This is a genomic window from Paenibacillus monticola, assembly GCF_009664975.1.
In the GTDB taxonomy this organism is placed as follows: domain Bacteria; phylum Bacillota; class Bacilli; order Paenibacillales; family Paenibacillaceae; genus Paenibacillus_AQ; species Paenibacillus_AQ monticola.
Window position 1 is genome coordinate 1 of sequence record NZ_WJXB01000007.1, and the last position, 115,343, is coordinate 115,343.

The 115,343-nt window shown below is 45.1% G+C and carries 90 protein-coding genes and 5 pseudogenes (1 of these 95 running past the window's edge); 35 read left to right on the forward strand and 60 right to left on the reverse strand.

All coding sequences use genetic code 11. The features are described from left to right. The first annotated feature begins 204 nt into the window (after window positions 1–204). The 3 genes from GJB61_RS17980 to GJB61_RS17990 are packed head-to-tail and all read left to right on the forward strand — an operon-like array spanning window position 205 to window position 1,859. Window positions 205–846 carry an ABC-2 transporter permease gene (locus GJB61_RS17980; RefSeq protein ID WP_154120413.1) on the forward strand — a complete coding sequence of 214 codons (642 nt, stop codon included), beginning with the start codon at window positions 205–207 and terminating at the stop codon, window positions 844–846. 25 nt (window positions 847–871) lie between these two features. Next, the gene (locus tag GJB61_RS17985) at window positions 872–1,150 is read left to right on the forward strand and encodes a hypothetical protein (protein WP_154120414.1); all 279 of its coding nucleotides are present in this window, start codon (window positions 872–874) and stop codon (window positions 1,148–1,150) included. Further along, window positions 1,143–1,859 (forward strand): 4'-phosphopantetheinyl transferase family protein, encoded by a 717-nt coding sequence (locus tag GJB61_RS17990; RefSeq protein WP_338115926.1) that lies wholly within the window; start codon window positions 1,143–1,145, stop codon window positions 1,857–1,859. The genes GJB61_RS17985 and GJB61_RS17990 overlap by 8 nt, the downstream gene beginning before the upstream one ends. Before the next feature lie 101 nt (window positions 1,860–1,960). Here GJB61_RS17990 and GJB61_RS17995 read toward each other — a convergent pair whose 3' ends face one another. From GJB61_RS17995 to GJB61_RS18010, 4 genes are read right to left on the reverse strand one after another with little or no spacing between them, the layout of a single operon-like run. After that, window positions 1,961–2,494, reverse strand: coding sequence for a P-loop nucleotide/nucleoside kinase family protein (locus tag GJB61_RS17995; protein ID WP_154120748.1), 534 nt, complete (start codon window positions 2,492–2,494; stop codon window positions 1,961–1,963). Window positions 2,495–2,517: 23 nt separating this feature from the next. Then, complete coding sequence (locus GJB61_RS18000; protein WP_154120416.1) at window positions 2,518–8,076, reverse strand: non-ribosomal peptide synthetase/MFS transporter; 5,559 nt, start codon at window positions 8,074–8,076, stop codon at window positions 2,518–2,520. Next, the gene (locus GJB61_RS18005) at window positions 8,073–9,380 is read right to left on the reverse strand and encodes a glycosyltransferase family 4 protein (protein ID WP_154120417.1); all 1,308 of its coding nucleotides are present in this window, start codon (window positions 9,378–9,380) and stop codon (window positions 8,073–8,075) included. The genes GJB61_RS18000 and GJB61_RS18005 overlap by 4 nt, the downstream gene beginning before the upstream one ends. Beyond that, on the reverse strand, window positions 9,377–11,224 hold the full coding sequence (locus GJB61_RS18010; protein WP_154120419.1) for a non-ribosomal peptide synthetase: 1,848 nt from the start codon (window positions 11,222–11,224) through the stop codon (window positions 9,377–9,379). Before GJB61_RS18010 ends, GJB61_RS18005 begins: the two co-directional genes overlap by 4 nt. A 477-nt stretch (window positions 11,225–11,701) precedes the next feature. Here GJB61_RS18010 and GJB61_RS18015 point away from each other — a divergent pair, with 477 nt between their 5' ends. The 6 genes and pseudogenes from GJB61_RS18015 (at window position 11,702) to thrS (ending at window position 18,014) form a co-directional block, all read left to right on the forward strand. Then, window positions 11,702–13,609 (forward strand): heavy metal translocating P-type ATPase, encoded by a 1,908-nt coding sequence (locus tag GJB61_RS18015; RefSeq protein ID WP_154120421.1) that lies wholly within the window; start codon window positions 11,702–11,704, stop codon window positions 13,607–13,609. A gap of 179 nt (window positions 13,610–13,788) precedes the next feature. Continuing rightward, window positions 13,789–14,133: a hypothetical protein gene (locus GJB61_RS18020; protein WP_154120422.1), complete on the forward strand. Its 345-nt coding sequence runs from the start codon at window positions 13,789–13,791 to the stop codon at window positions 14,131–14,133. A gap of 161 nt (window positions 14,134–14,294) precedes the next feature. Beyond that, window positions 14,295–14,720 (forward strand): DMT family transporter, encoded by a 426-nt coding sequence (locus GJB61_RS18025; RefSeq protein ID WP_154120424.1) that lies wholly within the window; start codon window positions 14,295–14,297, stop codon window positions 14,718–14,720. Between the two features lie 14 nt (window positions 14,721–14,734). Beyond that, window positions 14,735–15,195, forward strand: a pseudogene (locus GJB61_RS18030) (Crp/Fnr family transcriptional regulator); the annotation flags it as partial. Between the two features lie 48 nt (window positions 15,196–15,243). Further along, window positions 15,244–15,726, forward strand: a complete 483-nt coding sequence (locus tag GJB61_RS18035; RefSeq protein ID WP_154120425.1) for a DMT family transporter — start codon at window positions 15,244–15,246, stop codon at window positions 15,724–15,726. 365 nt (window positions 15,727–16,091) lie between these two features. Continuing rightward, entirely contained in the window at window positions 16,092–18,014 is a 1,923-nt protein-coding gene (gene thrS, locus GJB61_RS18040) for a threonine--tRNA ligase (RefSeq protein WP_154120426.1), read from the forward strand. A 75-nt stretch (window positions 18,015–18,089) separates the two neighbouring features. Here thrS and GJB61_RS18045 read toward each other — a convergent pair whose 3' ends face one another. Beyond that, window positions 18,090–18,683, reverse strand: a complete 594-nt coding sequence (locus GJB61_RS18045; protein ID WP_154120427.1) for a P-loop nucleotide/nucleoside kinase family protein — start codon at window positions 18,681–18,683, stop codon at window positions 18,090–18,092. Window positions 18,684–18,769: 86 nt separating this feature from the next. On the opposite strand from GJB61_RS18045, the gene GJB61_RS18050 reads away from it, so the two are divergent. Continuing rightward, window positions 18,770–20,704 (forward strand): sedoheptulokinase, encoded by a 1,935-nt coding sequence (locus GJB61_RS18050; RefSeq protein ID WP_154120428.1) that lies wholly within the window; start codon window positions 18,770–18,772, stop codon window positions 20,702–20,704. Between the two features lie 65 nt (window positions 20,705–20,769). On the opposite strand, the gene GJB61_RS18055 is transcribed toward GJB61_RS18050, so the two are convergent. Continuing rightward, a complete protein-coding gene (locus GJB61_RS18055; RefSeq protein WP_154120429.1) occupies window positions 20,770–21,324 on the reverse strand; it encodes a TetR/AcrR family transcriptional regulator in 555 nt (184 codons plus the stop codon). 212 nt (window positions 21,325–21,536) lie between these two features. Here GJB61_RS18055 and GJB61_RS18060 point away from each other — a divergent pair, with 212 nt between their 5' ends. The 5 genes from GJB61_RS18060 (at window position 21,537) to GJB61_RS18080 (ending at window position 27,276) form a co-directional block, all read left to right on the forward strand. Continuing rightward, window positions 21,537–22,154, forward strand: coding sequence for an alpha/beta fold hydrolase (locus tag GJB61_RS18060; protein WP_154120430.1), 618 nt, complete (start codon window positions 21,537–21,539; stop codon window positions 22,152–22,154). Window positions 22,155–22,404: 250 nt separating this feature from the next. Further along, window positions 22,405–23,955 (forward strand): amidohydrolase family protein, encoded by a 1,551-nt coding sequence (locus GJB61_RS18065; protein ID WP_195724381.1) that lies wholly within the window; start codon window positions 22,405–22,407, stop codon window positions 23,953–23,955. Window positions 23,956–24,040: 85 nt separating this feature from the next. Continuing rightward, the gene (locus GJB61_RS18070) at window positions 24,041–24,715 is read left to right on the forward strand and encodes a response regulator transcription factor (protein WP_154120432.1); all 675 of its coding nucleotides are present in this window, start codon (window positions 24,041–24,043) and stop codon (window positions 24,713–24,715) included. After that, a complete protein-coding gene (locus tag GJB61_RS18075) occupies window positions 24,712–26,079 on the forward strand; it encodes a sensor histidine kinase (protein WP_154120433.1) in 1,368 nt (455 codons plus the stop codon). The genes GJB61_RS18070 and GJB61_RS18075 overlap by 4 nt, the downstream gene beginning before the upstream one ends. A gap of 216 nt (window positions 26,080–26,295) precedes the next feature. Then, the gene (locus tag GJB61_RS18080; RefSeq protein WP_420819756.1) at window positions 26,296–27,276 is read left to right on the forward strand and encodes an alpha/beta fold hydrolase; all 981 of its coding nucleotides are present in this window, start codon (window positions 26,296–26,298) and stop codon (window positions 27,274–27,276) included. A 476-nt stretch (window positions 27,277–27,752) separates the two neighbouring features. Here GJB61_RS18080 and GJB61_RS18085 read toward each other — a convergent pair whose 3' ends face one another. The 7 genes from GJB61_RS18085 to GJB61_RS18115 all read right to left on the reverse strand — a co-directional run bounded on the left by GJB61_RS18085 (window position 27,753) and on the right by GJB61_RS18115 (window position 40,147). Beyond that, a complete protein-coding gene (locus GJB61_RS18085) occupies window positions 27,753–29,300 on the reverse strand; it encodes a glycoside hydrolase family 5 protein (protein ID WP_338115928.1) in 1,548 nt (515 codons plus the stop codon). A gap of 1,811 nt (window positions 29,301–31,111) precedes the next feature. Beyond that, a complete protein-coding gene (locus GJB61_RS18090) occupies window positions 31,112–31,954 on the reverse strand; it encodes a lipase family protein (RefSeq protein ID WP_154120435.1) in 843 nt (280 codons plus the stop codon). A 100-nt stretch (window positions 31,955–32,054) separates the two neighbouring features. Further along, window positions 32,055–32,882 carry a lipase family protein gene (locus GJB61_RS18095; protein WP_154120436.1) on the reverse strand — a complete coding sequence of 276 codons (828 nt, stop codon included), beginning with the start codon at window positions 32,880–32,882 and terminating at the stop codon, window positions 32,055–32,057. 421 nt (window positions 32,883–33,303) lie between these two features. Next, the gene (locus GJB61_RS18100; RefSeq protein WP_154120437.1) at window positions 33,304–33,486 is read right to left on the reverse strand and encodes a hypothetical protein; all 183 of its coding nucleotides are present in this window, start codon (window positions 33,484–33,486) and stop codon (window positions 33,304–33,306) included. An 810-nt stretch (window positions 33,487–34,296) separates the two neighbouring features. Further along, a complete protein-coding gene (locus tag GJB61_RS18105; protein ID WP_195724382.1) occupies window positions 34,297–36,321 on the reverse strand; it encodes a DUF1565 domain-containing protein in 2,025 nt (674 codons plus the stop codon). 367 nt (window positions 36,322–36,688) lie between these two features. Further along, window positions 36,689–38,551: a beta-L-arabinofuranosidase domain-containing protein gene (locus tag GJB61_RS18110; RefSeq protein ID WP_154120439.1), complete on the reverse strand. Its 1,863-nt coding sequence runs from the start codon at window positions 38,549–38,551 to the stop codon at window positions 36,689–36,691. Between the two features lie 786 nt (window positions 38,552–39,337). Continuing rightward, a complete protein-coding gene (locus tag GJB61_RS18115; RefSeq protein WP_154120440.1) occupies window positions 39,338–40,147 on the reverse strand; it encodes an AAA family ATPase in 810 nt (269 codons plus the stop codon). A gap of 396 nt (window positions 40,148–40,543) precedes the next feature. On the opposite strand from GJB61_RS18115, the gene GJB61_RS31780 reads away from it, so the two are divergent. The 3 genes from GJB61_RS31780 to GJB61_RS18125 all read left to right on the forward strand — a co-directional run bounded on the left by GJB61_RS31780 (window position 40,544) and on the right by GJB61_RS18125 (window position 43,232). Next, window positions 40,544–40,873, forward strand: a complete 330-nt coding sequence (locus GJB61_RS31780) for a hypothetical protein (protein WP_229521983.1) — start codon at window positions 40,544–40,546, stop codon at window positions 40,871–40,873. 261 nt (window positions 40,874–41,134) lie between these two features. After that, window positions 41,135–42,097: an AraC family transcriptional regulator gene (locus GJB61_RS18120; protein ID WP_154120441.1), complete on the forward strand. Its 963-nt coding sequence runs from the start codon at window positions 41,135–41,137 to the stop codon at window positions 42,095–42,097. Between the two features lie 220 nt (window positions 42,098–42,317). After that, window positions 42,318–43,232, forward strand: a complete 915-nt coding sequence (locus GJB61_RS18125) for an SDR family oxidoreductase (protein WP_154120442.1) — start codon at window positions 42,318–42,320, stop codon at window positions 43,230–43,232. Window positions 43,233–43,433: 201 nt separating this feature from the next. Here GJB61_RS18125 and GJB61_RS18130 read toward each other — a convergent pair whose 3' ends face one another. From GJB61_RS18130 to GJB61_RS18160, 7 genes and pseudogenes are all read right to left on the reverse strand, one after another. Continuing rightward, the gene (locus tag GJB61_RS18130) at window positions 43,434–44,051 is read right to left on the reverse strand and encodes a polysaccharide deacetylase family protein (protein ID WP_338115930.1); all 618 of its coding nucleotides are present in this window, start codon (window positions 44,049–44,051) and stop codon (window positions 43,434–43,436) included. 39 nt (window positions 44,052–44,090) lie between these two features. Next, window positions 44,091–45,064, reverse strand: a pseudogene (locus GJB61_RS18135) (aldo/keto reductase family protein). 149 nt (window positions 45,065–45,213) lie between these two features. After that, complete coding sequence (locus GJB61_RS18140; RefSeq protein WP_338115931.1) at window positions 45,214–46,071, reverse strand: carbohydrate ABC transporter permease; 858 nt, start codon at window positions 46,069–46,071, stop codon at window positions 45,214–45,216. Between the two features lie 11 nt (window positions 46,072–46,082). Continuing rightward, a complete protein-coding gene (locus GJB61_RS18145; RefSeq protein ID WP_154120443.1) occupies window positions 46,083–46,952 on the reverse strand; it encodes a carbohydrate ABC transporter permease in 870 nt (289 codons plus the stop codon). 71 nt (window positions 46,953–47,023) lie between these two features. Further along, window positions 47,024–48,337 (reverse strand): extracellular solute-binding protein, encoded by a 1,314-nt coding sequence (locus tag GJB61_RS18150; protein WP_154120444.1) that lies wholly within the window; start codon window positions 48,335–48,337, stop codon window positions 47,024–47,026. A 111-nt stretch (window positions 48,338–48,448) separates the two neighbouring features. Beyond that, a complete protein-coding gene (locus GJB61_RS18155; protein WP_154120445.1) occupies window positions 48,449–50,023 on the reverse strand; it encodes a response regulator in 1,575 nt (524 codons plus the stop codon). After that, window positions 50,011–51,837 (reverse strand): sensor histidine kinase, encoded by a 1,827-nt coding sequence (locus GJB61_RS18160; RefSeq protein WP_338115932.1) that lies wholly within the window; start codon window positions 51,835–51,837, stop codon window positions 50,011–50,013. The genes GJB61_RS18155 and GJB61_RS18160 overlap by 13 nt, the downstream gene beginning before the upstream one ends. 317 nt (window positions 51,838–52,154) lie before the next feature. Here GJB61_RS18160 and GJB61_RS18165 point away from each other — a divergent pair, with 317 nt between their 5' ends. Continuing rightward, complete coding sequence (locus tag GJB61_RS18165; RefSeq protein ID WP_154120753.1) at window positions 52,155–52,973, forward strand: aldo/keto reductase; 819 nt, start codon at window positions 52,155–52,157, stop codon at window positions 52,971–52,973. A gap of 199 nt (window positions 52,974–53,172) precedes the next feature. Continuing rightward, a pseudogene (locus GJB61_RS18170) lies at window positions 53,173–54,105 on the forward strand (AraC family transcriptional regulator). Window positions 54,106–54,295: 190 nt separating this feature from the next. Here GJB61_RS18170 and GJB61_RS18175 read toward each other — a convergent pair. The 5 genes from GJB61_RS18175 to GJB61_RS18195 all read right to left on the reverse strand — a co-directional run bounded on the left by GJB61_RS18175 (window position 54,296) and on the right by GJB61_RS18195 (window position 62,199). Next, window positions 54,296–57,721 carry an nSTAND3 domain-containing NTPase gene (locus GJB61_RS18175; protein WP_154120446.1) on the reverse strand — a complete coding sequence of 1,142 codons (3,426 nt, stop codon included), beginning with the start codon at window positions 57,719–57,721 and terminating at the stop codon, window positions 54,296–54,298. Between the two features lie 69 nt (window positions 57,722–57,790). Further along, window positions 57,791–59,101: an McrC family protein gene (locus tag GJB61_RS18180; protein ID WP_154120447.1), complete on the reverse strand. Its 1,311-nt coding sequence runs from the start codon at window positions 59,099–59,101 to the stop codon at window positions 57,791–57,793. Beyond that, window positions 59,098–61,038 (reverse strand): AAA family ATPase, encoded by a 1,941-nt coding sequence (locus GJB61_RS18185; RefSeq protein ID WP_154120448.1) that lies wholly within the window; start codon window positions 61,036–61,038, stop codon window positions 59,098–59,100. Before GJB61_RS18185 ends, GJB61_RS18180 begins: the two co-directional genes overlap by 4 nt. A gap of 416 nt (window positions 61,039–61,454) precedes the next feature. Continuing rightward, window positions 61,455–61,793 (reverse strand): hypothetical protein, encoded by a 339-nt coding sequence (locus GJB61_RS18190; RefSeq protein ID WP_229521985.1) that lies wholly within the window; start codon window positions 61,791–61,793, stop codon window positions 61,455–61,457. 49 nt (window positions 61,794–61,842) lie between these two features. Next, window positions 61,843–62,199 (reverse strand): hypothetical protein, encoded by a 357-nt coding sequence (locus GJB61_RS18195; protein ID WP_154120450.1) that lies wholly within the window; start codon window positions 62,197–62,199, stop codon window positions 61,843–61,845. Between the two features lie 139 nt (window positions 62,200–62,338). Between GJB61_RS18195 and GJB61_RS18200 the strand changes: the two genes are divergently transcribed. Continuing rightward, a complete protein-coding gene (locus tag GJB61_RS18200; RefSeq protein WP_154120451.1) occupies window positions 62,339–62,905 on the forward strand; it encodes a hypothetical protein in 567 nt (188 codons plus the stop codon). 560 nt (window positions 62,906–63,465) lie between these two features. On the opposite strand, the gene GJB61_RS18205 is transcribed toward GJB61_RS18200, so the two are convergent. Beyond that, window positions 63,466–64,194, reverse strand: a complete 729-nt coding sequence (locus tag GJB61_RS18205; RefSeq protein ID WP_229521993.1) for an alpha/beta fold hydrolase — start codon at window positions 64,192–64,194, stop codon at window positions 63,466–63,468. A gap of 230 nt (window positions 64,195–64,424) precedes the next feature. Beyond that, window positions 64,425–64,604, reverse strand: coding sequence for a hypothetical protein (locus tag GJB61_RS31785; protein WP_154120452.1), 180 nt, complete (start codon window positions 64,602–64,604; stop codon window positions 64,425–64,427). Between the two features lie 225 nt (window positions 64,605–64,829). Here GJB61_RS31785 and GJB61_RS18215 point away from each other — a divergent pair, with 225 nt between their 5' ends. The 5 genes from GJB61_RS18215 to GJB61_RS18235 all read left to right on the forward strand — a co-directional run bounded on the left by GJB61_RS18215 (window position 64,830) and on the right by GJB61_RS18235 (window position 69,821). Continuing rightward, entirely contained in the window at window positions 64,830–65,513 is a 684-nt protein-coding gene (locus GJB61_RS18215) for a response regulator transcription factor (protein ID WP_154120453.1), read from the forward strand. Between the two features lie 14 nt (window positions 65,514–65,527). After that, window positions 65,528–66,574 (forward strand): sensor histidine kinase, encoded by a 1,047-nt coding sequence (locus GJB61_RS18220; RefSeq protein WP_154120454.1) that lies wholly within the window; start codon window positions 65,528–65,530, stop codon window positions 66,572–66,574. 150 nt (window positions 66,575–66,724) lie between these two features. Then, window positions 66,725–67,510, forward strand: a complete 786-nt coding sequence (locus GJB61_RS18225; protein ID WP_154120455.1) for an ABC transporter ATP-binding protein — start codon at window positions 66,725–66,727, stop codon at window positions 67,508–67,510. After that, window positions 67,503–69,440: an ABC transporter permease gene (locus GJB61_RS18230; protein ID WP_338115966.1), complete on the forward strand. Its 1,938-nt coding sequence runs from the start codon at window positions 67,503–67,505 to the stop codon at window positions 69,438–69,440. The genes GJB61_RS18225 and GJB61_RS18230 overlap by 8 nt, the downstream gene beginning before the upstream one ends. 24 nt (window positions 69,441–69,464) lie before the next feature. After that, on the forward strand, window positions 69,465–69,821 hold the full coding sequence (locus GJB61_RS18235) for a YxeA family protein (protein ID WP_154120457.1): 357 nt from the start codon (window positions 69,465–69,467) through the stop codon (window positions 69,819–69,821). Window positions 69,822–69,942: 121 nt separating this feature from the next. On the opposite strand, the pseudogene GJB61_RS18240 reads toward GJB61_RS18235, so the two are convergent. From GJB61_RS18240 to GJB61_RS18250, 3 genes and pseudogenes are all read right to left on the reverse strand, one after another. After that, a pseudogene (locus tag GJB61_RS18240) lies at window positions 69,943–70,210 on the reverse strand (phosphoenolpyruvate synthase); the annotation flags it as partial. Between the two features lie 56 nt (window positions 70,211–70,266). Beyond that, window positions 70,267–70,731, reverse strand: coding sequence for a phage tail protein (locus GJB61_RS18245; RefSeq protein WP_154120458.1), 465 nt, complete (start codon window positions 70,729–70,731; stop codon window positions 70,267–70,269). Between the two features lie 14 nt (window positions 70,732–70,745). Beyond that, entirely contained in the window at window positions 70,746–71,225 is a 480-nt protein-coding gene (locus tag GJB61_RS18250) for a GyrI-like domain-containing protein (RefSeq protein WP_154120459.1), read from the reverse strand. 109 nt (window positions 71,226–71,334) lie between these two features. Here GJB61_RS18250 and GJB61_RS18255 point away from each other — a divergent pair, with 109 nt between their 5' ends. The 3 genes from GJB61_RS18255 (at window position 71,335) to GJB61_RS18265 (ending at window position 74,447) form a co-directional block, all read left to right on the forward strand. Beyond that, window positions 71,335–72,297 (forward strand): helix-turn-helix transcriptional regulator, encoded by a 963-nt coding sequence (locus GJB61_RS18255; RefSeq protein WP_154120460.1) that lies wholly within the window; start codon window positions 71,335–71,337, stop codon window positions 72,295–72,297. A 113-nt stretch (window positions 72,298–72,410) separates the two neighbouring features. Then, a complete protein-coding gene (locus GJB61_RS18260) occupies window positions 72,411–73,190 on the forward strand; it encodes a TrmB family transcriptional regulator (protein ID WP_154120461.1) in 780 nt (259 codons plus the stop codon). 30 nt (window positions 73,191–73,220) lie between these two features. Next, window positions 73,221–74,447 (forward strand): MFS transporter, encoded by a 1,227-nt coding sequence (locus tag GJB61_RS18265; RefSeq protein WP_154120462.1) that lies wholly within the window; start codon window positions 73,221–73,223, stop codon window positions 74,445–74,447. A gap of 206 nt (window positions 74,448–74,653) precedes the next feature. Here the strand turns inward: GJB61_RS18265 and GJB61_RS18270 are convergent, their stop codons facing one another. Further along, window positions 74,654–75,763, reverse strand: a complete 1,110-nt coding sequence (locus GJB61_RS18270) for an NADH:flavin oxidoreductase (protein WP_154120463.1) — start codon at window positions 75,761–75,763, stop codon at window positions 74,654–74,656. A 286-nt stretch (window positions 75,764–76,049) separates the two neighbouring features. Between GJB61_RS18270 and GJB61_RS18275 the strand changes: the two genes are divergently transcribed. Beyond that, complete coding sequence (locus tag GJB61_RS18275) at window positions 76,050–76,631, forward strand: TetR/AcrR family transcriptional regulator (RefSeq protein ID WP_154120464.1); 582 nt, start codon at window positions 76,050–76,052, stop codon at window positions 76,629–76,631. A gap of 43 nt (window positions 76,632–76,674) precedes the next feature. On the opposite strand, the gene GJB61_RS31250 is transcribed toward GJB61_RS18275, so the two are convergent. Then, window positions 76,675–76,881 carry a hypothetical protein gene (locus GJB61_RS31250; RefSeq protein WP_195724383.1) on the reverse strand — a complete coding sequence of 69 codons (207 nt, stop codon included), beginning with the start codon at window positions 76,879–76,881 and terminating at the stop codon, window positions 76,675–76,677. Window positions 76,882–76,888: 7 nt separating this feature from the next. Further along, window positions 76,889–77,692, reverse strand: a pseudogene (locus tag GJB61_RS18280) (helix-turn-helix transcriptional regulator). A gap of 138 nt (window positions 77,693–77,830) precedes the next feature. Here GJB61_RS18280 and GJB61_RS18285 point away from each other — a divergent pair. Beyond that, the gene (locus GJB61_RS18285; RefSeq protein WP_154120465.1) at window positions 77,831–78,673 is read left to right on the forward strand and encodes an NAD-dependent epimerase/dehydratase family protein; all 843 of its coding nucleotides are present in this window, start codon (window positions 77,831–77,833) and stop codon (window positions 78,671–78,673) included. 120 nt (window positions 78,674–78,793) lie between these two features. On the opposite strand, the gene GJB61_RS18290 is transcribed toward GJB61_RS18285, so the two are convergent. From GJB61_RS18290 to GJB61_RS31795, 3 genes are all read right to left on the reverse strand, one after another. Beyond that, the gene (locus tag GJB61_RS18290; protein WP_338115934.1) at window positions 78,794–79,618 is read right to left on the reverse strand and encodes an oxidoreductase; all 825 of its coding nucleotides are present in this window, start codon (window positions 79,616–79,618) and stop codon (window positions 78,794–78,796) included. Between the two features lie 65 nt (window positions 79,619–79,683). After that, window positions 79,684–80,031, reverse strand: coding sequence for a Rossmann-fold NAD(P)-binding domain-containing protein (locus GJB61_RS31790; protein WP_229521995.1), 348 nt, complete (start codon window positions 80,029–80,031; stop codon window positions 79,684–79,686). 37 nt (window positions 80,032–80,068) lie between these two features. Continuing rightward, entirely contained in the window at window positions 80,069–80,494 is a 426-nt protein-coding gene (locus GJB61_RS31795; RefSeq protein WP_229521997.1) for an SDR family NAD(P)-dependent oxidoreductase, read from the reverse strand. Between the two features lie 198 nt (window positions 80,495–80,692). On the opposite strand from GJB61_RS31795, the gene GJB61_RS18300 reads away from it, so the two are divergent. Next, window positions 80,693–81,643, forward strand: a complete 951-nt coding sequence (locus GJB61_RS18300; protein WP_154120466.1) for an AraC family transcriptional regulator — start codon at window positions 80,693–80,695, stop codon at window positions 81,641–81,643. A gap of 216 nt (window positions 81,644–81,859) precedes the next feature. Here the strand turns inward: GJB61_RS18300 and GJB61_RS18305 are convergent, their stop codons facing one another. From GJB61_RS18305 to GJB61_RS18350, 10 genes are read right to left on the reverse strand one after another with little or no spacing between them, the layout of a single operon-like run. Beyond that, the gene (locus GJB61_RS18305; RefSeq protein ID WP_154120467.1) at window positions 81,860–82,825 is read right to left on the reverse strand and encodes an NAD(P)H-dependent flavin oxidoreductase; all 966 of its coding nucleotides are present in this window, start codon (window positions 82,823–82,825) and stop codon (window positions 81,860–81,862) included. A 40-nt stretch (window positions 82,826–82,865) separates the two neighbouring features. Then, a complete protein-coding gene (locus GJB61_RS18310; RefSeq protein WP_154120468.1) occupies window positions 82,866–83,612 on the reverse strand; it encodes an energy-coupling factor transporter transmembrane component T family protein in 747 nt (248 codons plus the stop codon). After that, window positions 83,602–84,495 (reverse strand): ATP-binding cassette domain-containing protein, encoded by an 894-nt coding sequence (locus GJB61_RS18315; protein WP_338115936.1) that lies wholly within the window; start codon window positions 84,493–84,495, stop codon window positions 83,602–83,604. Before GJB61_RS18315 ends, GJB61_RS18310 begins: the two co-directional genes overlap by 11 nt. After that, a complete protein-coding gene (locus GJB61_RS18320) occupies window positions 84,447–85,247 on the reverse strand; it encodes an energy-coupling factor transporter ATPase (protein ID WP_154120470.1) in 801 nt (266 codons plus the stop codon). Before GJB61_RS18320 ends, GJB61_RS18315 begins: the two co-directional genes overlap by 49 nt. Beyond that, window positions 85,234–86,061, reverse strand: a complete 828-nt coding sequence (locus GJB61_RS18325) for an SDR family NAD(P)-dependent oxidoreductase (protein ID WP_154120471.1) — start codon at window positions 86,059–86,061, stop codon at window positions 85,234–85,236. The genes GJB61_RS18320 and GJB61_RS18325 overlap by 14 nt, the downstream gene beginning before the upstream one ends. After that, window positions 86,058–86,411, reverse strand: a complete 354-nt coding sequence (locus GJB61_RS18330) for a MaoC family dehydratase (protein WP_154120472.1) — start codon at window positions 86,409–86,411, stop codon at window positions 86,058–86,060. Before GJB61_RS18330 ends, GJB61_RS18325 begins: the two co-directional genes overlap by 4 nt. Continuing rightward, window positions 86,408–86,788: an FAS1-like dehydratase domain-containing protein gene (locus GJB61_RS18335; RefSeq protein WP_154120473.1), complete on the reverse strand. Its 381-nt coding sequence runs from the start codon at window positions 86,786–86,788 to the stop codon at window positions 86,408–86,410. Before GJB61_RS18335 ends, GJB61_RS18330 begins: the two co-directional genes overlap by 4 nt. Then, complete coding sequence (locus tag GJB61_RS18340; protein ID WP_154120474.1) at window positions 86,785–87,936, reverse strand: thiolase family protein; 1,152 nt, start codon at window positions 87,934–87,936, stop codon at window positions 86,785–86,787. Before GJB61_RS18340 ends, GJB61_RS18335 begins: the two co-directional genes overlap by 4 nt. A 1-nt stretch (window position 87,937) precedes the next feature. Then, window positions 87,938–89,422: a class I adenylate-forming enzyme family protein gene (locus tag GJB61_RS18345; protein WP_154120475.1), complete on the reverse strand. Its 1,485-nt coding sequence runs from the start codon at window positions 89,420–89,422 to the stop codon at window positions 87,938–87,940. A 5-nt stretch (window positions 89,423–89,427) separates the two neighbouring features. Next, window positions 89,428–89,982 carry a biotin transporter BioY gene (locus GJB61_RS18350; RefSeq protein WP_154120476.1) on the reverse strand — a complete coding sequence of 185 codons (555 nt, stop codon included), beginning with the start codon at window positions 89,980–89,982 and terminating at the stop codon, window positions 89,428–89,430. 190 nt (window positions 89,983–90,172) lie between these two features. Here GJB61_RS18350 and GJB61_RS18355 point away from each other — a divergent pair, with 190 nt between their 5' ends. After that, entirely contained in the window at window positions 90,173–91,150 is a 978-nt protein-coding gene (locus GJB61_RS18355) for a biotin--[acetyl-CoA-carboxylase] ligase (RefSeq protein ID WP_154120477.1), read from the forward strand. Between the two features lie 24 nt (window positions 91,151–91,174). Here the strand turns inward: GJB61_RS18355 and GJB61_RS18360 are convergent, their stop codons facing one another. Beyond that, window positions 91,175–92,086 carry a glycerophosphodiester phosphodiesterase family protein gene (locus tag GJB61_RS18360; protein WP_154120478.1) on the reverse strand — a complete coding sequence of 304 codons (912 nt, stop codon included), beginning with the start codon at window positions 92,084–92,086 and terminating at the stop codon, window positions 91,175–91,177. 40 nt (window positions 92,087–92,126) lie between these two features. Next, window positions 92,127–92,687, reverse strand: coding sequence for a TetR/AcrR family transcriptional regulator (locus tag GJB61_RS18365; protein ID WP_229521999.1), 561 nt, complete (start codon window positions 92,685–92,687; stop codon window positions 92,127–92,129). Window positions 92,688–92,874: 187 nt separating this feature from the next. Between GJB61_RS18365 and GJB61_RS18370 the strand changes: the two genes are divergently transcribed. Then, entirely contained in the window at window positions 92,875–93,750 is an 876-nt protein-coding gene (locus GJB61_RS18370) for a ketopantoate reductase family protein (protein WP_154120480.1), read from the forward strand. 18 nt (window positions 93,751–93,768) lie between these two features. Here GJB61_RS18370 and GJB61_RS18375 read toward each other — a convergent pair whose 3' ends face one another. Together GJB61_RS18375 and GJB61_RS18380 are read right to left on the reverse strand one after the other, a co-directional pair. Continuing rightward, window positions 93,769–94,740, reverse strand: coding sequence for an alpha/beta hydrolase (locus GJB61_RS18375; protein ID WP_154120481.1), 972 nt, complete (start codon window positions 94,738–94,740; stop codon window positions 93,769–93,771). 184 nt (window positions 94,741–94,924) lie between these two features. Next, the gene (locus GJB61_RS18380; RefSeq protein WP_154120482.1) at window positions 94,925–95,206 is read right to left on the reverse strand and encodes a CD3324 family protein; all 282 of its coding nucleotides are present in this window, start codon (window positions 95,204–95,206) and stop codon (window positions 94,925–94,927) included. A gap of 253 nt (window positions 95,207–95,459) precedes the next feature. On the opposite strand from GJB61_RS18380, the gene GJB61_RS18385 reads away from it, so the two are divergent. Beyond that, on the forward strand, window positions 95,460–96,731 hold the full coding sequence (locus GJB61_RS18385) for a serine hydrolase domain-containing protein (RefSeq protein WP_229522001.1): 1,272 nt from the start codon (window positions 95,460–95,462) through the stop codon (window positions 96,729–96,731). Between the two features lie 160 nt (window positions 96,732–96,891). Here GJB61_RS18385 and GJB61_RS18390 read toward each other — a convergent pair whose 3' ends face one another. The 10 genes from GJB61_RS18390 to GJB61_RS18435 all read right to left on the reverse strand — a co-directional run. Then, window positions 96,892–97,200, reverse strand: coding sequence for a hypothetical protein (locus tag GJB61_RS18390; RefSeq protein WP_154120483.1), 309 nt, complete (start codon window positions 97,198–97,200; stop codon window positions 96,892–96,894). Window positions 97,201–97,222: 22 nt separating this feature from the next. After that, window positions 97,223–97,897 carry a bacillithiol biosynthesis deacetylase BshB2 gene (bshB2, locus tag GJB61_RS18395; RefSeq protein ID WP_154120484.1) on the reverse strand — a complete coding sequence of 225 codons (675 nt, stop codon included), beginning with the start codon at window positions 97,895–97,897 and terminating at the stop codon, window positions 97,223–97,225. A 23-nt stretch (window positions 97,898–97,920) separates the two neighbouring features. Continuing rightward, complete coding sequence (locus tag GJB61_RS18400) at window positions 97,921–98,265, reverse strand: YojF family protein (RefSeq protein WP_154120485.1); 345 nt, start codon at window positions 98,263–98,265, stop codon at window positions 97,921–97,923. A gap of 148 nt (window positions 98,266–98,413) precedes the next feature. After that, window positions 98,414–99,484 (reverse strand): hypothetical protein, encoded by a 1,071-nt coding sequence (locus GJB61_RS18405; protein ID WP_154120486.1) that lies wholly within the window; start codon window positions 99,482–99,484, stop codon window positions 98,414–98,416. A 119-nt stretch (window positions 99,485–99,603) separates the two neighbouring features. Further along, complete coding sequence (locus GJB61_RS18410; protein ID WP_154120487.1) at window positions 99,604–100,173, reverse strand: YdeI/OmpD-associated family protein; 570 nt, start codon at window positions 100,171–100,173, stop codon at window positions 99,604–99,606. A 142-nt stretch (window positions 100,174–100,315) separates the two neighbouring features. After that, window positions 100,316–100,858, reverse strand: a complete 543-nt coding sequence (locus tag GJB61_RS18415; protein WP_154120488.1) for a GNAT family N-acetyltransferase — start codon at window positions 100,856–100,858, stop codon at window positions 100,316–100,318. A gap of 146 nt (window positions 100,859–101,004) precedes the next feature. Further along, complete coding sequence (locus GJB61_RS18420; protein WP_154120489.1) at window positions 101,005–102,246, reverse strand: macrolide family glycosyltransferase; 1,242 nt, start codon at window positions 102,244–102,246, stop codon at window positions 101,005–101,007. 33 nt (window positions 102,247–102,279) lie between these two features. Continuing rightward, window positions 102,280–103,545 (reverse strand): macrolide family glycosyltransferase, encoded by a 1,266-nt coding sequence (locus GJB61_RS18425; protein ID WP_195724385.1) that lies wholly within the window; start codon window positions 103,543–103,545, stop codon window positions 102,280–102,282. 111 nt (window positions 103,546–103,656) lie between these two features. Further along, complete coding sequence (locus GJB61_RS18430) at window positions 103,657–110,631, reverse strand: non-ribosomal peptide synthetase (protein ID WP_195724386.1); 6,975 nt, start codon at window positions 110,629–110,631, stop codon at window positions 103,657–103,659. Between the two features lie 27 nt (window positions 110,632–110,658). Further along, window positions 110,659–115,343 carry the 3' portion of a non-ribosomal peptide synthetase gene (locus GJB61_RS18435; protein WP_154120492.1) on the reverse strand. It continues 7,282 nt past the right edge of the window, so the window shows 4,685 of its 11,967 coding nt (coding positions 7,283–11,967); its start codon lies off the right edge, out of view; it ends in the stop codon at window positions 110,659–110,661.

The window sequence follows — 115,343 nt, forward strand, 5'->3', positions numbered from 1 at the left end:
CTCGACAATCTCACTTTACCAAACGAAGCGGTGTTTTTCTATGTTGGCAAGATCCTTACTTAAACCGACTCCACCTTAACCCCAGCTTGGGGTCAACTCGATTTTGACTCTGCGAAAGTTGAGTTATGTAACTTCACTAAATATATTCAGTAGAAAAGAGCTGTAAAGCAATTAAGTATTTCACCTTAAAAGGGAGTGCTACGAGTGCACCATTCGATATATTTAATCCGGAAGGACTTTGTGCTTGTACGGAAATTTCTGTACCTACTTATTATTTATTACATTTCTATGGGTTTTGCCAATTGGAGTACCTATAGTATGTTTGCGATACTGCCTCCAATGTTGTTGCTTATTAATTCCTGTACGCTTGATGTTCACCAGTCGAATCAACGGTTTCTGGTCAGTCTCCCTGTTCGCAGACAAGAGCTTGTTCTCGCCAAATATTTGGTCCTTATTCCTTTTACTTTATTCGGATTTGCCAGTGCACTAGTGGTATATGGCATCGCGGGTATAGTGGGTCATGGTTCAGATCCCACCTTTTGGAAAGAAATGGGGATCACATTGGGAGCGTTCCCTCTTCTCGCCGCTATTTATTTGCCTCTCTATTATTGGCTGGGGACTAAAGGCGCTCAAGTTGTGAATATCGTCTTTATGTTAACGGTTATGCTTGGTTCAAGCAGCGTCGCCAAACTGTTCGAGTGGTCACCCTTGCTCACAACCTGGATGAAGTCCGAGTCGTCCAACAATATGCTGCAGGCTTTAATTGCGGGAATAGCCTATATATTTGTAATGAGCTTTTCCTATTTCATTTCAGTGCGCATCTTCGAGAAAAAAGATGTGTCATAGGGTACTTAATAGAGGGGGGCTCGTCTTGGATCAAATGAAAGGATTCATTAAACAATTTCTGATGGAGCCAATGTGGTTTCGCGTGTTCATTATTGTTACCTTGCTTACCTCAATTATTTTTAGCAACTCATTGTTCACAAATGCCTATTCCCAAAGTATTTCCAAATTAGCTGCGGCTCTATTTTTTGCTGCTTATGGTATTAAAATGCGGAGGAATACTGCAATCTCAGTGATCTTATTGGGTGCGGCGGTTGTATGTTTGTTTCTAGCCTGGTTTCATTTTGCGGTGGCGTATTATGATTAGGCGTGAGGATGAGATTGAGATCTTTGGGGTTAAACTCCCGTTGGTAGACAATGAAGAGGTCGTTTCCCAGCTTATGGGCGCCCTTGCCCCAGACAAGCAGGAACGAATTCGCCGCTTTGTGAAGAGGGAGGATGCCCTCAGGACGCTGATGGCCGATATCCTCTCCAGGCTTGCAATCTGCCGCAGGCTGAACATTAAGAATAGGGAAATCGAATTGAATTTTAATCGCTACGGAAAACCTTTGTTACAGGGGAATGAGGCTCTGCATTTCAATAACTCCCATTCCGGGAGTTGGGCCGTCTCCGCTATTTCTTCCGCACCCATCGGAGTAGATATGGAACAGATAGGCGAAGCGCATCTGGAGATTGCAGAGCGATTCTTCTCCCCGCAGGAGTATAGCGATCTTTTGTTACGCAAAGAAGGAGAAGCCAGACGGGAGTATTTTTTTGACTTGTGGACGCTCAAGGAAAGTTATATCAAAGCTGTCGGTATGGGACTGTCTCTTTCTCTGTCGTCTTTTACGATCAGGAAGAATAACGAAAGAATCGTGCTTAACACACAGAATGAATTCAAAGCTTGCTTTTTCAGACAATATGCTATTGATACCGCCTACCGGCTATCCCTATGTGCGGCGAATGATAGTTTCCCGGACCATGTGACGTTGCTCAGCTTTGAAGAGATGACCCAAGCATTCCTTGAGTATATGTGATTGTACTGGTATTTAGATGAATAGTAGGGCCGCCAAGCGGTCTAGCGAGACCGGCTAGGCAGCCCTTGTGAATTTGACTATTGTTGAGGTTCAGTGATTTTCTAATTTTCTATAATAATTTCTCCTTCATCACTTGGTTCTTCAAACCCATTGAGAAAAGTTGTTAACAACTCCTCTGTAATCGTAAAGGCAGCATTTGCATCAAAACGTTGGCTGCGAATCTTAAGTCGCTTCCGCAATTCATCAGGATGCACTTTCAGATAAATGAGTTTCCATTTCCCTCCCGCGTTTTCAATAAGCCGCTTATATTCATTTCTTTCCGACCTGCTCCAAAAACTAGAGTCAATCACAACTTGTTTTTTATCTAGAATGAACTGCACAATATTATTACGTAATCTTAGATGTGCTTCATTTAAATAGTCCTTATACTTTTCAATGGGATAATCAATTCCATATCGTCCGTTGGCCGACCATACCTCCTCATCAATAGAAAGGCGTATATAGCCATACTCCTCCATTTTTAGAGAAAATGTAGTTTTCCCCGAGCCCGCTATTCCGCACATTAATACAACTAAAGATTTATCAGGGTCTCGTTCTGAATCAATCAAAAGCTTCATATCCAATTTTTCTGACATCATGTATTCCTCCTAATCTACCCTCAGACTTCAATGGATTTATTTGCCGCATGGAGTTGCAGAATCCGTTGATCCAATTTCGTCTGCAGCGAATCTCTGTCCTCCAATATAGCATCTGGAATAGCATCCTCCAGATCGTCCTCCATATTGCGTAAAGGCTTGAATCTAAATCCTGCTACAGACCATATCAGAACAAGTGCTCCAATGGAGGCCATGAGCAGGCCTATTCCTCGCCCTATGCCAACACCCAGAACAGGGCCAAGATAGGGGGTCAGGAATCCTCCCTTGTCCATTGCTTTGTTAAATACCGAATCTGCTAGTATGCCTGACACCCAATATCCGATCGGCATGCTGGACATCGCGATCATCTGATTGGTAGCCAGAACCCGACCCTGGAGCTGAAGCCCCACCTTGGATTGAATTAGCGATTGCCAGTGGGCATTCACGAGTGTGACAGAGAACCATAGCCCAAAGAGGCCGAACGCGGTCATTAATAGGTTAGCACGGAGTCCGGTCACGATCATGAAGAAACCCTCCAATATCACAAAACCAACCATCCCCGCAGCCCTTTTTTGGGTACCGCCCCAGAGACTCATCACAAGCCCTCCTGCCACCGCGCCAAGCGCCCCAAGCATTGTAACTGCAGCCAAATCTGCAGGTGTGCCGAAGGAAAGGACAAGTGGCTGAATTAGAACGGATGCGGCGCCGAACAGGATATTCCCGATAAAAAAGAAAGCAATCATATACAGCAAGCCCGGTCTTTTAACGATAAATTTCCAGCCCATAAGCACTTCCTTAAGAAAAGATTCTTCTCGTCTACTGAATAATGTGTTCGGAAATCTTACGATGAGCAGCGTGGTAATCGCGATAAAGAAACTAACAACATCAAGGATGAAGATATTCGCCATCCCAATCGTCGAGTAGAGAGCCACACCAAGCAGCGGTGCAATCATTTCGCTGGTGGAACCGGCGAGCTGGACAATCCCGTTGGCATGGCCCAGATACTGTTTGGGAATAATCTGAGCAATCGATGCCATGAAGGCAGGACGATGGAACGACCGTGACACAGAGCCAATGGCGGAGGAGACATAGATGTGCCAGACTTCAAGTGAATGAGTAGCCATTAATACGGCAAGGCAGGCAATGGGCAGGGCCATCATCAAGTCGCTGAATAACATCACAAGACGACGGTCATATCGGTCAACGATGGCGCCCGCGAAAGGTAATACCAGGATGCCAGGTATCAATGAGGCCGAAGAAATAGCTGCAAAGTCGGCCACCGACTGAGTTTGCGAATATACCCATACGCCAATTGCGATCCCGGTAAGACCGGAACCGAGGATGGACATCAACTGACCAAAAATAACGGTAAAGAATATTTTTAGATTCGGGGATACACCTTTTTGCTTCCGCGCATTTTCAGCTTCGGGGTGTGGAGTGGTGAACACTTGTATATCACCTGAATCATCTATTACAACATCTACAACATCGTCTTTGTCTTCCTGAGGAGCTACTAGACCCAATGTTGCAGTAATGGTTTCACTTAATTGATCAGCCTGATATTTGATGAAGTAGTGACCGGAAAGCGGAATGACCGCCAGCTCCACCTGATTGCTGAAGTAGCCCCATTCCCGGAAGCGCTCTTCATAGAGCTCGGTCGCTTTGTCTTTCTGGCCGATGATGCAGGTGATGGGGGTACTAAGCTTGGTGAATTCTTTATCCGAATAGGCAGAAGTATAGTAATTCTCGCTCTCTCGCGCATCATGGCGAAGGCAGCGTATCATGAAATCGCGTTCTTCATTGTCCTCTACATCCGTGAACCCGCCAAGTGCCTTTAAGAATTCATGATAGGATTTGTTGGACATGCTGCGGTCAGACGGAAACAGCTTGGAGAACCAATTGAACAGGCGGCCGGGAATCCGGGCAATCGGAAAGGTACCACCCAGAAAGACGCCTGTTAACGGCATATTCTCTTGTTCCAGCTGTCTGGCAATCTCAATCGTTAGAGCACCTCCAACACAGTGTCCGTATAGAGCGACCGGTCCCTTGATGAAGCTTTTAATTTCCTGTACACAGAGATGGGCAACCTCATGAATGGGAATCAAGGCTTCTTCTTTTCTGCTGTAGTCATGGCCGGGAATATCCATAGCATATAAGTCGATCATTCGTGGCATTTGCATCGCTAGTGGCTGATAGGTAATCGCACTACCTCCCGCGTAGGGAATGCATAGCAAAGTCACACGACTATGATGTTGTGGCCCAGGTCTTGTTAATCTATGCAGCAGATGATGCTCTGAAGGTTTGCCTTGGTCGATATATTCGGCCAACGTGCGGATTGTCGGATGTTTGAAGAAATCCATGATTCCTATCCAATCCCCTAAACTCCGCACTACCTTAAGCGCTTTAAAGGATTCTCCTCCCAGTTCGAAAAAATTGTCATCAATCGAAATAGGTCCGGTTCCCAGAACTGCTTTCCATATCGCTTCGATCCGCTGTTCCGTTTCCGTCCGCGGCCCTTCGTTTGTTGCGTCTGTGGTATTCAGACTCAGTTCCATAGCAGTTAGGAGAGGCAGATTCACTTTTCCATTGGGGTTAAGCGGTAAAGCATCCAACACAATAATATGATTAGGCATCATATATTCGGGCAGTATTGTCTTTAGCCTCTGCTTAAGATCAGCGAGACTTTCCTCTACAGGGTTTAGCTTGTCTAACACTCCATAAGCAACAATTCTATTCTCTTTCTGGGTTAAAGACTTTAACAAAACAGCCGCTGACTTCACGAAGGGGATAGAAGTTAACACGGCTTCAATTTCGCCAAGTTCTATCCGGTACCCACGGATTTTGATCTGACGATCCATGCGGCCTGTGATTTCTATCGAACCATCCTGTAGAAATCGAGCCCGGTCTCCGGTCTTGTACAGCCGTTCCCCACGTTCTCCAAAGGGGCTGCGAATGAAGCGCTCATTATTCAGCTCTAGGTTGCTATTATACCCCCGTGAGACCCCATTCCCACCTATATATAGCTCACCTGGTACACCGGCTGGAAGCAGATTCAAATGAGGGTCCAGGATATAAGCTTGTACGTTTGCAATAGGATGTCCAATGGGCACTAGGCTTATTGAAGAGGTATCCGCATCTCCGACAACAGGAAACGCAAGAGCAGACACTGTAGTTTCCGTGGGCCCGTAGTGGTTTTCAATCCTGCAGCCCGGCTGTAAACGTTGGATTCTTGAGACCGTTTCCCAGTTTAGCCCTTCACCTGCCAGAATGAGTATCTTATGTGGAATAATGAATTCAGGATGTTCCGCCTCCAGCAGGGCTTCACAATGACTGGGCACCATCTTCATGATATCAATTCTATTCTTCTGGAAATATTGAGCCACTCCGTCAGGATCACAGGAGCGGTCATAAGACAATACATGAAGCGTTCCTCCGGTGCACAATGCACCGAATATATTAGTTGTTCCTAAATCTGCGGCAAAGGTGGAGGCCAGGCAAAAGCTTAGCGGCTCCGTAATCTGCAAATGAAGGAGCATTCCTTGAATATAGTTATGGAATTGGCGAAGCTCAACGCTAACCCCTTTGGGACGTCCCGTGGTACCTGATGTGAAAATCATGTACATCAGGTTATGCGATTCGGTAGTTATGACGAGATTCTCCGTATTGGATTGAGCTAGCCATATCTCATCCTGATCAACATGCAGCAAGGCTACCTCTTCAAGCTTATCAAGCTGGAGATCCACCGAAAGTTTGCGCTGTGTGATGAGGATAGCCATCCCGGATTCCTGGATCATGAATTGCAGGCGGTCTTTGGGATAGGATGGGTCCAGCGGGACATAAGCACCACCCGCTTTGAGCACCGCTAGTATAGCAATCACTACTTCGGCCGACCGCTCCATAACAATCCCTACCGTTGTCTCCGGGCCAACTCCGCGCTCCCGCAAATAATGGGCGATGCGATTCGCGCGCGTGTTCATCTCTTCATAGGTGTAGAAAATATCTTCATAGACAAGGGCCATATGTTTGGGGAACATTGCCGCTTGTGCTTCTATGCACTGGACAAGATGGAAGTCTCCTTCATGTTCAGTGGAGTTCTTCACTCCGCTCCAATCTTCCAGAATTACATGACTCTCTGCTTCCGTAAGCAGATTAATATGGGCAATTAGCTGATCGGGTGACGTGCTTGCGCGTTCCAACAGATTGCAATAATGCTCCAGCATTCCTGTAACGGTTGATTCATGGAACAGATCTCTGCTGTACTCTGCCTGAACCGAATCCTCTGTCGCCGAGAAGGTTAGATCAAACTTGGAGCTGCTAGTATTTCGGGAGCCATTAAAGTGTAATTGGAGATCTGGGCTATCCCCTCCACCTACATGCATGTTCTGCAGTACAAAAAGTGTTTGAAATAAGGGGCTATGACTAAGATCCCGCTCAAGGGTAACCAGCTCCATGATCTTATCCAATGGTAGATCCTGATGCTCCAAGGCATCAAGCGAAAGCTGTTTTACCTGCTGCACAGTTTCTCTGAAAGTAGCACCTTCGTTAATCTGGAGTCTGAGGGGCAGCGTGTTGACGAAAAAGCCAATGTTGCGCTCGATCTCAGACCTACTGCGATTGGCTGCCGCAGAACCCACAATCAGGTCCTTCTGACCGGTATAGCGATACAGAAAGATGAAATATGCGGCCAGCATAGCCATATAAGGGGTCGCATCTTCTTCCTTGCAAAAATGCTGCAATCTGTCGTATAACCCGCCCGGAAAGTTCTGGATGATTACTGCTCCATTAAAGCTTCTTTCCGGGGGACGGGGCATGTCGGTAGCTAACTCCAGCACGGGGAGATCACCTTGAAGCTTATCTTTCCAGTAGCTTTGGTGATAGTTTAGTACATCCCCAGTGAGATAATTCCTTTGCCAGACGGCGAAATCAGCATATTGATAACGTACAGGCAACAGCGTTAAGGGCTGATGATGGAGGAGTGCCATATAGATTTGCTGAATCTCATCCATTATGATCCCGATCGACCAGCCATCGCAGGCAATATGATGAATGTTCAGCAATAAACAATGCCTATTCTCCTCCAGTGTAAACAAATAGGCTTTAAGCGGAAAGTCATCTTCCAACTTAAAGGGTTCCAGCGACTTTTCCAGAATCAGAGCCTCCATCTGATCTGTTCTCTGTGTCTTGGGAAGAGACTCCAGATTCACTGCTTCCAGTTTTAAAGAAGTGAAAGGATGAACGACCTGTAGACTTTCCTCACCGTACGTCTTGTACGTAGTGCGCAGAATCTCATGGCGCTCCACCAGCTGTTGTATGGCTTGTTCCAGCAAGATTGCATCGATCGCCATTGGCAGGTGAAAGACACAAGGAATATTATAGGCCGGACTATCGGGTGCCCATTGATACAAGAACCAGAGCCGCTGTTGGGAATAGGAGAGAGGGAAGGTGTTGTCGAACTCACTTCGTGGGCCGGCAACCCACTCCGGTTCCGGAGTTTTACGGGCAGTTTTATCTTTGATCCGTGCCAGTAGTAATTCCCGCTTCTCGGGTGTCAGCTGGTTAATACGTTCGGATAGATGACTCAACCTTTTGCCCTCCGTTCACCGATGGCGGTTAATAGACGTGCCCGCTGCTCTACAGAGAGATTGCTAATAGTTTCCATAATTTTGCTTGTAGCATCTGTGGATGATGGAGCAATGGAAGAGATATTTTGAGTTGTGGTATCTACCAATTCCTGCAGGTAGATTTCAAACGGTTCTATGCCCAGCTGAGCATGGAAATCTCTGGAGCGCTCATAGGAATCCATGGATAACGCGTCATAATGAACCCGGTTATCTACCAGCTCGGTCAAAGCAAGGCGCCAGGGTTCCAAATTTTGCTCAGGGATCACCGGGACAGGGATTTTACTGGCCAATACGGATTCATTCATATATTGTGTGATCGGCTGTACGGGAAGGATAAAGTCAAGACCAAGCTTGGCTTCAGGCAGACCTCCCACATGGCTGGCGATAACAGGGATACCGCGCAGCATTGCTTCCACTACGACCTGCCCGAAGGATTCCCCCCAAAGTGAAGGCATCAGAAACACCTTAGTCAGCTTATAGATATCATTGATATTCTCGGAAGGTTCCAGAAGGGTAATGTTCGGTATGGCTCTCAATGCATCCAGCTCATCATCGGTCGTAGCCCAGGTAGGAACAGCAGCAAAAGCAACATGGGGCAAGGCACGGGCTAAGCCAATAAAGATTGATATTCCCTTAATGGCAGACGGATTAATAACGGTAACATACTTATTATCGAAGTGTCCCAAATACGGAAAAGGGCCAGGTCCGTAAGACGGGAAATAAATGACTTTTGAATCAATACCGGCATACATCCGAAAATAGTTTTTTAAATATTGGCTGACCGAAAGAATACCGTGCAACTGCTTGTAGAGTCCTAGCTTGGAGGAATCCTCTTGAAAGCTCTCGGGACCGAAGGGGAGGGTAGCTTGACTATGAGCGAGAAAGACCGTTCTCGCCCGTGTCTCCAGTACGGTTTCAAGCAGCATATGCGTATTATCCTCTGAGACAATTGTGATATCCGGTTGAAATTGTTCTATTTTACTTTTTAAGAAAGGAAATACTTTAAAAGTACCTTTTACCGTATAAGCTGTTACCGATTTTTGGCGAATTGTGAATAAGTCCTCTTGATCTTCCAAAATGTCGAACTCGCCGCTGTCTACTTTGGTCTGCAGGAACTCTGCATATCCACGCACGTTAAGCGATGGAGTGATTACTAAACATTGATGCCCTCGTGCTGCCAGCCCTTCCATCAGAATACGGTTTGCTTTGTGTGCTCCGCCCCAAGGGTATAAATATTCCATAGACTGAACAAGTAATATTTTCATAGGGACCCCTCCGGGATTGTAGTATCAGCTACATCCATGAGTTCCAGCTCTGTTAGCAGCTGTTCAAGCTCAGAAACATCGATTTGCTCTAGCTGATATTGCTCAATAGCCAGTGCAGTTTGTTCAATCGTTGGCACGGCATTGAAGATGATGTGTAGCGGAATATCCATGTCTAAATAGGTGCGGATACGGGATATAATTTGAACGCTCATTAACGATTGTCCGCCCAATTCGAAAAAGTTATCATGAATTCCGACCTGATCAAGCTTCAGGACCTCGCTCCATATTTCCCCCAGCACATTCTCCAGGCTACTTCTTGGTGCCGTGTACTCGATCTCTAGATTCGGTCTGCTATCTTCCATTGAGGGAAGACTATTCCGGTCAATTTTTCCGCTTGTCAAGACAGGGAATTCATCGAGGAACATAAATCTGGAAGGAAGCATGTACATCGGAAACTTGGTTAGTAGATAGTTACGGATCTGGCTGATATTAGGTCTAGGGAGGTTGGCGGATTTCAGATAGGCGATGATGAGATTCTTCTCCTTGTTATATAGGACAACCGCTTCTTCAACCGCCGAATATTCGCGCAGCGCAAATTCCAGTTCTCCCAGTTCAATCCGAATGCCGGATACTTTGATCTGATGATCCTCCCGACTGAGCCACTCAAGATTTCCTTCGGAATCTTGCTGGCAAAGATCTCCTGTTCGATACAGAAATTCACTGAAGCCGTCCGCAAAAGGATTCGCAATAAAGGAATGGTTTGTCAATTCAGGAGCATTCAAATAACCATTGGCCAATCCGACGCTTGAAATATACAGTTCACCTAACTGACCGCTAGCTACAGGTTGTAATTGATCATTAAGCAGATAGAGTGCTGTATTGGCAATGGGGTTGCCTAAATATACGGAAGTATCGCTCGGTTGGCAGGTATGCATCGTTGCACATACAGTGACTTCCGTGGGCCCGTAAGCATTGATGAAATTCAATTTGGGTGCCCAGTACTGTACTAGCTTAAGGGTGCAGGCTTCACCTGCGGTAATAAGTGTCAACAGATTAGGCAGTTCTTCATGCGGCAAAGTAGCCAGTACGGACGGGGTTAGTGTGACGATGGAAATTTCCTTCTCCTTCAGGATTTGCTGAAGCTTATCTCCCACTAGCAATCCGTCCTGCTGCAATAAAATGAGTGTGGCGCCAGCAATCAATGTCGTAAAGATCTCGGAGACCGAGGCATCAAAGGCAACCGAAGCATTCTGAAGCACTCGATCCCCAACACGAAGTTGAAATTTCTTAATTTGCTCTAGCACGAGATTGGGAATGCCCTGATGTGTGATCATGACGCCTTTTGGCTTGCCAGTCGATCCGGAGGTGTAGATGATATAAGCCAAGTCCGAAAGAATGATCGGGTATCTTGGGTTGTGACAGGGCTGCGATTCAACAACTTCCCCAAACAGATCCAGAGATATACACTTGGTAGAGGATGTATGCTTTAATTCCATTAGCCGTTGTTCCAACAGCGAATGGGTCAGAATGATTACCGGATCGCATTCATCCAGCATATAGGCTAGTCGCTCATTTGGAAAGAGAGTGGATAGAGGGACGTATGCTGCCCCCGATTTTAAGATCGCAATCATTGAAATGATCATTTCAGGGCGACTTTCCTGGAAAATACCGATCAATTGGCCCGGTCCAGCGCCATTGCTTCGTAAATAGGCGGCAAGTTGGTTTGCTTGTTCATTGGTTTCCCGGTAAGTATACAGCTGCTCTCCATATTCCAGGCATGGCCATTCGGGGTACTTTGCGGCGGTCTCTTCAAATAAGGCGATGATAGATACTGCTGATTTCATAATCTTCTCTTCCTCCTCGTTATATAAACTATATGAAAGAAAAAGCCGTTTATAGAAACGACTGAACTACCGGACCTACCAAATAGGTTGTTAGGAGAAGATTAGACCCCTCAAATACAGATTACATTAAGCGCTTTCATGAAGGATCTGAACTGCGATTATTTCAACAGACTATGTGATTTGCAGGGAATAGAGTAGAGGAAGAGGGATAAATAATCAATTTGCGCAAACGTTTGCTTAACTTTTGGCATTATTATAGCACATGAAATTCCCACATGTAAATAAATAGTAATTATGCTGCTATTTCTTCATCGAAGCTTGTGACAGTGGAACATTTGGGGTTGAGCTGTTCCTTTTGTTGATCTTTTTAATATTTGTTCACACATCACCCCAAAAAGACATTTACAATATGCCCCCGGGGGGGATATATTGTGATAATAGTTCTCAATCATTATAGATAAATAAGGAGTGGGACAGATGAGTGAGGTCGTCATTTCCAGTGAAAACAGAGGAAATACAATCGCTGAAATTTGGGAGAAGCATAGTGGCATGATCATTCCCACAACATGTCTCTTGATGATCGGACTAGGCTGGATCACTGAGCGAAATGGGCTTGGGGTATGGAGCATTATTTGTTTCGTACTGGCTTATGTTGTTGGTGGATACCGGAAAGCCTGGGAAGGCATGGAGACCTTGATTAAGGAAAAAGATCTGGACGTAGATCTGCTTATGGTCGTTGCGGCCATCGGGGCAGCCAGTATCGGGTATTGGATGGATGGAGCGGTGCTGATCTTCATCTTTTGTCTTAGCGGAGCTTTGGAGGATTACTCCATGGAGAAAACCAACCAGGACATTGCTTCTATTCTGAAATATCGCCCAGAGGAAGCCATGCGCTTAAGTGCAGGTATTGAAACCAAAGTGAAAGCCTCGGAGCTGGAAAAAGGGGATGTGGTGGTGGTTCGGCCTGGCGAGCGTATTCCCTGTGACGGGATGATTCTGGAAGGAATCTCGGCAGTCGACCAAGCCTCCATTACCGGCGAGTCAATCCCTGTGGATAAAGCATCGAATGATCCTGTTTTTGCAGGAACGATGAATGGTCAGGGTGCTCTTCAGATCTTGGTTACCAAAGCAGCAGATGATACCTTATTGTCGCGGATTATACATATGGTGCAAGAAGCCAAAAACGAACTCCCGCCTAGCCAGCTATTCATTGAACGTTTTGAAGGGATCTATGCCAAAAGTGTGGTTGGATTGGCTGTGATGTTAATGATATTACCTCCGTTTCTGTTCGGATGGACTTGGAAAGAGACCATTTACCGGGCCATGATCTTCCTCGTTGTCGCTTCTCCTTGTGCTTTGGTTTCCTCCATAATGCCTGCCATGCTCTCTGGCATTTCCAATGCGGCCCGCAAAGGCGTGTTATTCAAAGGGGGTGTCCATCTGGAGCAGATCGGCAACGTCAACGCTGTTGCTTTTGACAAAACAGGCACCCTCACCGAAGGCAAACCCACAGTAACCGATATCTTCACAGTAGAAGGAAAGTCAGAAGAAGATTTGCTGCGCCTCGCTGCCTCCCTTGAGCATCTCTCGGAGCACCCAATCGCCAAGGCCATCGTGGAAGCTGCGAATAAGCAGAACCTCACTCTTGAACAAGCGGCAACGATGCAGGCAGTAACTGGAATGGGTGTCAGTGGCTCTGTAAATGGAAAGGAATGCCGAATTGGCAAAAGAGGACTGCTTCTCGGTCTCGTACTTGATGCGGATAAATTAAAGAAAGCGAAGCAATGGGAGTCCGAAGGGAAAACCGTAGTCTTTGTAGAATTGGAAGGTCAATTCGCCGGAATGATAGCCGTTCAGGATGTTTTGCGTACCCATGCCGTGGAGGCCATTCAACAGCTTAAGCTTATGGGCAAACATGTGGTGATGTTGACTGGAGATGCGAAGCTTACCGCAGAGGCGATTGGACGAGCCGCAGGGGTAGATGAGATTTATGCCGAGCTGATGCCTGATGAGAAGCTGCAGATCATTAAAAACATAACCAAGACGTACGGTAAAGTAGCCATGGTCGGTGATGGAGTTAATGATGCTCCGGCGCTGGCTGCAGCGTCCGTAGGGATTGCGATGGGAGCAGCCGGGACTGACGTAGCCCTGGAAACGGCAAACGTTGTGTTAATGACCGACGATATCCTCAAGATTCCTTATGCGATCTCCCTGGGGGTACGTACAAGTAGGGTCATGAAGCAAAATATAACGTTTGCACTAGCAGTTATTCTGGTATTGGTCATTTCAAATTTCTGGGGCGGACTAAATCTACCTTCCGGTGTGGTCAGTCATGAAGGCAGTACCCTGCTTGTTATCTTAAGCGGCCTGCGACTGTTGAGATAAGATGATGCAGGTATTGAAGGCCATATTCGCGCGTTAAATGTCACAGCTAACTCTCTGGAAATATGGTATTTTTGTCGAAAGTTTTTTTGAAAGATAAGAATTTATATGTTTCACATGAAAAATTATCCTTATCTTTGCTTTTGCAAATGTTACCTAGACCCAAATGAGGAGGCTTCGAAATGATTACACAAGAAACGCTTGAAGGTTATTATGTTACGATCGGCAGATTGAAGCAGAAATATTTATCTGAGAAGTTTGAACAGGACCTGCCCACTTTCACATCACATACGGAAGCTGCCGATTGGTTTCGTAGCTTATTTGCGGATAGCTTCGTATTTGTAGAGCAGACTGATGCAGCCGGCACGGGCGTTTACTACCTCTATGACATAATCCACGACAAAACCATATGGGAAGCGAGACAGAAGAGCTTAAGCGAAAAAGGCACGGCTTCTGGGCTGGGAATGTTACTCTGCACGCAAAGAGTCGATATTTACGAAGATGGTTCAGTGCAGTTAGCTTTCTAAGCTGTAATTAATGGTATTAATAATGGCATTAATAACGTGAGAATCCTTAGGTGTTGAGGGTTCTTTTTTTTATGAATCAATAATTGAGGACATATGTCCTTCTCAAATTCCTGAATATATCCTTTAATAGTGGAGAGAGCTAAATAGAGGAGAGAGCAGCAATGAAAGGGATTATCTTTGCGTTTATGGGCGGAGCTTGTATTACCTTGCAGGGTGTGGCTAATTCCCGGATAAGTCAAGACATTGGCATTTGGCAAGCGGCGACGATTACCCAATTCACCGGATTTATTCTAGCCTTGGCTATTCTGCTGTTCGTACGCGACGGGAAAAGCCAAGGCTTTAAACAAGTGAAGCCGTTATACCTGATTGGCGGAGCTTTTGGAGCGGTTATTATTTTCAGCGAAGTGACAGCTATTCACCAGATTGGGGTTACTTTTACGATATCCGCTTTGCTGATTGCCCAGCTATGCCTGACTATTCTGATTGATATGAATGGTTGGTTTGGCGTGGTGAAACAGAAGATGAAGCTACCGCAATTCGCCGGTATTGGAATGATGATCGCGGGTGTACTGATATTGAAATTCTGAGTGTGGCACAGGTATTGTACGTGCTTGTTAAGGGGAAATTGAAGACTTATACTACCTCATCGGAAGGCAAAACCCTGATTCTTTCGTTCAAAACCCCGCTTGAGGTAATCAGAGATATTGAGTACGTCCACGGGACGGACATCATCTGCTGCAATTTTTACTAGAAATCATCACCTACAAGTTCTACCGTAAATCCACTTCCTTAAGCTTCAATTTGCTGTATCCGGTGGATGTACGATTGGCCAGTTATCTGCTGTCTGTCTCCTTCGATGAATCCGATGCGTTATTTAAGGGGCAACTAAGTACATTCAGTCTAGTGGATGCAGCCAATTTAATTGGAACGAGCTATAGACATCTGAATCGAGTGATTCGAAAGTTCTGTGCAGAAGGCCTAATTGAGCGGAATAAGGGATACATTCTTGTTAAGGACAGGGAAGGGTTAAAGGTACTGGCAAGTCGGAATATATACGAATGAATTATTTTTTATCATCAGAAGAAATCAGTCAAATGAGGTGTTACAGGGATGTTTTTAGGACTATTATTGGCGCTTGCTGCCGGTTCGCTGGTCAGTATGCAGAATATTTTTAATACGAAAGTGAATGAACATACAGGGTCATGGGCAACCACCACATTGGTATTGGGCATGGGATTTGTGGCTTCATTGACCATCGGCCTACTCTTTGAAGGCAAACAGATGTTTACTTTGCAAAATATGCAGCCTTGGTACTGGATCAGCGGCTTAATCGGTGTAGGTGTGGTCATCTGTCTGGTGCAGGGGACAAAGCTGCTTGGTCCTACTTATGCAATCTCTATCGTGCTGACGGCACAGCTAGCTTTTGCACTGTTATGGGACTCTTTAGGCTGGTTAGGACTGGAACAGGTCCCTTTTACGATCAACAAGCTGCTAGGTGTATTGGTTATTGTTGGGGGCATTGTTGTCTTTAAATTAGGGGGCAGACGTGAGTCGCAGAAGTCCAAGGAGGCAAGTGTTTTAGGGTTGGAATAATTATTCTCCTTGACTTTTGAACGCCCAATTAAGTAGTATTAGACCCGTAACCTTATATAAGGCATTGACCAAAGACATGATTTCCAGACACGAGCTGTCCAGAGAGAGAAGTTCAGGCTGCAAGCTTCTCCAGCTAACGATTGGAAGATTACCCCTTTGTAGCCGTGGCGTTGAACCCGTAGATCTTTAGGATCACGGCTGTAAGCGACACCGACTTATCCCCGATATCGGATACCAATGAGGTCTTGCAACGTTGCAGGTCGAATTAGGGTGGAACCACGAGCTGAACGCACTCGTCCCTTTCTGGGATAGATGCGTTTTTTTGCGTTCAACAGTAACAACATTTGAGAAATGGAGGCTAAATCATGGAGATCAAAGTAACAATGCCAGATGGAACAATTCGGGAGGTACTTCAAGGAACGACAATTTTAGAAGCAGCGGGTGCCATAAGTACGACACTCAAGAAAAGTGCTGTTGCGGGAAAAATAGATGGCAAATCTGTTGATCTTAATCAACCGATCTTACATGACAGCCATCTCGAAATTGTTACGCTGGACAGTAAAGAGGGCTTGGAAATATATAGACACAGTACAGCTCATATTATGGCTCAAGCCATCAAACGTATATATGGTCACGGGCAAGTAAAGCTCGGCATTGGACCAGTCATTGAAGACGGCTTTTATTATGACATCGATATTGAGAAACCGCTCTCCAGTGATGATCTTGTCATAATTGAAAAAGAGATGGAGAAAGTCATCCAAGAGAATATTCCTTTTGTACGTCGAATGGTAGACCGTAATGAAGCGCTGAAGATATTTGCAGAACTGGAAGAACCCCTAAAGCTGGAACTGATTCACGGCTTACCGGAGGATGCTGAAATCACAATTTATGATCAAGGTGAATTCCTCGACCTCTGCCGTGGCCCACATCTTCCGTCGACAGGCCGGGTGAAAGCATTCAAACTCCTGAGTGTTGCAGGTGCTTACTGGCGTGGGGACTCGAATAATAAAATGCTGCAGCGAATTTATGGAACCTCTTTTCCGAAAAAAGCCCAGTTGGATGAACATCTGCATTTTCTGGAGGAAGCGAAGAAACGCGATCACCGCAAGCTTGGTAAAGAGCTGGAATTGTTCATGTTCTCAGAGGAAGCGCCCGGAATGCCTTTTTATCTGCCGAAGGCGATGACAATTCGTAATGAGCTCGAAAACTTTGTGCGTGAATTGCAAAGACAACGGGATTACAGTGAAGTTCGCACACCCCTGATGATGAATAATCGGGTCTGGGAAAACTCTGGACATTGGGATCATTATAAAGACAATATGTACTTCACACAGGTAGACGATACGAAGTATGCGCTTAAACCTATGAATTGTCCGGGCCACATGCTCATTTTCAAAAACACACTGCACTCCTACCGTGAGCTGCCTATCCGCCTATCGGAATTTGGTCAGGTGCACCGCCATGAATTCTCCGGCGCTCTAAACGGGATGATGCGAGTACGTACCTTCTGCCAGGATGATGCACATCTATTCGTATTGCCTGAGCAGATTGAGGAAGAAAGTAGCCGGATCATTGACCTGATTGACTACGTATATCAAGTATTTGGTTTCAAATACAGGATTGAATTATCGACTCGGCCGGAGGATTTCATGGGTTCTGAGGAGCAATGGAACCATGCCGAACAATCTTTACAGAATGTCTTGGATAAACGCGGGATGGAGTATCGTATCAATGCAGGCGATGGCGCCTTCTACGGTCCGAAGATCGACTTTCACATTTTAGATGCGCTGAAGCGGAGTTGGCAGTGTGGCACGATTCAATTGGATTTCCAAATGCCGGAGAAGTTCGATCTTGCTTATATTGGCGAGGATGGTCTTAAACATCGGCCAGTTGTTATACATCGCGCTGTGTATGGATCGGTTGACCGGTTCATGGGAATTTTAACCGAGCATTTTGCCGGTGCTTTTCCACTGTGGTTGGCTCCCGTACATGCGAAGCTGTTACCTGTCTCAGAGAACTATATCGACTACGCCCTACAAGTGAAGAAAGCCTTGGAAGAAGCGGGGTTACGGGTCGAAGTGGATATACGAAATGAGAAGCTCGGCTACAAAATCCGTGAAGCCCAGCTGGAGAAAGTCCCATATATGCTCGTAATCGGTGAGAATGAGAAAAATACCGCGACTGTAGCCGTGAGAAAACGTGGAGCAGGAGATCTGGGGTCAACAAGCATCCAGGAGGTTATTGCGCAGATTAAGGGTGAGATTGTGCGTAAAGAGATTAATACGTAATAAGCATTAGTGAGCAAAGGAGGTGGTCCAGCAGCCTATACATTTCATGGCGTTGGACACCCCTTTGCTCTTCTTTTATTTGGGTGAATCATAGATGAAACGTTCTACGGTTGCGACTGTAGCTGCAATATTCGGGTTGGAGTTGTCGATCCATATTACGCTCGCAGCGGGAAGTGGCCATTGTACGGATCGGTTGCCAAGCGAGGCGCAGAATTCATCCCAATGCCGGAATTTCCAAGTATCCAAGGGTGAATGCCTGCCCTGAATCCGTTCCAGATACAATGCCTCATTCGCCAGTCCAACTAAGACGACCTTTACCTCAACATCCTGTAAGGAACGCCCAATCCGCGATAGTTCGCTGCCTATCCAATCCGGGTTATTGGCCTCCTGAGTAAAAGGTCCGACCACAAAGACGTCTGTATCCAGACCGATATTATCGAGTGCGGCGTCCATCGTGATCCGGTAGCCCAAATCGCGGCAGAGCTTCTTATATTCGGCGGAATCTCGATCCGCTGGGTCTAGGCCATGTAAAGTCATGATAGCATCGGCCGCAGGCCGCAGTAGAATATCCATATCCAAAAAAGGAACCTTACGCCGGGACGCAATCGCTTTAGCCAGCGTAGTTTTGCCCGCGCCTCCAGGTCCTAGGAAAAATACGAGTTTGTTCATGGTTGTGTCTCCTTAATTATCAATTCCAATATGAAAGATCAGTTCTACTTTCTATCATACGATATCATTCGAAAAGAGGGAAATTTATGAAGTTCATCGGAATCGACATCGGAACGACGACCATCACCGGACTGGTCTATGACTTGGAGCGCAAAACCATCCTGCATTCTAATACAGCAGATAATCTGGTTAGTAGTCACTTAAGTAGCGAGGAATGGGAAAGGCAGCAGGACCCCGATGAGATCTTTCTTCAAGTGGAAGATATCTTGAATAACCTAATCGCATGGGAGCCGGAAGTGCTTGGAATCGGCCTGACTGGGCAAATGCATGGGATTGTATACGTGGACCTTAAGGGGAAGCACGTCAGTCCGCTCTATACCTGGCAGGATGGCAGAGGAAGTCTTGCTATGGAAGATTCCCATTCCTATGCAGATTATTTAAGTGAACATTCCGGATATACCGTTGCTCCGGGATACGGACTGGTCACTCATTTCTATAACCTGCGAAACGGTCTTGTTCCAGCGAGTGCGGTCAGCTTCTGCACCATTGCTGATTATGTGGCACTCAGACTAACCGGCACTGTAGTGCCCTTGATTGATCCGACTCAGGCCGCTGGTATGGGCTGCTACAACTTTGAATTGAACGACTTTGATAAGGTAGCGATTGCTGCCGCAGGACTCGATCCGGCAATGCTGCCCAAGGTAGTGCCTTCTGGAGCGGTAATTGGCCTAACCAATCAAGGGATTCCAGTGCATGCCTCCTTAGGAGATAATCAGGCTAGTTTTCTGGGTAGTGTGCCTCATCCAGAAGAAACGGTTCTTATGAACATTGGTACGGGGAGTCAGTTGTCGGTACTACTTCCGGAATACTCCGGCACTGTGCGGGGGATGGAGGTGCGTCCTTATCCCGGCGGTGGGGTGCTAATGGTCGGGGCAGCACTTAGTGGAGGGAAATCCTATGCGCTATTGGAAAGTTTCTTCCGTCAATTGATCAGGTCCTATACAGGTGAGGAGCCGACTGACGTATACTCGCTGATGGACCAGCTCTTGAGAATTGAACCGAACGAGGCGCGCGGTCTGCGCGTGAGCCCCCGATTTCTAGGAACTCGGACAGATCCAGATGTGCGGGGCACTGTGAAGGGGATCACACTGGATAACTTTACTCCTGGTAGCCTAACTCATGCCTTCCTGCAGGGAATGATTGATGAGCTATATGCTTTCTTTAGGGTACTTGAAGAGAAGATGGTTAAGCCGTTTAAGCTCTTGATCGGTTCCGGCAACGCGCTGCGTGCCAATCCAGAGCTGTGTACTAAAGCGCAGATTACCTTTGGGTTGCCACTGAAACTAAGTGATGCACCAGAAGAAGCCGCTGTTGGGGCGGCTTTGTGTGCAGCTGTGGGTTCAGGGCAGATCGCCAGCTTCAGGGAAGCAGGGCAATTCATCAGTTCCTATCGCACAGTCGAGAACAATGATGATGAGGAAGAAGAGCTGCAACTTCCACCGAGTGCTGAGAAGATAAATGAACTGATGCGAAAGTATAGCCTATCCTATCCGCAGAAAGCGACACTAGAGCAGATCATCGTTCAACCTGGACAGGCCATCGGCCCGTTCCGGCTTGGAATGACTGAGGCTGAGATCGGAATATCTGCTCGAAATTATCCGATGCACTATAACGTTGAGTATGACGAAGCAGGCTTGGCATCTTTTATTGAAATCGCCGAACCGGGAGAGGAGTGGTCATGCAGATATAGAGATATGGATCTTTTCCGCACTACAGCCAAAAAGCTGATTGCCGATTTGGATCAGGAATCGCCATATGATCGTAAATATGCAGAGACTGGATGCACATACCTTTTTTCAAGTCTAGGTCTAACGCTTTGGCGTTCTAGTGAACTGACAGAGGAAGAGATGTGTTCGGAGGAGTTTAAAGCACTTCCCGCCGACATCCAGGAAGATGAGCTGCGGCATCTTTATTTTGAAGCAGTGGCCGTCATGAGGATAAAGGAAAATATTAAACCTTGATTGGCTTCAAGCCGTTCAAGGTTTCTTTTTGTGCTAACCATTGTGGAATATAAACGTCTTGAAGTTTACGATTTAAATATTAACGGCTGTTTGCCGAAAAGCTCATTTAGCGTGTTGGAAATATCCTGCGAATTATCTTCGTTAAACTGAGTGATAGCAACCCTCAGCGCAGTAAATAGCATTGCTGCACGGATGTGTATGAAATACTGCCAGTTCCTGTCGTCCAAACCAACATGTTCTTTAATGAATTTCAGTTTTTCTCCGATTACATAGGAAAGCTGGGTTTGAAACTCCCCATACAGATTTGCTTTTATTAAGGATAAAAAGAGCCCTTTTTGGGATAGCCAGATATCAAATAAAGATTGTACTACCACATTGGGATCGGTTTGGGGGCCCATACGCCGGATTAATTCAGTGAATACCATTTCCATCTGGTACAGCACGACATCCGATTTATCGTCAAACAATCGATAAAAGGTAGCTCGGCCCACGCCGGAAGTGTTAATGATCTGCGTGACGGAGATATCGTGATAATCTTGTGTTCGCATCAATTCTTCCATGCCGCTGCAAATAAGGTTTGCAGATTGTATTTTTCGCTTATCATTTCCGATACGATACATTTCCACCACTCCTGTTCCACATCTCGATCTTGTATTGATTTCATTTGATACTATGATACATTTGTATCATAAACTCTATTATTTTTGCAAGACTAGGTTGAGAAGGACGCATTGCCTCCAAGTTCCGGCGGGTATTTTTCAAAAGCGGATCATGAACTTGACAATTACAGGCCCAGTTACGTACATCTACAAAGAAGTGGAGGATTGGCTTTATGAATAGTTCATCTCTCATATTGAAAGATGATGATCCCCGTGTCCTCAGGGCACAGAATGCGGAACAGGAACTGCTCTCGCATTACAAACTTGACGCGAAAATCCGCTATGTCCCGTTCGGGGATTTCGGATATAAAATCAGAGTGACCGAGGTCGGCAACGGAGAGCCTACCGTAATGATTCCCGGCAATACTGGCGACGCGTTTCCGCTTATCCCCTTGATAGCTCATTTGACCGGACGGCGCATTATCGCCATCAACCGTCCGGGGGGCGGAATGAGCGACGGCATGGACCACCGGAATATTGATTTCAGAAAGTTTGCGGTACAAAACGTTATAAGCGTATTGGACGAACTCAAACTCGATAAAGTTCCCATCATAGCTCATTCCATCGGTGGGCACATCAGCATTTTGACGGCGATCAACCAACCGGAACGTGTTTCCAGCCTTGTACTGCTGGGCGTGCCTGGTAACTTGATCAGCACAAGACCGCCCATCGCTCTGCGCGCACTTTCCATACCTGGTCTCAACAGTTTATTGTACAAGCTCGTTCTGCCAAAAGGCCGGAAAAATCGCTGCAAAGCCTGCGTTTTATGGGACATTCTTTGGAGACACTGAGCAAGTTGCCCAGTGAACTCTCAGACTGCTACTTTAATTTCCAGCAGCTTCCCAATAACAAAAATGCGGTTCGCTGGCAATGAAGTTTATAGAACATTGCTGATCTTAGGACAAGTGAAATAGCTAACGGTTTCAAGTGTTCTCATCATAAAAAGTGATTAAGAAAGGGTTAAATACTATGGAGCAATATGCAAAAAGAAAAATTCTAAAGACGATTGGATTTGTACTATTATCAATGTTTTTATTCGGAATGGTACTAATATTAATGATCAGCAGTGATGAACGTTGGTTTGCATATCTGATTCTGGCAGCCTGCGTTGGCTCGCTCGTAATCCTAAGAAGGACGAAATTCTGGCACGGATGGCGTGTCTTCCTCTGTTGGATATTAGCGCTTGTCATTGCATGGAGTGGTCTGTTTGCCGGCCAACCTTCGGGGAATATTCAGCCCTTCACCGCGATGAATCTGGAACAGCCTAGCGCTTCCTATAAGCTTTTGCTAAATCATTTAACAATTGTGGATACGAAAAGTGGTCAATTAACGTCTAACATGAGTATTCTATCTTCCGACGGGAAAATCTTAGATATTGCACCGACTGGAAGTATCAAGGCGGACGAAGACATGCAGATTGTTGATGCCAGCGGAAAGTATGCGGTTCCCGGTTACCTGGACATGCATATGCATGTGATAGGGGAGGAGCACGCCTCAGAAGCGATGGATCAGTTGCTTGCTAATGGCGTGACCGGATTCAGGCAGATGAGTGGTTCAGCAGAACTTTTGAAGGAATGGAGATCTGGTGCCTTTACCCGTTCTACGGATCAACCGACGGTGCTCAGTATGCCTGGTGATGTCTTAACACCGATCAATGCGCCTACACCCAAGGTAGCTGTAGAGCTAGTCCGCCAACAGCAAAAAGAAGGGGCCGACTTTATAAAATCGGGAGCTGTTACACCAGAGGTGTTTGCTGCCGTTCAAGAGGAGGCGAAAAGTTTAAATATTCCATTTGTAGGACATGTGCTTCCTGATCTGGACTTGAAGGAGGCTACCAGAAATGGATTCTATAGTATCGAGCATTTCGGAATCAACAACGGGGCGCTAATCTCTACCTCAACAGATGAGACTACCTTGAGAGCTGAGGCGACAGGACTTCCCTCTATCACCTCAAATCCAGTCTTCGTGCAATTAATGAAGATTAAGGGTCTTAGAGATTTTGTGAACAAGCAAGTTATCGAGATAGCCATTGAGACTTCTGGAGGGGAAGAGGATTCTGCACGACTACAACACATGATTGACACTTACAGTGAAGAAAAGGCAATTGAACTTGCCGATGTATATGTTGAGAATAACACATGGCAAACTCCGACCCTGATACGTATGCATTTAGGTCTATTTCCTAATGATAGTAGCACACCTGTAGCGCAGGGACTCTACGATCTATATTTGAAACTAGCTAAGACCTATGATTCGGAAGGCGTTAAGATGATGGTTGGCACAGATAGTGGCGCTGGAGCTATTTGGCGTGACGCAGGTAACTCTATTCATCGGGAATTTGACGAACTTGAGAAAGCGGGTATCTCACCTCTTCATGTTCTGCAAATGGCCACACTTAACGGGGCAGAATTTCTGGGCCGCCTGGATGATATGGGTACCGTGGAAGTGGGTAAGAATGCTGATATCGTACTTCTGGATGCAAATCCCTTAGAGAGTGTTCAGAATCTTCATAAGATTGACGCTGTTATACGCGCAGGTTCTTATCATGGCTATGATGAACTGGATTCTATTAAGAAAAATGCAATCAAATGAGTACACAAGGAATTGGGGGAATTCTAATTTTTTATAGTATAATGATTACTTCAATAGGTGATGGACAAAGGAGAAATGGGAACGGATGCCTACTATACTAGTTGCTGACGACGATACGAACATTCGCGAACTCGTATGTTTATTTCTACACAACGACGGATTCGCAACAGCCGAAGCCGCGGATGGTAAGGATGCGTTGGCCGTTTACGCTTCAAGGCAAGTCGATCTTGTCGTGCTCGATATTATGATGCCGATTATGGATGGTTGGATGTTATGCAAGGAGCTACGAAAAGCCAATCCGGATCTTCCGTTACTTATGCTAACTGCAAGAGGAGAAACGTGGGAGAAAGTAAAAGGTTTCGACCTGGGGGCGGATGATTATTTGACAAAACCATTCGATCCATTGGAGTTGACGGCTCGTGTTAGGGCATTACTGAAACGATACCGAATTGGTTCCACGCAGACGATCCAGTTTGGCAACGTACTTCTCGATCGGCAGACCTATAAGGTGATGTTAGGGAAGGAGTCGCTCACGTTGCCGCTCAAGGAGTTTGAATTGCTATATAAGCTCGCTGGAACACCCGGACAAGTGTTTACGCGCGAGCAGTTGATCGATCAAATTTGGGGGATCGATTATGCTGGTGATGATCGAACGATAGACGTACATATTAAACGCCTGCGCGAACGGTTCGCGACTACACCCGATTTTCGTATCGAGACTATGCGTGGGCTGGGCTACCGGCTTGAGGTATACGAATGATCAGATCCTTATATACACGGGTCGTCCTGACATTTCTAATCTCCGTGATCGGAGGAACGATCATTGCTTTTTTTGTGGCATCTTGGCTATATAAAGATAAATTGAACGAAAACTTACAAAGTACCTTATTTGACTTTGGACAGGACATCGTCCGGATTTACGATACATTACCGTTACGTGAAGCGGACTCGTACATTAGTGAAATGAAGCAGCTCCATTCCTATTATATTCGAATTTACGAAGAAACGGGACAGATTACGTCTTACGGAGCGAATAATGGACATAATCCTGCGACTGTTACTAGAGAACAAATCAAAAAAGTACTAGGTGGAGAAGTGGTTCAAGTCAAGACGAATAGTGTTAATCCTATCCTCTATGGGCTGCCGTTGAAAACGGAAATGGGAACGAAAGCGATGTTTGTAGAGCAGCGAACTACCTCATCCTCGTCTTTTCTCATAAAGTGGGCTTTGACCTTTTTGACCTATTCGTTAATAGCAGGAAGCCTATTGATTCTGGTGGCCGCCATGTTTCTAGTAAGACCGATAAAGAAACTGACTACAGCAACTAGGCGAATAGCAGGTGGAGATTTCAACGTCAAGCTAAATATTAAGCAAAAGGGTGAGCTAGGTACTTTGGCTCTCAGCTTCGAAGAAATGATGCACGATCTACAGCAACTTGAGCAGATGCGTAGGGACTTTGTAACGAACGTGTCGCACGAAGTTCAGTCGCCTCTCACCTCAATATCCGGCTATGCTATAGCACTCAAGCGAGTAGACATCGCAGATAATGAGCGAAGCCGTTATCTCGATATTATCATTGCTGAAGCGGAGCGGATATCCAAGATGAGTGATAGCCTGCTAAAGCTGAGCTTACTTGAATCGCAGTCACAGCAGATGCGGCTAGTCACGCTCAGACTTGATGAACAGATCAGACGAGTCATCGTCGCGATCCAGCCGCAATGGTCGGCTCGAAATATCCGTTTCGATCTCAATTTGAGAGCTGTTATCCTAACGGCTGATCATGACCAACTAAATCAGGTATGGACCAATATACTCGGCAATAGCATCAAATTTTCTGAGGATGGCGGTATGATAAACGTCAGTATCAAACAAGATATCCAAAAGGTAACAGTGCAAATATCTGATACTGGAATTGGTATATCCCTTGAGGACCAGAAGCATATATTCGAGCGTTTTTTTAAAGCCGATCGTTCCCACAGTCGTAAGTATGACGGTAGTGGTATGGGACTCGCCATCGTTAAACAGATCGTATCACTGCATAAAGGCGATATTCGAGTAGAAAGCGAACCTGGCCGAGGAACGTCCGTTTTTGTCACCTTACCTATAATAACCCCAACCGATTAGTTGAATTCATATTGTATAATTCGTATTGTCTAAACCGTATCCTCCATGTTACGCCTCATGTGCAAGCTTCCTGGCATGTGACGTCGCAGCATTTTTTTGCTTGTTCATACTCCGTTCATATTGTCGTCATAGGGAGTTCATCTTCATCGTATAAGCTTTCCTTAACGCTTGTTAAGGTAGCTGGAGTAAACCCAATGAGGACAGGAGTAGATACGAGTGAAACAAAGTGAGGTAATGAAAATGAGTAAAGGTACGAGAATGAAAAAAACGCGTAACTTTATACTTAAATCAATAGGAGTTATAGCTATAGTAATAGGACTTTTTCTGGCAACTGTCTTTATAGTTAATAATATCTGTAACAGATCAGAGCAAGGAAAAATAGAACCCTATGGCCAGTTAGTACCTGTAGATGGGAAGAACATGAACGTTACTATTCAAGGAAACGGTGCAGAAACAGTCGTGCTGCTGCCAGGTTATGGTACAGGATCACCAGCTCTTGATTTTAAACAGCTAGTGGAAAAGCTTATTCCCTATTACAAGGTAGTCGTGATTGAGCCTTTTGGGTATGGATTAAGTGACGTAACCGGGAAAGAAAGAACCATCGATAATATTGTAAGTGAAACTCATGAAGTGTTACAAAAACTCCATATTAACCGTTATATCCTGATGGGCCACTCCATAGCCGGTATTTACGGACTGGAATATGTAAATAAATTCGAAAACGAAGTCACTGCATTTGTTGGGATCGATAGCAGTGTTCCAACGCAAGGGGGTATGGAAGCTGAATTTCCATCGGACACCTATAGACTCCTTAAAAAATCAGGCTTTGGCAGATTGCTAATGAAACTAAATCCTGACCAGAATATTACACCAGAAGTGGACGATGCAACAAAAGAGCAGATTAGAATGATTTCCCTTAAAAATATGTTCAATTCTGACGTCATTAACGAGGGAGAACATATTGAAAATAACTTTAAAGCAGCCAAAAATTTAAAATTCCCTAAAAATCTTCCTCTTATTTTCTTTTTAGCAGCGAATAACAAGGATGTTGAAGGATGGGAAACGTTGCATAAAGAACAGATCAAAGATTCTGTGAATGGAAAAGTGATGTCTTTTGAAGGTGAACACTATTTACACCATACCCGATCCAAAGAAATAGTTGATAACTTAAGAAAATTTATGGAAGAAATAAAATGAGACTATAACTCTATTTATAAACAGAATATAAACAGAAGATGAACAGAAACATGAGTAAGAAACAATAAGGAGAACAATGATGAAATCGGTTGTTCTTCTTATTGTTTAATAGTACTTCTTCACAAAACCCGTATTTTGTACATATGTATATAACATGGTGGAGAAATTCCTCCTATAATCAAAGCAATGCAAGCATTCATTCAAACCAATTATTCTGCAAAGCTTACGCTGGATGTATTGGCTCAATATGCTTCTATAAGCAAATATCATTTTGCCAAGTTAGGCTGGCGGATCAGACTAATTTGACAGGGGTAACACCTAATACCTGCTGATAAGGCCGCAAAAAAAATCAAAAAAAAAACGCCCTGTCAACCTAAGCTAACAGAGCGATTTGCCGATTATTCTAACTATGCGCCGATGCTTCCGATCAGTGTGATTTCCGCCTTATCATGATTGTAAGTCCGAACAAGTATGACTTATTGTACAGTTACACTATCTACATAAATGGCCGATTGACCGCTGCTGTTAGAGGAAGCACGAAACTCAACCCCGATCTCTTTAACATCGGATAAATCAGGAACATTACTAAGTGACAGTGTCAATGTTGAGCCTGTCGAATTAATAGATGTATTTCCGCCATCATACCATGTCCAGCCCGATCCAGTCTTCACGTACAGCTTGGCTGATATTCCGCTGCCGATACTTCCCCATGTTGCGTGCTTTACTGTTGCTTTAAGGCTACTCTTTCCTGATAAGTTATGATACCCAGTGTAATAGAGCGTGTGCGTGGAACCTGAGGCTAAGTTAACATCTGCTTTCATAGAGTTTGTTCCGGCGGCTTTCCATTCACTGGTCACCCATGGTCCGCCCGATATATTGCTTCCAGACCAGCCCGAAATTCCGGATTCAAAATCATATAAGGTTGTCACTGTACCTCCCGGTGTAGCGGTTGGTGATGGTGTCGTAGTCGGTGTTGGAGTAGAAGTCGGTGTTGAAGTAGAAGTCGGACTCGGCGTTGAAGTCGGACTTTGCGTCGGAGTCCCTCCCCCGAACACACCGCTTAGTATGGATGTTGCTTTGATGCCATAACTGCCGTTCACGACGGTCTTACCGAAGGAAGTAAGTGAGCTTCCTGCCCAATCGTTGGTCATATCGAGATAGGCCAAGTCGCTGCTGTTCCCCTTCCAGGACCAGGCCAGCCAACCGACGCTCTTCTGCTGAGAATAGCTCATAATCGTTGCTTCGTCCACGTCGCCATTTGTATGCTGTCCGCCAAACTCACCGATAATGAGGGCAAGATTCTTGTTCAGCACTCCGTCGATATTGGATTTGACTGTAGCTGCATTGCCGCCAGCATATTCATACATGTGTATGGAGAAAACTGTATTCTTTAAAGTATCCGAATTCAGGACTTCCGTTCCGTAATTGATGACCGAAGCCGGATATTGACCCCAGCCAGCCGAGTCAACAATCAGTGTGTGATTCAGACCGGCATTGCGCAGCTTGGGTATAGCCTGTTTATAACCGCTAGCCCATGCCGGCCCATCCCATGTTCCGTACCATTCATTGGCGATATTGATGATCACGCGATCTTCTTTTCCGATAAGGGCATTCTTTATGCTAATCCAGTAATTTACGGCGTTGTCCAAATCTGTGAGACTATCACTGCCTGTAGCATCATGCACCTCCAGCACGGCGATCAGCTTGTTTTGTTCACAGAGACTAATGATATTTTTGACGGCGTCTACATCATCGTAAGTCCACTTATGCCCGTCTGACAATACAATTCGAACCGCATTGGCACCCGTTTTGGCTATGGCCGGAATTGCGGTAGACAGCTGATCCTTGTACCAAGTGTGTGCATGATTAACGCCTCGCATTACAAAAGGTTTTCCGGTAGCATCCATTAATTTGGTTCCGCTTACATAAAATCCGCTGGCAGCGTGGGCATCTTTTGGAACCAGTCCGATCAAAGATAAAACCAGTAAAAATGCCGTCAATGTTATCGACCACTTGCGTATCACCAATAACCACCTCATGAGTTTTATTTATGTAAACCCTCATATATGAACGATCTTGCCTGAACGTTCACCTCCTTTTTTAAAGTATGAGGGCGACATATATATTTGCACTTTCATAAGCAGGGAATACACTTGTTAGTTGATAGTTATTATATTAGCATAAAATTATTTTGCATCCGTATAACGATTTTGTCTTATTTTCCTTAAATCCAAATATTTGTATAATAAAAGCGCCTAAATCTAAATGTATCGGTTGAAAGGATAAAAAGTAAACAGTCAAACTTCCGGGATACCAACCCGATATAATCTGGTCCCTCCATCTCCTCCAGTTCGCTTAAAGCTCTGCTAATCCCCTACTTTGTAACTTGAGGGCACCGATCATGTGCTCATTCCAAACGATACAGTCAAATGGCTTTTGGTCATACACGCTAACAATTCCGATCATTCGAGAATGTTAGTTTTGTTATTAATTAAGTTTATAAAATTAGATTCCAGAACAAAATATGCAGCAGTAATTAAATGGTCACTTATCGGACCTGTACTGGACGATCGGATCTTGAAAACTTCCGTGCTACAGATTGTGTCTCAGGATAATGTGATGAATCCTCGACATCAGACGATTCACTCCGATTTTCATTTGGAGCCGCGGAACAGGTGCGTTCTTCCCACTATCGGCTGGGTTTCCATATCCCGCTACTCCAGAGTCATCCATTACTTTAGGGCCATCCGATACAGTCTTTAAAAGTGAATTCCCCTCAGATATTCGTCCACTATGGAGGTATCCCGACAATGTTCCAATCTATTGGAACTAGAAGATGACAAATCAGCACTATTCAAAATTACTAATACCAAGATTAATACTATCCAGAAAGCAATCCAACCCCAAGAGATAAAACTCTTAATGCAAAGAAGCTCATCGGTACGGACAACCAGTCAATAAAAACCGTATTGACCTCCACTTTCGTATCTTAGAAATCTGCTTCAATGCTTGAATAGACGGAGTTAAAAACTTTGCCGGAATTCAACTCAGAGATGAATTTCAATAGCCCATGCTGTCCAACAATTGAATACCACCGATTTACTTCATAGCATGCCAGATTGTAATTACTCTCCCCTTGGAATCTGCTCTTAAATTGCTTGCTTTCACCTTGTTATTCATCTCCGAACATCCTTTAATGTTTAATGATCTATTTCTATATCAATTGGGTAACCCTGATGCCAATTAATATATGAACTACTAATTTCCCGCTTTCATGATATATTTCAGGTTACTTCGATAAGATCCAGTAATATCCATCGTAAGCATTCACTGAGGTTATCTTTGGACAATCAACTTCTAATTTACGGAACATTTTCAATCAATATCGGGTACAGTCGACATACGTGTAAAATTACCTCATAGGCTGGATACTACTTCCATTATGAGCTATTTTCTTCTTTTACGGAGTAATACCAGTGTCACCAAGTGCCACCTTGGCTAATCCCGATTGAACAATTGACAATTGATGCTTTTCTTAAATTGAATACATATAAATAAAGAGGAAGCCCTTGATAAATAAGGACTTCCTCTTTGGAGTAGTACCAGCGAAGCTGTCACCACCCACAAATAATTGGATATATATGTTAGGTAGAGAAACATTCCCGGGATCGGAATCAACATTTTAACGGAAATCCTCGATCATGTCCTGCTTGGTCTTTTTTTCCATTCTAATGCTTACTACGGCGTTTGTCCTCTAACACGGCTCGAAGAACGTCCTTTCACTTCCCGCAGGAACCCACCCGATCAACGTTAGGAACATCCATCTTATGGTAGCTTATTCTTCGTCTTCTTCCGCACTGCATATTCCTATAAACGGAACACATAATCCCGTATCGGGACAAAACCCCGGGTTATCGGCGCATAAAGCTTTGGAAAAATCAGGATTCCGACGGCTAAGGAATTTGAAATAGCAGACAATCTCATGATTGCGGACAGGTAAACTGTTCAGCTGGAAAGAGATCGGAACCTTCGTGTTTACATGCCGATAAAATAAACCGTTCTTGGTAAACGGAGGCGGATACGCATTAGCCGGCAAAGTAGGAATAATGTCATGGACGTTGATAATACGAAAACTTTTTTTTACCGTTCGGTTGAACCGGGAAGCGAAATCCGGGTCTCCGACCCGCGGACTGCCGTACGTATACGCGGCAATATTTTGAAACCGTGTGTTCGCCGAAATATCGAAGGCAGCTAACACGGCTAATGCTCCACCCAAACTGTGGCCTGAAACCATCAGTATTTTGGCTGCGGAAAGCTTGTTCAAAGCTCCGATCAGCTCATTTCTTGCCGATTGATAGATGCGAGTGAATCCGCGATGGGTGTTTCCGGCATTTCTGACGAAAGGGTACGGTACTTGATATAAATCCTGGTCCGACTCATTGTCCTTGAATGTTCGGGTTCCTCTAAAAACTATCACGATATTATTCTTCGACTCCGCGATGTAACCGAATACTTCCTCCTCCGGCTCCTCGACACCGGCAAGAGCGCGAATGGTGAGGCGAAGCGAATAACCTTTAGGCAACACCAGCTTATCGTACTCAAATTGCTGATAAGACTGCGCGATCATGGCCGCAAGCAATATCGCCTCTTCACTGTTGAACATGCCTGAAAGATTCATAAAGGCAACTCCTTCCTTGCATTCAAGTCTTTAGCTATTAGTCTGTCCGACATAGGCAAACTGGTGAATCATGATTCACCAAAATCAATCGGACAGACTTTCAGCAACCTTCAAACGGAAAACATATGCTGGTATCAGGACAAAATCCCGGATTATTGTCGCATAATGATTTGGCAAAAAGAGGATTTTTGCGGCTCAGGTTTTTAAAATAGCAGGCAATTGAGTCATTACGCGGCACATCGTTCAATTGAAATGTGATCGGGATCTTCGTTTTTACATGCCGATACGTTAAACCTCTCTTTGTAAATGGAGGCAGATACCTTCGGGCCGGGAAAGTTGGGAATGAATCATGAATGTTGACGATTCGCGCACTGTACATTACCGTCCTATTAAAGCGGGAAACGAAGTCAGGGTCTCCGATGCGAGGACTGCCGTACGTGTAGACGAAAGGATGCTTGAATCCTGTGTTTACCGCAATATCCAAAGCGGCCAGTGTGGCCAAAGCTCCGCCGTAGTTGTGACCGGTAATATACAACTTTTTCGTTGTCGAAAGCTTGGTTAATTCACGGATGATTTGGTTTCGGGTTGACCGATACAAGCATGTAAAGCCACGCGACGTTTTCCCGCCGTTTTGGACGAAAGGATACGGTATCAAAAAGATGTCATACGAGGCAAGAAGATCTGCCGGATACGAAGCGTATCCTCTGAACGCGACAACGATTTGATCCGGCGACTCGGCAATAAAACCGAATACAAGCTCCGTAGGATTCTCGACGTCGGCCAAAGCGCGGATCGTAAAGCGAAGCTTGAAGCCTTTGGGCAAAACCAGCTTTCCCTCGAAAAAGAACGGGTAAGTCTGATAGCTCATCGCTGAGAGAAATATGGCTGTTTTGCTGTTAAAAATAGGTGGTTTGTATGCGAAACCCATCTCACCATTTCCTTTCTGCTTTTAGAGGCTTATTCATAGTCTTCTTCCTCCGCTCGACTCAACATCAATTTCTGTCTCAAATCCGGTGCGAGGGGTGCTTTTTACTGATAATGACAATGTATCAAGCGGTAACCCCACCCATTCATTTTTAAACGCTCGATAAGATAAATTTTGACCTGGAAACTGCATATCATATAAGAAATTCAATGAAGGATTATTCTCGGTATTACCGGCATTTTTATATTCAGAAACATATGGTTCCTGTCCCCATCCAACGAATTGATTTCCGTTCGATAGTTCTTGAACATTTCCCTAACTTGGAACTTTTAGCGCCGGATCGTGATAGTGTCCCGGGCCCATAGCCGGAGAGCTGGGTGTCGCACAACAAGCATCATCAAACATACTGATTCTATTTCCAGATCTATGCCGCGTTAGTTATCAAAACTCCATCTGCAGGACCTCCATACGGAGATAAATCTTCCGGCACTTGTTTCAGAGCAGTAAACAAAGCTGTATTTTGTTTCGTAATCGTAAATTCGTGAAGATCAGAAGTGAACCCCTCTAGAGCAGTGAGTGTCTTGATCACTTGATAATGCTGATCCATAGTCATCTCCTCTTATTGTTAATGGTCCTTGATTATTAATATGAAACTCATCCTTAAATAATGATGTCGCCGTCTGGCGAGATGCGAGCATAGCTTACAGAACTTGCACAATTCGCTTTTGAATTTGCTTTTCTGGGGTTCGCCGACAGTGTACCGTAAATATACGCTAAGCCCTTCGTGTCTGGGATTGGCATCATCCTCTTTTCTTATTATTAAATCTTCAATGTCCAATCCGAAAATAAAATCCACAAGATCTTCATCACTAAGTTCAACACTAATTTCCTCTTTTAGTCTATACAAATAACCATTCATGGTAATTCCCTTCCAAATATCCGAACCGATATTGTTTAATGTATAAAACATATCGTTCTTTTTATTGAGTATAAAAACTAAATTTTCCTGTTCAATTATCTGCCATGATATATGGGCTGAAGGCTCGTTTAAGGCGTCGTAGAACAAAACTCTTTTCAAGCAAATCCATATGCCGCCAGCTGAGAAGCACTGTACGAGCCGGCGTTTGAGACTAGCTCCTCTATATCCTTGAAATGGTCCTCCAGGTTATGGACGGTGAAATCCATTCGATGATAAAAATTTCATGCTTGATGTATTATTACTACGCCGGATCAAAAGGTGAACTTTAATCACTAACGCAATTAGCAATTGATCTTTTATATGTAGGCATTTTCATGCATTGTTCATTGATACAAATGTTCCTACATAAAAAAGAAAAGCTTGATATAACAAGCTTTTCTCAAATAAGTTATGCAGGTAACTCCCCTTTCCATGCAGCAGATATAAGATACTGTATTTCTACAGAACAATCTTTACCGGACTATTGTCAAATATTTCAAACGGTCCAGGTGTTGCATTTTTTTCTGGGCGTAGCTTATGAAAGAAGTCGTGGTCGAAACGGTAAGAAGATCCATCCGGTTCCTCATAGTACATCTCAGCGTGATGGCTTCTGCCGAGAAGATCAGTGGTGACTACCGTGGGAGCTGCAGCACGTATTATTTCAGGGCTGTGAACATGCACTTGTACCCTGCAAGTAGCGGGATCGATTTCGATCTCGATCCCGTTGTTGACATAAACCTTTGCATTTGACTCATGACTACTTGGCACTGCGCCTTTCAAATAGAGATTGCCCTGTATCGTAACGGGGAGTGCCATCTTATCGGGCTGCAATGGCTTTCCGGATTCCTCTAAAGCCGCAATTTCTTCCTTGGTATATTCCCACCACCGCTTTTGAAGAGTATTCGGATAATCGCTGTAGCCGCCCAGTCCGACAGGATGAAGGTAACAGCGAGAATTGTCTGGTACACCGTCCATCACTGCGGTACCGCCGTAATCCATATCCTCCCTTGGAGTCAGCGGAAGGTGTTCGAAAAAGGTCATAGGCAGCGGCTCTTTGCCCGGATCGTCATCACCTATAAATAGGTTATTGTAATACCTGTCGTCGCCGCCCGTGATGTTGCTGTACCCGGCAATAGCTGTCTCATGAGGCATATGGTAAGGAGTATAGCGGGTAAGCTCAGAGCGCACCACAAATCTGCCGGCAAACAGATTGTGAACAAACGCACCGCCTTGGGCCATATTGCGGAAATTCATAGGCGATAGGAACAGGTTATGATCCACCATATAAGGGCCGTGGCAGACCTCCACAAAGAGATCCTCGGACAGATTGTCATAAAAGATATTTCGGCTGATGCGGGTGCCTTGTGCCTGCCAATCCAGCCAAAGTGCTCGGTAGCAACTGTAGATGACATTCTCGCAAATCTGGGTATCCAGTGAGGCATGGAGTTTGATTCCCCCCACTTCTGCACCGTGGAAGATACGCTTGTGGTGAATATTATAAATGCGGTTCTGGTAGATCCGGCTAAAAGCAGCACCTAAATGTCCAACGATTCCAGCCTGTTCACAATCATGAATTACATTGTTGCGGACAATATGGCTTCCGATATGATCCTTGTGCCAATCCTTGCGCAATGCACGGAAAATAACCTCCTGCTCCCGTTGCGTTCCGCCTTTGCTGCGATTGTCCGAATATTCGTTCTGCCCGGTAGATATTTCTTTGCCTAGGCTGATACCTGTACATTTAGACTCGTTGATCAGGTTATTCTCAATAATCCAGCCTTTACTCCAATGGGGACCTATAAGCCCTTCTTGCAAAGCCGTTGGCGGTGCCCACTGGGGGGACGCTTGCCGGAGAGTAAAGCCCCTGACGGTAATGTAGCTGCGGCCGGTTTTCTCAGGCCAGAAGCAATAAGGACGCACATTGATTTCTACATTCTCTTGGCGGGGGTCCTTGCCTCCGAAGTTCGCCCATAGGGTGGTGGTAGTTGAGCTTACTTCCGCGTACCATTGCATCAAAGAATCCTCCGCATATTTGGCCTGCGGCCAAACCTGTGGATTGTGCAGTTTGTTAACGCTATCACTTTCATATAGGGATTTTCCGTCAAGATACACATCCCCCAGATGCGGCTCGAACGCACCTTCAAACAACCAATCACCGTGCAATTTAGTCTGATAGGGGTTGCGGATGACAAATAGACTGTTTGGCACCTCCGCCCTCCAGACACCGTCCCCCTCGTCTGTCCAGTCAGCCACAGGCTCAGCACCCGTGATAACCACTTCTCCATCCCCGGCAGACTGGTATACAATCTTCTGTTCCTTTGTTCCTCCATTGGCCGGGTTGACCCATTCCCTGTAAACACCGGCATGCACGGTAATGATATCTCCCGGCTCCGCTATAGCCGCAGCGCGGGAAATCGTGCGGAAAGGTTGTGCCTCCGTACCCGACGCTTGATCGCTTCCTCGAATTGCAACATGATATTCCACTAGATAACCACCCTTTCCTTTTATGGCCACAATAATCATTTTAAGTTAACCTTCAATATGTATCTTATTTCCAGATACGGCTACTGCGAGCGGATTAACTCCAGAGCGTCTTCCACGTTATCTACCTACTCACTCTCCTTCCTGAAAATGATGGACAATCCCAATCATTTTAGATACAAGTTTGGTATATCAAGCGCACCACCTATAGATTATAATGCAACACTGAAGTAGCGCCATTGATATTTACAGCACTTTTGTTGATATATCCAAAGGGGAAGGAAACTATGATGCCTCAGATACTAGTGTAAGTAAATAAAATAACCACCTGCAAGGAACTGCATCCAGGTGGTTAACCAATAAAAAGTGCCTAAGATTTTTTTACCGTGAAGTAAACTTGATAGGGTTCATAACCTATATCGCGAATTCTTCTCAGCTGAATTCCCGGATCCTGATTTACCGTCTTGAAGAAATAGCGCCAGCTGCCCCACTCACGTTCATTTTCCATAATCAATTCAGAGGCAACATCATCTTTTTGTGTAAAGAGAATTCTTTCATTCTCACAGATACCAGCCAGTACTTCAGGACCAAAACGAAATGCTCCTGTCTGTTCGTCATCCGGCAGAGGAATGAAACGGATACCGACAGGCAGAATGATACTGATTCGATCGCCGTCCTTCCAATTCCGCAATATTTTATAGAAAGTATTGTTATCCGCAGACTTCCCATGAAACTGATCGTTCACATAGATGACGGCTTCCGACATGATCCAGTCCGGAATCCGGAAATGAATAGCAAACTCATTAGAAGAGCCGGCATGGACTACGAAATCAAACTTTTTATAATTAGGAAGATTCTCGTGAAGAGCTGTAATCTCATTCAATTCCTGCTGTCCTGCAGTATTCGAAGAGTTCAGCAGGCTTCCACTCATATGATCCTGAGATTGAATCATTCGGACGTTCTCTCCGTTGATCTCTGTTGTCAGCTCAGAATGGAAATACTGGCATACAAAAACATCATTGTGATCCTGATAATAAATGCCTCTGTTTAAAGCTGCATTTGCTTGTACCATAGTTCCGTGGCAGCAGAAGAAGCTATCGGTCTCCGAACTCCAATCCTTCCGTAAGCCTGCCATCATCGGCAGGAAATAAGTCAACAACCCTGATTCGGGATTACCGTGCTTATTGCCAGTCAGAGAATATTCCTGGTAATAGGCTTGAGCCATAATACCGTTGTACAAATTATATTCGATATACTGCGCATATGCCGGATCTGATGTATGTCGGAAGAGAAACTCTGCCAGACGAATCATGTTATAAACAGTACAGTGCTCCTGATTCTTATCACCGAGGCGTGCCTTAATCTTCATTTTCGGCATCCACACTTCACCGGCAGTATTTCCGCCAGTTGCCAGAGTTCCTCTCTCTGTGACAGCACATTTCCAGTAGGCAGTGACAATGTCCATCCATCTTTGTTCGCCGGTTACTTCGTAAGCTCTGGCACAACCGAGTACTTCAGGAATGGTTGTGTTGGCATGCATGTTGGTCAGAGGGTCTTTGTTTTCCAGTAACGGGTGAAAAAGTCTACTGCGATAATAACGCTCCAGCAAGGTAGTGTATTTATCATTCCCTGTAATATGGAGCAAGTCCGCCCAAGCTTCAAGCATACCGCCTGTTTCCATATCCAGAATGTCATCGAATTTCTCTCTTGTGAAGGTACTACTCCACTCGACGAACCAGTCTGCAAAACGATCGGCCACATCGAGCGCCTTTTGACTGTCGGTAAATTGGTACATATCAACAAGTCCCATAAATAACTTATGGATATTATACTGTGGAGCCCATATCCCTTTTCCCTTTGCGATCCAATGTAAATATTTCTCTGGAATAGGCCCAGCCCATTGTCCGCCGTTATCTTTCTGGCATTCGGCAAGCTCGTCTAATATGAGATCCGCTTTTAGTTTGAGTTCCAAATCACCAGTCTCATGAAACCGCATAGCCGCGGCAGACAGCCAATGTCCAAGAAAATGTCCCCGGATCTGACAGACTGGCGTCTCCCATCCCCCATGTGCATCATGTGGAATATCTCTACCATGATATCTTCCTGCTTCTACTTTATAGTTAAACAGGAGATTATCATTCGTCAGTTTCATTAAATACCGCCTATTTGCTTCTTCCCTGCGTTTCAAATCACCATCATGAAGAACGACATGTTTGCCCTTCAGTTCTATCATCGCTTGCAGCCCCTTAACTTAGTTGGATTTATCTTCATCAGGTGGAATCCTTCGTGCGCCTTAAGCGGACTTTGATTTACAATGAAATTATAAAGCAGCGGTTCCTTCATTCCAATGATTAATACTAATATAAAATTGATCCATACTGATTATTAAAGCAAGCTTCACTTGTATATTAAAACTGTTATTTGCACAATAGGCGTTGCAAAACTTTCTACAATTGATAGTAGGGTAAGACGAACGATTACTCCCTCGGACTCCCCGTCAAACCTTACATGCGGATTTCCCGACACGGATTCCTTCGTCAATTTCTGTTTTCATTCTAGAAACCTGAGTAATTGAGTCATTAGGTATGTAACTATTCTCTCTAAGTAAAACAAAAAAAGCTGATCTTCAACAAGATCAACTTTTTTTGATATCCATTTTTTGGATCATTCGTGCACAAACCATTGGCATCTCATATGTGACATTCACAATCAGTTGATGCACTTGGCACATATCCAATAAATTGTACTTCTATTCAAAAAAAGAATCTCCATAACCTCAAGTACGGACAATAGGCTTTAGTTATGTGTAATTAAGTATTTGATCAATATCTCCTGATTCTGCCTCTTTCATTTCATCTTAATTAAATTGCCAGCAACTTAAGCTTAAGTTACCGTCAAATTCATATTAAATTGTAAACATTTAACAAAAATATCATTGCTAAACATAAAGGGAACAGAATTATTTTTTTATATTATTCAATCCTTATAAGGATTTCCAATTTATGTGTCCGCCCTACTCTCACTCAAACAATTGCTTATGCTTATTGAAAAATCGATAAAAAAATTGTGCGTTGTCTAGTTCATACCATTCTGCTGTTTGAAGAGGTGTGGCATCCAGATTATAAATCTTTGCATGTAATGTGCCTAAAACAAAAGGAGAATGAGTGGCAATAATAAATTGACTATCAAAATGTCGTGCCAGCTCATTTATTTGTTCTGCCATTCTTATTTGGTTGGTCGGAGAAAGTGACGTTTCCGGCTCGTCCAATAAATACAATTGCCCAGGTAGCAGATATTCCTCAAAAAACTGCATCGACGTCTCTCCATTAGAGTATTTTTCTTGTGAAAATTGAATGTTATCCAGCTTCTCCTTAAACGCGTACGTAGTTTCATCTTGTGCCGCCTGAGCCTTGCTCATCCCTTTGCTAATCTGCTCATACGTTATTCCCTCGCGCAGCACGGAAGATTGCTGTATCTTCTTGATCTCATATAATATATCCTCTGATTTCATATATCGGCTTCCTTCTGGAAGTTGCCTGATTTCATGCCCTTGCTCATCCTCCCCAAACTGATAGCTACTCAAATCAAGGAATCGCTGAGCATAAAAACTATGCCCATGGCTTGTCATTCTTTCTGCCCCCGAGATGCCTAGCTTGTTGGAAATCACATTGAGTAAGGAGGATTTCCCGCTGCCATTATTACCATACAACACAGTAATTCGATCAAACAAAAGCACCTCTCCAGCCAAATGCTTAAATACATGATCAGGGTATATGTTGGGATTTCGATCCGTATAATCAGAAAGCCTAAAGCTTCTCAAATAAATCATTGGCGCACTCCTTCTACCTGACTTATATTTACATTCATCGGAAACGGCACTATAAAATCATATAAAAATATTACAGTAAAGTTAAAATTATGTTATTCAATAATCAAATATACAGTCTATACTAATAGGGAAATAAGATGATAATAGCATACTAATATTACGGAGGAAGATATGGAATCGAAACAGTATTTTATCAAAAATAGAAAATTGTTTTTTCTTCAGTTTCTACTAATATCGAATATCATTCTCTTGTCAACATTACAAATGTTTGGTTATGTTCCTTATCTTGAATCACCTGGATTCTACATTATCCTTATTAATGGAATTCTTATCTTTATGATTTTTATCAATCTGAGAAAAAAACTTATTCTTATATTATTAATCCCATTATTCATCTTGATACTTGTTACCTATTTCTTATGGAATGCTACGATAGACTACCATTATAGTTATATTAAATCTCCTGAGCAGACGGAAACTCTAATTGTTAAATATCGCGTAACTACTTTAGGGGAACGCTCCTATTCCTTTGACTTTTACCAAAAAACCTTCTTCGGATTATTCATGAAAAATCTAGAGGGACAAGACTATTTCATTCTAATTCAATCATCAGTGGATTATACCCCACCCCGCGAGGTTCTCGGGACTGAATATGCCAACTGGATCAATGAAAAGGAGATCCTGTTCAATACAGTAACTGGAGAAAAGAAAGTCTTTTTGAAATAATAAATAAATCATATAAAGAGTATGGATTTCAAAATCCTTTTGACTGAAAAAGATAGTATGTTCTTTAATGCAAATCATTAAATTCAATAAAATATATTATAATCTATATATTCTATGTTACAAATGACTCAAATTTCGGATGATGCTGCCCTTTTTCACCATCGATTTTTCACGCAGATCAAATCATTAGTGTGTATAATAAACGTTACTTGTCCATAACGATGTTTCATGGATGTCATAATACGTAGGAGCTGTGGCTAAATGGTGAGGATTCAAGATGAAATTGCGGTGACAACGGTGTCCAGTAATGCTGAGGGATCACTTGATGCAGAAACAGCCAGGCTGGCACGTCTGATCTCTGCCCTTGTTCCTCATGACGGCACCTTTAATCAGCGTATACCCGGTTTGTATGTTAGTCGCTATTCAAAAACAGATACAGATACCATACAAACCTTCTACTCCACCTCTCTGTTAATAGTCGCGCAAGGGGCGAAAAATATCACGATCGGGCAGAATGTTTATCAGTTTAACAGGTCGCGTATGATCTTGTTGCCCGTTGCCCTGCCGGCGGCTATGCAGCTCACACAAGCCAGCTCATCCGAGCCATATCTTAGCGTCAAACTAGAGCTAGATCCGCAGAGGATTAGTGAATGGGTTCTGAAACTATATCCAGAGGGGCTTCCTTCCGTACGTCAGATGAGCAAAGGTTACATCGCTGCTACCAATCTCAGTATCATTAACGCTGTGGCGAGACTGGTAGAGTGTCTGCAAAATCCCGATGATGCTGAAATATTGGCCCCGCTTGTGGTGGATGAGATTCTGATACGGGTTCTACGCAGTCCGATCGGCGCTCAGGTTGTTGAAATGGGCTTTGCGGAGTCGGATGTACAGCGGGTAGCGAAGGTGATTGCCTGGCTGCGCGACAACTTCTCCCAGCAGATGAAAGTTGCTGAGTTGGCAGAGCTGGTACATATGAGTGCATCTTCCTTTCATGTGCATTTCAAGTCTGTCACCTCAATGAGCCCGCTGCAATATCAAAAAGCGCTGCGCCTTCACGAAGCCAGACGTCTGATGTTAGCCAGTCCCATGGACGCGACCACTGCCTGTCGGCTTGTCGGATATGTGAGCGATTCCCAATTCAGCCGGGATTATAGCCGGTTCTTCGGAAGTCCGCCAAGCAGAGACATCGCCAGATTACGTCAACAAACACAAATATCCAACTGATCTAAATCTTTACAGGAATCCCCGCAGCCGCATGGCTTGCGGGTTTTCGTGCGGCCCCTGCGTTTCTTGTAGGATTGGGCAAAAAGTGAAAAGGAACAGGCAAAGGTCTCGATGAAGCGCAGACTATAATGAGTGTAGCCTTGGACGAGCGGCGGCGATCGGATATGCCGCCAGGGTGAACTGGGCAGTTCTACTACTCAATACTTAGGAGGAATTTATTATGCGTGTTTTTGTCACTGGTGCTACTGGTTTTGTCGGCTCTGCCATTGTACGTGAATTAATAGATGCGGGGCATGAAGTACTTGGCCTCGCCCGTTCGGATGAGGCTGCAGCAACGCTCACTGCTGCCGGGGCCGCTATACACCGCGGTTCTTTGGATGATCTAGACAACTTGCGACAGGGAGTGGCTGCAACGGATGGCGTTATCCATGCCGCTTTCATTCATAACTTCGCGGATCTTAGTGCTGCAGGCGAGACAGACCGGCTTGCGGTCGAAGCAATGGGTGCCGAACTCGCACAATCAGGCCGGCCGTTGGTCGTAACCTCTGTGATCGGGCATCTCACACCAGGTCAGCTAGGTACTGAAGAATCTGCTCCCGATATGAGCTCTTCCGCGAAGCATCGCGCGGGTACAGAAGAAGCAGCGCTTGCGATGGCGTCGCAGGGCGTACGTGTATCGGTAGTGCGGCTTCCATTGTCCGTTCATGGCGATGGCGATACCGGATTTGTACCGGGCCTAATCCAGATCGCCCGCAACAAGGGTGTGTCGGCCTATGTGGGGGATGGCCTCAACCGCTGGCCTGCCGTGCACCGGCTTGACGCTGCACATCTTTACCGGCTGGCGTTAGAGACAGCTCCTGCCGGGGTCAAGCTCCATGCAATTGGCGACCAGGGGGTGACAATTCGTGAGATTGCTGGCGTAATCGGCCTCCAGCTCGGGCTGCCGGTTGTCAGTATACCTTCTGAAGAGGCACCGGGGCATTTCGGCTGGCTGACTCATTTTGTTTCGATGGACATTCCGGCATCGAGCAGTTGGACTCAAGAGCAGCTCGATTGGCGCCCTATGCATCCGGCGCTCATTTCTGATCTTGATAGGGAGCAGTATTTCACAACAAACACTAATGGGAATGGCTGATCTCTGACATTGTCACTGATTTACACTTGGACTCCTAAGTTTAGTTTTAAATAGTTCACCCATTCTTGTTTATATCATTTGATAAAGCTTGGTATTTTCATAAAAAAAGACGACTCTTTATTCAGCTATAAATGCTGAGTAAGAGTCGTCCATTTCACCCAAATTCTACACTTGATAACTTACTAAAGCTTTTCATACAAATCAATTAGTTGGTTTCAACAACTCGCTTACCGTGACAAAGTGGTATCCTTCGGCGTCTAACTGTTCCACCAGAATTCGGACGGCTTCAATCGTTTGTTCCCGGTCACCATATCCATCATGGAACAACAAAATGCTTCCGTTCTCCAGGGTTAACCGCGTTTGTTCCAGAATATAGTCAACTCCAGGCTGCTCCCAGTCCTTGGCCTCTCCGTTAACGCAACCTATGGATTGATGTCCCGACTCTGCGGCTAGAGCCAGGATATCATGATTAACTGCAAAATACGGCGGTCTAAAAATAGCGGCAGGTTTTCCCGTCACCGTCCGGATTCTCTTATTCGCAAGCTCCAGTTCGATCCGGGCTTCTTCAATTGTTAGCTTTGTCAAATCAGGATGTGAATAGGTATGATTGGCTATTTCGTGCCCGGCGGAATATACCTCAACTGCAATATCCTCGTACAAATCAATTTGCTGCCCAACCATAAAGAATGTCGCATAGCCGTTAACTCGTTGGAATATATCCATTAACTGTCTTGTATACAGCGGATCCGGCCCATCATCAAACGTAAATGCAATAACTTTTTTCGAGGTCGGAACTTTATTGATCAACCTTAATTCCACCACACTACCACTCCTCAGATTTATTGCAAAGGCTTAGTCCTAACCTATTTTACGAACAAAGGGCCGATAATTCAAGATGCGTTCAATTTCATCCAATGTCTCTTCCGATAACGTTAAGCTGCTTGCTGCGACATTATTCTCAATCTGTTCGGGTCTTGAAGCTCCTGTAATCAAGCTGCTAATCTGGGGATTTTTGAGCACCATGCCAGCGCCAGCACGGAAAGACTTATATTAAGACCGGCTGCGACCTCCATCAGTTGTTCCACTTTATTTAAATTGTCCTCTGTAAGGAGGTTGTTAATCTGCCTGTCGGCCTGGTGAGTAGCCCGGGAACCTTCAGGAATAGAGTGTCCTTTGCGATATTTCCCAGTTAGGAGCCCCTGGGAAAGTGGGCTGAAGGGAACAATTCCTAACCCGTGCTTCCGGCAAATTTCTATCATTTCGTCCTCAATATATCTGTCCAACATATGATATTGAGGCTGAATGACTGACATGGGGCGGAGACCCATTTCCTTGATCACATTCATGGCTTCCGTAACCTGCACAGGTGTCCATTCGCTGACGCCGTAGTATAGAACTTTGCCCTGTGCCACTAAATCGCTTATCGTCTGCAGGGTTTCTTCCAAAGGCGTACTTTCATCATAGCGGTGACAAAAATACATGTCCAGATAGTCTACCTGAAGATTCTTAAGAGACTTGTCGACTTGCTCTATGATGTGTTTTCTGGACAGCCCTCTATCGTTAACACCATTACCGGTTGGAAAAAAGACTTTGCTTGAAACGACAAAAGAACTGCGTTCGAACTCCTTTAGTACTTTGCCAAGGAAAACTTCCGCCTCCCCGCCGCTGTATGCATCCGCACAGTCGAAAAAGTTAACGCCTAGATCGTAAGCACTTCTTATGCTTTTCTTGGCTGCATCCGCTGCTTCCGTATTTTTAACTTCAGTCATCCAGCTGCCTAGCGCAATTTCGCTTACCTTTAACCCCCATTTGCCAAGATTCCGATATTTCATAGGTAATCTTCCTTTCTCTCATTCTCAAAATGTGCATCCGGTTGATCTGGTCATGCATTACACGCACAACTGCCGAGTAGCTCTTACATTCCCCTTCTTATCGCATATTAACAGTAACTATGGCTTTCATCGCAAACTCTCCCTGTGGGCTAACCCTTGATCGCACCGGCAATCATACTCTTCTGAACCTGTTTGTTAAGCAGCAAATAGATCAAAATTGTGGGGATGGTCGTAATCATCAGCCCCGCCCCAATAATTCCCCACTGTGTAATGTAGGTACCGACCATCGACATCATGCCCACCGTTAGCGTCTGATAAGACTCCTTATTGATGAAGGTCACGGCGAACATCAGCTCGTTCCAGCAGGATAGAAATGTAAAAATCGCGACCGTAGACACTGCAGGACGAACGAGCGGTAATATAATGGAGAAAAAAGTTCTGTAAATTCCACAGCCATCAATAACAGCAGCTTCCTCCAGCTCACGGGGAATGCCTCTAAAAAAGCTGCCGAGGATAAACACGGCCATCGGGATCCCAAATGCGACATAAGGAATTATCAAAGCCCAATAGGTGTTTAGCAACCCCAAATTCTTCAAGACCATAAACAAAGGCAGCAAAGCTGCATGAATCGGTACCATCATCCCCAAAAGGATAATAGTCATGGTTAAGTTGCTGAGTTTCCAATTCATTCTCGTGATGGCGTAACCGGTCATGGCTGACAGGATCAACACGAGGATGATGGTCACGACCGTTACCAGTACGCTGTTGAAAAAATAAGTCAATATGTGTCCATCGGACAAAGCCTTAGCATAGTTGCCCCATAATAATTGTTTAGGAAGTCCCAGTACATCTCCGCTGAATATCTCGCTGTTATCTTTTAGTGAGAAAAAGGCGAGCCAGATAAGCGGATAAATTTGCGTAACAGCAACTAGGATTAACACTACTTGCAACAGTATTTTTCCTATAAATTTAGGTTTCTTCTGCAATACTGCTTCAGCGGCATTCACTATTCTCACCCCTATTCCGTTTTGAAAAATTTATTGATAATCAATGTGAAAAGCAAACACTCGAGAATAATGAACACTGAAATTGCACTGCCGTATCCATAACGGAAAGCATCAAAAATAGTCGTGTACATTAATGTGCTCGGCACTTCCGTGGTGAAGAAAGGTCCACCGCCTGTCAGCACATAAATCAGGTCGAATACTTTAAATGCACCGATGACGGAAAAGACCAGGCATACTTTAAGGATAGGTCTCATTAACGGAATGGTGATCAGAAAGGCTGTTCGTATGCGGGAAGCCCCGTCAATCTTTGCGGCTTCAAAAATATCCGTCGATATCGACTTTGCTCCGGCATACATCAGCAGCATATGATAACCGATATATTGCCAAAGAGTTGGAATAAACGAAGCAATAAGTGCTGTTTTCTTCTGGCCAAGCCAGTCCTGCATCAGATTGGAAAGACCTACGTTCTCCAGCAGCGAGTTTAGAAGGCCGTAATCCGCATTATAGATTTTGGACCAGAGCTGGGCGATAACTACAGTTGAAATCAGAACAGGAATAAAAAATACTGTACGGTAAAAACCTTCCCCCTTCACATTGGATGCCAGGATAAGGGCCAGAAAAAGAGATATGGGTAATTGAATAAAAATAGATGCAGCTGCAAACAAGAGCGAATTTTTGATGGAATTTAACGCCCGAGAATCCGAGAACATCTCAACATAGTTATGAAAGCCAACATACACACCCTTTCCGATTCCATCCCAGTCCAATAAACTGTAATAACTGGAGACGAATATCGGAACTAATACAATTGCACAAAAGATAAGAAATGTAGGAAGAACAAATATAGCAATGGCAGTCTTATTGGAAAATACAGAGTTCATCGTCCTTCTCCTCTCAAAGATGTGGTCAGGGATGCTTCCCTGACCACATCATGTTTGCCTTTATTCCACGATTAGAGATTTAGTTCCGTCGGTTTAAGCTGTGCCATCTGTTTGCAGAATTCCTCCGGAGAGATGTCCCCTGATAACAGCTGCGCAATTAAGTTTTTGTGAGATTCTGCTGAATCGGCAGGAAGTATATTATCCCACCATGCAATATATGATGTTGCCGTTTTCATAATCTCTGCGCTGGATAGATCCAGCGTGGAAAGCCCCGAGGTGTCCAACTCGTCCGTATTCCAGCTTGGAAGTCCCGCGCCGGCCAGGTAGCCCTGCGTGCCGAGTTGTTCACTCAGATACATCAGGAAATCAACCGTTTCTTTAGGATGATTGGTTTTTTTACTGATGTAGAAGCCGTCCACCGCTCCACCGAATATTTCGGTGCTTTTCCCTTTTCCGTCTTCAAAGACCGGGAAAGGAATGACCTTTACTTTGCCTTTAACCGCTGAAGACGGATCTTCGATGCCGGCGTTTACCCAGTTCGCCTGAACCATCATGGCCCCGTTCCCTGCATTAAATGCGCCGAGCATTTCATCATAGCTCATGCTGAACATGCTGCTGTTAAAAGCGCCAGCCTTGGCAAGTTCCTGCATTTTCGCCGCTGCAGCTACAAAGTCCGGTGTATTCCATTTCGCAGGATCTTTAAATGCCTCCATCACCTGATCATTTCCAGCCTGGCGCATCGCTATGATATCGTACCAATACATGCCAGGCCAGCGGTCTTTTTCTCCCATGAGGGCCGGAGTAATTCCTGCTGCTTTTAGTTTATCTATAGCATCAAGCAGTTCAGAATAGGTCGTTGGCAGTTTGGCTCCCGCTTTGTCAAACAATTCTGTGTTTACATAGAGATTCGCAATATGGGTGTAGACCGGAAGTGTGTAAATTTTCCCGTCTTTCTCGATGGCTTCTGCCATGCCCGGTCCCATTCTGGACTTAATATCATCCGTCAAATAGCTGGAGATCTCAAGAACATTACCGGATTTAATATAGGGTTCCATAAAGCTGCCTCCGCCCATGCCGTAAAAGATATCCGGCGATTCGCCTGCGGCAATGGAGGTCTTAATTTTGGTCTTGTATTGCTCGCCTGTTGTACCTGTCCGATCAATCTGAATATCGGGATGCTCAGAATTCCATTTTTCGATGATTTGCGGTAGCAATTTGGCCGACGGATCCGTATTACCTACAGACTGATCCCAGAGCGTTAACTTTATGGGTCCGCTTTCATTTGACTGCGCCCCATTTGAAGAATCAGACGAACAAGCAGCGATGCTGCCTGCCATTCCTACAGCCAAAACCATTCCCATCGTTCTTTTTAATAGCGTTTTCATTTATGAACCTCCCTATGAATATTCATTGTTTCTATATCAAATTCTAGAGAAATCCCCTCTGCAACTCCATTCAAAATACAGGCATTTCCTTTTAAAATTCAAACATCATTCTCAGCTGTTTCTATACTCGTTCATGGGCCTACCCAGACTTTTTTTGAATAACAGACTAAAATAATGCGGATCGATAATACCTACCTGTTCGCCGATCTCATATCCCTTTAAGTCCGTTCGCTTCAGCAGGGCTTCTGCCTTTTTCATGCGTATATTCGTAAGATACTCGACAAAGGTCTGCTTAGTCTCCTTCTTCATGAGTCGTCCCAAATGGCCTGGACTGACAAAAAATGCGGCAGCCGTACTCGCTAATCCCATTTCGGGATTGCTCATGTTGGTTTCCAGGTATTCTTTCACTTGGCTGATCAGGTTGCCTTCTTTGGTTTGCTTTTTCGAATAGATAGCCATTGCGACATGAAGAACATAACTCTCCAAGGACTTCGTTAATTCCGGAAGATGATCGGCCGTAAGGATGGAGACGAGGGTTTCTCTAATATCAGGTTCGTCCTCGATCTGTTGTTCAATTGCCGCACGCTGACATTCTCTGAATACATCCATTGCCGCCATACGGAACTGCGATATACTGGAAAACGACACGTTAAAGATAGCGATTAAAACCTCAACCACCCGTTCAGAGGACCCGACACTGATATAGAACTGAAGCTGCTGAAGGAGAGAAGCGTTTGACCGATACTGCTGATCTCCGTTCTCTACGATATCTTCGAAGCAAATTACCTGGTTCTTCCCTACGAAAGCCTGATAATAAAGTGCACGGCAGGCTTCCTGATATCCCAAATGTGCCGCTTCAATGTTTTCAAGTTTTTGCCCGATTCCGATGCTTACCGTGCAGCGGCTGGATTGGGTCAAATTTGTGATTAACTCTTCGCAACCTGCGGCCAGATTGGCATCAGGGTTCTGGTTAACGATGATAATTTGATTCCGAGTATCCGTTAAAATAATCACTTGGGGATTCTCTCTATAAAACGCTTCTATTTTCTTTCTGCATTCCATTCTTAATAGAATCAGTTGCTCCTCGGTCTGTTTCACTGAAACTGGGGAAATCTCAATAACGGCTATTTGAAGCGCTCCTGCTCCACAGCATAGGAGCACTCCGAAATACTCCGCTTTTTCGCAAATTTCTTTTCTTGAAAGAGTGCCGTTTAACCAATGAAATAGAAACTTCTCCTTGAGATAAGGGAAATTCTGCTTAAGCTCTTCCTTCAGCTTCTCCAGTTCCAGCTCCCGTGCCCGCTCTTCATTTATTTTCTGTCTTAGCTTTTCGGTAACATGAAGCAACTCCGAGGCGTGAATCGGCTTTAATATAAAATCTGTTATTCCGATCTTGATACTTTTGCGAGCATATTCAAATTCGTCATGACCGGTAACGACCACAATTTTTATATCAGGGTACTTTTTTAACACCCTTTCACTAAATTCAATTCCATCGATAGAAGGCATATAAATGTCCGTGAAAATGATATCAGGTTTATGCTCGTCCACAAAATGAAGCGCTTCAATGGCATTGGAAGCTTCGCCGATAATGGTCATGCCCTGCTTGCCCCAGTCAATGCGCATTTTCAGCAAATTCCGTATGAGATACTCATCATCAACAATTAACACCTTTAATTCGCCCATGCTGGATCCACTCCATTCGGTATACTTAATGTGATCACAGTTCCCTTACCCGGTTCACTTTTTATGTGAATACAGTCTCTATCTCCATAAAAAATGCGTAAGCGTTCCATAGTTCCCCAGAGGCCAAAGCTCTGATTTTGACCTTTTCTTTCTGTGTACAGGATCTGTGCAATCTCTTCTTGCGACATTCCCACACCGTCGTCAGCTATGGTTATACTTACTTTATCATTCATACAACTCACACTGATTCCTATCGTTCCCTGTGATCCTTTAGGCCGTATCCCGTGATAAAGGGAGTTTTCCACCAATGGCTGCAGCACAAGCTTCGGGATTGGATAATGGCAGCATTTCTCGTCCACTTCAAACTGAACGTCGAAGACATCCGGATAACGCGTCTTCTGGATTATCAAATAATTACGAACAATTTCAACTTCTTCACCTATAGTAATAATCTCTCTTCCTTTGCTGACGCTCAAGCGATAGTAACTCCCCAAAGCCTCAATCAGTTCACAAACCTGTTCGTTTAATCCGGACAATGCTAACGAGGTAATCGAATCCAATGTGTTATATAGAAAATGGGGTTTGATTTGGGCTTGCAGCGTATTTAATTCCGCCTTGCGAAGGGTGTTCTGCTCTTCAATAATTCGTTTCAGCATTTGCTCGATTTGCTCGATCATATCGTTATGCCCTCTGAATAATTGCTCAAATTCATAACTGTTCAACTCGACGTTTACTTTTCTGAAATTACCGCTTGGCGCTTTGTTCATGGAACGCAAAAGTTTATGAATCGGTTTAATGATACTGCGTGAGATAATGAATGAACTTACAAAGAACACAGTTCCATTGATCACAAGCAGAATCAGTGCCAAAAGAACAAGTGATTTATTTTTGAAATCGGCGGTTCCATATGAATTAACACTAATAAACTTCCAGTTGTAATTTCCTCCCGTCAAATAAGAAACCGTGTATTTGTGTGAACCAGAGTTTAGGGTAAGAGATCCGGAGCGTCCCTGCCTGAATTTTTCTTCAAGCCGGTCTTTATTGGCTGTCACGATCTGCTGAAGAACTGCACCCTGTTGTCCCAAGGTGGGATTAGCTACAATCATTTGACTGTTTTCATCCAAAATAGCAATCTCAAATGAGTTTTCATTCAGCAGATTGGAATATGCCTGAACAAATGAATCCGCCTTAATGTTCATGACCAAAACGCCAAGGGGAGATGTGTCGTCGATATCGCGTATCAATCGGATAACAGATATAAAATCCCCTTTGGCAGTTCCTTCGGAGAACGCTCCACTCCCATTCAGTCTCAATATGTACTTTCCTTCATTTTGAACCACCTGTTGATACCACGGAGCATCCTTTACACTCGCTTCTTTAAAAGTCGGCAGTTCCTGAGTCCCAATAGAAAAACTATGATCTGAATTGTCAAAAATATAAACGGAATCGATGACTGGAACCGCTTGCATTAGGTTGTACAAATAAGTACTAACCTTAGACTGGGTTTCCAAATTGGCGTATACATTCCCTTGTCGGAGCAAATTTTGTAGATTATAATCCGAAAAGATCATCTTCGAATAGTTGTTAACGTTTCCAATCATTAAATCAACATTGGTCTGTATAGATGTAATCGTTTGTAGCGAAGCCTCACTGATTTTCTTCTGTGCTGAATTCGAGGAAATTTGGTTAAGCACCAAATAACTGAACCCCAGTGTGAATAAGATCACCAGAAAATAAGCGAACGGTATTTTAAAGGCTAATTTCCTCGTTTTACTGCGAAATAAGGATCGAATGCTTTTAATATGCAAGTTCACGGCTTGGCCCTCCAATTTCAAGATTAAAGTCTCTCCAGATCACTTCCTCCTATTTATACAGAACTACGTAATTTTTTCAAGTACTATCTAGCTGCCTCTCTCCTCTTCTGACTCACACCATTGCCTAATCATGCCATCGATTAAAATAGGTGATTAAGAGGATTAGGCAATCATCTGGCATGAATGGTATAACGATTCCTTTATCATTTGGAGCATAATAAGAATGTAATGGATAAGCTTCATCGATAGAGAATCAATATTCCTAAACATATGGAGGATATTTCATGTAAAAAGTAATTTTGAACAATGGTGTAGAGATGCCAGTGCTCGGCTTTGGTGTGTTTCAAATTGCTGATCAAAGTCAATGTGAACAAAGCGTTTATGACGCTATCACAAGTGGTTACCGGTTGATTGATACGGCTGCGTCCTATCTGAATGAGGAAGCCGTCGGCAGAGCAATCAGACGAAGCGGTGTGGCAAGAGAAGAGTTATTTATTACTACGAAACTTTGGGTTCAGGATACCGGTTATGAGCGCACGAAGAAAGCCTTTGAGAATTCACTGAAAAGACTGCAATTAGATTATTTGGATCTGTATTTGATTCATCAGCCTTATGGTGATGTGTTTGGCTCCTGGCGTGCGATGGAGGAATTGTACCGTGAGGGAAAGGTCCGGGCAATTGGCGTAAGTAACTTCCATATGGACCGTCTCATCGATTTAATCATTCATAATGAAGTTGTTCCTGCCGTAAACCAGGTAGAGACGCATCCATTCAATCAGCAAATCGAAAGTGCAGCCTTCATGAAGGAGAATAAGGTCCAGATTGAATCTTGGGCACCTTTTGCAGAGGGGAAAAATAATTTGTTCCAGAATGAGCTATTGGGATCCATCGCTGAAAAGTATAATAAATCGGTTGCTCAGGTCGTTTTACGCTGGTTAACCCAAAGAGAGGTTGTCGTGATTCCAAAATCGGTTCGTAAAGAAAGAATGATCGAAAATATTAGTATTTTTGACTTTGAGTTGAGCCCAGAGGATATAAAGTCGATTACTACACTAGATACGAATCAGAGCCTTTTCTTCTCCCATCGTGATCCTGAAATGGTCAAATGGCTTAGTAACCGTAAACTTGATATCTGACAATCAGAAGATAAACAAAACCAGAGCAGATGCTGATTGTTCCTCCGATTGTTATTTTGCCATCTAATCCAATGATGCAGAAAAAAAGCACATAACCGTTATTCTGATCGCACTGAATGGTTGCCTATTCCTGTCATAGCATTAACTATACGGATCACTTTTGGTTTATAATCGAGAAAAAATATCTGAAGGAATCTTCATGTCAGACGCCATCCTTAATCCACAAAAAGAACTGGCGAAGCTCATTCAGCACTTTTCACCGATGGATGGTGTGTTTGAGACAGCTATTCCTAATCTTTTTATCATCCGATACTCCGAAATATCTGAACCTGCATACAGGGTATATAAACCTTCTTTTTGCGTGATTGCTCAGGGTTTAAAAGAGGTACTCTAGGCTCAAGAGCGATTTGAATATGGCTCAGCAGATTATTTGATCGCTTCCATGAATCTACCTGTAGTTGGCCAGATTATTAGAGCATCATCCGATATCCCTTATCTGAGCATTAAATTAGAATTTACACATGACCAGATTTTAGAGGTGATTAACGAGGTTAACGTTCGTATGGTACCAAATGACAACGCAAAGCGTGCCCTGTTTGTAGGTCAGATGGAGCACTTCTTAATGGATGCGACTCTAAGACTCATTGAATTACTAAACCAGCCGGAGGATATCCCGTTCCTTGCTCCACTGTTCACAAAGGAAATTATTTATACCCTTCTGAAGGGTCCTTACGGTGTTACGCTAGGTCAAATTGCCATGGAACGCAGCAATGCCTATCGAATAAGAGAAGCTATTGATCACATTACTACCAATTTCGATCAATCTATGCGTGTCGAAGAGCTTGCTGAAGCAGCGAGTATGAGCCTCTTCTCCTTCCACCGTAACTTTAAGGAAGTGACAGGTATGAGTCCCATTCAATTTCAGAAGCAATTGAGGTTGCAGGAAGCAAGGCGTTTATTGCTCTCTGAATCTGCTGAATCTGCTGAAGTCGCTTTCCGGGTCGGATATGAGAGTGCTTCCCAATTCAGCCGTGAGTATTCTCGTATGTTTGGTTCTCCGCCGAGATCCGACGTAAAACATTTAAAGGAAATGTATGATCCCGCTAAAAGTATTGTTTTCTTGGGGGACTAATGTTTACTGGGAATTGATTTGTGAAAAAAAGAAAGGAACAGTTACATCGGTAATCTGTTTCCTTCTTATTTTCGATCTGTTACAAGTCGTTGTACTAATTATCAAAAAATTCCTGTCACCATTTATCAATTATTACTGATTTTATAGTTACTTCGAAGAGTTCAAGTTAAACTTGATTGAATGCAGCCTATTAATCAGTATGTTTTATAATTAATTCCCTTAAATTGTTCTCAATCTCATCAAGTAGTTTTATTGCTGAGTCATCTATTCCTAATTTTGAAATGATGTCTACATCTGTGATTTCACCGAGATTGATTTTATAAACCTCTTCAGTTCCGTCTTGTACTAAATCAAATTGCCTCGATATATAATTCATTTGTTCCTCAGAAAACTCATAGGGTACTATGTCAAAACCGCATCCTAGATCCAAACTTTCGATTAAGGTCCAAACAAATGGCATACTTGCCATACCACCTGCATTTTCTCCTTGTTTATTAATATCGAGACGGAAATCTAATTCCTTTAAAATAAATGAAGCCGTATCTATATGTGATTCTTTTTTTATTTTTTGAAAGTAATTTTGAATTGTTGGAACTACATAATAATCTAGATAGTCATGTGGGTCTAATTCTAGGAAAAGTTTTAGAAACAGCTTTTCCCACTCAGTATTTTCAAAGTAATAGAATCCGATATCAGTTAGATACGTACTATCTTCTACTACAAACTCTTTTTTTCTTTTAGCACGTAGTTTTTGCCATTGGTCTGCCATATCCATAGAATTATAGAAGTCACTCTTCTCGTCTTTATTCATACCTGCAATTACCATGCCGTAAGGTATCATTACAAGTAAAATATTAACTAGCTTACACCATTTCCCCTGCTCTATAAACAATCCACCTTCAATCATCAATTCCAAATATTGTTCATCGTATTCAAAATTTAAAGTGTACGCCTCAGTTGAAATTATTTCATCTTTTGTAAATTTAGCATTCTCTCGGTACATGACTTCAGAACAAAAATTTATAAGAAAACTTATAAGTTTTTTTTGATCAACATTTGTCTTTGATGCAAGAATAGCTAGTAGGTGTGAAATAAATAGCATTGGTTGTTTAAAGATTTGTTTAGATTCAAGTAGATTTTTCTCTAAAAAAAGAAACGATTCTTCATCCGCCATAAATTCTCGAATGTACCAATATTCTTCACTATCTTGTATCTCTAACAGTTCATACTTTAGCTCTTCATCAATGTGACTACCGCGTATAAAGTCCTGCAAGTCCTCTTCCCAAAAGTACGATACTTCTCCTAATATTTCTTTTGTATAAGTTTCTACTACTTCATCATAAGCTATTTTCTCTGCCTTCCATTCTGCGTCTTCTTCAAAATCTTCTTCCTGGTCTTCATCAAGTTCCTCTTCCGTTTCATTCAAAAAGCTCATATAACTTTCTACAATCGTTTTAAATTCGCTTGTATATGGAAGTTCATATGTATTAAAGCTTTCCAAGATTTGATTGACTATGAATTTACAATAATTAACGTTATTTAATTCTATATATACCGATAACTTGTGTTCGAAATATTCTTCAATATATTTTTGAATGCGTTGTCTATTATCGTGTAAAAACATTGAATACTCATTAGGAAAAACCTCTTGAAACTTATGGACATCTAAATCCCCATTTTCAAAGCATATTCTTTCGAAATAAATATGAATGATCTCCATACCGTTCAATTTTAGACCGCATTCCAGATATCGAATGATTACTAAACGATAAATCATTTCTAGATTATAATCGTCAATCTCCACTTGTATATCACGCATCTGTTCATTGTAATTTTCAATATAGTTGATAAAAAATTTTGAGAAGTCGGTCTTCATTCTTGTACTATAACCACATAAAATACTATAAAAGCGGACTAACTGAGTAGTCTCCTCTAAGGAATCATAATAATATTCAAATTCGTTAGAATCTAAGTATTCCCGATAATCATTCGGTATCAAGGGCATTGATTCAAAATTATCAATACACTTTTTCATTAATGCTGAATACCGGACTTCTGAGTCCCGGGTGTAATGATTCAATAAATATGTTAATTGCCCATGATAACAACTTCCATGCGATAAGATTTCAAAATAATGCTCTATGTTATTACGCAAATAATTGAAAATATATTCCTGTGCAGAGGGATTTTGAAATTTAACTATAATTGTATATTCATCATCAAGGGCCATTGATTTAATAACTGTTTTCTCGAGTTCATCAACTACTTCTGCAAAGTTCTTTTTATCAATAACTCTCTGCATTTGTTTCAGACATCTATAGTATGTCTTCTTAATATGGTCGATTAGTGAAGGCACTGGGGATATCAATAGTATAACTGAGAGCAATTTTGCTTCTGAAGAAAGGTTGTTAAAGATTGCATTCCAAAAATTCTCTGGCCGTTCAATATAGTCCCAAAAGTGCTCAACGCATTCCTTTGGATGCTCGTTTAACTCGACATTTTGTAGAAACATTTCAATTACTCGGGGGTTATAATTCGCATGTCTTACTATTTCTTTGTGTTCACGGAATAACTCCTTAGTTTGCTGCCAATTTAATTTGGATTGCTGCAGATGACCAAAAAATATTCTGGCTTTCTCCACTTCACTGTATTCCTCTAATCTGCATTCTAATTTATACTTTCCTATTACCTCTTTGAGCTCTGCATGCTTCTCCAAACCCTGTTTTAATATGTACTCCCTAGTTGTTAGTATCAGGATGCAATTTTTCTCTATTTTAATTCTTTCAATAATTTTTGCGAGGCGTTGCTCATCTTTGCCAGCTATTGAACTTTCCTGAAATGTGCTGCCCCAAAAATCATCAAATATTATTACTTTCTTCCCTGGGCTCCTTTGTGCTATATAAATATCGTCTACTGATTTAATCCAGAAAAACTCTTCATATCCTTTTCGCTGGACAAAAAATCTGCCCAATTGATAGGCAATAGAAGTTTTCCCCATTCCAGGTTCACCCGATACAATTACTACCCGTTTTTCATTTAGTATCTTCATAGCTCTGCCATAAGCCTCTGTTTCCACAAAAACCGCAGACTTTTTCAGTGCTTCTTCAAACTCTCTTATTGATTCCTGCAAAAGCACGCTATGAACAGTACCATTTAACATGTTTTGCAATATTGATGTGCTTGGCAACCATAGTTTAGAATATTTCTTTTCAACAGCCTTATATAAATCATCATCAAGTAAGTTATTGAAATCTTTTTCAGTAATAATATCTGAACTGTCTACGATATAAGGAGAAAATAATTCTATTATTTGTTCCTTATTTTCTTTTGATAAATCCATAGAAACCCCTAATATATAACGGTCGGGGTTAAGTTTAATAACTTTATCTTTTTCTTTATTTTTCAAATGCCTATACAGAGTACGGTAATCACACTTCCATCTTTTTGCCTGGAGAATAATAGTATTATCAATATTAAAACAGCCTCCATCTACTCCCTGATCTTTGCCCTCCTTATATGATTCAAGAAAAATCCCATCTCTTTTTTGTACGATATCTCTTGCAAACTCCTGAAATTCCATTGGCTCTAATAATCTATGGAAATCATAATTACTCATTGAATTTCCTCCTGATATTAATTAAGCCTGACCTCCACAATTATTATGGCTGTCAGGCTAATAAAACGTTTAATCTCCTAGCAAACTCGCCTCAATCAAGTGTCCCAACCTCACCAAACCATCACTCTCTTCACTCAAATCGACTAAATAAACCTGAATCGTGACCCCGTCAGTGCTTCTATACACAATTGGATCTTTTTTCTCAGCCACAGCCATTGTCCAGGGATTTACGAGAATTACAGTCTGGGCATTGTATTTCTTATGATAAGCGTAGGCTTGATACATGTCGGATTGCGAGATTCCGTAATCTCTATCTGGCGAAAGCATTTTCCACTTGGTATCCAGGATAACTGTAAGCCCATCATGGGTAACTACGATATCCGGTTTGAGAAAGAACCGCTGCTCAGGTTCGTTATAGAGATGGTGCAGCCGGTGCTGTGTTATCAGTAGATATTTGGGGTGAGTCAACAACTTTTTTAATTGTCCAGCAACATAGCTTTCAAATACCTTTTCCATGGGAAACAATAGAGCGTACGCCACTCCGCTTCCTAGAAACGGTGTGAAGCTGTTCCTGTTCAGAAATACTCTACACCACTGGAGAATGGTTTGGTATTCTCTCATATTCCGATCGTCTGTGGTTTTTGCAAAGTCCTTATTGTAATCTGTAGAGAACTCTACAGATTCAAACGCATTTGATAAGGTATACAGATCCTTCAGCAGTTTTCTACTGGAACAGACCTTTTGTAACAACCCGATCGTTGATTTAATCAATCTGTTCTCCGGTCGATCTACGCTGAATACATCGTATTCGATGTAGAACCGCTCTTTGTGCACCGCATTTAGCCGGATATGGTCAGAAAATTTAAGTTTGCCTTTGTAAAAATACTCATTATCCTCATAACCTACATAAGAGGATTCAAACCCTTTTTTATCCAGAATATGGGCTTCTTCAATGAACATCTTGATGAAAATATTGAGAATACTGTATTTCTCCTGATTCAGACTGGAGACATTAAAATGCTTATAAGGCATCTGTTTGAGGGATTTCAGCATCTTTAGAAATATCTGTTTGGTCTCCCCCTCAGAGCTTTCTTTATCCCGTGAATACAGCTTAGGTAAGATCTCAATCTGTATTCCATTATTCATAGTAATCACACCCACATAATTACGGGCGCTAATGACCTTGCCAATTCCACGTCTGCTCGTTAGCACCATCAGTTCTAATGGTTCTGTATCAGATTCCAGGCGGTTGGACAACACAAACTGCTCCAGATAATCAAAAATAGCTTCTGAAATATAGTAGTAATTCGGAAGCTTTACATCCGGATTTTTGGTAAACGAGTCGTATTCTTTAATGGTATATTTCTCCCGGTTCATCATAAAGAACTGTGTCTATATATTTTGCTGTAGGCTTCAACTTGTCCAAATGCTACGTTATTGATTTCATAGGCCACTTCGTCATCAAAATCAAAACTATTCATATTACCAAACAGCTCGACTATATTCGTTTTCTTAGCCAGAATAAACTGTTCACTCTCAGGCTTGTTGTTGTCTCCCAGCACCAACCGGATTTTATCATAATCTTCATAAAAGTACTCCTGCAGCAGAGGAATAATCGTATTGCGGAAAATATGGCTAAGCTCATTCAGAGCAGAGTGGCTTTTTAATGAGATGAAATAGGCATGTCCGATCATATGCTCCCTATCATACAGGACCTCAATACGGCGGTTCATAGCAGCAAGCATGGAAGACAGTTCAATAACCTCGTTGCCAACGGATAGAGTCTCCAGTATTTCTGGCTGCGGCATCATTTCGGCAAAATGAAAGCGACGGCGGAGCGCTGTATCCAACCGGGCAATCGAGCGGTCAGCAGTATTCATCGTTGCAAGAAGATAGACATTACCAGGAACCCCGAAGTCTTCTTGAGAGTAAGGCAGTCGTAGTGTGATTTCCTCCGATTGTCCGATACGTTTAGACGGCTCGATCAGCGTAATTAACTCCCCGAGAATTTTCGAGATGTTGCCACGGTTAATTTCATCGATTATAAACACATAGTTGTTGGCATTTTCCTTAATGGCTGTACCTAGAACATTGTTGTTAGCTTTCATCATAACCAGTACATCTGCAAGCGTGATTCTATTCAGTCTATAAACGGAACCTAGTGTCAAGACCTTGTTTCCATTGAGCGCGTAAATATCCCCACGAATATCTTTAGCAAGCCACTTCACCTCGCGGGACCGTTTGTAATCCTCCATTTCATCTATCCACTCATATTCACCTGTCACAACTCCAATTGCATCAATGGTTTTTTCGTCGTGAAGAATCAAAACAATATCACCAATTACCATCTCGCTCATGAACCGGGACAGGATAGTCGCTCCACCATATTCCCTAAAATCTGTTTCATCCGTAATTCGTTCTCCATAAGAGTCCCACCCTATACGGATTCTGTTATTGTCAAAGCAATCCCGCTTCACCTGGTTCTGGCCGGAGCCACCAAGCGAGACCTTCCATATGACTGGTTCCTTGCGGATTCCATACGAATTGCTGTCCTGTATAACCGGTATTTGCGCTTTTTCACAGAATTGTTTAAATACCCCCGGTTTTATCTCGTAAGCAATCTCATCCCTAATTTGCCCCGTCTCGTCACCTTGCTGAATCTTTGGCTTAATACCTTCAATAAACTCCTCGTAGCCATAAGATTGGTGGAATGTCGTGAAATCAATTTGTCCTTTATTTTTATAAGAGCGATAGCGTTTCAGAATTACGTCGTAACCACTGTTCTTCACTTCATCCAAAATAATATGTAAGGGTTTGTTCTCAATGATTGCGACTGCATATGTAACTGTGTTATATGTTTTCCCTGTACCCGGTGGGCCATATAGAATGATGTTTTTATCAAGCAGTGCAGATGGCAGTCTGGTGGTCACTGCCAAAGCCGAAGTCTTGTCCGCTATAACTGAATTAGAGGAATCTTCAGCAGCAGCCATATCAGTTCCCTTTTCCTGTTCACGCAAGAAATCTTCATAGTACTCAAGAGCATATTGAAATGCTCTGTTGCCCGCCTTTACATTAATTTCATCGAAATTCTCTGCTTTTTCTATACGCCGTCTTATCCCATGAAAATAATCAGCCGAAGTAATCTCGTAAACATTGGTATTTTCCAGTTCAATTCCTGAAAGTCTGGCGGGGGCGGTCGTTAATGAGGAAGCATATGAATTTACAGTGTTCTCGGAATATAGTTCCCCGTTCGATTTTCTTTTCCGTTTTAACCAGTTGGTATATTGTTGCTTCTTCAGCTTGGATAAATCACTCATAAGATTAGCTCCTATACTATAAGATGAGTACAAAATAGAGTTGCTTTATTGTTACAAATATCAGGACAAAAGCCCTGTGTGAAAACTATTATAGTCTATTCAACTGCATTAAAATACCAATTTCGCATGTTTTTAACGCATTCTCTCTCCCATTTTATTACTGTGAAATTAAATCAAAAATAAGGAATCGCTCCCTTGCTCTGCAAGATATGGAGGAGATCAGCCAACTGCTTACCTATACCTATGACGCTAGTAGCCACTTGGCTACTTAGCGTCTTTGTAAGCCCTGAAGTCCATCGTATTGTTGTAAATGAAAAGAACCCACAGGCAAAAGGTTTCTATGAGCATATGAATTTGCCGCTATCACAAGAAAAGACCCTTTCAACTACCAGAAAGGGTCTTTACATCCTCAACTTCTATTCCACAGAGTTCAACGACTCAATCATATGCATCCGTTTGAGCTTCGTGTGCATGGTGGACCATGACGATGTCCGTGAACAGTTAAGAGCACGGCATAAATATTGCTCGACCGTCAGCTGGACGAAGCAGTGTAGTACGATGGCGAGACCCGAACTGGAAGCAAAGCAGAGCAGACTCAGCAGGATATTTCTCCGGTAAATATACATTGTCACTTCATTGTCATAGAAGCACAGCACCTTGATGGTCGACAGTTTGCAAATGCGCTCGGACACATTGATATTGATCAGATTATAGAATACGACAAAAGCCATTACCGCCCCAGATACAATGAGCACCAATGTAATATATACTCAGAAGCGTTTCAATCGTCTCAAAAACGACCTTTTACTTCAACTCATACAATTCACTCAAGTAATCTTGAGTGAGATCTAGTTCCTTACCGCTTTGATTAACAACGTAAATTTTATCAGGTGGACTCTCAAGGCTTTTACCTTTAATAAACAACTGGTGCCCTCCTTCGATTTTGTACTTTCTTATATATAATCCTGATCCGATATCCTCAAAAGAATACTTGTTGAAATCGTCCCAATTCAGCGATACGCCCTTTTCAGATAAGCTTTTTAATTCATCTAATGAAATATATTCACTGGGCCCTTCTTCCCTATTGCTTTGGCATGCTGAACAAATAGTTAAAACGAATAATAATGTCATTGAAAACTTAAAGCATTTTACTAGTGTCATTAAAGTCCCTCCAATTTACCAAAAATTTACTGGTAATCTATAGAAAATATTTACACCATAAAAAGGTAAAAATTCTAAAAATATAAAAAAAGGTGAGAAATGGTGGAATTGTGTGTTTAAAAAATTAGGAGGTTTCTGAATGAAAAAACTGCTATCTTTGCTCACAACGTTAATAATGGTGTTTTTGCTTACAACACCAGTATTTGCAAGTACCAGTAATAACGAAAATGATTTACTAAATGTTTCAACCAATCAACTGGAATCATCTGTTGATCCTTTGGCATCTTTTAATCCCGATCCAGAAAAGTGGTTGGAATGGTTTAACGGCTTACCCGAAGAAGTGCAATTACAAGTCAATTATAGACCTGCAGGATTTGATTCCACAAAAAATAAAGCAGTTTTACCAAACAATGATATACCAATCAATGAAACACAATACAGTCAAAATTCTTCTGAATCAAAACAGGATGCTAAAAAATCCATAGGAGTGCAGCTACTTGAAACAATGTTAACTGGTGGATACGAACATCCTTATAATACTAGTGTTTGGGCGCCATTGACTGATAAGGCTAATTGCTATGCCTATATGTTAAACATATCTACTTACTCCGGGCACAAATTACAACTAGGTGAAAAGGCTGGAAGTATTTTCTCGAGTTTAACAACTACAAGCATAATTAATGCTGGTCACACAAACGAGGCTTAACTGCTATTGATTTTAGAGATGCAGGTGGAGTGTCAATTCGTAACCCACAAACAGCTAATCGCAATTATGGAAATGGTCTAAATTATTCTACATTTAGCGGATGGTATATTATTAAATATTAAATATTAATAGCATACCACGGAAGGGGCCGAGTTTTGTAACTTGGCCTCTTTATGTTTTTTGTTGTATCCATCAAAATTCGACTGTTCTTATATCCGAATTTTATATTAACTCCCCACCAGTATAAATTGTCGGTTGCTTAGTATAATATCGTTTATTTCATGGCGATTTCTTAATCTGATCATCTTGCACATCCTCTGACTGAATATTGTATCTGCCGTTTTCCCCATACCTGCTTCAACATAACGAAAGCTCCAAAGATCTCAAGATCCTTGGAGCTTAATTCGGGGCCGACGAGCTATTGAATTGGAAAAGACATGGCAGTTATCAGTGAATATCCGATTTCAGATAGAATCCTTTGATTAGCTCCGAGACCTCATGGCTTTTCTCCTCTAACACGAAATGTCCGCCGCATAATAAGCAGGTTTCAATATGGTTTACTAGATGACTGAAGAAAAGGGCACCTTCCAAGGTGAAAATAAAATCATTTTCCCCCAGGCGACAAGCACAGGCGGCTGATATGTGCGTAGGTATTGCTGCCAGACAGGGTACAGTTCCACATTGGTTCGATAATCATAGCCCAGATCCAGCTGGATCTGTCTGTTTCCGGGACGATCCAGAAAAAACTGATCCATCGAGTAGCCATCTGGACTGATCAGATAAGGCTGACAAACTCCCGTTATATATTGCTTTTTGGTAGAATCAAACGTTAGAAACTCGGCAAAAGCCGCTTCGGATGTTGGATTACGGTTCACCCAAAGTGCTTTAAAGAGATCAAACGGCTCTCCCAGCCCCTGCTCATTGATAACCGCATTTTGAATAACAAAGCCAATAATGCTCTGAGGGTTGCGAATGGCCAGCCTGAAGCTAATAGGCCCTCCATAATCATGGACATATAAGAGATAGCGTGAAATACCAAGCATAGCTATAAGCTTCTCCATCACTAGAGATAAATTTTCAAAGGTGTAATTAAATTCATCTACCGCAGGCATACTGCTATTTCCAAACCCAGGATAATCAGGAGCAATGACATGAAAGCGGTCTGCCAAAAGAGGAATCAAATCTCTAAACATATGGGAGGAGCTAGGAAAACCATGCAGCAAAATCATCGTCGGATGGCTCGGGTGCCCTGCTTCACGGAAAAAGATTTGCAGACTATCGATATTCATTTTCTTGTATAAAACCATTGCTTCAGCATCCTCTCCTCAACGTTATAACCCACCTTTACAAAATATGTGAGGAGAACGGAGATTATGAACTAAATAACGGCAGAAATGCCTCTTAACACAGAACTCAGATAATATAGCATCAGTGGAGTTTGCCACTACAATATTTCAAGATACTCGGATAACGTTTTTCCCAAAAGCCCCACGGATGAGTAAGCCGTATCGATAACTGGCTAGATTTTCAACTCTTCATATGCTCTATTCATATCATCAAACGCTTTTCGATGACCTACATAGATACCTTGTATATTAGCTTGATTTGCTAATAGTGAAAATAAGTTAACTTCTGCCATCATACTTTTCAGGAAACCAATGATATAAATGTGTCCTCGTTGAGCAAGTGCTTCAAACAAATGATTAATGCTGTCTCCACCGTAATGATTGTCGAATCTACCAGCAATAGGTTCTTGGGAATCCCCAAATTACGTTTCGTTGCACCGTTTCATTTTCAAAGAAGTCTAGGTTTTGAAGTAAGGTAGTGAACGTGGTAGACTTTTTTCATGAGGTCGCTTCTGTCAAATGAACTTCTGTGGTGGAATTGGTTTTATAATAATGTTGAATATATGGAGGTTCACTCTATGGAGTTTAAGATATTTGTTGTTGAAGATGACCATGCGTTATTTGAAGCGTTGAAGACTGGCCTAGAAGCTTGGGCGTTTCGGGTTACGAAACCGGATGATTTTGACGAGGTCATGCGTTCCTTTCAGGATCAACAACCTCATCTCGTGATCATGGACATTACGCTCCCTAAATTTGATGGTTTTCATTGGTGTAGAGAAATCCGCTCCGTATCCGAAGTTCCTATTATCTTCCTGTCCTCACGCGATCACCCCTTAGATATGGTCATGGCGCTTAATATGGGAGCGGATGATTTTGTCCAGAAACCCTTTCATGCGAATGTGTTGTATGCCAAAATTCAGGCTATTCTTCGCAGAACCTATTCTTATGGAGAAGGCCAGGCAGATATTCTCGAATGGAACGGTGCCTTGGTCGATTTAAAACGAGGTGTTATCCGAAAATCAGACGAGGAAGCAGATTTGACCAAAAACGAATTTTTTTTGTTGATCGCACTCGTGAAAGCTAACAATGCCGTTATCTCTCGTCATGACTTGATCCGTAAGCTATGGGAAGACGAGCAGTTCGTGAACGATAATACCCTTACAGCCAATATCACCCGTCTGCGGCAAAAATTAGAACAGCTTGGACTTTCAGGCGCGATTGTGACAAAGAAAGGGATGGGTTATATGGCCGTCACTTTATAGGAGGAATAGGTCCCATGTTAATCCGTTACATCGCTACAAGAAAAAGCTGGATTTTGCTGTTTGTCGGGCTGCTGGGTTTGACCGATTCACTTATCTTTTTCGAACAAGGATTGAGTGTGGAATTTATATCTCTCCTTTACTTAAATACTTTATATGTAATTTTATTCCTTGTATTTTTTCTATGGCGATACAAGAAAGAAACCAAATATGCAGCAGCGATATCCAGGCTGCAAGAAATCATGGCCTCGGACTGGATGGAGAGCCTTCCCGAACCTGATAATAAACTGGATGGCATAATGAACGATGTATTACGAGAGGCCTTTTATCAGTTCAAACGTAAGCTTTCTCATTTTAAGGAAGCCCAGCTGATCGAAAATGATTTTACTGCCTCATGGATTCATGAGGTTAAAACTCCTCTTACCGCTATGAAACTGATTTTGGATGCATGCCCGAGTGATCCGGACCTACGTAGAATAGAATCGGAATGGCTGCGGATCCATTTACTCATAGACCGTCATTTGTATATGACACGCCTTTCTGCCCTTGAATCGGACTATGTGCTTGAACGAATTTCGATACAACGTCTTGTGGTAGAAGAAATCCGGGAACTGGCTCCCTGGTGTATGGAGAAGAATTTGGCAGTCAGCATCGAAGGAGAGGATGCCATGGTCATTACGGACCGCAAATGGTGCCGCTTCATCCTCCGGCAATTATTGACCAATGCCATTAAATACAGTCCCTCCGACAAGGCGATTACGTTCTTGACAACGATGACGGAAAAAGAGAATGTTATCCTGGATTTGATTGACGAAGGTCCCGGAATACAACCGCATGACTTGCCACGTATCTTTGATAAGGGATTCACTGGCGAGAATGGAAGAATTCATAATGCTGCTACCGGACTCGGGCTCTATCTTGCCCAAACTGTAGCAGGGAAAATAGGTGTTACACTTCATGTTCTACCTGGTCAGCCGCAAGGTACGACGATGCGGATCACTTTTACGGATCCCAATGGATTCGAAACGGTTAGAAGAGGACAAGAGGAAAATATCACGTTATAAACAGTCAAGAATAATCTTGACTGTTTTTTTTGATGCAAAACCAAACATGACATTATTGTCACGTACCTATTCTATTCGTCACCCAAAACGTGCGACGTCAGGGGAAATCAATTGTAAACTTAAGCTACAATCAAATTTGGGAGGTTCAACATGAATGTACTGAATGAACAAGAAACAGTTCTACATGCTCGCAATGTTCAGAAATCATATGGTTCAAAGGGCGGCGCACAACAGGTATTAAGAGGAATAGATTTACGTATTCTCCGCAAAGAGTTTGTCGGCATTATGGGTCCCTCCGGTTCAGGGAAGACAACATTGCTTAACGTACTTGCGACAATTGACCGGACAACAGATGGCACAATCTTAATCGAAGACGAAGATATCTCTACTATGAACAATACTGCACTTTCCGCTTTCCGCCGTAACAAGCTCGGATTCCTCTTCCAGGATTACAATCTTCTAGACTCGTTGACAGTAAAGGAGAACATCCTTCTACCACTTTCCCTTAGCAAAATAAGCAAACAGCAGGCAGATAATGAGTTCACTGCGATCGCAGATGTACTGGGAATTCAGGAATTGTCGCATAAATATCCGTTTGAAATATCCGGTGGACAGAAACAACGCACTGCAGCTGGACGTGCCCTTATTCATCAGCCATCCATCATCTTTGCTGATGAGCCTACGGGTGCATTGGATTCCAAATCCGCTTCATCGTTATTGTCAGTAATGGAGGAGGTGAATCGGAAAAGAAAGGTTACGATTATCATGGTCACGCATGATCCGGTCGCATCCAGCTACTGTAACCGTGTGGTGTTCTTAAAGGACGGGAAAATTTATTCCGAACTGTACCGGGGAGAGAAATCCAGGCAGTTGTTCTTTAAGGAAATCATCGATGTGCAGGCTGTTTTAGGGGGCGACCATATTGACAGTGTTTGAATTAGCACTTCGCAGCATGCGGCAGAATGTGAAGCATTACTACTTGTATTTCTTCGCACTGATTTTCAGTATGAGTCTGTTCTTCGTCTTCTCTTCCCTGCAGCACGATCAGCAGGTTCAGTCCATGCTGGAATCAAGTGATAAATTTCTGACAGCTTTTCAGTCTGCAGCCATCCTGCTTATCGTGATTATTGTAATCTTCACCATCTCATCCAACCAGATTTTTCTACGCCGGCGCAGCCGTGAAATCGGATTGTACCAGCTCATCGGTCTATCTAAAGGTAGAGTTGCCCGTTATTTAATCATTGAGAACGTACTACTCGGCTTTGGTGCACTAATCTCAGGGATTATCTGTGGAGCATTGGTGTCCCGTCTGTTTGTCCTGATTTTAATGAAATTGCTCTCATTGGATGGGTTGCCGGCCATTGACTTTTCCTTACCTGCAGCCTTTGATACAGCAATCGTATTTGTTCTCGTCGTTGTTATTACTTCCGTTCAAATGATATTCATGATATACCGCAGTACGCTGTTAAATTTATTTCAAGCTGATCAGCAGCCTGACTTATCCAGCCAGCCTCCGTCTGTTCTAGCATCTATTCTTACAGCGATTTATGCCGTGCTTGGTATTGTGCTTCTTGGCTATGGCTATGAATTATCGGGTCGCATGGTAGATGAGCAATTGGTCGTGAATGCATTAATGGTAATCTTATCTACTATAGCAGGAACATATATATTGTTTCGTGTGACGATCAAATGGTGCTTCTCCTGGATTCGCCGCCGGAAACAAGGGCATCTTGGCTTGTATAACAGCCTGTCGCTTGCTCCGCTGATGCACCGGATGAAAGGTTCTGCCAACTCGCTCACCTTAATTACTGTATTATCCGCTTTAACTATCACACTGGTTACTATGGCCTATTCTTTTTATTACTCAGCAGAGCATGACACCCGCTTGGCTATGCCTGATGATTTCGCATTTGAGAATAGGCTACAGGATACACAAGCCTTTACGAGCGAGCTGGAGAGCAAAGGCATTCACTTCAACCACCATACCATTCAAGCGATCCGGACAACTGGAGTTATTCTGAATCGGCTAGATGAATCCAGCCGTATAGAGGAAAGGTTGATATGGCTTCCGGCCGAACAGCTTCATAAGGCGGGGAGAAATGTATCCGTACCTTCCAAAGGTGATGCAGTACAATACAATGCCGGGGGACTGAATGCATTTGACGATATTGATCTCTCCAAACGTTATCCCACAGGGATTGAGCTCCAGGCAGATGGACAGAACGTAAGCTATACACTAAATGAATTAGTATTGGAGAATATGCTTAATTCCAATATATTCGGAAGTCAGATGGTAGTGTCTGAAGCTACGTTGAAAGACATTGAAGATAAAATGTTTAAAACTCTCGATTTTGAGAAGGTACAGTTTGACGCGTATCGTATTTCAGACAAAGCGGAGCTTGCGCTCGCCTCCTCCCTTTATGAGAAATATAAACTAGACGACCATTTCTCATACGATTTCTATTCACAATATAGAAGTGCACTGGAGTTATCCGGATTATTAATTTTTATAGCCGCCTTTCTGGGACTGGCATTTCTTGCCTCTACTGGAAGCATTCTGTATTTCAAACAAATGACTGAGGCAGAGCAGGAAAAGCAGAGCTTCAAGACGCTGCGTCAGCTCGGTTTTGACGAGAAGATGATCATGAAGGGCATTGTGCGAAAGCAGATGGTTGTGTTTCTGCTCCCGCTGTTTATTGGAATACTGCATTCGTTCTTCGCAGTTAAAGCGGCTTCTTTCATGATTATTTCGGACATTACTATTCCAGCAGTTACTTCGATAGTTGCCTATACGGCCATTTATTTCCTGTTCGCAATCTTCACGCTTGGTTACTACCGGAAAGTTGTTAAACATGCCATGTTATAAAAAACCATTAACGGAGGTATTCTTATGAAAAAAAAAGTTGCTTTTATTCTTATTGCTGTAGTGATTTTCGCAGGTTTCTATGTAACGTTTAAACGGGATTTTGATCAATTCAATCCGCTGTATAAGGAGAAATATGTCTATGCAGTAATCAATAAACCAGCCGAGCAGGAAGGTAAAGATGAATGGATCCGCTACAGATATAATCTGAGCGGTTATACAGCACAGGGGGAAAAGATAAAAATCACTTTCTCTTCAAGTAATGAACAGGAGCAGGACGCCTATGTTAGAGTACTTGCCAAGGGAGACTATACGGCCAAATGGGCACAAATCCCAATGGAAGTGATACCGGATAAGGCTTTTAATAAGTTGAGCTCCCACTAAATATGAGGTTCAATCAGCCGTAAAGAAGGGTTCCATGACAGCGTTCTGTCATGGAACCCTTTGACAGTAGTCCTTCCAAACTCGATACTCTGACGTAGTTCTTAGTTGTCGTAAGCAGCCGCTATAATATTTCGATATACCCTTCTGTTCCATTCAGACGTATCCGTTGTCCGTCTTTTATCAGATATAAACAAGGGTGTCCAGCCAGGATCAGTAAATGGGGTGACTAATATGTCCCCATCTTCTATATCAGCGTCTTCCATGTTTAAAATAACACATTAGCTTCCCTCTACCACTCCAGAAGAAACCGGCAGGCCTACAATCGCTTCGTCTGGCATATTTTCCCGGTTGTACTTGCCTGTTATGATTTCACCGTCAGAGGTGAGAATTTCCTTTAGTCTTTATCTATTTCTTGAGATCACCTATTATCCTATCAAATCTTACTTTAATATTCTCCTTTAATTACTAAAAACGAACCCCGAATGGTTCCAGCTAGCTTAGACTTCTGCCTAGCAAACTTAAACTTTGCTTCTAATTCCTTTGGGATCTCCATCCCCTCAGAAAGCTTAAAACCCACGGCCCGTTTCTTAGGGTCATCAACCGTGTACATGACATTGACCGCTAGACCATCCTCATAAAAGACGTAGGCAAATTGGATATTTTCCACTTGAAAACGCGACGTTTCTAAAGGTTTGGCCGAAAACTCAATATCACGTTCTTTTTTCAAAATTTGGTTCACATACTCAAGGGTCTCCTGGCTTTCGCTAGCGGGCACAACCGTAAATTCATGTTTGTATTTATTCATGAAGTAACGTGCTTCGTTAGCACGTAATCCAGCAAGCGTCTCTACTACAGGTGAAGACTCTAAGCCAATCGTAGACACATTTTTATAATCAACGATGTAGGACATTTGCATACCTCCCTTTATCTCTTTACAACAGGAATCCACATTTCACCAAAAATCAAACCGTTTCGCTGCCCCATCTCAACCGTTGCATTCGGCCCGCCTACATAGGCGAAATTCTTTACTTCCGGCAAAACTTGTCCAAAAGCCAGGCCAGCAAGCTTAGTATTCAGTTCATCGGCCGTCTTCTCTTCCCCTTTAACAACCAGGTAATCCCCCTTCGGAAATTGGATCACTCTTGCTTCTTCTGGTGCCGTTGCCTCAGTCATGACCCCAGCATAATGCATCATCTTGCTATTCACCGCTTCGTTCACGGCAAAAATGTAGTCATTGGTGGCAATGGCTTTTAAAGTGTCAAGTCTTCCATCTTGGCTTACGGCCTGCCAAAAGTCTGATTTTTCCTTATTTATTCCGGCATAGTCTGTGTAATCGCTCTTAAGCTCAGTTCCTAAACCTAATACGGTAAAGCTGTCTTTCTGTTCAAGCGTATAATCTGCCATATTCAGAACCGCCTTTTTTGTGAATTAATCAAATGACTTGTCTTCATCACTTGATATGTATATCATAGCCTTAAATCATGTCAGAAAATGAAACTGTTTAGGAGCCCCCATGAAAAAAGTTGAACGGATTAATATCATCATGCGTTATATCAACAACCGCGCTCACTTTACCATTTCTGAAATCATGCGGGAATTTAACATCTCTCGTTCGACAGCTATCAGAGATATCAGAGAAATTGAGGACATGGGGATGCCACTTGTCGCTGAAGTTGGGAGGGATGGGGGTTATTTTGTCATGCGCAACTCTGTCCTTCCCGCGGTTCGCTTTACCGATAATGAGGTCAAAGCTCTTTTTATTGCCTTTTTAGCCACAAGAAATCAACAACTTCCCTATCTAAAGAGTCGTCAGTCTTTGGCTGAGAAATTACTAGGCCTCATCTCAGAGAACCAGCAAGATGACCTTTTTCTTTTAAATCAAATCTTGTTGTTTGAAGGCACCAACCCCCATAATCCCGACCTACTTGATCTTTCAGACCTCCCCCATCCCATGTTAGAAAAACTGATCCAACTCCTTCTTTTGGATAGCTATTTAGTGATTACCATTGAAGAAGAGAAGGTAATCAAGACTTATCCCATTTATCTCTTGCATCTTTATCGTGAAAAAAGCCTTTGGCTCATTGAAGGCTTTGATTTAAACGAAGAGAAGAAGCAGATTTATCCTGTCGATCAACTCACCGATGTCATACCCTACAGCGCGGAAAAAAGATTAAGTAAGAAAAAGATTTCAGAAAAACTTAGTAAGCAGGAAGAGGTGATCAACCTTGTTCTTGAACTTGGTCCAAAAGCGATTGCCCAATTCAAAAAATACCATCCTTTAAAAGTATCTATATCCTATACGAATCCTTATCAAACCACAGCCATTCTAAAGACTTTTATCGATGTTAATAAGCCCGAAGAATTGACCGAAACAACCAATTGGCTACTTTTCCTAGGCGGGGATATCAAAGTCAGAGAAGTGCCAGATGAAGTCTTTGAGGGTTTACAAGAGCGAATACGTATATACTGCCCATAATAAGAGGCTAGCTATTCCCGAATTGCATCTTGACAACCGCCCTTGATCAAAGTAGTATTTTAAAATACGCCTAACATCTTCAGAATATAAAATTTGACGAAGGAGGCCACTCCATGATCGAATCACTACGGAAACTCGGCTTGTCCGATCTGGAAGCTCGCTGCTATCTGGCGCTGCACGGTCAGCCGCCCTCCTCGGGCTATGAGGTCGCAAAACAGGTGTCGATTTCACGCTCTAACGTCTACGCCGCGCTGCGCGGCCTGGTGGAGAAGGGTGTCTGTCGCGCCGTAGAAGGTGAGCCTATCACGTTCGCGGCGATCCCGATCGGACAAGTTGTCAAGCTGCTTCAATCTGATTTCGAGCGTACGGCCCGTTTACTGGAGAATGAACTGACTGCTCTACCGGAGACGCCGCCCTTCTTCAGCAACTGGAAGGGCGAACAGCAAGTGGATCTGGCGATTCGCCGCCTCGCCGCCAATGCCAGGGAAGAGATTCTGGTTGATCTTTGGGCTGAGGATCTGCACTGGGTAGAGGAACCGCTGCTCGCCGCCGAGCGCCGGGGCACCGCTGTTCATCTGATGGTCATCGGTGAGGTACCGACGGAGCTAGAACGCGTTATCGTACATAGTGTACCGCTCGGAGGGCCGCACAAGTCGCGGAACTTCTCGATGCTGCTGGATAAAGAGACAGCGATCCTTGGCAGCTTCAGTCGGTACGCGCCATCTTCGGCACTGGAGAGCAATCATCCAGCAGTGCTGAACATGCTGGAGACTTCGTACTTTCACGATGTTGTGATGATGCGGATCGAGGTCGATTTTGCGAAAGAGCTGGAAGATCGTTACGGGAAGGACTATGCCCTAATTCGGCGCGAGCATCCCGAGATGCACTCTTGAAGACCTGAACACCTGAAAGGATGACTTACATTGAATGAAAACGGTTCGTCCGTGCTCCATAACCGCTCGTTCCTGCGGTTATGGATCGCGCGGATTTTCTCAACCAGTGCTTTCCAAATGCTGTCCGTCGCTATCGGCTGGCAGATGTATGCGCTGACGGACAGCGCTTTCCAACTAGGACTCGTCGGCCTTGCCCAATTCTTGCCCATGCTGCTGTTGACGCTGCCAGCCGGGCAGACCGCAGACCGCTACGACCGCCGCACCATCGTCTATCTCTGTCAGCTTATAGAGAGCGTTGTGGTCTTGTTGCTTGTCCTCGGCAGTATGCAAGGCTGGCTCGGCTCGGTTCATCTACTGACCGCCGCCGCCCTTCTTGGCGCGAGCCGCACCTTTGAAGGCCCAGCCTCGGCTGCGCTTGTGCCAGACATCGTGGAACGCGAACAGCTGCCGAAAGCAGCAGCTTGGTCCGCCTCGGCGATGCAGACGGCGATGATTGTGGGTCCGTCACTCGGAGGTGTGCTCGTCATCTGGGGCATCTCCGCCGCTTACATTGCATCGCTGGTCGCACTCCTTGTGTCGACCGTGCTGATTTTCTTCGTCAAGACCGTTCATTTCGTGAAGAAACTAGATGCCGTCAACATGGACACGTTCCTCAGCGGACTGAAGTTTGTATTCGCCCGCAAAATCATTCTCGGTACCATCTCGCTCGACCTGTTCGCTGTGCTGCTTGGCGGCGCGACCGCACTGCTGCCGATCTTCGCTGAGGATATCCTGAAGACTGGTTCGCTCGGTCTCGGCCTGCTGCGCACCGCACCGGCGGTCGGCGCGATCGTCGTCTCGCTGATCCTCACCCGATTTTCGGTGGAGAGAGCTATCGGCAAGATGCTGTTTGCCTCACTCGTCGTATTCGCCTTGGCGACGATCCTGTTCGGCGTCTCCCACAACATCTGGCTATCTCTTTTCGCATTGGTCCTTATCGGTGCTTCCGACGTCGTAAGTGTCGTCATCCGCTCGACACTCGTTCAGGTCAACACGCCCCAGGAGATGCAAGGCCGGGTTAACGCCGTCAATTCACTGTTCATCGGTACCTCGAACCAGCTGGGCGAATTTGAGTCCGGCACAATGGCCGGTCTGGTTGGCGCCGTGCCTGCAACCGTCATCGGCGGGCTCGGTACTCTCGCTATTTCCGTCATCTGGATGTTCTGGCTCTTCCCCGTTCTCCGGACCCAGAAGACGTATCAGGCAGAGGAGGGCTAAGGCGACATAATGGAATATCCAGGGTTATATACATAATGATCCTGAAAGAGTCAAGGTAGCCAATAGCTTCAAATTCGATTTATTATAGGTAGTTATAATAGATAATAAACGTAAACAATAAGGCTGCCGATTGGCAGCCTTATTGTTTGTTCTTGCAATCATTTCTTCTTGTTCTCTAATGTTACCTTCTTATGATGAGCACGCAATCAATACAGATGGGCTGCCGCCTCAGGAGTAAAGGCTTGAATGTCCTCCATCCGGCCCTCCTGAATTTTCTTTGCCCAAGCCGGATCACCAAGGAGTGCGCGTCCGACAGCCACCAGATCAAACTCTTGATTGTCCAGCCGCTTCATCAGCTCCTCCAGCCCTTGGTGGTCTGCTTCTTCATCTTCTGCAGGTTCACTGTCCATCCCTACTGAACCCACGGAAATTGTTGTCTTTCCGGTGAGCTTCTTCACCCATCCAGCGAGGCCAAGCTCTGAACCTGCAAATTCCGGGTCCCAGAATCGTCGTGTCGAGACATGGAAGATGTCCACTCCTGCTTTCACCAGTACACTCAGGAATTGCTCCAGCTGCTCCGGTGTATCCACTAGCCTAGCCGTGTAATCCCCCATTTTCCATTGGGATATCCGTATCGCAATCGGGTAATCAGGTCCAACGGCAGTTCGGACTGCCTGCACAATTTCGGCTGCAAATCGGGTGCGTTTCAAGAAATCACCGCCATAGCGGTCCGTCCGCTGATTGGTTTTTTCCCAGAAGAATTGATCAATCAGTAAGCCATGGCCTGCGGAAAGCTCAATCCCATCGAAGCCAATCTGTTGTGCATTCACTGCCGCATCGACATAGGCCTGAATGACCTTGGCAATTTCTTCTTCCGTCATCGGTTCGCTTACTTTGTGCCCCTGCAAATCAAGTCCCGATGGCCCAATCGATGGGGCGTTCGGGTAAGGCTGAGATCCTATGGGGCGAATCATCCCCATATGACCCAGCTGCGGGAAAATAGTCCCCCCGGCCTCGTGAACCTGTCTGACTACTTCACGCCAGCCGTTCAGAGCGGCTTCGCCATACATATTAGGGAGTCTGGGTTCACTGGATGCCGCCGGATGGTCTATCATGCCTACAGCGATCACAAGCCCCACCCCATTCTCGGCGCGCCGCCGGAAATACCCGGCAGTATCCTCACCCGGCACACCTTCAGGTGCAAAAGCACGCGCCATCGGTGACATGACAATCCGGTTAGGTATAGTTAATTCATGAACCGTATACGGTTCAAATAGGGCCTCCAGTGAATGGATTTGCTGCTGTTGTTTAGTCAAGAATAACGCCTCCTATAGTTTTGTGAGCGTTGGCTCCACATGAATCTGCTTCGAACAAAAGGGCTTCGGAAGCATACGCTTTAAGTTTGAATGATTATTTTCAAAGCGGGTATGAGTGCAATAGTAACAAGCTCCAGTCCGCGCTTCAACCAACAATCCGCCCAGGTTGTTGCTTAAGCAAGAAGTAGAAAAAACTGTCGCATTGGAAGATAATAATTGTTGTCTAATCAACACATGTTTATAATAAGAGGATTATTATCTTTACTTAAGAGGGAGTGTTCAAAGGATGGCTGGTGTACTTCCCCCCAACCCAAACGATCCGCGTGTCATTCGGACACGTCAATTAATTCTGGACGCCTTCGTCCAGCAATTGAATATCATGGACTTCAACTCGATAACCGTCGGCGACATTACCAAAGCAGCTACGATTAACCGAGCTACCTTCTACGCACACTTTCCTGATAAATATGCGCTGTTCGAAGCCTTTTTGTTAGACGCATTTACGAATATGGTACTCAATAAAGTTGATACGGAAGGATCTTTGACGGAGAAGACACTTCAGGAGCTTATTGTGGCCTTATGTAACTATCATGAGACAAGCCACTACTGTTTCAAAAAATACGATTCAGTGGCCCTCTTGCTGGAAGAGAATATCAAGCTGCATCTCGAGAAACTCGTCCTTCAGCTGGTTTCCAGAGCATCAACCGCTGCAGATTCGAAGTCGCTCGCAACCGCAGCCACCCTGTTAAGCTGGTCTCTATATGGAATAACCTACCGCTGGAACCTGGAGGGAAGAATAGAGTCCTCCTCCGAGCTGGCCGAGCGAGTAATGCCGCTGATCACTGGCGGGTTCCACCTCTTTTACTGAAGAGTGGCATGAGTAAGAGTTAGGACTTGAAGTATAAGGATTGTTATAGGAGGATCTTATGTCTGAACCCAGCAATCATCTGCAGAAAGAGCTTGCTGAACTCGTTGATCGCAGAAGGAGCAGCATCCGTCGGACTGAAACTTCCGATCCCGCGTGCTTCCAAATAAATTGAACGAAAAGGAGCCGCAGCTCGGTTTACTCGAGGTGCGGCTCCTTTGAGCACTTTAGGCAAAGAATCATCATCAAGCATGGCAATATCAGATATTCATTAAACTTCGCAAACGCGCAGCCGTATCCGCTGAAGCTGTATAAATCATGATTTTCAGATCCGGATGGGTCGGCGGTTGCAAGGTTACATGTTGAAACTCCATCTCTCCGATACGATCATCGTACAACCGTTTGTGACAATCGTTTACGACCTGAACATCATGCAGTGGCCAAGTCTCGCGAAACAGCTGGCTGGTCTGCATAAATTCGTCAATAAGCTCCTTAAATCTCGGATCATTAGGGAAGTGTGCGTAATCCGCACGAAAGCGGGCAACGATGATTTGTGCCTAGGCTTCCCAATCCTTAATGTTCGTTCTTTGCGTCGTGTCCATCAAAAAAAAACGCATCCAATTGGGTTTCTTCTGCATTTGACTTGAAAATGACGGGAAGCGGAACACGAACTCAGCAGCTTTGTTCCACAAGAGCAAATCCCAACATTTTCCCATCATGAATGCCGGATTCGGATCAAAAGCCATGATCATCTGTTCCAAGGCCGCATTTAATTGCTGATCATCTACCCTTTCCTCTTGTACCGGTCTTGCCAGAAGATGGAGATGGTGACGTTCATCCTCAGTCAGTTGCAGCGCTTTTGCTATGTTATTCAGTACATCCTCTGATGGATTGATATTTCTGCCTTGTTCCAAAGAGATATACCAGGATGTTCCGATATGGGCAAGCTGGGCCACCTCTTCCCGTCGAAGCCCCGGGGTCCGTCGTCTTCCATAGGAGACTACCCCTACATCTTCAAGAGTAAGACGTTCACGGCGTGAACGCAAAAATTCACCTAACGACATTCTGGAAGAAATCTCCTCCACGTATAACTCCTCCTTATCCTGACACTCCCAATCATACGATAAACGCAGGAGGGATGCTATTTGCACATTCTATTATACTGCTAGCATAGCATCTAATACATTAGGAGGATTTGAAAAATGAACATTTTTGTAACTGGAGCCACAGGTAAAGTAGGAAGCCGTTTTGTTCCGCGTATGTTGCAGCGTGGTCATCACGTGAAACTGTTGGTTAGGGACGCAGCAAAGGCGGACGGGCTTCTCCGACAGGGGGCTGAAGTAATTGAAGGCGATCTGTTGCATTCAGACGATTATGTTGACGCTCTCCGGGGAATGGATGTTGTGGTTCACTTGGCAGCACAATTCCGTGGTGTGGACGAGGATACCACCAGAATCGCCAATATCGATGGCAGCATAGTTTTAGCTCGCGCTGCGTTGCAGGCGGATGTACCAAGGCTTGTTTTCTCCAGTACCAATAATGTCTATGGTTCCGGGAATCGTTCAAGACCAAACCGAGAAGATGACGAACCGAGACCGGCCTTTCCTTATCCTCAATCCAAAGTGGAGGCCGAAGAGGCGCTTTTGCAGCTTCATCGCGAACAGGGATTAGGACTGCGCATCGTACGGCTTCCCTTTGTCTATGGCGATGGCGATCCTCATATTGCGGAATTCATGCCGTTTTCCAGCAAATGGCATCCAGCCAAACGAATGCATATGGCGCACCATGCAGATGTAAGTCAAGCCTTGCTGCTCGCAGCCTCCACACCAGGTATTGATGGCCGGATCTACAATGTTGGCGACGATGCGCCGATCTCCGTTGCGGAGTTGTTGCAGTTAAACAATAGCGAGATTTCTTCAGAATCGCTGCAGCAGGATTTTGATCCATGGGACATGATCGTCGATACCACGCGTATAAGAAACGAATTAAATTATCGGCCGATTTTCCCGTCATTCTATACGGCAAGAGATGCAGGTGCCCTTTAGACCAGCAAATGAGGCATATGGTAAAGGTTAACCCTGTAAATGAAGTGATTGAAAGATTGAGGTAAAAAAGTAAAAGACATGGCATCCCCATCTTCGGGAGCCCTGTCTTTTAATGCTGATTCATTTCATCATACTCTTCATTTGACCTTCTATCACTCTGTCAAATAATTTGTAAGGAAGCTTTCTAGCAGCTAGTATAATCATTGTTTCCTGAAAACTTGGTTGGTATCTTGTTTTCGGTTTTTTGACTTTAATTGATTTAAGAATAAGACTAGCAATCTTATCAGGGGAAGTAGCATAATTATCTGAACTAATCGCTGCAAATCCTTCTACCAATTTTCGATAGGCAGAGTTGTTAGGTGTAGATTTCTTCATCGTTTCATTTGCCACCTTTTGCCAACCTGTATCTGTACCTCCCGGCTCAATAATAATAACATCAATGCCAAATGGTTTTAGCTCATTCCTTAAGGTATCGCTCAAAGTTTCAAGTGCGTGTTTTGAGGCATAATACCAACCTCCAAGTGGAGAATAAATTTGTCCACCAACCGATGAAACATTTATGATTTTTCCGGACTTTTGTTTGCGCATAATCGGCAGAATCAATTGTGTTAAGTTCATTGCACCAAAGACGTTAACGTCAAACTGATTTCGAGCTTCCTGTAAGGGTACATCTTCTATAGCTCCAAGAGAACCATATCCTGCGGAGTTTACAATAACATCGATAGAGGATGATGTAGAACGGACAAAATCGACAAAGTCTTGGTTTGACTTTTCATCGGTGACATCCAGTTTTAGAATTTGAATACCGATTTCTTCTAGATCCCTCATTTGTTCAATTCTTCTAGATCCCGCAAAAACCGTGTAACCTACTTTGTTTAAATGAATTGCAGTTGCTTTACCAATACCTGATGAAGCTCCTGTAACGATTGCCACTTTTTTATTCACAACATAATCTCCTTAGACGGGACCGGTCAATGGTCCCGTGTCAATTTCGAAATCCCCAAGGGTGGTCAGGGAGTCGGCAACGCCGGCATCGGTCCTTTTTCAGCAAAATCGATCCAATCGGTGACTGCCGACCAACGTTCGGCATCGGCCATCCGTGCCTCTTCGATCTGACGGATCATCTTGACGGAATTACCACCGAGCAGGATGTGAGCGGGCAAAGTCTCTGCATCGGCAACTTTGAGCACGATCTCGGCGACCTTTTCGGGATCGCCCGGTTCGTTGCCCCAATAGGATTCAAGCTGCTCTAGAACTTTGCCAATGGATTCTTGATATTCGGGCAGCATGGAGGGACGATTGTCGAATGCGCGTCTGCCCCAATTGGTACGCATGCCGCCGGGTTCGAGGGCGGTCATCTTGACCCCGAACGGGGCAATCTCCGCTGCGACCGCCTCAGTAAATCCGCCCACCGGCTGAGGAAATATGAAGGATATGGCCGCTGCGTTGATGCCGCATGATCGGGATAGCTGCACGAGTAAGATTCACAACCCCAAAGAAACAGGTATCAACCAGCTGGCGAAAATCCTGGGACGTCACCTGCTCGAAAGGCTGGGTATCGCCATAACCAGCATTGTTAACCAGTACATCCAGCCGCCCAAAAGCATCCAATGCGAGCTTTACCGCAGCCTGTGCTTCTTCCTCAATGGTCACGTCCAGCGTAGCAACGCGGATTTGATCGCCGTATTGCTGAACCAGATCATCCAGCTGTTCGATCTTACGGGCTGTTGCGACTACTCGTTCGCCCTTGGCAAGCGCCGCTTCCGTAATATTTCGGCCCAGACCGTTTCCGCTTCCCGTAATTAACCACACTTTTGACATGTAATTCACTCCCTTATTTGAGTTCATGTTATTTTACAGGCCTTTATCCGTTGACCTTGTCTTTTATTATAATGAGATTATAATTGAGGAAATAGTCGGATTGCGCTTGATTATTGCCTAAAACTCCGATGATTTTGATATGGATACCTAAGCCGGAATGTTACTTTGTTGCGCCAGCTTATAGAGAGGAAGACGATTATGCCCCAGAATACCGAGGAGATTTCAGTTGTTTTACAGCGGTTGCTACACCTTTGCAGTGCATATTCCTTTTCCCCTGGTATCTGCGAAACCGACATTTCGTTTATTTCGCTACTGAAGGCAGATCGGCCGACCACGATTCAATACGGATTTTTCACGCCAGGGATATGTGTAGTCCTTCAAGGGAACAAAACACTGATTATTCGCAATAATACTTACAACTATGGAGCTGGAGATTATATCGCATCCAACCTCGATATGCCGATCAAAGGCCAGGTATCCCAAGCAACGCAGGAAGCGCCGTATATAGCGGTCCGGATTGCTTTTACAACTGACGAGATTGCATCCGTTTTTCTGGATGCCAAGCTTAAAGCCTTTGGCGAGAATCAACTGACTGAAGGTGCGTTTATTGGTAAGACAGGGATTGAAGTACTGCTAATGCTTGAGCGGTTGCTGCAACTGGCTAACGACAGTGAATCGGCGGCTTTTCTCGTACCTAGCGTTAAGCGTGAGTTGATTTACCGCCTGTTGACCGATGAGGGGGGCGCGCGCTTCTACAACAACATGCTACTGCATCATGATGCTGCAGGCATCAGCAAGGCTATCCATTATGTCAAAGCAAACTATGTACGTCCCCTTACCATAGAGGAGATTGCCCAAGTAGGCAGCATGAGCCCTTCCACCTTGCATCACAAATTCAAAGCTGTCACTACACTAAGCCCGATCCAGTATCAGAAGCAACTCCGACTTCAGGAAGCGCGCAGAATTTTGCTTACTGGCGATATTGATGTCACTTCAGCCGCGTTAGAAGTCGGATACGAAAGTCTGACTCAGTTCAACCGCGAATACAAACGGTTCTTTGGCCTACCACCGCTTAAAGACATTCGTACTATTAGCAACCCTTCCAAGACAAGCTCACATGAATCTGTTTATGCTGACAAGATATTATAGCAGTAGGAACATATCAATTTGGACAACCCGTAAATAGGGAAGTCCAACATTTGCTGATACGCAACATGATGACACTGAAGCCATAACAAAAAGACTAACCCAAGTAATTTCTGGAATAGTCTTTTTTGGCCTTATAACCTATTTGTCTCATATATACATTGAAATTACTCTTCCTTCACCTTGAGACGTGCCGTCAGTTTCCTCTTACTCCAAAGTTCAGCTTGGTTTGCCCCATTTGCTTCTTATATTCTCCGCCTCTCTAACCATTCGTTCTATTAAGTCTGAGACGGTTGGAACATCTTTAATTAGACCAGCTACCTGACCTGTCCATCCGAATCCTTCTTCCATGGAGCCATCATGAATCAGGCGTTTGTTGGCTTTCCCGCTGATTTGGTTTGTAATTGCTTCATGGCCTGGTGCGGCCAGTTCCCTTTTCAGAATCTTCTCAGTTAAGGGGCTTCTGAGCGCTCTGGCAGGCTGGCCTATGGAACGTTTGAGCACAATGGTATCTGAGCATCCCGCCTCAAGCAGCGCATTCTTATAGACGATCGAAGCGTTCCTGCACTCGCGGGTTGCGATAAACCTCGTCCCCATCTGGATTCCCTCAGCACCGAGAGCATGGGCAGCCATCCAGCCACGGCCATCCCCGATTCCTCCCGAGGCGATGACAGGTATTCGAACCGCATCGACAACTTCCGGAACAAGCACGATCGTTCCTACCTCGTCACGGCCGACGTGGCCCCCTCCCTCATATCCGACCACAATGACCGCAGAAGCACCGAGCAGTTCTGCTTTTTGCGCTTGTGCACGGGACGAGACCAGCACCAGGGTATGAATCGGCGTAGAACTCAGCAGCTCCAATATAGGTGTTGGATTACCGCCTGTAATCGTAACCGCAGGTAATTCCTCTTCCATAGCTACCTGAACCATCTGCAGCTGGTCACTACGGAACATGCCAATAGAAAAGTTAACACCAAAAGGTTTGTCGGTTAACACTCGTACACGCCGGATTTCCCTCCGCAAAGCCTGGGCATCCGGGAGGCTCATCGCCGTAATCTGGCCGAAACCACCGGCATTGGAAACAGCCGCTGCAAGTTCGGCGTAAGCCAGATAAGCCAGTCCGCCTTGAAGGATTGGATACTGGATCTTCAGCAGTTCGGTTATTCTGGTATTCCAATTCATATCTAATCCTCCGATAAGGTGATCAATTTCGATAACTACGCTATAGGTAAAGGATCAGTAGAACAAATGCGAGCATTAATCCACCAGCTGCATGATCCATTCGCGTAAATTTCAGTATCCTATATGTAGTCCGGCCCTTTCCGTTCCCGTAAGCTCTTGCATCAATCGTCATAGCCAGCTGCTCCGCCCGTTGAATCGTCGTTATGAGCAGCGGAACCACTAACAACAAATAGGCATATACCTGCCTATGACCTTTAGTGGACTTGATATCATATCCTCTGGCCTTTTGGGCCAGAAGAATGCGGTCCAGTTCCTGGGTAATCGTTGGGATGAAGCGGATTGCAATCATTAGCATCAGTGCAAAAGCTTCTACCGGAACCCCAAAGCGGGATAACGGCTTAAACAGTTGTTCCAGACCTTTTGCCAGATCCAACGGTTTTGTTGTCAATGTCAGGACCGATGCAAGCGAAACAAGCAATAGAATACGCCAGACAACGAAGGCTCCGCTTTCTATCCCGTCTTGGGTGACTAAGAGATGATAGACAAAGGTAAAGGACAAGATGAAAAGAATTGGTTGTAATCCTCTAAAAAACTTACGAACCGGAACTCTGGACAACAGCAGTTGTCCTCCCACCAGGACTGTCGCCGCAACATATCCGCCAAAGGTTTGGAGTGTAAGACAGCAAAGTGTGAAAGCAAGGACACTTAACAGCTTGGTTCGGGGGTCAAGCCGGTGGATACTCGAGTCTGAATTGATATACTGTCCCCATATGATATTATCCTTCATTTTGGAGACCTCTTGACTGCCAGGCTAACCTCACCTGCTGCATAATATCTTCTTCCCTGCAGCTTGCTGGCTCAAGAATCCGGCCGGATAACGCCTCAATCATTCTTAGGAGCTGAATAGGCTCCGGTAAAGGCAGTCCGGCTTGCTCCATGAGCGCTGTACGCTGCAAAAAAAGTTCATTCGCATCCAAATGTGCCAATAAACGCCCTTTTTTAAAGATCATCACCTCGTCCGAATATTCGGCAACATCCTCGAGCTGATGCGAGATGAACAGCACCGTCCGCTTCTTCTCCCTCTGCCATGCTTTGAGCTGCTTCAGCAGCGCTATTCGGTTAACGGGATCAAGTCCGGCTGTCGGCTCATCGAGAATCAGCAGCTCAGGCTCGGCAATCAGTACGGAAGCAATAGCGACAAGCCGTTTAAGTCCCCCGCTAAGCTGGAATGGGTTCTCCTGGAGAAGCTTTTCGGAGAGTCCGATCTGTCCCATAACCATCTTGAGGGCTACCTCCAGCCTTTCTGGTGATTCCCCCTTCATTTTGGGAGCAAAGGTTAGTTCTTTATAAACCGTCGATTCGAAAATCTGGTGCTCTGGATACTGAAATACATAACCGATTTGCGGAACGATCTTCATTTTTCCTTTACCGTCCCTCGGCAGAGGCTGCCGATTATGCGTATATTTGCCTCTATAGAAAGGAATCAAACCTTTAATCACCTGAGCAAAGGTGGACTTTCCGGCTCCGGTTTGGCCAATGATCGAAATCCATTTCCCCTCCTGAAGGGTACAGCTTATCGATTCCAGAATTTCTTCGCCGTTTATCCTTACACTTACGTCATTCAACTCATAGTCCATAAGCTGGTGATCGTCTCCTTCCAGTCCACGCACAAAGGGGCGTTTATCCCAAGCGCTTGATGCAGTCTTACCGCAAAAGGAAGCGTGAGCTGATGCTCGGTTATGGATACGCTGCTGAACAAGGCGGACGGTGGTCCGTCAAAAGCCATTTCTCCTTTGCTTAGAAGCAGAACGCGGTCAGCTGAAAGAATCTCTTCCATATGATGAGTGATATGAATGATCGTCAGGCCTTGCTGGTGAAGGGTATGCATCACATCAAGGATGTCTCTTCTCCCCTGCGGATCCAGCATGGAGGTCGCTTCATCAAAAATCATAATGGAAGGTTCCATCGCCACAACGGCCGCAATCGCAACCCGCTGTTTCTGACCGCCTGACAATTGATGCGGCATTGCTTTCGCATAATCCTCCATATGAACGGCTTGTAGTGCCTTGTTCACCCGATGTGCCATTTCATCTCTGGGTACGCGCAAATTCTCTAGTCCGAAGACGACTTCATCCAGAACAGATGTCGTGATGAATTGATCGTCAGGATTTTGAAAAACCAGTCCGACCCGCTCACGAATCCTCCCGAGATCATCAGGGTTCAGGGTATTCAAATGCTCCAGCTTTACTTGTCCTTCTCTTGGCTGCAGCAGTCCGTTCATTAACTTGGCGAGCGTGGATTTACCGCTTCCGTTCCCTCCAATGATGGAAATGAATTCGCCTTGGTGAATTTCGAAGCTAAGCTGCTGGAGAACGGGATGCTCTCGCCGGTAATGATAATCAACTTGATCAAAAACAAGCATCTTCCTCATGCTCCTTCCATAACTCGAAAAAATCTTCTGCCCCCGAAGTAACAGGAGTCGAGGGCTGTGGTTTCTGCCAATGTGTAACCTGTCTTCCGTTAATGCCGAACACTTTACCCGTCAGTTCAGGGTCTTGTTGATCCAGAAGCGCACGAACGAATCGGGCCACATCATCGGCTTCTCCGAGCTTCCATGCATCCGGGAACGGCTCATTACGTTGTGCGTATTTTTCTTTCAGATGTTGAATAATCGGCCCGGTCATGTCGGTCACAGCGGCGGGAGCAATGCCATTGACCCTGATCCGTTTGGGTTTCAGTTCATCGGCAAGCGTCCACAGCATCCCGAGAAGCCCAGCCTTGGCAGCGCTATAATTGACCTGTCCCTTCGATCCGGCGAGTCCCGCGGTTGAGGTCATCAACACAATATCGCCTCCGTGCTGGCTCAGATGAGCTAAAGCCCGCTGAATGCAGTAGAAAGCTCCGTGCAAATGAACGTCCAATACGGCCTGCCACTCCAGATCACTCATGAATTCGCATTTGCGGTCCTTAATGATCCCGGCGTTATGAATTAAAATCTCCAAAGAACCCATCTTGTCGATCAATTCGTCCATCATCGCAGTAACCGCAGCAGGATCAGCGACATTGGCACAGAAGCCTTCCGCCCGGCCACCTGTCCGGCGAATATTCTCAACTACTTGCCTAATACTCTCACCATGCAAGCCATTAACGGCGACTTGATAACCGCAGCGCCCCAGCTCTATGGCTATACTGCGCCCGATCCCCCTGGTTGCCCCAGTAATCAGTACAGTTTTCATATATCGGCAATCCCTTCTATAACGCTAAAAGAACCTTTAGCGATGATTTCTCCGTGCTCCGACGTGACCATTACCTGGATTTGATCATCGTTCCAAGCGTTATACCGGAAGCATATGGTCGAGCCTTGAACACACGGTTTTTCAAACCTCATGCTAAAGGATTGAATCCAATGAGAACGATGTTCTTTCATATATAGAGACTGCGCTAGCCCCATGATGTACATTCCATGTGCTATGGGGGCTTCGAAGCCCGCCTTTCTTGCAGCGGCGGTATTCAGATGAATGGCAGCCTCATCCTTGGTGACAGAAGCATATTGCCGGATGTCCGCCGCAGAGATTTTGATGATCATTTCATTTCACCTATCCCGATCAAGATGGTTTCCGCTTCAGCTATGGGGTTGTCCTGGTAATAGCAGATAAGAGAATGGGTATATAAGGTCAGCACACCCTGCCTGCCGTTTTTCGGCTCAGCCATAAGCAAGGATAGTTCGCAATTCAGGTCCATACCGGCCATCAGCGGCGCATGATAATAAAACTTCTGCGTTCCGTGAATCATTGTTGTCTCCTCATGGAGCCAAGGAGCATCCTCCATTGTCCAGAATGTTACTGGCATCGTTGAAGGAGCAACGGCAACTCCCCCTATTCTCTGCACAGGTGAATGTATGCTGCTTGCATACTGCACAATACTATCCGGTGTGAGCTGAATCTGAAACCGGATGCTATTCATAAGGCCGCCTCTACCAGAACCGCCAGTCCCATTCCACCGCCGATGCCAAGCGTCGCCAGTCCTTTTTGATAGGGGTTTTGCAGCATCTCTGAATATAAGCGCGTCATAAGGATCGCACCGGATGCTCCATAGGGATGGCCCAGAGCCAATGCGCCTCCGCCAGGATTGACCTTATCCAGCGGGATATGAAGCTCATGCAGCGAGGCCAATACCTGGGAGGCAAAAGCCTCATTAAATTCAACGATATCCAAATCGTCTATATGCAGACGCTGGCGGCTCAGCAGTTTCCGAACCGCCGGCACTGGCCCAATCCCCGGATAACGGGGATCAACTCCGGCAGCTTGCGAGTCAACAAAACGGAGGACAGGGGTTAGGTTAAGCTGTTCGCACTTTTCACGCGACATCATGAGCACCAGAGCGGCGCCATCGTTAATGGGACAAGCATTACCGGCTGTAACGGTGCCATGTTCCGCAAAAACAGGCGGCAGGCTGAGTAGCTTCTCCAAGCTTGTATCCGGTCGCGGACATTCGTCGTCTGTGATCCAGAGTCCGTTGACTTGAAGCGGTACAAGTTCCGGTGCATACCTGCCTGTGCGCTTAGCGCGGACTGCTTTTTGATGGCTCTCAAGCGCATATTCATCTTGTGCTTCCCGGGAAATGCCGTATTTGTCCGCCACATGTTCTGCGGCAAGCCCCATGTCGGGATCTCCAAGAGCAAGGGGTGTAAACGGTGCACGTGTATATAGCGTTGGCATGCCGATCAGCGTGTCAGGTCTGAACATTTTCCAAGGTGCCCGGCTTGCGCTTTCGACTCCGCCTGCCAGGAATATCTCTCCCGCACCACTCTGAATGAAGCGTGCCGCCATGATGATGGCTTCAAGTCCTGAACCGCACTGCCGGTCGATCGTGACCCCCGGAACCGTAACGGGTAGTCCTGCTTCAAGCACAGACTTACGGGCAATATTCCCGCCCGGGCCTACTACGTTGCCTATGATGACATCATCGATCCATTCCGGAGGCACCTGTGCTTCAGTAACCAGGAGGCGAATCAGCGGAGCAAGCAACTGCTCCGGTTCTAGCGTACTTAGCTGTCCCCCGACTTTTCCGATAGGGGTACGTCTAGCCATGACCAGAACGGCTTCTTTCATTTCATCCCTTCTCTCCTATCGTCTTCATCTCTTGGCGCACTATTTTTCCAGAACTTGTATAAATGAATCGTTCCACAGTAACGAGCTGCTTAGGTGCCTTATAGCTTGCAAGATAGGGGCGGCAGTAATTCCTGATTTCATCCAGACTGAGCCGCTGTTCTCCGTCCCATTGAATCAACGCTGTTACTTGCTCCCCCCACCGGTCATCCGCTTTGCCGAATACCATGACCTCCCGAATAGCCGGAATGCGGAGCAGCACAGCCTCTACTTCTTCGGGGAACACCTTAAGGCCCCCGCTTTTGATCATATTGCTGGCCCGGCCAGCCAAGTGTAAATGCCTGCCTTGATCAAGGAAAATGTAGTCCCCCGTACGCAGCCAGCCGTCGCGAAATACGCTTGCCGTCTCTTCTGGCAGCTGGTGATACCCGGTGAACATCATTTCGCTTTGGATGTACAGCTCACCAATCGTACCCGAAGGGACCTCGCGGAACTGCTCGTCGCGGATCGAAATGTGCACCCCGTCGAACGATTTGCCCAAGGAATCCGGCTGCTCCTCCCCGGTTATCTCAAGATAACAGATGTAACTGGCCTCCGACGAACCGTAATACTCATAGAGCTTCGTCTCTTTGAACATCTCGCGGCACCTCTGTTTCGAAGACTCGGGCCATTTGCCGCCAGAGCTGATCAGGGTCTGCATGGATTTCTGTGCGGTGCTTGAAGCCGCTTGCCGAAGCAAAGCGTCAATCATCGTGGGCACAACGAACAGGATCATATCCGGTTCGCGAGAGCAGAGGTTCAGTACGCTCTCTGCATCAAATTCCGGGAGAAGATGAAAAGTCGCCAGACTGTATAGGGATTGCATCATGGCGAACAGTGATAGGGAATGCACGAAAGGCCCTGGTGCAAGCACGTGCTGTATGCGGTTCAGCTTAAATGCCTTCTCTGTCGCCTCGAAGCTTCTTAACCACGACAAATGAGTCCTCATGTACCCCTTAGGGAGGCCGGTTGTGCCTGACGTATACCCGATGAACAGCAGTTCGGGGTTCTCTTCCGCCAGGGCATCTGGAACAAAGCCAGCCAGCCAAGAGCAATAGCTGCCGGGTTGCTGATCTTCCACGAAGTATAACTGTGGAATCTCTTTATAACGTTTTGCGAGATCTGATGCAAAGCGCCCTTCACAAACGATCAGCCCGGGCTCGCACTGCCGGATCACCTTATCTATTTCACCCGGTGGCCATTTGGGGTCCAGCAGTATGGGAACGCATCCCGCATAGATGGCGCCGAGAAGCAACTCTACGAATTCCATGCGGTTTCCGGACAGAATAGCGATGTTGCGTTTCGTATGTCCACCATGCCGCAATCCGTTTGAAACCTGCTGAACCAGCTTCATGAGCTGAGCGTATGTACGTTCTTCCCGGCCGTCCGTAATCGCGATGAGTTCAGGGGCAATCTGTGCTAATTCTAGAATGTGCTCTACCAGGTTCATGGATATCACCGCGCCTGCACTTTTTCTTCAATCGGGCTGATGGCTTTAAGCTGCATCGTTATGACAGCTGCAATAACGGCTTTGATGATATCTCCCGGAAGAAAGGCGAGCGCACCGACAAGTCCGGCCCAGACCGCCGTATTCGTTATCCAAGCCATGATGGATGCACCAATCAGATTCACCAGCAATACGCCAAAGATCAGATTGATGACTAAAAGCTTCCATGTTTGGACCTTCGGCCAGATTATTTCGGAATACCAGCCGATGAGCCAGGCCGTGACCGGCCAGCTGAATATGTATCCAGCAGACGGCCCAACGAGCACCGCCAGTCCGCCGCGTCCGCCGGTCAGTACCGGCAAGCCAATAGCTACAAGGATGATGAAAACGACTAGACTGAGGGCCCCCATCCGTTTACCCAAGAAACAACCAGCGAGCATGACGCCAAGCGTCTGGGCGGTGATCGGAACAGGGATAAAGCCGAGGGGCAAGGGCGGAATCATACCAAGCACCGCGATGAGAGCTGCGAATAATGCGGCATAAACAAGTTCTTTTGTTTTCAAGAAAATGACCTCCATAGGTAAGATGTAAGCTGAATTATAATGGAGGTAATCTATATTGTAAACCTAAAAAATTATAAAGGTTCACAATAAGGGTAAAATAAAACACATGAGTTTTCCTATTATTAGAGAAGCATGTTAATATATTCGAAGAGGTTTGGTCGGAAAGTTATACTTTTGGAGGGTTATGTCCATGTCAGTTAAAGAACATATTCTAACCTTGCTCGACGGTAACAAAGGTGGATATATATCGGGTGAAGAAATAGCTGGACGCTTATCCGTGACGCGCAGCGCTGTCTGGAAGGCCATAAAATCGCTGCAGAAGGACGGTTATTCTATACAGGCTGTGACCAATAAAGGATATTCCCTGTCGCCCCATACGGATATCTTGTCTGCCGGTGCCATTTCAAAATATCTGGATACACAGGGTCAAAAGCTGGGTCTTGAAGTCTTTAAGACAATACCTTCAACGAACGAAGCCGTAAAAGCCCTGGCCTCAAATGGAGAAGCAGAAGGCAAAGTGATCCTTTCGGAAGAGCAGACCGCTGGCCGCGGAAGAAAGGGTCGGAAATTTTTTTCTCCTCCGGGAACGGGTATCTATATGAGCATTCTGCTGCGTCCAAAACTATCAGCGGTAGAATCCATTCTTCTGACGACTTCCGCCGCAGTCGCTGTTGCTCTTGCCATCGAAAGTGTATCCGGTAAAGACACACAAATAAAATGGGTTAATGACGTATTCATGGATGGGAAAAAGGTCTGCGGGATCCTTACCGAAGCTTCCATGTCCCTGGAAAACGGTTGGCTAGATTATGCCGTTCTCGGCATTGGTATCAATGTGTCACTGCCGACGGGTGGCTTTCCTAACGATCTTACCGGGGTTGCAACATCCGTATTTTCTGAAGGCAATCCTCATGGTGATCTCCGTAACCGGCTCGTGGCAGAAGTAATAAACCATTTCATGGGATATTATGAGCATTTAACGGATAGAATGTTTCTTTCCGAATATCGAGAACGAATCATGTTACTTGGCAAACCCGTAACGGTGATGAAGGATAATAAACAACGTGAGGCAACAGCCATCGATATCGATAACGATTGTCGTCTGAAAGTCAGATATGAGAATGGTGACGAGGAATATCTTTCAAGCGGAGAAGTCAGCATTAAAATTTAAGGACACTTCCCGACCCCAATTGCATTACCACTGAGCGTTTTCTCTGTTGGTTTCAATAACTTCAAGAAAACGGTCAGGAAAATTGGTGTACACTCCATCCACACCCCAAAGATAGGCTTTATTCATATTGACTTGGTAATTCACCGTATAAGGCATCACCTTGAGCCCGGAATTCTTCACCTGCGCCACATAAGCCGAAGTGATCCCTTGAAAGTTTGGACTGATTCCGACTGCGTATGATTTCAAGTCCGCCAGATAAGCTTCTGAGACTCTCACCACAGCATAATCATTCCATACGAGTTGATATAACGGAATATCCTGATTGATTTTATGAAACTTTCGCAAACTGGTTCCGCTGAATGAATGAATGGCCACTACATTCTCCATATCATATTTCGTAATATATTCGTTTAATAAGGATTCAATATTATTGTTTGGAGTAGAATCCTTGATTTCAAGGATATAGTAGATATTTTTCCCGAAAGTGTCGAATACCTGATCAAGTGTGGGAATTGAAGTGCCTGCATATTTATCTCTGGCAAACATCGGATACGCCTCGTTGAACCATGATCCTGCATCGAACCGTTTAATCTGCTCTAGGGTCATGTTTCTGACATACCCTTTGCCATTGGTTGTACGGTTAACGCTCTCATCATGAATCACGACAGGAATATGATCCTTGGTTAACTGGATGTCGAGCTCAATATAATCCGCCTTCATTTCGATCGCCAGCTCGAAGGCAGGCAGTGTATTCTCAGGAGCATATCCTGAAGCACCACGGTGGGCAATCGTATATACTTTATCCGCAGGATCAATAATTTCTTTAACTTTAACCCGAATCGACGGGGAATAAGCGTACAGTGTTGAAAATAAGAAAATAACCAATAAAACATGTATTCCTATAAAATAAGCCTTTTGCCTGTAAGTTTTCACCATTTTGTTGTCCTCATTTTTCTTTATTCCTTTATTGACGCTCCTACTCTCTAAGCGATTGCGATAGCCCCAGTCCGTTCATTACATAGGGACGAACTATGTCTACAAGTAAATCGGTTCGATCTATTTCCCCAACCGTTAACCATTCATATGCCGCAGCATAGATCGCTGAGCCTGTCATGGCCGAAATGATCTTTGTATGTTGACGTTCTACTATAGGGTGGTTATTTCCTTTCGAAAATATGCTTTCTATGATTTGCTGCAACATACTTTTTATCTTCTCATTCACAAGTGTAGCAATCGATTTGGAATCCACTCTGCATATCCGATAAAAATCTACGATGTAGCGGTGTGTCATCAAGATCAATTCGGCACAAACTTCAGCCGTAAACTCCTGAGCATTCTCCACTTGTTCCGGAATCATCTTGTGAAAAGCTTCTTCAGTGATTTCTTCCAGCAAAGCATATTTATCTACATAATGGGTATAAAAAGTAGCTCGGTTAAGGGTAGCTCTCTGTGCGATATCTTTTATGGTTATGGCATCAAATCCTTTAATCTGCAACAATTCTCTGAATGCTTCCCTAATTAGCTGTCGTGTGCGCAAAACTCTTGGATCCTCCTGATTTACCATATCTATATCCCCTTCTAAAACATCAAATATCATAATCTGTTGTTTAAGCAGCTCTCCACTCTATCTGCCGATTGTAATCATAAGAATACCGTTCTATTATTATATCGAACAGATGTTGCTTAGACAACCTTTGACTAGTTGATTGAAAGGAAGGATACTATTGAACATACAACAAAACAGACTTTTGATAGTTGGCGCCGGTGTGATTGGCAGCGTATACGCACTTAGATTTGCACAGTTGGGTCTGGACGTCACATTGATGGCCCGAGGAAAGAGGCTGGATATACTTCAAAGGGATGGGCTGCGATACAACGATAATGGGATGATAAAGCAAATATCTATCAAGACGATAGAAAAGCTTGCCAACGACGACATCTATGATTTCATCTTTGTTCCTGTACGATATGATCAGGCCGAATCTGCCCTGTCTGATATCAAGAATAATCAGAGCAAAACAATAATCACTCTGACCAACACCATTGGTTATGATTCCTGGCTGGAAATCGTGGGTGATCGGTTACTTCCTGGATTCCCGGGTGCAGGTGGAGACATCAAAGAAGATGTTCTATACGCCCAATTCGGTTCCAAAACCTTTTTTGGTGAAATAAATGGACAAACTACCGAAAGAGTGAACAAGCTTGCCAAAATATTGGAAACAGCGGATTTACCTTATGAAATTCAGAAAGACATTCAAGCATTCCATGTTTCGCATGCTGCGCTTGCTGCCGTCAACAAGCATTTCTACACGAATGACGGAATGGTCGATATAGAGACTGCAAGAAGTGAAAGTATTCTAAGCAAGGTCGCCGCAGATATTAAACAAAATATCCGCCTGGTAGAGCAAGCTGGAATCTCCGTAATCCCGCCCGAAACGAAGTCAATGGGAGAATTGCCCGAACAATATATTATAGCCCATTACCGCCAGATGCTGAGCAATGACTTTATCATTGATGTTAAGCTTGGAAACCATGCTGTCAGTGCAAAAGCAGAAATACTGTTATTGGATGAGGTATTTCATAAAAAGCTATCCCTTTAGAACTAAATAATCAAAATATCAAAGTAACTGCAGAGCTTTTAGTAAGGCGTGTTCACTAGATTCGGCGCCTTCACTTGAAAAATGGGCCTCTGGAAACATGGCCGACAGATGATGATACCCAGGATAGACATGTAATTCTACCGCGACACCATCAAAAACCAGTTGTTTTGCAAATAATAAGGATTCATCTATGAATAAATCAACGGTACCTATATTAATATAAGTGGCTGGTAACCCGGCCAATGACTGTGCACGCGCAGCCACGTAATACTCACTTACGCCTTCCTGACCTGGTTCAAGCCCTAATATAGATTTCCAGCCAAAATAATTACTTTGTTTTGTCCAAATAAACTCCCCTGCATAGGGATGATCTGGAGCTATACTTGTACGGTCATCAAGCATGGGTCTCAATAGTCTTAGATGATGGATGTCGAATTCCTTCTGGTCACGAATATATAGAGCTAGTCCAGCGGCTAAACCGCCGCCAGCGCTTCCGCCTGCAAGGGCAACTTTCTGAGTATCGATCCCTAATTCCTCCGCATGTTCAATACACCATTTCAGGCCCGAATAGCAATCTTGTAACTGACTTGGCTGAACATGCTCAGGTGCTAGGCGATAATACACAGATACGCAACAGAAACCATGTTGTGCAGCAAGTGATGCATTACCTGGACGATCAAAGACTGGACTGCCTAATACCATCCCACCACCGTGAATCCAATAATATAAAGGCATCTTATTAAGTTTGGATTGTTTTGGCTTAATGATTTCTATTCGAATATCTGGACCACCAAAATAACTTGGCACAATCTTCTCTTCAAATGTAACAGGGAACAGCTGCGTTACATCTATATGCGGCATCATTTGTGATTGACTCTTACGTGATTCCATTAATGTCTGTTCGGTAAGATCACTTGTTGGTATTAAATCAATTGCGCTAATGATTTCTGGATCAATCAGATGTCTGCTTCTGCTTTTTTGCTCACTCATATTCATAATCTCCCTCTTCTATTTCACAACGTTTCTATTTCTATTCTAGAAGATGCAGTGAGCATTTAAAATGAAAACAATGATTTAGAATCATTGTTGACATAAGAAGAAACGAGTGTCGTCCTTTATAAGGACGACACTCGTTTCTTCGAGAAATATAAGGATAATTTATCGTGTGAAATTCTTATATTTTAAATTTATTTTTTTTTGAATAAACAATTCTCTTAATGGTATCGATGGAGAGAAAGTGTTTTTTTGCTAGTTGCTCAATACTACTGTTGCTATTAAAAGCATCTCTGATAGCTTCATTTCGTTGATCCAGCAACCGTCTTCCGCCACTTAAGCTTCCCCAGTTCTTATAATCCGTCTCTTGCTTAGGAATGTAAAGCGTCTCACCTTGAATATATTTTTGGATTTCCATGATTAACTTTTCAGGTAATACTTTTGCTGCATTCGTATATTTCAATTTTGCCCGCCCCTTATTTTTATAATAAAATAAGTTGCAAAGCCCAAATATTAGAAAAGTTTGTTCAGCGTTTAAAACTGTTCAGCCCCACGCAAAGTAACGCTTTTCCAATTACAGGCTTTGCATGAGTGGAAGAAGTACCAGACAATCTAAATTGATTCTCCATCTGATTAGCACCCCCTTTTCGCATAAAAATATAACATACTCTCAGTATACAGTAAATAACGTAGAATCGATTTTGTTGCAACACCGATTGCCAACCGGACCAAAAGCATTTAATATTCTCTATAGTGAATTGTTAATATCTGTTTTGCTTAAGGGAATTTATTCTAGAGAGGGAGTCATAAGACTGATGGAGACAAACATAACCAATCTATTAAAAAAAACGCTGAAAGAAAGTATCGACAACAAAGAAATCGCCGGTGCTAACTTCATGGTGATCAAGGACGGCAAGGAAGTTTTTTACCATGAAGACGGCTTGGCTGACCTTGAGTTAGGACGTCCTATTGCAAGGGATTCGATTTTCCGCCTGTATTCGATGACCAAGCCAGTTACGGCCACTTCCGTCATGATGCTGCTTGAGCGAGGAGATATCGATTTGTTCGATCCTGTCAGCCGCTATATTCCGGGTTTCAAAAACCAACGGGTCGAGCTAAACGGCGAGCTGGTGCCTGTCAGCCGGGAAGTCAACATTCACGACTTGCTGAACATGACTTCGGGATTGGTATACGGCGGAACTGATAAAGCCGGGCAGCAAACGGATGTTTTGTTCCAAAAATTGGGCAGCCGTTTGTACGGTGAAAACCCAATGAGTACAATGGAATTTGCAAACCTCTTGGGGCAAGTCCCCCTTTCGTTCGAGCCGGGATCATACTGGCAATACGGAACGTCGGCGGACGTCCTTGGCGCGATTGTGGAAGCGGTTACCAGCATGCGGTACGGTGAATTTTTGGAAAAGGAAATATTCGAACCGTTGCAAATGAAAGATACCGGTTTCTGGCTCCCTGAAGAAAAAAGAAACCGCCTTGCCAAAATCTATCAGGATGACGGCGAAGGTGGTTTGAAGCTATATGCGGAAAGCCATCTTGGCATCGGCCATCAGATGGATAGAAAACCGGCATTCGAGTCAGGCGGAGCAGGTCTTGCATCCACGATTGAAGATGCCGCCAAATTTACGACGATGTTGATGAATCAAGGCAGCTTTAACGGCGTTCAATTGTTGAAGCCTAGAACAGTTCAATATTTGACGTCGGCTGCATTAACCGATCGCCAGCAAAAAGGCTTTGATACGTGGGATTCGTTGTGCGGTCATTCCTATGGAAACCTAATGCGCATCATGACCGACCCTAGGCAAGCCGGATTAATCGGCAGCCAAGGCGAATACGGCTGGGACGGCTGGCTTGGGGCGTATTTCAGCAACAGTCCTCAAGACGGTCTGACGATCCTATTTATGATCCAGAAAAAAGATGCCGGCACGATGGCGATTACGCGCAAGCTGCGCAATATTGTGTTCAGCACCTTGTAAGGGGAAACACTCGCTACTTGGATAATCAAGCTAAACGAACAAAAGCAGTCCGCCTCGGTTGAGGCTGGACTGCTTTTGTTGCAATAGAGCCTCAGCAGGGTTAATACCGGCGACCATTGCGGGTCTCCCCCACAATTTTGCCTGAAGCTCCTCTTGAAGGTTAGCCTTCAACCACGTCAGCTAGCAGATCAGTTGCAATTTCAAGCATTTTGGGAACTATGGCTTCGTTTGAGATCGCTACATATAAATCACCCAAGTATAGCCGGAAAGGAATTTCCACGTCCTCGTGCTTCCACATGAAAAAATCACCATCGATGGACATTAGGGTATCTGGTCCCTTAACGGTAAAAACCTGTGAGTATGTAAAGTCAGGTTTGGCTGCAAAGTAATGTTTACATTCTTCCAATGAGAGGGATTGCTCCACATTGTTTTGTTGCATGGAGCGGGTTATACGAAAACGCTGATTCATTGATGGGCCTCCAAAATTTTTTTTAATCGAACCGGTAGGTCCAGAACTGTTCTGTTCCGAACCGGCTCTGGATTTCTTCATCATTCAGATCCCGCTCCCCAACCAGCTCCGCCGCTTGGAACTGCGAACGGTGCGATTGAATTGATTCCATTTTCTTTGCAAGGTATGCGGTCACATCTATGGTTACATCCGCTTTCCCGATCATCTTCTCGTGATCACTAGAGAAAGCAATGCAATGTACAAGCGGTTGCTCTACCACGGGGAGCCGGGCAATCGTTCGAATGACAGCGGCTCCGGTAGCATCGTGATCGGGATGCACGCTGTACCCTGGGTAGAAGGTGATGACTAGCGACGGAGTCAGTTCTTTAAGCAGCATCATGATCTGATCATCAAGCAGTTGCTGGTCTTCGAACTCAATCATTTTATCATGGAAGCCGAGCATTCTTAAGTCTTGGATCCCAATTGCACGGCAGGACGCTGCCAGTTCCTCCTTGCGGATCGCTGGCAAGGTGACACGGTTCGCGAACGGCGGAATCCCCATGTTGCGCCCCATTTCTCCCAGTGTCAGACAAGCATAGGTGACTTGGGCCCCTGCTCCTATATACATGGCCAACGTTCCTGATACTAGGAACGCCTCATCGTCAGGATGGGGAAACACAACTAAGATATTCTGATGTTCAACATGTATAGTATTCATGATTACTTAATCCTCTACTTTCATCAAAACCTATTCTGACCGAGTTGCAATGCCACAATTAGTTTACCTTGAGTATCATGTCCAGCCATGATGAGTTGTTCCGTTTCAAACTCATCAACATGTGTTAGGCCTTCGGCATAAATCCAGCCCTGCTCTGTCTTAAGGCCGACCCGGTAAGGGCCCGTACCAGAGATGGAGCCTTGCGTATATCGGATGACCGCATTACTAATGAACGCTGACGCTGGCGGGCGGGAACTGTCCAAGTGATTGGCATAGGCGCCTGACGAAACTTCAAGGTGTAAGAATAAGTCCTGACCGGCGAGCCGGTCGATCTGGAATTGGATGTCTTGAGGGTGGATCGGCAGCATAGTGGCCTCCTTGTGTGGTATTAAACAATTTAATTGCAGTCAAACTATATAATACTGGAATGTTCAAATAAAATAAACACGACAGCCCTTTAGGGATTGCCCCCCGGGACTGCCGTGTTCTTTAGGCCTTGGTTAAATCATGGCTAAGTTACATCTTATAAATGTAGTAAACCTTATTATTGATGAAGTACAAGTACACGTTGCCGTAAACGACATATGCTAAATCTTCGTTAATGCTGTCGGGCGTTCCCCAGGAAAGAAAGACCTCTTCTGGCTTCATTCCGACGATAACCCGCTCTTCCCGGATTGCCGCCCATACTTTATCACTGATGGCATTGCGCGGATTTTCTATGTAAAAAAGTCCGGTGACGTATTCAGCTGGATTAGCACTCGGCGGTATATTCATATTAACTTCTTGCCCATTCGCCCGGCGAATAATGATCTCTAAATTTCCGCTATTAGGATTGGACCGGAAGTCTTTAACCGAAGCTTTCTCCATATTCTTAAAAGGGCTGTTAGAAATTTCTGAATTTCTGGCCCATACAGCATGCCCGTTAATGACATCTTTCAGTAATTGGAGAGTTTCTGCTGTATACATGGTATTGTCTTCATAGTTGGTCAAATCTAGCGTCCATACGGTTCCAGCTTCGTTCTGCATGGTTAAGGTCTGAGTGGTTTCATCTATATACTGCACGTCCGTTACCCAATGGCTTCCTGGGTGTCCGTACATATAGACCTTTTTGCCGATGGCCTGGCCCATGGTTCCAGGCAGCTTACTGATCGCGTAAAGCATGTTATTGCTCTTTGTCTTGCCTTCTTCTGTGCTCCACATAAACAACGAAACCGCGCTGGAGGCGTATTTGCCATCAATGGTGCCAAGCTTAAGCAGTGTTTTGAAGTTGACATAGTTAGAGTTCTTGTACAGGACGGAGTTGTCCTTGTTCAGTTTGGCGCTTCCTGTGGTCCCCGTTATGGTCACACCTGAGGCAGCAGAGGCAATCGTGAGGCCTGGGATCTGATTCAAAAGCTTCACCGGCACATAGGATGCACCGTTGACGAGTACTGACTTGGAAGCTGAGATGATCAGTTTGCCGTCTATAAATGTGGAAATCTCCGTATAAACAGGTGCAGCGGCTGCATCCGCTTGTTCGGTGCCCGCAGGATAGCTCAGTCCGATCACAAGCAGCAAAGCGGTAAGCAGTATCACAATTTTCTTCATAGGTATGCTAATTCCTTCCCCCATTGTATGTAGGTTGTCTGACTGAATGCCAGAACAACTCAATAGTATTTCGACAGGAGACCAAAAAATACCTCCTATGTAGGAATGTCCTACTTCACTTAAGCATCTAGAAGTCGACCATTATCATGCCATTGACCGTACATTTTATTTTCTTTGGTGTTTGTTATAAATTTGTCTAATCGACTCTTAAATAAGTCTGGCTGACTTTTGTAGCTTTGTATTGTGTCGATCCGAATTCTTTTATACAGAGCTGGAAACGCCAAGAAATTCTCATATACATCCTTTTCCTCTTTTAACCTTTGCTCTATAACCCTATCTATTTTAAAAGAATCGTGATCCATAACAGGAAGCACCTTTCTTCCTTCGTCTCTCATTAACCCCAACTTTTCAAGGCGACGGACACGTTCTTTATTTAATTCAGTCCATGAACCTCTCTTGCTTCTAGGAGACAGTCTCTGTGCCAGCTCCGTTTCAGATATTTTCTTTTTGACTCCATCGATCCATCCAAAGCACAAAGATTCTTCGACCGCGTCCAAATATAGCAACGTATCGGGTTTCGGCGTCACACTAACTATCACCCAACAAAATTTTTCAGTCTTACTATTTTCCTGTAGCCAAGTCCGCAAATCTTCTCTCGTTTTTACTGGAATTTGATTTTCAATTTCCATAGATACAATACAATCTCCTTTCTGATAAAGATGTCATTTCAACATATCGAGGTCATCCGATAGATTAGAAAACGGCAGCTATAAATTAGGCTGCCGTCACTTCGTATTTATTTAACTCGTCGTCTCCCGTTATAGAGTAGGACTAGATATCAACGGATGGATTGATAATGGCCAGAACCTGATGATCTTCCCATGTCCCGTTGATCTTCACGTTACTTTGGGAGATACCTTCTCTGTGGAACCCGGCGTTCTCAAGTACGCGGATAGATCCGGGATTACGGGGAGAGGCTTCCCCTGTGATCCGGTGAAACTTTAACTCCTCAAAGGCATAGCGTACGATTTGCTTAATTGCTTCCGTCATATAACCCTTGCCGTTATATGCTTGGTCTAGGTTGTATCCGACCATACAGTTCTGAAGCGGCCCGCGCACCACAAAAGAGAGCCCTATACTCCCAATAATCCGATCGTCCTCCTTCTGGAATATCAAGAAGTCAAATTTTCGGTCCGCCTCTCTGTCGGCCTTACTCTTAATAATCAGTTGGAGCTGGTGCTCCACCGTATAGAACTCCTCCGAGTTGCTTGGTGAAAACTTCTCGAAAAACTCCCGATTCCGCTTGTACATTGCTGTCATTTCTTCGGCATCCGCTTCCTCAGGGAACCGAACGTACACTTGCTGCTCTGACATCCGCACCATCCCTACCAACTAATATTTTTGGGTAATTATATCACAGGACGGAAGAATCAGAAATAAAATGGTATTCACAGCTACCTCGACAGTAAGGACAACTTTCGAATGACCTGCTTGCTTCTGTCAACTCCATAATAACGACTTCAAATGCTTAAAGCCGAAACATAAGCAAGCAAGGTCTCAATTCCACTGGCGATCCCTACATCACCGAAAAAGCTTTGTCCCAGAGTACTCGCCTGATGTTGAATTCGTTTGTTATTCATCGTTTCGAAGGTGATTTCTTTGAGCTGTGAGGCAGTGATCTCCATATTCCGTACGTATACCCCTGCTTCCAATTCCTCCAGTCGGGCGGCGATAGCGAACTGATCTGCGCCTTGGGGCAGCAGCACCATGGGAACACCAAATACCAATGCTTCGCAGACACTATTATAGCCAGCATGCGAAATAAACACATCCGCTTCCCGGAGTATTTCTAGTTGAGGTACAAAGCAATGAATCTCCATGTTTTCCGGTGGCTCACCCAGTAAAGAGAGATCCATGTTCCGGCCCACAGACATGACGACCTTCGCTTCACTGTGCTTGAACGCCTCCATGCATTTTCTGTAAAATTCAGGTCGGTCTGTATAGATCGAGCCGAAGGAAATATAAATGAGAGGTAGTCCTCCCTCTTTCTTCGGCTGCTTTCGAAGGAGGGATTCCGGGGCTGCTCCCGGAAACTGCGGGCCTAAGAAGACGAATCGTTCATCGAAAGCATCGGCATGTGGCTGGAATGCTTTGGATGTGTACACCAGATTCAACTCTTCATTGCCGCTGAACGCGTCGATCAGGCCGAAACCAAGAATGTGTTGCCTCTGCGCGATTTCCTCAGCAGCTTGATCAAGTTCGCTGACGGACACCCTCTCCTTGAAATCTTGCTCTTTTATCTTAAAAACATTGTGAATCAGAAAATACGGATCCTGTTCGAGCAGCTTTTGATTAATCGCGAAAGTAAGTATATAGCAGGCAACTGGCAGTTCCAGCAGCTTCCCGATTTGTTTTCCCCAGAAGGCGTCGCAATCCCGCAAAATATAATCTGGTGGATCGGCCATAACTTCATGCAGAATGGCGTTCATCACGGTTTTGCTTTTGCCGATAACTCCTGGCACAAGATATTCAAGCATCATTCGTGGATTACTCAGATAAATTCCTGGATCATTGTCGGTAAATAATCCCTGCATATCGCCGTAACTTCGAAACGTAACATCATATTCCTGCAGAAGTTCCCTGTAGGGTTCGTCGGAATAGTAAATCACTTCTTCTCCCCTTGCCAGAAGTTCCGCCACCAGAGGCAATGTCGGCTTCACGTGACTAAAAAAGGGAAGGCTGAATATCATCACTTTAGCCATGATTCCGTTCCTCCGTCCGTTTGATTACAAGCTTTATAGACAACCAGTATCAGTACTCTGAAGCATTTGTCCGTTCAAAAAGGCAAAAATACCGTCCACGGCAAGTTTAGCCCCTCCGGAATTCCGTATCGCCTGACCGACCTCCTGACACGAATTCCGATAACGTGGATCGGTGAGAACTTTTATCGTCATGTCTGCGATATCTTCCGGGGTACACTCCCGACTGTTTCCCACCACTCCCGCTCCAATTTCCTCAACACGACCTGAAACGGCAAATTGATCCGCCGCTTGGGGAAATATTACCATCGGCACATGATGATATAATGCTTCGTTTGTGCTGTTATGACCACCATGAGTGATAAATACATCTGCCATTTGCAGCAAGCGGAGCTGAGGCACATGAGATCTGACGATGAAGTTGCCGGGAAGAACACCCAGATCTGCTGTGTTAATCCGCTGTCCGGTGGACATTACAACCTGCCAGCCGTTATCCCGGAATGCATTGATACATTTGCTGTAGAAAGGCAGACAGTCATTGTACACGGTTCCCATAGAGATGTAGACCAGCGTCCCTGAAGACATTAGTTCATGGTAGTTGTCCCCATCTTCCTCTTCTTTGCGAATGGATGGACCCAGAAACAGATAATCGGAACCGAATGTATTCGCGTACGGTTGAAATTCCCGGGAGGTAAAGACCAAATTGAACTCATCAGCACCTGAAAAAGCATCAATCGCTTTGTATTGCACCGAGTAAGGACGGGAGAGTTCACGGGTGCAAGCATTCAGAACTTCGCTGAACCGTGTTCCTTCAACCGGCAGAGTAAATTGGCCCGCCGGGTTGCCGAGCACGTTCCGGACAAAAAAATCGGTGTGCTGGTCCATAATGGTTTCATTTAAAGCAATCGTCGTAATGTAGCAGGTCACGGGAACATCCAGCATGATACCAATCATCTTCCCCCAGTAGGACTCACAATCCCGTATGATATAGTCGGGTTCGTCTTCTATGACACGTTCAATCAACAGGTTCGTCATCCGTTGGTATTTGTCCAGCTTGTGCGGAACCAGTAGCTTCAGGATTTCTATGGGGTCCGTGGAACGGATCGGAATCTCCTCATCAAGCAGTCCGATTACATCACCGTAGCTACGGCAGATGACGCCTTCCATACGGATAAATTTCATATAGGGATCGGCTGTATAGTAATAGACCTGCTCCCCCCTGTCCACAAGCTCTTTCACCAAGCTCACCGTCGGATTGACATGCCCGAAATACGGATAGCTAAACACTGCAACTTTTCCCATGAGGCCACGACCTTTCATCAAGAAGAAACGGCTTAGCCATCCTTTAAATAGGGATGCTACCCGTTTCTTCTAGAAATATAAGGATAGTTTATCGTGTGAACCCTATAAATCTTACGACAGGATTCCGCGTACGGAATCTCCAGATAGCCGCTTCTTCAGCTCTTCCGCATCCGTCTCAAACGGCAGTGCGATATCTACCCTGAGACAAGATCCCATATGTCTGATATAAAAACAGATACCATAATGTGCTGCAGTCTCCTCGTAAGAGGAAATATCCTCTGGACTCCAACTAGTAGCTGTTTGGTCTTGCATAGCGCCAAAATAATTTAACAGGATCGCCTTGCCGGTCGAGTCCATATCTAGAGCTGCGAAGTTGATATGGTGCGCGGCGACGGCTTGCGTCTGCTCCCGAATCCGACTCAGACTGATTTCGACCGGTTCTCCGACGTTCAGGACCACGGGGATATAATCGATAAAGTTACCGGCAAGATGATAAAAGGTATGACCGCCGTACCTTCTTCCGCCGCTGACCAGTTGAACAGACAACTGGTCCATCTGAAGGAAGTCCCGTCCAAACACAGCCAGCATTTCAAGCACCGTATGCCATCCTTCTTCAGGAAGGTCGCCCGCCAGAGGGATTTCGAGCTCGATGATGGTATGTCGGTTTTTGGGGAACTTGTTTATCTTGGCCTCCAACTCAAAGAGGTTATGACGGTATGTCGGCAACTCGAACCTATTCTCCAGCTCGGCCAGACTGATTCCTTGTGGTCCCTCGTCCAAGAGACGGACATAATCACGATACACCGTGCCCGGATTTTCACCCCTGCTGGACAGAGTAGAATCATCTGGAAGACTCAAGGTTTCCGCAATCAAACTGCAACTCAGTCCGTCCGACAGTGAATGATGGGATGCATACACGAGAACCCTCTCTCCAGAAACTCCATTCTCGATCAGTACCATTCGATATAATAAGCTACCTGGAATGTCATGATCAAAGCGGCCCGTATACAAGTCCCGGATCATCTGCTTCATCTTCTCTTCTACCTCAGGACCCTCTATTTGGGCAAAAGGCAGTGAAATATGGTTTGGTTGTTCATGAAGGCTCCAGGTTCCGTCCCCCTCCCCTGAAAGAAAGCATCTAAGCATTTCCTGCTCACGGACAAGATTCAACACCGCAGACGCGATGTCTTCCTTGCTTCTTTTTGCAGAAACAGGAATTACAACTCCGACATTCTCGGAACGTCCCAGATGCATGGCCTGAATGGCGGTAACTGGGATTTTCCCGATTACCGGATTGTCGCCCAATTCACGTGCGTAGGCTTGCTGCTGCATAGTAAGCTGGTGAAGCAGGTCGGGCAACTCCTTCGTCTCTTCAGGTTCCACCTGTATTTTCTCTTGCTGCTCTCTTGGCTCTGCTTGGAGCTCGGCGACTACCTTTCCCTCAGTGGAGCGTTGAATCAGCAATTCGCCTAGCGCAGCAGCTGATTGTCGGACGAGTAGATCCCTGACGTCTAAAGAAAATCCTTTTCGTTTCAGAAGAAACACGACCTTCATGGCTGAGATGGAATCTCCTCCAAGTTCATTGAAAGAATTCTCCGGCCCGACGCCCTTTTTCTCAAGCACTTCCTCGAACACTTCGATCACAAGCGCTTCTTGATCGCTCACCGGGAGGCGGAAGTCGCTGCCGGTCTCCACAGTTTGCGGAATCTTGTTCAGCGCTGCTGTATCCACTTTGCCATGAAGTGTCAAAGGTAGCGCATCAAGCTTCATGAACATAGTAGGGATCATGTAGTCGGGAAGCATTACCGACAGCAAGCGTTTCATTTCCCTCGGTTGCGGCGCGCACACCCCGCTGTAATAGGCAATCAGCGTTCCGTGACCTTTTGGTTGCCGCTTTAACAGAACTGCTGCATTTTTCACACCATTCAGCAGAAGCAGATGAGCTTCGATCTCGCCTGGTTCTACCCGGTAACCTCTAATTTTTAGCTGACTGTCCATTCGGCCTTGATAGACCAGATTGCCGTCAGGAAGTCGTTTCGCCAGATCTCCGGTTCGGTACATTCTCTCGAATCCTGGTATTTTGGAGGAGACGAACTGCCGGGCAGTCATCTCTGGTTGATTAAGATATTCTCTGGCCAGACCTACCCCTGCAATGCAAAGCTCGCCAGTCACACCGACCGGAAGCGGATGTAACCCCGCATCCACAATACAGATCCTGCTGTTTAAAATAGGGAACCCCATCGGCAATTTATGCGGGAGGTTCAAATCTTCAATTTCCCACATCGCCGCGCATACGGACGCTTCTGTAGGGCCGTATGCATTGATGCATTGCATATGCTGTACCCACTCCCCGAGCATAGCAGCCGAAGGCTCGGACCCCGCTGTAATGACAAGTCTCAGACTCTGAAGTTTAGCCGGCTGTAACCGTTCCATATAAGAAGGCGGGAACGTCGCGACCGTGATCCCCATCTGGTTCACATAGCTCTCGAACCATTCCGGATCTCCGATGGTATCCTTCGATACCAGGCACAGCGTACCGCCCGACGTAAGCGCCATCGCGAATTCCCATACGGAGGCGTCGAATGAGCAGGGAGCAAACTGCAAAATCCGGTCTTTCGGTCCAATCCCAAGCTTAGTGCGAAATACTTCCGGAAGATTGGCCACTCCCGCATGTTCCAATGCTACACCTTTAGGTTTTCCGGTCGTACCGGAGGTATAAATGATATAAGCCCGATCGTCTAATTGAGGCTTGCGCGCCGAAATTTCCCGGCCTTCCACCGGAAGCCCCACAGCATCTTTTAGAACGGTTCTTCCCATGAAACCGCTTTTCTTCACCTCGGAATCGTCCGTGATCAGCAAGGCTGCTCCGCTGTCTTGAAGCATATGCTGAATCCGTTCTGCCGGAAAGGAAGGATCTATAGGAAGATATACCGCTCCCGCCTTCAATACGGCGAGAAAACAGATGACCATTTCGAAGGAACGTTCCAGCTTGATGGCTACAACATCATCGAAGCCGATACCGTTAAGTCCCAGCCACGCTGCCCAGCGATCGGATAAGGTATCCAGTTCCCCATAGGTCAAGCGCGCCTCACCGAACCGAATTGCATCTAGGTAAGGATAAAGTTCTACCTGATCTGCGAACTGCTCGGGCAGGGTGCGCTTCGGCGAATCCATTCCGGTAGGAGCATGGAAGCCAGCGAGTTGTCGATGCAGCTCTTCCGCAGACAGCAGCGTAATGGAATCTAATCGCATCCCAGGCTGCTCAATAACGGATTGTACTATATGCTGGAAATAAGATACGAATCGCGCTGCCGTCTCTTTAAGGAACAGACTAGTGCTATATTCCAGATCGAAATATAGTACCCCGTCTCCTCCTTCGAAGCCAGCGAGCGTAAGGTCAAATTTTGAAATGGTCTGTTCGAATCCGTAATGCGTGAAATGAAGTCCCTTGAAGTCAAAACGGTTCTCCGGCATGTTCTGCAGTACGAACATAACATCAAACAGAGGATTTCGGCTGGTGTCCCTGCTGAAATCCAGCTTGCTCAGAAGTTCTTCGTATTGAAATGCCTGGTTCTCGAAAGCTCCAATTGCACTTTTCTTGACCTGAGCCAGAAGTTGGGTGAAATCGAGCAGCGGAGATACTGTGTTTTTAATTGGAACGACATTAACGAACATGCCCATCGTCTCTTCCAGATCTGCCTGCATGCGGCCTGAAACTGGTGAGCCGACAACCATTTCCTCCTGCCCCGATATTTTGGACAACATGAGACTGTAAATTGACAGTAACAGCATGAACAAAGTAACGCCGTGATCGGTGGCCAGCCTTTTTAAAGAGGTCATAGTGGCGGCGTCGACGGTAAAGGGAATCCGTGCACCTTCAAAATTCTTAAACCTCGGCCTAGGAAAATCATATGGCAAATCTAATATCGGAACTCCATTCTCAAACTGTTTGAGCCAGTACTGTTCCTGTGCTTCAAATTCGTTATGATCCTTTCCTCGTTGCTGCCAGACCGAGAAGTCCTTATACTGTAAAGCTATTTCGGGAAGCATGTCGCCGTTGTATAGTGCCGCAAGCTCGTTAATGAAGATTCCTACAGAAGCACCATCAGCAACGATATGATGAATATCGATCAAGAGGAGATGTTTCCTCTCTTCCATTCGCGCAACGCCGATGCGAAACAGTGGATGTGCTCCAAGATCGAAAGGGCGCACGAAATTTCGGATAGCCTCCTCTATATTTGTGGGAGGTTCTTCGGTGTAGTCCAGGGTAAAGGAACTGTGAGTATGCGTCACCTGAACTGGTTCGCCGTTCACCATCTTAAAAGACGTTCGAAGAATCTCATGTCGCGCCGTCAGCATAGTAATCGCATATTCAAGTCTTTCTCTATCCAGGTCACCGTCAATTACCAGTGCTTCTGGCATATTGTATGCTGTCGATTGCGGATCATGGCAGAACAAGGCATACATACGTTTTTGTGTAGAAGACAACGGATACCAGGCGGCCGGTTCCGCCGGAGTCACTGCTTGATAAGACTTCGACCCTGTCTCAATGATCAATACCGCCAAAGCTCTGACGGTCTTTTTCTCGAAAATGTCATCGATACTGATATCCACACCAAACACTTTTTGGATTCTGGACATCAGCATCGTCGCTTTCAACGAGTGTCCCCCAACGTCAAAGAAACTTTCTTCGGCAGACACCCGTTTGATCTGCAGGACGTCCGAGAAGATTTGGCACAACTGCTGTTCAATTTCATTTGCCGGTTCAATGAATTCCACATCGAGATCGGTAGGTTCCTCAAGCGAAAGGAGCGCTTTCTTATCCGTCTTCCCGTTCTCAGAAAGAGGCAGCCGGTCGACCCGGTAGTAACGGGCAGGCCGCATGTAGTGCGGCAATTCAGTGGCCATATAGGCCCTTATTTCCTTTGCCTGCACCGCTTCACATTGAAGATAGGCGGCAATCTGAGACGGAATGCCATCTTCTTCTATGCACAGAACGGCTGCCGTCTTAATTCCTGGATAGGCTAAAAGTCGCTGCTCAATCTCAGAAAGCTCGATCCGGTACCCTCTCAGCTTGATCTGGCCATCTTTCCGGCCCAGACAGCAGATTTCGCCGTCATCCGTCCATTTTGCCAAGTCTCCCGTTCTATACATCCTTTCACCAGGGATGAATGGATGGGAAATAAACACTTCTGCGGTTAATTCTAGGCGATTTAAGTAGCCCTCTGCCAGCCCGTGACCAGATAAACAGAGCTCACCGGTGATGCCGGGCGGCACAGGCTCAAGCCGCTCATCAAGAATATAGGCGTTCATATTGGCAATCGGTCGCCCGATTGTTATTTCTGCAGCTTCCTTGACATTTCTTTTGCACACGGCGACTATACTTGCTTCCGTAGGACCGTATTCATTCACAATTTCGACTCTGGGAAGCTTTCTCTGACTTTCCGCGATTAAGGATGGTGCTAACCGCTCCCCCGCCAATGTTATAATCCGAAGGGAGGCTCCGTCTTCAGCATTCATCTGCTCCAGCAGCAGTTGGTACAGGGCGGGAACGCATATAAAATGCGTAATCTGATGAACATGGATTAGCTGCTTTAGCCGAAGGGGATCTTTCACCTGACTTTCGGTCGGCAGGAACAGGCTGGCTCCCGAAACAAGCGGGGTGAAGAAACCAGTCATGAAGCCGTCAAATGAATAGGAGAAGAGTTGGATCGTTCTGTCCTGAGAATTCAGGCGGTACTCGTCCCTTCTCCAGAAGATGGAGTTCGCCAATCCCTCATGTCGGACAAGCACGCCTTTGGGTTTTCCGGTCGTACCGGAAGTATAGATGATATATGCCGCTGTTCCGCTGCTTGCCCTGCCGAGGGTTGCCCCGTTTTCCTGTTCCGCATTTAAGGCATCGCATTGAAACACCTTGTCCACTCCGGCGAAGACGGGCTTCTCTGCATATCGCGAATGCGTAATCAGCCGGCTTACAGAGGCGTCCTCCAGCATGTAACGAATGCGGTCGTCCGGAGTCTGGATATCCATCGGCAGAACACATCCGCCCGCATACAATACGGCCAGTATCGCAACTGCCGACTCCGCGCTACGTTCCAAATACAGAGCGATGACCTGTCCAGGCTTTACTCCGCTCTTGATTAGAGCCTTTCCCCACCGATGGACCTTTTCATTCAGTTTAAGGTAGCTCATGGTCTGTTCAGGGGTAATGACCGCGATTGCCTCCGGTGTACGAAGGACCTGTTCCTCGAACATCTCCATAATATTTGATACACCGGGAAGATTCACTCCGGAGGCATATTCAGTCAACAACTTGTTGCGTTCATCGCCAGACTGCCAACTGCTCTCCTTCACCAGACAGTCGGGAAGAGCGGTCAGCTCGCCAAGCATATGGATGTACTGTCTGCTGAAACTCTTCACCGCCCGTGCGGAGAAGAATAGGCTTGATCCGGCAATGCTGCCTTGAATAACACCCTTTTCACAGCTGAATTCAACGATCAGACCACTAGTGTGTACCTCCGGATTCAACTCGCCGTGAAGCTCCTTCATCGCAAAATGGATGTGATGTAAAAAAGAATAATCTCGGTCATGAATCACCTTCATATCCTGAATAACCTTCTCAATAGGATAATTCCCATTGCTGTATGCGGCTTCATAGGTGGTTTTGACCTCATAGAGCCATTCCCGGAAAGACCGATCACCCGGCGGCTGATCAATAAGCGGGATCCATGAAGAACCACTTGAAGCCATGGCCGGTTGAGCTGGAAGCTTGCGCTGTGGACAGGCTACTGTAATCGATCCGCTGCCCGTATGCTTGTACACCATGCATTTAAATGCGGACAGCATAATCAGGAACAGTGCATCTGCAGACGCTCCGCTCATCTTCCGCAGACGCTCATCCAGATCCTCTGGCACTTCGAATGCAGCTTGATAGACAACGGGGGCTTCAGTAGGATGTGAGGAAGACAACGTTAGTAGCGTTTCTTCTTCTTTTAACTCCAGCATTTTTTTAACCCAATATTTCTTTTGTCTTCTCAGCTCCTGAATGGAGGGACTGCCCTCCGGCATAACGTCATCCGTCTTCATTGGTTCTTCTCTCCCTTGGCACATGGCTCAAAAATGGAATTCAATGGCGGTTCCGGTTTTTTTTGTTCCAGCGGTAGTTTCTTCAAGTGTAATCTCACTCAGTAGAATTTCTGGATTATTGGCGATCAGAGAAAGTACGGCGATGAAGCAGGCAAGCACATCCTCCAGCTCCAGTTCATCAAATACCGTCCGGTTGTAGACAAAACGAATCAGAATATCCTTCTGCGGCTCTACAATCACGTTAAAATCATAGTTGGTATGTTCAAACCATTCGTACCCCGCCATTTCCAGCCCCCGAGGAAGATCGAGCTGCAGCGGGTAATTCTCAAAGACAAGTACATGATCGACTCCGGCACCCCCTCCTGTATTTTGGATAGCCGATAGAGGAAGATACGAATGGGGTTCCCTATCTAGCATATCTCTTTGAAGGCCCAGGGCCAGTTCGAGAAAGTTCTGAGCACCAGCCTTTACCCGGACGGGAACCGTGTTGATGAACAGCCCCACCATTTCGTCGATATCCTTCACTTCTGGACTTCTCCCGGATACAACCGCGCCGAACACCACATCATCGGTATCATTGAGTTTGTGCAGTACCGTTCCCCAGGCAGCCTGAATCAGAACATTCAGCGTAACACTTCGTTCAGCGGACAGCCTAATCAGCCTATCCCGAAGATTATCAGGCAGAATACGGGTCAGCTCACCATGGTCATAAGAGCTTTCACCATCATCAATTACCCTTTCCCTAGGGAGCAGGGTGACAGCCCTATAGCCCAATAAATATGCCCTCCAGTATTCCTCAGCGGCGGTCCGATCCCTGCTCTCAACCCATCTTATATACTCGCCGTAAGCAGGTGCCTGAATCAATCGTGGCTGTTCTCCCAAGTCCAGAGTAGAGTACAGACTAAGCAGTTCCCGGATAATTATGCCGACACTCCAGCCGTCAAGGAGAACATGATGGAAGCTCCAAACCATACAGTTTTCTTCCTCATCGGTCCGGATCAGCGAGATCCGCAACGGTATATCGCCCAGCAGATTAAAACGTTTGTCCCTATCTTGCGTTAAGTAAAGGTTTAGTTCTCGCGTTCCGTTCGTTTCTCCGTCTATGGTCCAATCCTCGTAATGAAAAGGAACAACCCGGGATTCCGCTACGGTCTGCAATGGACGCTCCACACGCCAAACCGCAAAGCACGTACGAAGGATGTCATGTCGGTCTGACACAGTCTGGAAGCAGAGTTTGAACAATTCCGGGTTCATCGGTCCCCTGAAGCGGATGACGCATTGCTCAAAGTACGCTTCCGAATTCGGGTAGCGCAGGTGATGAAACAGCATGCCTTCCTGCATCGGGGACAGTGGATATACTTTCTGAATATCGGACCTAGAATCCGCCATCAAGGCTGCAAGCTCCTCGGCAGGCACGAGATCGCAGTATTCTGGCGCTGGCCCAATAACTTCGGTCTGTCCACTGTATGAGATGATCCCTGCAAGCCCAGACAGAAAACCTTGTAGAAAACGCTGTATCGTCCCCTCACCATATTCGTATCTGTTGTACTCCACCTCAACGGTTAACCGATTATTGGTGAGAAGCGCGTTGACTGTAATGGAGAATGGCCGTTCCGAATCAGGACTTTCCGTTCCATTCAAGGGAAGCTCGGCCAACCTAAACAGATCACGATAGGCTTCGTCATTCATTTCACCCAGATAATTAAAGTTGATCGTGGGCTGAATGCACAGGACATCGCTACCTGCGCCGGGTTTCTCCAGTAGCAAATACTTGAGCACATTATAGCCCGCACCTCTGTGCGGAATCCCACGAATCGCATGGTTCAGGAACATGGCGTATTGACCAGGAGTTCCTGCGGCGGCGGTATTAAGATACACGGGATACTGAGAGGTGAACCAACCCACGGTCCGTGAATAATCGGGGTGATTGCCGAACGGCTCCCTTCCATGGCCTTCCATATTAATCCAGGCTCCATCTGGGAAACCTAGGAGGCTCAAGGAGTAGCCCAGTGCTGCCAAAAGCAGGATAGATGCGTCCGTACGGTAGTATCCGGTTGCCTTTTCAAACAGTACGGATGTGCCCGTTCCCGTGAAATGAAGGCTGCGGACATCTGCATCCCGTACCTTGCCATTACCGGCAACTGTGTCCTTAGGAATGTGCGAAGCGGACAAAAGGAACTGCTGCTCCCAATACTGTAGTTCGCGGGTTTGCAACTCGCTTGAAGCATAATCGTGCAGTGCACTGGTATACAATTTGTAGGAGTCCGTTTTCACTGGCAGATTCGGCTCGATACCCTGCCGGAGTGCCAAGTATATATCGTGGAAGTCATCCAGTAGAATTCTCCACGAAACTGCATCGATCACGAGATGATGGATCACAAGAGTTAATTCATCTTCGTCTTTACTTCTAAACAGCCCGGCCTGAACTAGCGGCCCGTTCTCCAGATCAATGGACCGGTGTAATTCCAGAATCATCTGGTTACGTGCCGTGTCTGCTTCGTCTATCCCCATAAGGGTTCCATCCACGAATCGGTAGGCGAAGGCCTGCTGCTCCGCTCCTTTGCAGTACTGCTTAATCCCGCCGTCCGAAGCATGAACATATGTCATTCTCAGCGCGTCATGGTAACGCACTAGCCGAGTTAGAGTTTCTTTAACCTCGTGCCCGGCAAATCGTGTGGTTCCAGCTAGCGTTACGCACTGGTTCCAATGATTCATCTCTGAGAAATGCTGATCAAAAAACCACTGTTGTATCGGGGCCAGAGGAATCTCTCCCTCCAGCGGGGGCTGTTCCGGCACCACTGTGCTTTCGCTTAGACGAACAGCTAGCCGTGCGATCTTTCGGACGGTTTGTCCGCGCAGTATATCGCCGACCTCCAGCCGGATGCCTCTTTTGTTCAATTGTGCAGAAATCTGTATGGCTTTGATCGAATCTCCGCCCAACCTGATAAACGCCTCGTCGATTTGGGCATCCGGGACTCTAAGAATGTCACGCCAGACTTCCAAAAGCTCCGCTTCGAGGGAATGCTTCTGAACAGCGGGTTCGATACTACAACCTGGCTTGCGCGTTGATTCTGGCAGCTTCTTATAGTCCACCTTGCCATTTGCAGATAGTGGAAGCCGATCCATCCTGATGTATTCTACCGGAAGCATATACGAAGGAAGATGTGCCGAAAGGTACGCTTCCAGATTATCAGCTACAAGCTCCACCTCTGCTGTATAGTAGGCGCATAGGTGTTTCTCACCGCCTGCTCCTGTTTTGGCAGCTACCGCTGCTTCACGGATGTGCGGATGACCCAGTAGAAGGTTCTGGATTTCACCAGTTTCGATGCGATATCCTCTGATCTTAACTTGCTCGTCCAATCTGCCCATATAGGCCATACCACCTTCGGGAAGCCAGCGGACCAGATCACCGGTTCTGTACACTCTCCCCAGCTCTCCAAACATTCCAGCGACAAATTTCTCCGCCGTCAGCTCCGGTCGATTTAAATACCCGCGTGCTACACCGGCTCCAGCGATGCAAAGTTCCCCCGGAAGGTACTTGGCCTGAAGTCCGCCCGAAGAATCGACTACATAGAGCCTTATATTATCGATTGGCAAGCCAATCGGCACTTGATTTCGCACATTTCCAGGCTCATACCGCTTGATCATGCAGCCCACTACCGTTTCAGTAGGTCCGTATTCGTTATACACTTCGGTGTCTGGACCGAAGAGTTCCATAATTTCCGCAGCGGCGGCCACCTCCAAAGCTTCCCCGCCAACAATAAAACGTCTTAGGCCGGATTGTTCTGGCTTATATAAGTGGAGCAGTTTCAAATGGGAAGGTGTTAATTTGATAATCTCCGCTTCGCCATCCTCAATGATCCGCCCAAGCGCCACCTCCACATTTTCCGGGTAGATCACAATTCGATTTCCAGACAGGAGCGGTGTAAACATTGAAGTGACTGTCAGATCAAAAGATATCGAAGAATAGAGAGGAAAAGTGACTACCTCGCCTCGAACGTACATCTGATCAGCCCACCAGATATAATGGGTCAGTCCTCGCTGCTCGACCATTACCCCTTTCGGTTTGCCTGTTGAACCGGAAGTGTAAATGATATAGGCTAGATTGTCAGCCCCGGCAGTGGGCTCCGGATTGTCAACCGATCCACCGCCTTCGAAAATGCCATCCGAGGCCCTGATAATCTCCCCTTCGTATCCGGTCAATTCTTCGTAATCTCCATCCGTGATCACCCATTTCGCCCCACTGTCGGACAGAATATAGGCGATCCTCTCTTTCGGGTAGGAAGGATCGATCGGTACGTAGCAACCGCCGGCTTTCCAAATGCCGAGTATCGCCGTTATCAACTCCGGGGATCGACGCATCACAAGTCCAACAGCGGCATCCGCTCCAACACCCTTATTCTTCAAAAGAGATGCAAGACGGTTCGCGTCAGCGTTCAGATCTGCATAAGTGAGATGTTCGCCTTCACACGAGACCGCGATGGCCAGCGGCGTTCGCAGCACCTGCTCCTCAAACAACCTAAACACTGGCTTGTTCTCTGGATATTGGATGGTTATGTCATTGAATCCGTGCTGGAGCTGCATCCTCTCCATCGGAGTCAGCAGTTCGATCTCGGACAACGGAATATATGGATTTGTGGCAACCGTACCAAGTATCGTCAGCAAATGACCACCCATAGCTTCAATCGAGGCGGGATGGAACAATGCCGTGC

Coding starts and splice junctions, on each gene's coding strand:
- GJB61_RS31250 (WP_195724383.1), bottom strand. CDS start 76,881: ATGCTTGATGATGATTCTTTGCCTAAAGTGCTCAAAGGAGCCGCACCT.
- GJB61_RS18375 (WP_154120481.1), bottom strand. CDS start 94,740: ATGAGTGAGCAAAAAAGCAGAAGCAGACATCTGATTGATCCAGAAATC.
- GJB61_RS18165 (WP_154120753.1), top strand. CDS start 52,155: ATGCCAGTGCTCGGCTTTGGTGTGTTTCAAATTGCTGATCAAAGTCAA.
- GJB61_RS18195 (WP_154120450.1), bottom strand. CDS start 62,199: ATGACACTAGTAAAATGCTTTAAGTTTTCAATGACATTATTATTCGTT.
- GJB61_RS18405 (WP_154120486.1), bottom strand. CDS start 99,484: ATGAAGAAAATTGTGATACTGCTTACCGCTTTGCTGCTTGTGATCGGA.
- GJB61_RS18335 (WP_154120473.1), bottom strand. CDS start 86,788: ATGAATAGCATCCGGTTTCAGATTCAGCTCACACCGGATAGTATTGTG.
- GJB61_RS18215 (WP_154120453.1), top strand. CDS start 64,830: ATGGAGTTTAAGATATTTGTTGTTGAAGATGACCATGCGTTATTTGAA.
- GJB61_RS17990 (WP_338115926.1), top strand. CDS start 1,143: ATGATTAGGCGTGAGGATGAGATTGAGATCTTTGGGGTTAAACTCCCG.
- GJB61_RS18340 (WP_154120474.1), bottom strand. CDS start 87,936: ATGAAAGAAGCCGTTCTGGTCATGGCTAGACGTACCCCTATCGGAAAA.
- GJB61_RS18235 (WP_154120457.1), top strand. CDS start 69,465: ATGAAAAAAAAAGTTGCTTTTATTCTTATTGCTGTAGTGATTTTCGCA.
- GJB61_RS18120 (WP_154120441.1), top strand. CDS start 41,135: ATGGTGAGGATTCAAGATGAAATTGCGGTGACAACGGTGTCCAGTAAT.
- GJB61_RS18410 (WP_154120487.1), bottom strand. CDS start 100,173: ATGGAAATTGAAAATCAAATTCCAGTAAAAACGAGAGAAGATTTGCGG.
- GJB61_RS18175 (WP_154120446.1), bottom strand. CDS start 57,721: ATGAGTAATTATGATTTCCATAGATTATTAGAGCCAATGGAATTTCAG.
- GJB61_RS18250 (WP_154120459.1), bottom strand. CDS start 71,225: ATGGCAGATTATACGCTTGAACAGAAAGACAGCTTTACCGTATTAGGT.
- GJB61_RS18260 (WP_154120461.1), top strand. CDS start 72,411: ATGATCGAATCACTACGGAAACTCGGCTTGTCCGATCTGGAAGCTCGC.
- GJB61_RS18075 (WP_154120433.1), top strand. CDS start 24,712: ATGATCAGATCCTTATATACACGGGTCGTCCTGACATTTCTAATCTCC.
- GJB61_RS18305 (WP_154120467.1), bottom strand. CDS start 82,825: ATGAATTGGAATACCAGAATAACCGAACTGCTGAAGATCCAGTATCCA.
- GJB61_RS18010 (WP_154120419.1), bottom strand. CDS start 11,224: ATGAAATCAGCAGTATCTATCATCGCCTTATTTGAAGAGACCGCCGCA.
- GJB61_RS18185 (WP_154120448.1), bottom strand. CDS start 61,038: ATGAGTGATTTATCCAAGCTGAAGAAGCAACAATATACCAACTGGTTA.
- GJB61_RS18205 (WP_229521993.1), bottom strand. CDS start 64,194: ATGAATATCGATAGTCTGCAAATCTTTTTCCGTGAAGCAGGGCACCCG.
- GJB61_RS18100 (WP_154120437.1), bottom strand. CDS start 33,486: ATGGATCAGCATTATCAAGTGATCAAGACACTCACTGCTCTAGAGGGG.
- GJB61_RS31795 (WP_229521997.1), bottom strand. CDS start 80,494: ATGTCAAAAGTGTGGTTAATTACGGGAAGCGGAAACGGTCTGGGCCGA.
- GJB61_RS18015 (WP_154120421.1), top strand. CDS start 11,702: ATGAGTGAGGTCGTCATTTCCAGTGAAAACAGAGGAAATACAATCGCT.
- bshB2 (WP_154120484.1), bottom strand. CDS start 97,897: ATGAATACTATACATGTTGAACATCAGAATATCTTAGTTGTGTTTCCC.
- GJB61_RS18425 (WP_195724385.1), bottom strand. CDS start 103,545: ATGGGAAAAGTTGCAGTGTTTAGCTATCCGTATTTCGGGCATGTCAAT.
- GJB61_RS18345 (WP_154120475.1), bottom strand. CDS start 89,422: ATGAACCTGGTAGAGCACATTCTAGAATTAGCACAGATTGCCCCTGAA.
- GJB61_RS18005 (WP_154120417.1), bottom strand. CDS start 9,380: ATGAAAATATTACTTGTTCAGTCTATGGAATATTTATACCCTTGGGGC.
- GJB61_RS18125 (WP_154120442.1), top strand. CDS start 42,318: ATGCGTGTTTTTGTCACTGGTGCTACTGGTTTTGTCGGCTCTGCCATT.
- GJB61_RS18150 (WP_154120444.1), bottom strand. CDS start 48,337: ATGAAAACGCTATTAAAAAGAACGATGGGAATGGTTTTGGCTGTAGGA.
- GJB61_RS18390 (WP_154120483.1), bottom strand. CDS start 97,200: ATGAATCAGCGTTTTCGTATAACCCGCTCCATGCAACAAAACAATGTG.
- GJB61_RS18095 (WP_154120436.1), bottom strand. CDS start 32,882: ATGGGTTTCGCATACAAACCACCTATTTTTAACAGCAAAACAGCCATA.
- GJB61_RS18180 (WP_154120447.1), bottom strand. CDS start 59,101: ATGATGAACCGGGAGAAATATACCATTAAAGAATACGACTCGTTTACC.
- GJB61_RS18145 (WP_154120443.1), bottom strand. CDS start 46,952: ATGAACTCTGTATTTTCCAATAAGACTGCCATTGCTATATTTGTTCTT.
- GJB61_RS18220 (WP_154120454.1), top strand. CDS start 65,528: ATGTTAATCCGTTACATCGCTACAAGAAAAAGCTGGATTTTGCTGTTT.
- GJB61_RS18020 (WP_154120422.1), top strand. CDS start 13,789: ATGATTACACAAGAAACGCTTGAAGGTTATTATGTTACGATCGGCAGA.
- GJB61_RS18320 (WP_154120470.1), bottom strand. CDS start 85,247: ATGCTTGTTTTTGATCAAGTTGATTATCATTACCGGCGAGAGCATCCC.
- GJB61_RS18115 (WP_154120440.1), bottom strand. CDS start 40,147: ATGATTTATTTGAGAAGCTTTAGGCTTTCTGATTATACGGATCGAAAT.
- GJB61_RS18070 (WP_154120432.1), top strand. CDS start 24,041: ATGCCTACTATACTAGTTGCTGACGACGATACGAACATTCGCGAACTC.
- GJB61_RS17995 (WP_154120748.1), bottom strand. CDS start 2,494: ATGTCAGAAAAATTGGATATGAAGCTTTTGATTGATTCAGAACGAGAC.
- GJB61_RS18245 (WP_154120458.1), bottom strand. CDS start 70,731: ATGTCCTACATCGTTGATTATAAAAATGTGTCTACGATTGGCTTAGAG.
- GJB61_RS18110 (WP_154120439.1), bottom strand. CDS start 38,551: ATGATAGAACTGAAGGGCAAACATGTCGTTCTTCATGATGGTGATTTG.
- GJB61_RS18055 (WP_154120429.1), bottom strand. CDS start 21,324: ATGTATCGTATCGGAAATGATAAGCGAAAAATACAATCTGCAAACCTT.
- GJB61_RS18430 (WP_195724386.1), bottom strand. CDS start 110,631: ATGAAGACGGATGACGTTATGCCGGAGGGCAGTCCCTCCATTCAGGAG.
- GJB61_RS18225 (WP_154120455.1), top strand. CDS start 66,725: ATGAATGTACTGAATGAACAAGAAACAGTTCTACATGCTCGCAATGTT.
- GJB61_RS18325 (WP_154120471.1), bottom strand. CDS start 86,061: ATGAAAACTGTACTGATTACTGGGGCAACCAGGGGGATCGGGCGCAGT.
- GJB61_RS18415 (WP_154120488.1), bottom strand. CDS start 100,858: ATGTCAGAGCAGCAAGTGTACGTTCGGTTCCCTGAGGAAGCGGATGCC.
- GJB61_RS18025 (WP_154120424.1), top strand. CDS start 14,295: ATGAAAGGGATTATCTTTGCGTTTATGGGCGGAGCTTGTATTACCTTG.
- GJB61_RS18035 (WP_154120425.1), top strand. CDS start 15,244: ATGTTTTTAGGACTATTATTGGCGCTTGCTGCCGGTTCGCTGGTCAGT.
- GJB61_RS18045 (WP_154120427.1), bottom strand. CDS start 18,683: ATGAACAAACTCGTATTTTTCCTAGGACCTGGAGGCGCGGGCAAAACT.
- GJB61_RS18300 (WP_154120466.1), top strand. CDS start 80,693: ATGCCCCAGAATACCGAGGAGATTTCAGTTGTTTTACAGCGGTTGCTA.
- GJB61_RS18285 (WP_154120465.1), top strand. CDS start 77,831: ATGAACATTTTTGTAACTGGAGCCACAGGTAAAGTAGGAAGCCGTTTT.
- GJB61_RS18355 (WP_154120477.1), top strand. CDS start 90,173: ATGTCAGTTAAAGAACATATTCTAACCTTGCTCGACGGTAACAAAGGT.
- GJB61_RS18310 (WP_154120468.1), bottom strand. CDS start 83,612: ATGAAGGATAATATCATATGGGGACAGTATATCAATTCAGACTCGAGT.
- GJB61_RS18060 (WP_154120430.1), top strand. CDS start 21,537: ATGAATAGTTCATCTCTCATATTGAAAGATGATGATCCCCGTGTCCTC.
- GJB61_RS18330 (WP_154120472.1), bottom strand. CDS start 86,411: ATGATCATCAAAATCTCTGCGGCGGACATCCGGCAATATGCTTCTGTC.
- GJB61_RS18255 (WP_154120460.1), top strand. CDS start 71,335: ATGAAAAAAGTTGAACGGATTAATATCATCATGCGTTATATCAACAAC.
- GJB61_RS18155 (WP_154120445.1), bottom strand. CDS start 50,023: ATGGGCGAATTAAAGGTGTTAATTGTTGATGATGAGTATCTCATACGG.
- GJB61_RS18275 (WP_154120464.1), top strand. CDS start 76,050: ATGGCTGGTGTACTTCCCCCCAACCCAAACGATCCGCGTGTCATTCGG.
- GJB61_RS31790 (WP_229521995.1), bottom strand. CDS start 80,031: ATGACCGCCCTCGAACCCGGCGGCATGCGTACCAATTGGGGCAGACGC.
- GJB61_RS18200 (WP_154120451.1), top strand. CDS start 62,339: ATGAAAAAACTGCTATCTTTGCTCACAACGTTAATAATGGTGTTTTTG.
- GJB61_RS18360 (WP_154120478.1), bottom strand. CDS start 92,086: ATGGTGAAAACTTACAGGCAAAAGGCTTATTTTATAGGAATACATGTT.
- GJB61_RS18050 (WP_154120428.1), top strand. CDS start 18,770: ATGAAGTTCATCGGAATCGACATCGGAACGACGACCATCACCGGACTG.
- GJB61_RS18065 (WP_195724381.1), top strand. CDS start 22,405: ATGGTACTAATATTAATGATCAGCAGTGATGAACGTTGGTTTGCATAT.
- GJB61_RS18400 (WP_154120485.1), bottom strand. CDS start 98,265: ATGCTGCCGATCCACCCTCAAGACATCCAATTCCAGATCGACCGGCTC.
- thrS (WP_154120426.1), top strand. CDS start 16,092: ATGGAGATCAAAGTAACAATGCCAGATGGAACAATTCGGGAGGTACTT.
- GJB61_RS18420 (WP_154120489.1), bottom strand. CDS start 102,246: ATGGCTAAAGTGATGATATTCAGCCTTCCCTTTTTTAGTCACGTGAAG.
- GJB61_RS18090 (WP_154120435.1), bottom strand. CDS start 31,954: ATGAATCTTTCAGGCATGTTCAACAGTGAAGAGGCGATATTGCTTGCG.